The organism is Curtobacterium sp. VKM Ac-1393 (genome assembly GCF_015350995.1).
Lineage (GTDB): Bacteria > Actinomycetota > Actinomycetes > Actinomycetales > Microbacteriaceae > Curtobacterium.
Genome location: NZ_JADKRW010000006.1, coordinates 230687 through 340868, shown reverse-complemented (window position 1 = coordinate 340868; position 110182 = coordinate 230687). Strand labels below are relative to the sequence as shown.

General features: G+C 71.0%; 118 protein-coding genes, 4 tRNA genes, 1 pseudogene and 1 riboswitch (2 of these 124 cut by a window edge). Of the genes and pseudogenes, 80 read left to right on the top strand and 43 right to left on the bottom strand.

Annotation, left to right across the window (positions count from 1 at the left end):
• The 3 genes from ITJ59_RS15235 to ITJ59_RS15225 all read right to left on the bottom strand — a co-directional run.
• On the bottom strand, positions 1-823 hold the 5' portion of the coding sequence (locus ITJ59_RS15235) for an FAD-binding protein (protein WP_194652128.1). Its footprint begins 425 nt before the window's first position; only the first 823 of its 1248 coding nucleotides appear in the window; the start codon lies at positions 821-823; its stop codon lies off the left edge, out of view.
• A gap of 41 nt (positions 824-864) precedes the next feature.
• Positions 865-2346, bottom strand: a complete 1482-nt coding sequence (locus ITJ59_RS15230; RefSeq protein ID WP_194652127.1) for an MDR family MFS transporter — start codon at positions 2344-2346, stop codon at positions 865-867.
• Positions 2347-2478: 132 nt separating this feature from the next.
• Positions 2479-2760 carry an acylphosphatase gene (locus tag ITJ59_RS15225; protein ID WP_228511574.1) on the bottom strand — a complete coding sequence of 94 codons (282 nt, stop codon included), beginning with the start codon at positions 2758-2760 and terminating at the stop codon, positions 2479-2481.
• A 132-nt stretch (positions 2761-2892) separates the two neighbouring features.
• Here ITJ59_RS15225 and ITJ59_RS15220 point away from each other — a divergent pair, with 132 nt between their 5' ends.
• From ITJ59_RS15220 to ITJ59_RS15190, 7 genes are all read left to right on the top strand, one after another.
• Complete coding sequence (locus tag ITJ59_RS15220; RefSeq protein WP_194652126.1) at positions 2893-3591, top strand: NUDIX hydrolase; 699 nt, start codon at positions 2893-2895, stop codon at positions 3589-3591.
• A gap of 8 nt (positions 3592-3599) precedes the next feature.
• Positions 3600-4871, top strand: coding sequence for a quinolinate synthase NadA (gene nadA, locus ITJ59_RS15215; protein WP_194652125.1), 1272 nt, complete (start codon positions 3600-3602; stop codon positions 4869-4871).
• 76 nt (positions 4872-4947) lie between these two features.
• Entirely contained in the window at positions 4948-6579 is a 1632-nt protein-coding gene (locus ITJ59_RS19685) for an L-aspartate oxidase (RefSeq protein ID WP_194652124.1), read from the top strand.
• A complete protein-coding gene (nadC, locus tag ITJ59_RS15205; protein ID WP_194652123.1) occupies positions 6576-7460 on the top strand; it encodes a carboxylating nicotinate-nucleotide diphosphorylase in 885 nt (294 codons plus the stop codon). The genes ITJ59_RS19685 and nadC overlap by 4 nt, the downstream gene beginning before the upstream one ends.
• A 2-nt stretch (positions 7461-7462) precedes the next feature.
• Entirely contained in the window at positions 7463-8596 is a 1134-nt protein-coding gene (locus ITJ59_RS15200) for a cysteine desulfurase family protein (RefSeq protein ID WP_194652122.1), read from the top strand.
• A 93-nt stretch (positions 8597-8689) separates the two neighbouring features.
• The gene (locus ITJ59_RS15195; RefSeq protein WP_194652121.1) at positions 8690-8956 is read left to right on the top strand and encodes a hypothetical protein; all 267 of its coding nucleotides are present in this window, start codon (positions 8690-8692) and stop codon (positions 8954-8956) included.
• Between the two features lie 222 nt (positions 8957-9178).
• Positions 9179-9469 (top strand): hypothetical protein, encoded by a 291-nt coding sequence (locus ITJ59_RS15190; RefSeq protein ID WP_194652120.1) that lies wholly within the window; start codon positions 9179-9181, stop codon positions 9467-9469.
• Here the strand turns inward: ITJ59_RS15190 and ITJ59_RS19220 are convergent.
• Positions 9429-9638, bottom strand: coding sequence for a hypothetical protein (locus ITJ59_RS19220; protein ID WP_228511652.1), 210 nt, complete (start codon positions 9636-9638; stop codon positions 9429-9431). The genes ITJ59_RS15190 and ITJ59_RS19220 overlap by 41 nt on opposite strands.
• A 79-nt stretch (positions 9639-9717) precedes the next feature.
• A pseudogene (locus ITJ59_RS19215) lies at positions 9718-9933 on the bottom strand (MSMEG_6728 family protein); the annotation flags it as partial.
• Between the two features lie 89 nt (positions 9934-10022).
• Here ITJ59_RS19215 and ITJ59_RS15180 point away from each other — a divergent pair.
• Positions 10023-10619 carry an NAD(P)H-dependent oxidoreductase gene (locus ITJ59_RS15180; RefSeq protein ID WP_194652119.1) on the top strand — a complete coding sequence of 199 codons (597 nt, stop codon included), beginning with the start codon at positions 10023-10025 and terminating at the stop codon, positions 10617-10619.
• Positions 10620-10770: 151 nt separating this feature from the next.
• Here the strand turns inward: ITJ59_RS15180 and aroQ are convergent, their stop codons facing one another.
• Positions 10771-11214, bottom strand: a complete 444-nt coding sequence (gene aroQ, locus ITJ59_RS15175) for a type II 3-dehydroquinate dehydratase (RefSeq protein WP_194652118.1) — start codon at positions 11212-11214, stop codon at positions 10771-10773.
• A 142-nt stretch (positions 11215-11356) separates the two neighbouring features.
• Here aroQ and ITJ59_RS15170 point away from each other — a divergent pair, with 142 nt between their 5' ends.
• Both ITJ59_RS15170 and ITJ59_RS15165 read left to right on the top strand, forming a co-directional pair.
• Positions 11357-13027 carry a sodium:solute symporter family protein gene (locus tag ITJ59_RS15170; RefSeq protein WP_194652117.1) on the top strand — a complete coding sequence of 557 codons (1671 nt, stop codon included), beginning with the start codon at positions 11357-11359 and terminating at the stop codon, positions 13025-13027.
• A gap of 19 nt (positions 13028-13046) precedes the next feature.
• Positions 13047-13382 carry a hypothetical protein gene (locus ITJ59_RS15165; RefSeq protein ID WP_194652116.1) on the top strand — a complete coding sequence of 112 codons (336 nt, stop codon included), beginning with the start codon at positions 13047-13049 and terminating at the stop codon, positions 13380-13382.
• A 215-nt stretch (positions 13383-13597) separates the two neighbouring features.
• On the opposite strand, the gene ITJ59_RS15160 is transcribed toward ITJ59_RS15165, so the two are convergent.
• Positions 13598-14125: a DUF3800 domain-containing protein gene (locus ITJ59_RS15160; protein ID WP_194652115.1), complete on the bottom strand. Its 528-nt coding sequence runs from the start codon at positions 14123-14125 to the stop codon at positions 13598-13600.
• Positions 14126-14221: 96 nt separating this feature from the next.
• On the opposite strand from ITJ59_RS15160, the gene ITJ59_RS15155 reads away from it, so the two are divergent.
• From ITJ59_RS15155 to ITJ59_RS15145, 3 genes are read left to right on the top strand one after another with little or no spacing between them, the layout of a single operon-like run.
• Entirely contained in the window at positions 14222-14638 is a 417-nt protein-coding gene (locus tag ITJ59_RS15155; RefSeq protein ID WP_194652114.1) for a VOC family protein, read from the top strand.
• A gap of 47 nt (positions 14639-14685) precedes the next feature.
• Positions 14686-15348 carry a DNA-3-methyladenine glycosylase I gene (locus ITJ59_RS15150; protein ID WP_228511573.1) on the top strand — a complete coding sequence of 221 codons (663 nt, stop codon included), beginning with the start codon at positions 14686-14688 and terminating at the stop codon, positions 15346-15348.
• Between the two features lie 59 nt (positions 15349-15407).
• On the top strand, positions 15408-16253 hold the full coding sequence (locus ITJ59_RS15145; RefSeq protein WP_194652113.1) for a DJ-1/PfpI family protein: 846 nt from the start codon (positions 15408-15410) through the stop codon (positions 16251-16253).
• A gap of 76 nt (positions 16254-16329) precedes the next feature.
• Here the strand turns inward: ITJ59_RS15145 and ITJ59_RS15140 are convergent, their stop codons facing one another.
• Together ITJ59_RS15140 and ITJ59_RS15135 are read right to left on the bottom strand one after the other, a co-directional pair.
• Positions 16330-16800: a GNAT family N-acetyltransferase gene (locus ITJ59_RS15140; protein WP_194652112.1), complete on the bottom strand. Its 471-nt coding sequence runs from the start codon at positions 16798-16800 to the stop codon at positions 16330-16332.
• Positions 16797-17597: a LysR family transcriptional regulator substrate-binding protein gene (locus ITJ59_RS15135; RefSeq protein WP_194652111.1), complete on the bottom strand. Its 801-nt coding sequence runs from the start codon at positions 17595-17597 to the stop codon at positions 16797-16799. The genes ITJ59_RS15140 and ITJ59_RS15135 overlap by 4 nt, the downstream gene beginning before the upstream one ends.
• Positions 17598-17630: 33 nt before the next feature.
• Here ITJ59_RS15135 and ITJ59_RS15130 point away from each other — a divergent pair, with 33 nt between their 5' ends.
• Entirely contained in the window at positions 17631-18020 is a 390-nt protein-coding gene (locus ITJ59_RS15130; RefSeq protein ID WP_194652110.1) for a DUF5997 family protein, read from the top strand.
• 38 nt (positions 18021-18058) lie between these two features.
• Positions 18059-18565, top strand: coding sequence for a hypothetical protein (locus ITJ59_RS15125; protein ID WP_194652109.1), 507 nt, complete (start codon positions 18059-18061; stop codon positions 18563-18565).
• Positions 18566-18577: 12 nt separating this feature from the next.
• Here the strand turns inward: ITJ59_RS15125 and ITJ59_RS15120 are convergent, their stop codons facing one another.
• Both ITJ59_RS15120 and ITJ59_RS15115 read right to left on the bottom strand, forming a co-directional pair.
• Complete coding sequence (locus tag ITJ59_RS15120) at positions 18578-19015, bottom strand: phage holin family protein (RefSeq protein ID WP_194652108.1); 438 nt, start codon at positions 19013-19015, stop codon at positions 18578-18580.
• A 196-nt stretch (positions 19016-19211) separates the two neighbouring features.
• Positions 19212-20687 (bottom strand): MFS transporter, encoded by a 1476-nt coding sequence (locus tag ITJ59_RS15115; protein WP_194652107.1) that lies wholly within the window; start codon positions 20685-20687, stop codon positions 19212-19214.
• A 131-nt stretch (positions 20688-20818) separates the two neighbouring features.
• Here ITJ59_RS15115 and ITJ59_RS15110 point away from each other — a divergent pair, with 131 nt between their 5' ends.
• The gene (locus ITJ59_RS15110) at positions 20819-21385 is read left to right on the top strand and encodes a TetR/AcrR family transcriptional regulator (protein ID WP_194652106.1); all 567 of its coding nucleotides are present in this window, start codon (positions 20819-20821) and stop codon (positions 21383-21385) included.
• Between the two features lie 9 nt (positions 21386-21394).
• Positions 21395-21922 (top strand): Lrp/AsnC family transcriptional regulator, encoded by a 528-nt coding sequence (locus tag ITJ59_RS19680; RefSeq protein ID WP_194652105.1) that lies wholly within the window; start codon positions 21395-21397, stop codon positions 21920-21922.
• A 42-nt stretch (positions 21923-21964) separates the two neighbouring features.
• Here the strand turns inward: ITJ59_RS19680 and ITJ59_RS15100 are convergent, their stop codons facing one another.
• Positions 21965-22396, bottom strand: coding sequence for a GNAT family N-acetyltransferase (locus ITJ59_RS15100; RefSeq protein WP_194652104.1), 432 nt, complete (start codon positions 22394-22396; stop codon positions 21965-21967).
• Between the two features lie 111 nt (positions 22397-22507).
• Here ITJ59_RS15100 and ITJ59_RS15095 point away from each other — a divergent pair, with 111 nt between their 5' ends.
• The 7 genes from ITJ59_RS15095 (at position 22508) to ribH (ending at position 31615) form a co-directional block, all read left to right on the top strand.
• On the top strand, positions 22508-23854 hold the full coding sequence (locus ITJ59_RS15095; protein ID WP_194652103.1) for a hypothetical protein: 1347 nt from the start codon (positions 22508-22510) through the stop codon (positions 23852-23854).
• Positions 23855-23942: 88 nt separating this feature from the next.
• Entirely contained in the window at positions 23943-25496 is a 1554-nt protein-coding gene (locus tag ITJ59_RS15090) for a hypothetical protein (RefSeq protein WP_194652102.1), read from the top strand.
• Positions 25497-25659: 163 nt separating this feature from the next.
• Complete coding sequence (locus tag ITJ59_RS15085; RefSeq protein ID WP_323749517.1) at positions 25660-26997, top strand: alpha/beta hydrolase; 1338 nt, start codon at positions 25660-25662, stop codon at positions 26995-26997.
• A complete protein-coding gene (locus ITJ59_RS19675) occupies positions 26994-29411 on the top strand; it encodes a bifunctional lysylphosphatidylglycerol flippase/synthetase MprF (RefSeq protein ID WP_194652101.1) in 2418 nt (805 codons plus the stop codon). Before ITJ59_RS15085 ends, ITJ59_RS19675 begins: the two co-directional genes overlap by 4 nt.
• 167 nt (positions 29412-29578) lie before the next feature.
• Positions 29579-29713: riboswitch (FMN riboswitch) on the top strand.
• Between the two features lie 92 nt (positions 29714-29805).
• Positions 29806-30459, top strand: coding sequence for a riboflavin synthase (locus ITJ59_RS15075; protein WP_194652100.1), 654 nt, complete (start codon positions 29806-29808; stop codon positions 30457-30459).
• Complete coding sequence (ribB, locus tag ITJ59_RS15070) at positions 30459-31139, top strand: 3,4-dihydroxy-2-butanone-4-phosphate synthase (RefSeq protein WP_194652191.1); 681 nt, start codon at positions 30459-30461, stop codon at positions 31137-31139. The genes ITJ59_RS15075 and ribB overlap by 1 nt, the downstream gene beginning before the upstream one ends.
• A complete protein-coding gene (gene ribH, locus ITJ59_RS15065; protein WP_123292070.1) occupies positions 31136-31615 on the top strand; it encodes a 6,7-dimethyl-8-ribityllumazine synthase in 480 nt (159 codons plus the stop codon). The genes ribB and ribH overlap by 4 nt, the downstream gene beginning before the upstream one ends.
• A 165-nt stretch (positions 31616-31780) precedes the next feature.
• Here ribH and ITJ59_RS15060 read toward each other — a convergent pair whose 3' ends face one another.
• From ITJ59_RS15060 to ITJ59_RS15040, 5 genes are all read right to left on the bottom strand, one after another.
• Positions 31781-31951 (bottom strand): hypothetical protein, encoded by a 171-nt coding sequence (locus ITJ59_RS15060; RefSeq protein ID WP_194652099.1) that lies wholly within the window; start codon positions 31949-31951, stop codon positions 31781-31783.
• A gap of 66 nt (positions 31952-32017) precedes the next feature.
• Positions 32018-32566: a TetR family transcriptional regulator gene (locus ITJ59_RS15055; RefSeq protein ID WP_194652098.1), complete on the bottom strand. Its 549-nt coding sequence runs from the start codon at positions 32564-32566 to the stop codon at positions 32018-32020.
• A 72-nt stretch (positions 32567-32638) separates the two neighbouring features.
• Positions 32639-33553, bottom strand: a complete 915-nt coding sequence (locus ITJ59_RS15050; RefSeq protein ID WP_194652097.1) for a carbohydrate ABC transporter permease — start codon at positions 33551-33553, stop codon at positions 32639-32641.
• Entirely contained in the window at positions 33550-34584 is a 1035-nt protein-coding gene (locus ITJ59_RS15045; RefSeq protein ID WP_194652096.1) for a carbohydrate ABC transporter permease, read from the bottom strand. The genes ITJ59_RS15050 and ITJ59_RS15045 overlap by 4 nt, the downstream gene beginning before the upstream one ends.
• Positions 34581-35891, bottom strand: coding sequence for an ABC transporter substrate-binding protein (locus ITJ59_RS15040; RefSeq protein WP_323749516.1), 1311 nt, complete (start codon positions 35889-35891; stop codon positions 34581-34583). The genes ITJ59_RS15045 and ITJ59_RS15040 overlap by 4 nt, the downstream gene beginning before the upstream one ends.
• 217 nt (positions 35892-36108) lie before the next feature.
• Between ITJ59_RS15040 and ITJ59_RS15035 the strand changes: the two genes are divergently transcribed.
• The 5 genes from ITJ59_RS15035 (at position 36109) to ITJ59_RS15015 (ending at position 42472) form a co-directional block, all read left to right on the top strand.
• A complete protein-coding gene (locus ITJ59_RS15035) occupies positions 36109-38145 on the top strand; it encodes an aldo/keto reductase (RefSeq protein WP_194652095.1) in 2037 nt (678 codons plus the stop codon).
• Positions 38124-39155, top strand: coding sequence for a LacI family DNA-binding transcriptional regulator (locus ITJ59_RS15030; protein ID WP_194652094.1), 1032 nt, complete (start codon positions 38124-38126; stop codon positions 39153-39155). Before ITJ59_RS15035 ends, ITJ59_RS15030 begins: the two co-directional genes overlap by 22 nt.
• 389 nt (positions 39156-39544) lie before the next feature.
• A complete protein-coding gene (locus tag ITJ59_RS15025) occupies positions 39545-41068 on the top strand; it encodes an MFS transporter (protein WP_194652093.1) in 1524 nt (507 codons plus the stop codon).
• A gap of 235 nt (positions 41069-41303) precedes the next feature.
• Positions 41304-41813 carry a flavin reductase family protein gene (locus tag ITJ59_RS15020; protein WP_194652092.1) on the top strand — a complete coding sequence of 170 codons (510 nt, stop codon included), beginning with the start codon at positions 41304-41306 and terminating at the stop codon, positions 41811-41813.
• A gap of 44 nt (positions 41814-41857) precedes the next feature.
• Positions 41858-42472 (top strand): superoxide dismutase, encoded by a 615-nt coding sequence (locus ITJ59_RS15015; protein ID WP_194652091.1) that lies wholly within the window; start codon positions 41858-41860, stop codon positions 42470-42472.
• A 111-nt stretch (positions 42473-42583) separates the two neighbouring features.
• On the opposite strand, the gene ITJ59_RS15010 is transcribed toward ITJ59_RS15015, so the two are convergent.
• On the bottom strand, positions 42584-43153 hold the full coding sequence (locus ITJ59_RS15010) for a TetR/AcrR family transcriptional regulator (protein ID WP_194652090.1): 570 nt from the start codon (positions 43151-43153) through the stop codon (positions 42584-42586).
• A gap of 165 nt (positions 43154-43318) precedes the next feature.
• Here ITJ59_RS15010 and ITJ59_RS15005 point away from each other — a divergent pair, with 165 nt between their 5' ends.
• On the top strand, positions 43319-44290 hold the full coding sequence (locus ITJ59_RS15005; RefSeq protein ID WP_194652089.1) for a carbohydrate kinase family protein: 972 nt from the start codon (positions 43319-43321) through the stop codon (positions 44288-44290).
• A 25-nt stretch (positions 44291-44315) separates the two neighbouring features.
• On the opposite strand, the gene ITJ59_RS15000 is transcribed toward ITJ59_RS15005, so the two are convergent.
• From ITJ59_RS15000 to upp, 5 genes are all read right to left on the bottom strand, one after another.
• A complete protein-coding gene (locus tag ITJ59_RS15000; protein WP_194652088.1) occupies positions 44316-45752 on the bottom strand; it encodes a serine hydrolase domain-containing protein in 1437 nt (478 codons plus the stop codon).
• Positions 45749-47098, bottom strand: coding sequence for a cryptochrome/photolyase family protein (locus tag ITJ59_RS14995; RefSeq protein WP_194652087.1), 1350 nt, complete (start codon positions 47096-47098; stop codon positions 45749-45751). The genes ITJ59_RS15000 and ITJ59_RS14995 overlap by 4 nt, the downstream gene beginning before the upstream one ends.
• Entirely contained in the window at positions 47095-47604 is a 510-nt protein-coding gene (locus ITJ59_RS14990) for a MarR family winged helix-turn-helix transcriptional regulator (RefSeq protein WP_194652086.1), read from the bottom strand. Before ITJ59_RS14990 ends, ITJ59_RS14995 begins: the two co-directional genes overlap by 4 nt.
• A gap of 278 nt (positions 47605-47882) precedes the next feature.
• Positions 47883-48653, bottom strand: a complete 771-nt coding sequence (locus tag ITJ59_RS14985; protein ID WP_194652085.1) for a winged helix-turn-helix domain-containing protein — start codon at positions 48651-48653, stop codon at positions 47883-47885.
• 495 nt (positions 48654-49148) lie between these two features.
• Positions 49149-49784, bottom strand: a complete 636-nt coding sequence (upp, locus tag ITJ59_RS14980; RefSeq protein WP_194652084.1) for a uracil phosphoribosyltransferase — start codon at positions 49782-49784, stop codon at positions 49149-49151.
• A gap of 76 nt (positions 49785-49860) precedes the next feature.
• Here upp and ITJ59_RS14975 point away from each other — a divergent pair, with 76 nt between their 5' ends.
• Positions 49861-50292, top strand: a complete 432-nt coding sequence (locus ITJ59_RS14975; RefSeq protein WP_194652189.1) for a nucleoside deaminase — start codon at positions 49861-49863, stop codon at positions 50290-50292.
• 67 nt (positions 50293-50359) lie between these two features.
• On the opposite strand, the gene ITJ59_RS14970 is transcribed toward ITJ59_RS14975, so the two are convergent.
• Positions 50360-51316, bottom strand: coding sequence for a cation diffusion facilitator family transporter (locus tag ITJ59_RS14970; RefSeq protein WP_194652083.1), 957 nt, complete (start codon positions 51314-51316; stop codon positions 50360-50362).
• A gap of 64 nt (positions 51317-51380) precedes the next feature.
• On the opposite strand from ITJ59_RS14970, the gene proC reads away from it, so the two are divergent.
• Positions 51381-52211 (top strand): pyrroline-5-carboxylate reductase, encoded by an 831-nt coding sequence (gene proC / locus ITJ59_RS14965; RefSeq protein WP_194652082.1) that lies wholly within the window; start codon positions 51381-51383, stop codon positions 52209-52211.
• 15 nt (positions 52212-52226) lie between these two features.
• On the opposite strand, the gene ITJ59_RS14960 is transcribed toward proC, so the two are convergent.
• Together ITJ59_RS14960 and ITJ59_RS14955 are read right to left on the bottom strand one after the other, a co-directional pair.
• Complete coding sequence (locus ITJ59_RS14960; protein WP_194652188.1) at positions 52227-52892, bottom strand: potassium channel family protein; 666 nt, start codon at positions 52890-52892, stop codon at positions 52227-52229.
• A 22-nt stretch (positions 52893-52914) separates the two neighbouring features.
• Positions 52915-54348: a TrkH family potassium uptake protein gene (locus ITJ59_RS14955; RefSeq protein WP_194652081.1), complete on the bottom strand. Its 1434-nt coding sequence runs from the start codon at positions 54346-54348 to the stop codon at positions 52915-52917.
• Positions 54349-54422: 74 nt separating this feature from the next.
• Between ITJ59_RS14955 and ITJ59_RS14950 the strand changes: the two genes are divergently transcribed.
• The 5 genes from ITJ59_RS14950 (at position 54423) to ITJ59_RS14930 (ending at position 56093) form a co-directional block, all read left to right on the top strand.
• Entirely contained in the window at positions 54423-54938 is a 516-nt protein-coding gene (locus ITJ59_RS14950) for an ArsR/SmtB family transcription factor (RefSeq protein WP_194652080.1), read from the top strand.
• 100 nt (positions 54939-55038) lie between these two features.
• On the top strand, positions 55039-55233 hold the full coding sequence (locus ITJ59_RS14945; RefSeq protein WP_022902482.1) for a helix-turn-helix domain-containing protein: 195 nt from the start codon (positions 55039-55041) through the stop codon (positions 55231-55233).
• 128 nt (positions 55234-55361) lie between these two features.
• Entirely contained in the window at positions 55362-55460 is a 99-nt protein-coding gene (locus ITJ59_RS14940) for a 30S ribosomal protein bS22 (protein WP_003792170.1), read from the top strand.
• An 88-nt stretch (positions 55461-55548) separates the two neighbouring features.
• On the top strand, positions 55549-55803 hold the full coding sequence (locus ITJ59_RS14935; protein WP_111084287.1) for a glutaredoxin family protein: 255 nt from the start codon (positions 55549-55551) through the stop codon (positions 55801-55803).
• Entirely contained in the window at positions 55800-56093 is a 294-nt protein-coding gene (locus ITJ59_RS14930) for a Dabb family protein (RefSeq protein WP_194652079.1), read from the top strand. Before ITJ59_RS14935 ends, ITJ59_RS14930 begins: the two co-directional genes overlap by 4 nt.
• A gap of 96 nt (positions 56094-56189) precedes the next feature.
• On the opposite strand, the gene aspS is transcribed toward ITJ59_RS14930, so the two are convergent.
• Positions 56190-57530 carry an aspartate--tRNA(Asn) ligase gene (aspS, locus tag ITJ59_RS14925; RefSeq protein ID WP_194652078.1) on the bottom strand — a complete coding sequence of 447 codons (1341 nt, stop codon included), beginning with the start codon at positions 57528-57530 and terminating at the stop codon, positions 56190-56192.
• Positions 57531-57702: 172 nt separating this feature from the next.
• Between aspS and ITJ59_RS14920 the strand changes: the two genes are divergently transcribed.
• Both ITJ59_RS14920 and ITJ59_RS14915 read left to right on the top strand, forming a co-directional pair.
• Entirely contained in the window at positions 57703-58056 is a 354-nt protein-coding gene (locus ITJ59_RS14920) for a hypothetical protein (protein WP_228511572.1), read from the top strand.
• Complete coding sequence (locus ITJ59_RS14915) at positions 58040-58249, top strand: hypothetical protein (RefSeq protein WP_194652076.1); 210 nt, start codon at positions 58040-58042, stop codon at positions 58247-58249. The genes ITJ59_RS14920 and ITJ59_RS14915 overlap by 17 nt, the downstream gene beginning before the upstream one ends.
• On the opposite strand, the gene ITJ59_RS14910 is transcribed toward ITJ59_RS14915, so the two are convergent.
• On the bottom strand, positions 58226-58627 hold the full coding sequence (locus ITJ59_RS14910; protein WP_416354873.1) for a MerR family transcriptional regulator: 402 nt from the start codon (positions 58625-58627) through the stop codon (positions 58226-58228). The genes ITJ59_RS14915 and ITJ59_RS14910 overlap by 24 nt on opposite strands.
• Positions 58628-58669: 42 nt before the next feature.
• Between ITJ59_RS14910 and ITJ59_RS14905 the strand changes: the two genes are divergently transcribed.
• The 6 genes from ITJ59_RS14905 (at position 58670) to ccsB (ending at position 64979) form a co-directional block, all read left to right on the top strand.
• Positions 58670-60160 carry a SulP family inorganic anion transporter gene (locus ITJ59_RS14905; protein WP_194652075.1) on the top strand — a complete coding sequence of 497 codons (1491 nt, stop codon included), beginning with the start codon at positions 58670-58672 and terminating at the stop codon, positions 60158-60160.
• Positions 60161-60228: 68 nt separating this feature from the next.
• The gene (locus tag ITJ59_RS14900) at positions 60229-60885 is read left to right on the top strand and encodes a histidine phosphatase family protein (RefSeq protein WP_194652074.1); all 657 of its coding nucleotides are present in this window, start codon (positions 60229-60231) and stop codon (positions 60883-60885) included.
• Between the two features lie 14 nt (positions 60886-60899).
• Entirely contained in the window at positions 60900-61520 is a 621-nt protein-coding gene (locus ITJ59_RS14895; protein WP_194652073.1) for a TlpA family protein disulfide reductase, read from the top strand.
• A gap of 45 nt (positions 61521-61565) precedes the next feature.
• Positions 61566-62264 (top strand): cytochrome c biogenesis CcdA family protein, encoded by a 699-nt coding sequence (locus ITJ59_RS14890; RefSeq protein WP_194652186.1) that lies wholly within the window; start codon positions 61566-61568, stop codon positions 62262-62264.
• Positions 62248-63957: a cytochrome c biogenesis protein ResB gene (gene resB / locus ITJ59_RS14885; protein ID WP_194652072.1), complete on the top strand. Its 1710-nt coding sequence runs from the start codon at positions 62248-62250 to the stop codon at positions 63955-63957. The genes ITJ59_RS14890 and resB overlap by 17 nt, the downstream gene beginning before the upstream one ends.
• A gap of 5 nt (positions 63958-63962) precedes the next feature.
• Positions 63963-64979 carry a c-type cytochrome biogenesis protein CcsB gene (gene ccsB, locus ITJ59_RS14880; protein ID WP_194652185.1) on the top strand — a complete coding sequence of 339 codons (1017 nt, stop codon included), beginning with the start codon at positions 63963-63965 and terminating at the stop codon, positions 64977-64979.
• 267 nt (positions 64980-65246) lie between these two features.
• Here ccsB and ITJ59_RS14875 read toward each other — a convergent pair whose 3' ends face one another.
• A complete protein-coding gene (locus ITJ59_RS14875) occupies positions 65247-66236 on the bottom strand; it encodes an o-succinylbenzoate synthase (protein ID WP_194652071.1) in 990 nt (329 codons plus the stop codon).
• Positions 66237-66369: 133 nt separating this feature from the next.
• On the opposite strand from ITJ59_RS14875, the gene ITJ59_RS14870 reads away from it, so the two are divergent.
• From ITJ59_RS14870 to ITJ59_RS14855, 4 genes are read left to right on the top strand one after another with little or no spacing between them, the layout of a single operon-like run.
• Positions 66370-66798, top strand: coding sequence for a hypothetical protein (locus ITJ59_RS14870; protein WP_194652070.1), 429 nt, complete (start codon positions 66370-66372; stop codon positions 66796-66798).
• A 50-nt stretch (positions 66799-66848) separates the two neighbouring features.
• Positions 66849-67778 carry a 1,4-dihydroxy-2-naphthoyl-CoA synthase gene (locus ITJ59_RS14865; protein ID WP_194652069.1) on the top strand — a complete coding sequence of 310 codons (930 nt, stop codon included), beginning with the start codon at positions 66849-66851 and terminating at the stop codon, positions 67776-67778.
• 16 nt (positions 67779-67794) lie between these two features.
• Positions 67795-68925 carry an AMP-binding protein gene (locus ITJ59_RS14860; RefSeq protein WP_194652068.1) on the top strand — a complete coding sequence of 377 codons (1131 nt, stop codon included), beginning with the start codon at positions 67795-67797 and terminating at the stop codon, positions 68923-68925.
• A gap of 50 nt (positions 68926-68975) precedes the next feature.
• The gene (locus tag ITJ59_RS14855; RefSeq protein WP_194652067.1) at positions 68976-69977 is read left to right on the top strand and encodes a 1,4-dihydroxy-2-naphthoate polyprenyltransferase; all 1002 of its coding nucleotides are present in this window, start codon (positions 68976-68978) and stop codon (positions 69975-69977) included.
• A gap of 12 nt (positions 69978-69989) precedes the next feature.
• Here the strand turns inward: ITJ59_RS14855 and ITJ59_RS14850 are convergent, their stop codons facing one another.
• Entirely contained in the window at positions 69990-70325 is a 336-nt protein-coding gene (locus ITJ59_RS14850) for a DUF4229 domain-containing protein (protein WP_194652066.1), read from the bottom strand.
• 64 nt (positions 70326-70389) lie between these two features.
• Between ITJ59_RS14850 and ITJ59_RS14845 the strand changes: the two genes are divergently transcribed.
• Together ITJ59_RS14845 and menD are read left to right on the top strand one after the other, a co-directional pair.
• On the top strand, positions 70390-70746 hold the full coding sequence (locus ITJ59_RS14845; RefSeq protein ID WP_194652065.1) for a PLD nuclease N-terminal domain-containing protein: 357 nt from the start codon (positions 70390-70392) through the stop codon (positions 70744-70746).
• Positions 70739-72487, top strand: coding sequence for a 2-succinyl-5-enolpyruvyl-6-hydroxy-3-cyclohexene-1-carboxylic-acid synthase (gene menD, locus ITJ59_RS14840; protein WP_194652184.1), 1749 nt, complete (start codon positions 70739-70741; stop codon positions 72485-72487). Before ITJ59_RS14845 ends, menD begins: the two co-directional genes overlap by 8 nt.
• Positions 72488-72533: 46 nt before the next feature.
• On the opposite strand, the gene ITJ59_RS14835 is transcribed toward menD, so the two are convergent.
• On the bottom strand, positions 72534-73793 hold the full coding sequence (locus tag ITJ59_RS14835) for an isochorismate synthase (RefSeq protein WP_194652064.1): 1260 nt from the start codon (positions 73791-73793) through the stop codon (positions 72534-72536).
• Between the two features lie 108 nt (positions 73794-73901).
• On the opposite strand from ITJ59_RS14835, the gene ITJ59_RS14830 reads away from it, so the two are divergent.
• The 4 genes from ITJ59_RS14830 (at position 73902) to ITJ59_RS14815 (ending at position 78391) form a co-directional block, all read left to right on the top strand.
• Positions 73902-74693: a demethylmenaquinone methyltransferase gene (locus tag ITJ59_RS14830; RefSeq protein ID WP_194652063.1), complete on the top strand. Its 792-nt coding sequence runs from the start codon at positions 73902-73904 to the stop codon at positions 74691-74693.
• A 31-nt stretch (positions 74694-74724) separates the two neighbouring features.
• Positions 74725-75801, top strand: coding sequence for a polyprenyl synthetase family protein (locus ITJ59_RS14825; protein WP_194652062.1), 1077 nt, complete (start codon positions 74725-74727; stop codon positions 75799-75801).
• 95 nt (positions 75802-75896) lie between these two features.
• Positions 75897-77270, top strand: a complete 1374-nt coding sequence (locus ITJ59_RS14820) for an FAD-dependent oxidoreductase (RefSeq protein WP_194652061.1) — start codon at positions 75897-75899, stop codon at positions 77268-77270.
• Between the two features lie 5 nt (positions 77271-77275).
• A complete protein-coding gene (locus ITJ59_RS14815) occupies positions 77276-78391 on the top strand; it encodes a heparan-alpha-glucosaminide N-acetyltransferase domain-containing protein (RefSeq protein WP_194652060.1) in 1116 nt (371 codons plus the stop codon).
• A 100-nt stretch (positions 78392-78491) separates the two neighbouring features.
• Here ITJ59_RS14815 and cls read toward each other — a convergent pair whose 3' ends face one another.
• Positions 78492-79952 carry a cardiolipin synthase gene (gene cls, locus ITJ59_RS14810; RefSeq protein WP_194652059.1) on the bottom strand — a complete coding sequence of 487 codons (1461 nt, stop codon included), beginning with the start codon at positions 79950-79952 and terminating at the stop codon, positions 78492-78494.
• Positions 79953-79957: 5 nt separating this feature from the next.
• Positions 79958-80446: a YajQ family cyclic di-GMP-binding protein gene (locus ITJ59_RS14805; protein ID WP_194652058.1), complete on the bottom strand. Its 489-nt coding sequence runs from the start codon at positions 80444-80446 to the stop codon at positions 79958-79960.
• Between the two features lie 137 nt (positions 80447-80583).
• Here ITJ59_RS14805 and ITJ59_RS14800 point away from each other — a divergent pair.
• From ITJ59_RS14800 to ITJ59_RS14780, 5 genes are all read left to right on the top strand, one after another.
• Positions 80584-80668, top strand: a tRNA-Tyr gene (locus tag ITJ59_RS14800).
• A gap of 57 nt (positions 80669-80725) precedes the next feature.
• A complete protein-coding gene (locus ITJ59_RS14795) occupies positions 80726-81547 on the top strand; it encodes an inositol monophosphatase family protein (RefSeq protein WP_194652057.1) in 822 nt (273 codons plus the stop codon).
• Between the two features lie 147 nt (positions 81548-81694).
• Positions 81695-82921: a peptidoglycan DD-metalloendopeptidase family protein gene (locus ITJ59_RS14790; protein ID WP_194652056.1), complete on the top strand. Its 1227-nt coding sequence runs from the start codon at positions 81695-81697 to the stop codon at positions 82919-82921.
• A 93-nt stretch (positions 82922-83014) separates the two neighbouring features.
• Positions 83015-83086 (top strand) — tRNA-Thr (locus ITJ59_RS14785).
• 32 nt (positions 83087-83118) lie between these two features.
• Positions 83119-83192, top strand: a tRNA-Met gene (locus ITJ59_RS14780).
• 249 nt (positions 83193-83441) lie between these two features.
• On the opposite strand, the gene ITJ59_RS14775 is transcribed toward ITJ59_RS14780, so the two are convergent.
• Positions 83442-83840, bottom strand: coding sequence for a hypothetical protein (locus ITJ59_RS14775; protein WP_194652055.1), 399 nt, complete (start codon positions 83838-83840; stop codon positions 83442-83444).
• A 129-nt stretch (positions 83841-83969) separates the two neighbouring features.
• On the opposite strand from ITJ59_RS14775, the gene ITJ59_RS14770 reads away from it, so the two are divergent.
• The 3 genes from ITJ59_RS14770 to ITJ59_RS14760 are packed head-to-tail and all read left to right on the top strand — an operon-like array spanning position 83970 to position 85869.
• Positions 83970-84419, top strand: coding sequence for an FAS1-like dehydratase domain-containing protein (locus tag ITJ59_RS14770; protein WP_194652054.1), 450 nt, complete (start codon positions 83970-83972; stop codon positions 84417-84419).
• Positions 84416-84841: a MaoC/PaaZ C-terminal domain-containing protein gene (locus tag ITJ59_RS14765; protein ID WP_194652053.1), complete on the top strand. Its 426-nt coding sequence runs from the start codon at positions 84416-84418 to the stop codon at positions 84839-84841. The genes ITJ59_RS14770 and ITJ59_RS14765 overlap by 4 nt, the downstream gene beginning before the upstream one ends.
• Positions 84838-85869, top strand: a complete 1032-nt coding sequence (locus tag ITJ59_RS14760) for a UDP-N-acetylmuramate dehydrogenase (RefSeq protein ID WP_194652183.1) — start codon at positions 84838-84840, stop codon at positions 85867-85869. The genes ITJ59_RS14765 and ITJ59_RS14760 overlap by 4 nt, the downstream gene beginning before the upstream one ends.
• Positions 85870-85878: 9 nt before the next feature.
• Here the strand turns inward: ITJ59_RS14760 and ITJ59_RS14755 are convergent, their stop codons facing one another.
• The gene (locus ITJ59_RS14755) at positions 85879-87060 is read right to left on the bottom strand and encodes a pyridoxal phosphate-dependent aminotransferase (RefSeq protein ID WP_194652182.1); all 1182 of its coding nucleotides are present in this window, start codon (positions 87058-87060) and stop codon (positions 85879-85881) included.
• A 180-nt stretch (positions 87061-87240) separates the two neighbouring features.
• On the opposite strand from ITJ59_RS14755, the gene ITJ59_RS14750 reads away from it, so the two are divergent.
• The 6 genes from ITJ59_RS14750 (at position 87241) to ITJ59_RS14725 (ending at position 90821) form a co-directional block, all read left to right on the top strand.
• Positions 87241-87313, top strand: a tRNA-Trp gene (locus tag ITJ59_RS14750).
• Positions 87314-87348: 35 nt separating this feature from the next.
• Positions 87349-87612, top strand: a complete 264-nt coding sequence (gene secE, locus ITJ59_RS14745; RefSeq protein WP_416354875.1) for a preprotein translocase subunit SecE — start codon at positions 87349-87351, stop codon at positions 87610-87612.
• Positions 87613-87731: 119 nt separating this feature from the next.
• Entirely contained in the window at positions 87732-88742 is a 1011-nt protein-coding gene (gene nusG / locus ITJ59_RS14740; RefSeq protein WP_194652051.1) for a transcription termination/antitermination protein NusG, read from the top strand.
• Between the two features lie 158 nt (positions 88743-88900).
• Positions 88901-89332 carry a 50S ribosomal protein L11 gene (gene rplK, locus ITJ59_RS14735; protein WP_022906459.1) on the top strand — a complete coding sequence of 144 codons (432 nt, stop codon included), beginning with the start codon at positions 88901-88903 and terminating at the stop codon, positions 89330-89332.
• A 90-nt stretch (positions 89333-89422) separates the two neighbouring features.
• On the top strand, positions 89423-90112 hold the full coding sequence (gene rplA / locus ITJ59_RS14730) for a 50S ribosomal protein L1 (protein WP_123292110.1): 690 nt from the start codon (positions 89423-89425) through the stop codon (positions 90110-90112).
• A 100-nt stretch (positions 90113-90212) separates the two neighbouring features.
• Positions 90213-90821 (top strand): Pr6Pr family membrane protein, encoded by a 609-nt coding sequence (locus ITJ59_RS14725; protein WP_194652050.1) that lies wholly within the window; start codon positions 90213-90215, stop codon positions 90819-90821.
• Here ITJ59_RS14725 and ITJ59_RS14720 read toward each other — a convergent pair.
• On the bottom strand, positions 90818-91501 hold the full coding sequence (locus ITJ59_RS14720) for a YqaJ viral recombinase family protein (protein ID WP_194652049.1): 684 nt from the start codon (positions 91499-91501) through the stop codon (positions 90818-90820). The genes ITJ59_RS14725 and ITJ59_RS14720 overlap by 4 nt on opposite strands.
• Before the next feature lie 62 nt (positions 91502-91563).
• Positions 91564-92775: an ROK family transcriptional regulator gene (locus tag ITJ59_RS14715; protein WP_194652048.1), complete on the bottom strand. Its 1212-nt coding sequence runs from the start codon at positions 92773-92775 to the stop codon at positions 91564-91566.
• A gap of 144 nt (positions 92776-92919) precedes the next feature.
• Between ITJ59_RS14715 and ITJ59_RS14710 the strand changes: the two genes are divergently transcribed.
• The 6 genes from ITJ59_RS14710 (at position 92920) to ITJ59_RS14685 (ending at position 99316) form a co-directional block, all read left to right on the top strand.
• Entirely contained in the window at positions 92920-93666 is a 747-nt protein-coding gene (locus tag ITJ59_RS14710) for a sugar phosphate isomerase/epimerase family protein (protein ID WP_194652047.1), read from the top strand.
• The gene (locus ITJ59_RS14705) at positions 93663-94808 is read left to right on the top strand and encodes a Gfo/Idh/MocA family protein (RefSeq protein ID WP_194652046.1); all 1146 of its coding nucleotides are present in this window, start codon (positions 93663-93665) and stop codon (positions 94806-94808) included. The genes ITJ59_RS14710 and ITJ59_RS14705 overlap by 4 nt, the downstream gene beginning before the upstream one ends.
• Before the next feature lie 96 nt (positions 94809-94904).
• Positions 94905-96206 carry an ABC transporter substrate-binding protein gene (locus ITJ59_RS14700; protein ID WP_194652045.1) on the top strand — a complete coding sequence of 434 codons (1302 nt, stop codon included), beginning with the start codon at positions 94905-94907 and terminating at the stop codon, positions 96204-96206.
• A 180-nt stretch (positions 96207-96386) separates the two neighbouring features.
• Positions 96387-97382, top strand: a complete 996-nt coding sequence (locus ITJ59_RS14695) for a carbohydrate ABC transporter permease (RefSeq protein ID WP_194652044.1) — start codon at positions 96387-96389, stop codon at positions 97380-97382.
• Complete coding sequence (locus ITJ59_RS14690; RefSeq protein ID WP_194652043.1) at positions 97375-98214, top strand: carbohydrate ABC transporter permease; 840 nt, start codon at positions 97375-97377, stop codon at positions 98212-98214. The genes ITJ59_RS14695 and ITJ59_RS14690 overlap by 8 nt, the downstream gene beginning before the upstream one ends.
• Before the next feature lie 124 nt (positions 98215-98338).
• Positions 98339-99316, top strand: coding sequence for a TolB family protein (locus ITJ59_RS14685; protein ID WP_194652042.1), 978 nt, complete (start codon positions 98339-98341; stop codon positions 99314-99316).
• Positions 99317-99362: 46 nt separating this feature from the next.
• Here ITJ59_RS14685 and ITJ59_RS14680 read toward each other — a convergent pair whose 3' ends face one another.
• From ITJ59_RS14680 to ITJ59_RS14660, 5 genes are all read right to left on the bottom strand, one after another.
• Positions 99363-100040: an ABC transporter ATP-binding protein gene (locus tag ITJ59_RS14680; protein ID WP_194652181.1), complete on the bottom strand. Its 678-nt coding sequence runs from the start codon at positions 100038-100040 to the stop codon at positions 99363-99365.
• 134 nt (positions 100041-100174) lie between these two features.
• Positions 100175-101719, bottom strand: coding sequence for an ABC transporter permease (locus ITJ59_RS14675; RefSeq protein WP_194652041.1), 1545 nt, complete (start codon positions 101717-101719; stop codon positions 100175-100177).
• A gap of 129 nt (positions 101720-101848) precedes the next feature.
• Positions 101849-102565: a glycosyltransferase gene (locus tag ITJ59_RS14670; RefSeq protein WP_194652040.1), complete on the bottom strand. Its 717-nt coding sequence runs from the start codon at positions 102563-102565 to the stop codon at positions 101849-101851.
• Entirely contained in the window at positions 102562-103917 is a 1356-nt protein-coding gene (locus tag ITJ59_RS14665; RefSeq protein ID WP_323749515.1) for a PIG-L family deacetylase, read from the bottom strand. Before ITJ59_RS14665 ends, ITJ59_RS14670 begins: the two co-directional genes overlap by 4 nt.
• Positions 103914-104957 (bottom strand): acyl-CoA dehydrogenase, encoded by a 1044-nt coding sequence (locus ITJ59_RS14660; protein WP_194652038.1) that lies wholly within the window; start codon positions 104955-104957, stop codon positions 103914-103916. The genes ITJ59_RS14665 and ITJ59_RS14660 overlap by 4 nt, the downstream gene beginning before the upstream one ends.
• A gap of 104 nt (positions 104958-105061) precedes the next feature.
• Between ITJ59_RS14660 and ITJ59_RS14655 the strand changes: the two genes are divergently transcribed.
• The 5 genes from ITJ59_RS14655 to ITJ59_RS14635 all read left to right on the top strand — a co-directional run bounded on the left by ITJ59_RS14655 (position 105062) and on the right by ITJ59_RS14635 (position 109726).
• Positions 105062-105802: a response regulator transcription factor gene (locus ITJ59_RS14655; RefSeq protein WP_017888661.1), complete on the top strand. Its 741-nt coding sequence runs from the start codon at positions 105062-105064 to the stop codon at positions 105800-105802.
• Positions 105799-107295, top strand: coding sequence for a sensor histidine kinase (locus ITJ59_RS14650; protein WP_194652037.1), 1497 nt, complete (start codon positions 105799-105801; stop codon positions 107293-107295). Before ITJ59_RS14655 ends, ITJ59_RS14650 begins: the two co-directional genes overlap by 4 nt.
• Before the next feature lie 266 nt (positions 107296-107561).
• On the top strand, positions 107562-108077 hold the full coding sequence (gene rplJ / locus ITJ59_RS14645; protein ID WP_194652036.1) for a 50S ribosomal protein L10: 516 nt from the start codon (positions 107562-107564) through the stop codon (positions 108075-108077).
• Positions 108078-108128: 51 nt separating this feature from the next.
• Positions 108129-108509 (top strand): 50S ribosomal protein L7/L12, encoded by a 381-nt coding sequence (rplL, locus tag ITJ59_RS14640; RefSeq protein WP_017888664.1) that lies wholly within the window; start codon positions 108129-108131, stop codon positions 108507-108509.
• A 299-nt stretch (positions 108510-108808) separates the two neighbouring features.
• On the top strand, positions 108809-109726 hold the full coding sequence (locus ITJ59_RS14635; protein ID WP_194652035.1) for a type IV toxin-antitoxin system AbiEi family antitoxin domain-containing protein: 918 nt from the start codon (positions 108809-108811) through the stop codon (positions 109724-109726).
• Positions 109727-109913: 187 nt separating this feature from the next.
• On the opposite strand, the gene ITJ59_RS14630 is transcribed toward ITJ59_RS14635, so the two are convergent.
• A protein-coding gene (locus ITJ59_RS14630; protein WP_194652034.1) for an amino acid permease crosses the window boundary here: on the bottom strand, positions 109914-110182 show its 3' end. The gene runs 1156 nt beyond the window's last position; 269 of the gene's 1425 nt are visible here — the last part of the coding sequence; its start codon lies beyond the right edge, outside the window — the gene reads right to left on this strand; the stop codon is at positions 109914-109916.

Sequence of the window (110182 nt, the reverse complement as noted above, 5' to 3'; positions counted from 1 at the left end):
CGATCGGGAAGTGCGGCAGCCGGTCCCACCACGGGCCGACCGATCCGTCGCGGGCGGTGCGGTGGGCGTCGCCTGGTGCTCCGGGCAGTCGGGGGGCACCGAACAGCTCGTCCGGCACGGCGACGTCGTCGGCGCCGTCGGGCACCCGGGACTTCACCAGTGCCTCGCTGATCTCGTCGCCGAACACCGTGTACGCGCACACCGAGTACCCGGCGGCGTGGACCTCGGCGACGTGGTCGGTGAACGTGGCCCACGGGAACGGGCCGTACGAGTCCTGGCGCATCCGGTACGTCGGCTCGAGGTCGAGCGTGACGCGGGTCACGATGCCGAACAGTCCGAGGTGCAGGACGGTGCCGGCGAAGGCGGGGTCGGAGCGGTCGACCGTCCGGAGCGCGCCGTCGGGGCCGAGCAGCTCGAACGACCGCACCGCGGTGGACAGTGAGCCGAGGGTGGTGCCGGAGCCGTGGGTGCCGGTGGCGACCGCGCCGCCGACGGAGATGTGCGGCAGCGAGCCCATGTTGTGCAGAGCGAAGCCGGCGCGGTCGAGCTCCGGTGCGACGACGCCGTACCGGGTGCCGGCACCGAGTGTCGCCGTCCGTCGTTCCGGGTCGACGACCAGGTCGGTCGGGAGCCCGGTCAGGTCGATCAGGATCCCGGGGGAGTCGGCGACGTCGTTGAACGAGTGTCGGGTGCCGAGTCCGTGCACCCTCGGAGAGCGTGCGACCAGGTCAGCGGCCTCGGCGATCGAACCCGGTCGCACCACCCGCTCGGCCGTGTAGGTGACCGTGCCGGACCAGTTCAGTTCGCTCGCCGTCGACCGCATGCCGCCCACGATGCCACGCGGACCCGTGGGCGGCGCTGCGGTCAGTGTGCGGGCGGCGGGGTCGGCGCGCCCTCGGGGACCACCGGGCGGGTGACGAACACCGACGCCAGGATGCCGAACAGCGAGATCACGGCGCCGACCAGGAACGCGGTCTGCACGCCCGAGGCGGTCGCGGCAGCCACGGCTCCGGCACCCGCGTCGGTCGCTGCGGTGGCGGCGCCGATCGTCAGGAGCGTGACGAACAGGGCGGTGCCGGCGGCGCCGGCGAGCTGCTGCGCCGTGCCGAGCACCGCGCTGCCGTGCGAGTAGAGCTTCGGGGGCAGCCCGCCGAGCGCCGCGGTGAACAGCGGCGTGAAGGTCAGTGCCAGGCCGATGCTCAGCACGACGTGGGCACCGAGGACGAACCAGACGCTGGTGTCCACGCCGACCGTGGAGAGCGCCCACAGCACCGCGCTGACGATGATGGAGCCGGGGATGAGCAGCACGCGGGGCCCACGACGGTCGTAGACGCGGCCGACGATCGGGGAGAGCAGACCCATGAGCAGACCGCCGGGCAGCAGGAGCAGGCCGACCTGCAGGACCTCGAGCCCGAGCACGCGCTCGAGGTAGATCGGCAGCAGGATGAGCGTGCCGAACATCGCCATGAAGCTCAGCGCCATCGCGACGATCGGCACGGTGAACCCGCGGGTCTGGAAGGTGCGCAGGTCGAGCAGCGCACTGTCGGTGCGCTGCAGGCGGGTCTGCCGGATGATGAACGCCGTCAGGGCGACGGCACCGACGACGAGCGCGGTGACCGGGACGGCCAGGCCGGTCGTGCCGGCCTCGCCGATGCTGGACAGGCCGTAGACGATCCCACCGAACGCGAACGCGGACAGGATCACCGAGAACACGTCGAGCGGTGCCCGGCGCGGCGTCGAGACGTTGCGGACCTTCACCATGCCGAGGATGAGCGCGGCGATCGCGATCGGCAGGACGAAGCCGAACAGCCAGCGCCACGAGAACGCGTTGAGGATGAGCCCCGAGATCGTCGGGCCGATCGCCGGCGCGACCGAGATGACGATCGAGATGTTCCCCATGATCCGGCCGCGGTGGGCGGGGTCGACGAGGGTGAGCACGGTCGTCATCAGGAGCGGCATCATGATCGCCGTCCCGCTCGCCTGGACGATGCGGCCGATCAGCAGGAGCGTGAAGCCCGGTGCGAGCAGCGCGATCAGCGTGCCGACGGAGAACAGGCCCATCGCCCAGACGAACACCGGGCGGGTGTTGAAGCGCTGCAGCAGGAAGCCGGTGATCGGGATGACGACCGCCATCGTGAGCAGGAAGCCGGTGGTCAACCACTGCCCCGTCGCCGCACTGATGTCGAGGTCGTCCATGAGCCGCGGCAGCGCCACGCCCATGATCGTCTCGTTGAGGATGACGACGAACGCGGAGACGAGCAGCAGCCCGATCACGAGTCGGGTCTCGGCAGCGTTCGGCTGCGAGACGCTTCCCGTGCGGGGGGCGGAATCGACGGCCTGGGTCATGCGGGGGCTCCTGGTGGATCACGACTGGTGGAACGAGGGGGCGCGGAACGCGCAGACAGGGCAACCGCCTGAGTGGATTCGATTATTCCGCTCCGCACCGACATCCGCAGGTGAACAGTCCGGGTGACCCGGTCAGTGCAGGATCGCGAACCCGTCGGCGTCGCCGTGCGGCACGACGGGGCGGAGCTCGACGTCGGTCACGGTGGCCGACGGGGGACCGCTCCGCAGGCACTCCATCAGCGTCTCCACCGCGACCGAGGGCCCCTCGGCCTCGACCTCGACGGTGCCGTCCCACAGGTTCCTGGCGTACCCGACCAGGTCGAGCCCGTCGGCCTTCCGTGCGGTCCAGTACCGGAAGCCGACCCCCTGGACGGTCCCCGACACCACGGCATGCATCCTCGTCACCGTCGTCATGTCGCTCACCGTATCCACGCGGGGACCCCGGGAGTTTTCGGCCGCGTGACAATCTGTTTCCGGTTCGTGACGGCCGGTGATAGTGTCATCGCAACCCGAACACTTCGGGTCACATTGACACGAAGGTCCACCATGGACGAGCCAGGCATCCGCGTCGCGGTCTCCACCGTGATCGTCGCACTGCGCCCGCACCCCGACACCGGGGCGCCGGCGCTCTGGATGCCGCTCGTGCGCCGGGTGGCCGAGCCGTTCGAGGGGTCGTGGGCGTTGCCCGGCGGCTGGGTCGGTGACGACGAGGGGCTCGAGGACTCCGCCGCGGCCCGCCTGCGCGAGACGACGAACGTGCAGCCGCGGTACCTCGAGCAGCTCTACGCGTTCGGCGACGTCGGACGCTCCCCGAGCCGGGTGGTGTCCATCGTCTACTGGGCGCTGGTGCACCCGGACGAGGCGAACGTGGTGCCGGACGACTGGAACGTCCGCTGGTTCCTGGCCGACGAGCACCCGCCGCTCGCCTTCGACCACGACCGCATCGTCGAGTACGCGCTCTGGCGACTCCGCACCAAGATGTCGTACTCCCGGATCGCCCAGGCGTTCCTGGGGGACCGGTTCACCCTCGCCGAGCTGCGCGGGGTGTACGAGGCGGTGCTCGGGCGCGCGCTCGACCCCGCGAACTTCCGTCGACAGGTCGAGAAGACCGACGCGATCCTGCCGACCGACGAGACCACGAGTGGGGACCGGCACCGTCCGGCCCGGCTGTACCGCTCGAACCCCGACCTGGCCTACGCGGACAACGGCCCGCTGCAGCAGGGCACACGACCGCAGAACCGATAGGAACCACCGTGTCCATCGCGACGACCATCGACCTCATCTCGAACGGCAAGGCCGACGGCAGCACCTGCACGCCCGACCTCGCCCTGCCCACGTGGGACTTCGACTCGCGGCCCGGGTACGGCCCGGGGTCGTCGATGACCGACGTCATCCCGACGACAGCCCCGCGACAGGGCGTGCTGCCGGACGAGTACAAGACCACGCCGACCGACGAGCTGCACGAGCGCATCGAGCGGGCGAAGGCGACCCTCGGCGACCGGGTCGTCGTCCTCGGGCACTTCTACCAGCGTGACGAGGTCGTCCGGCACGCGGACTTCCTCGGCGACTCGTTCCAGCTCGCCAACGCCGCGCTGACGAAGCCCGACGCCGAGGCCATCGTGTTCTGCGGCGTGCACTTCATGGCCGAGACCGCCGACATCCTGGCCCGTGACGACCAGCGCGTCATCCTGCCGAACCTGGCCGCGGGCTGCTCGATGGCGGACATGGCCGACATCGACAGCGTCGAGGCCGCCTGGGCCGAGCTCGCCGCCGTGTACGGCACCGAGCCCGACGCCGACGGCCGTGTGCCGGTCATCCCGGTCACCTACATGAACTCCGCTGCCGACCTCAAGGCCTTCTGCGGGCGCAACGGCGGCATCGTCTGCACCAGCTCGAACGCCGCGACGGTGCTCGAGTGGGCGTTCGAACGCGGGCAGCGCGTGCTGTTCTTCCCCGACCAGCACCTCGGCCGCAACACCGCCAAGGCCATGGGGATCAGCACCGACCTGATGCCGATGTGGAACCCGCGCAAGGCCCTCGGCGGCAACGACGAGCAGACCCTGCAGGACGCCAAGGTCGTGCTCTGGCACGGCTTCTGCTCGGTGCACCGCCGCTTCACCGTCGACCAGATCGACCAGGCCCGCCGCGAGCACCCCGGCGTGCAGGTCATCGTCCACCCGGAGTGCCCGATGGCCGTCGTCGACGCCGCCGACCACGCCGGCAGCACCGACCTGATCCGGAAGACCGTCGCCGCCGCCACCGAGCCCACGACCTTCGCGATCGGCACCGAGATCAACATGGTGAACCGGCTCGCCGCCGAGTACCCGCAGCACACGATCTTCTGCCTCGACCCGGTCGTCTGCCCGTGCTCGACGATGTACCGGATCCACCCCGGCTACCTCGCGTGGGTGCTCGAGGCACTCATGCGCGGCGAGGTGCTCAACGAGATCGTCGTCCCCGCCGAGGTGCAGGCCGACGCCAGGGTCGCGCTCGAGCGCATGCTCGCGGCCAAGCCCCGCGGCTGAGCCCCGAGCCCGAGCCCCGAGCCCGAGCCCGAGCCCGAGCCCGAGCCCCGCACCCGACCGACCCAGGGAGACCACCGTGCACGTCGTCATCGTCGGCTCCGGCATCGCCGGGCTGACCGCAGCGATCCGCGCCAGCGCCGTCCACGACGTCACACTGGTGACGAAGGGCGCCCTCGCCGACAGCGCGACGGCGTACGCCCAGGGCGGCGTCGCGGTGGCGCTCGGCGCCGACGACACGGCGACGCTGCACCAGTCCGACACCCACGTCGCCGCGGCCGGCAGCGCCGACGCCCGCGCGGTGGAGGTCCTGTGCACCGACGGCCCCGCACGGGTCCGCGACCTGCTCGCCCTCGGCGTGCCCTTCGACCGCACGACCGACGCGGCGAGCCTCGACCGCCACGGCGACGACCTGGCCCGTGGGCGTGAGGCCGCACACGGCCGCTGGCGCGTCGTGCACGCCGACGGTGACGCGACCGGTGCCGCCATCGAGCGCACCCTCGTCGACGCCCTGCACCGGCAGCACGTCACCATCCTCGAACGCACGTGCCTGACCGACCTGGTCGTCCGGGGCGGCGCCGTGGTCGGGATCGACGTCCTCGACCTGCTCGGCGAACCCCGACGGATCGACGCCGACGCCGTCGTGATCGCCTCCGGGGGAGCGGGGCACCTCTACCGCGAGACCACCAACCCGCTCGTCGCGACGGGGGACGGCGTGGCCGCCGCCTGGCGTGCGGGGGCGGTGGTCGCGGACCTGGAGTTCGTCCAGTTCCACCCGACCCGCCTCGCGGTGCCGGACGGCGGGCTCGTCTCCGAGGCCGTCCGCGGCGAGGGCGCGGTGCTCCGCGACGCGCGCGGACGCCGCTTCATGACGACGGTGCACCCGGACGCCGAACTCGCTCCGCGCGACGTCGTCGCCCGTGGCATCGCCGCCGCCGTCCGCGACCAGGGCGGAGCACCCGTGCTCCTCGACGCCACCGCGCTCGGCGCCGACTTCCTCGCACGTCGGTTCCCCGGACTCACCCGCGCCACCCGCGCTGCCGGCTTCGACTGGGGGCGAGAAGGGGTGCCGGTGTCCCCGGCGGCCCACTACTCGATGGGCGGCATCGCCACCGACGCCGAGGGGCGCACGAGCCTGCCAGGACTCCTCGCGATCGGCGAGGCCGCCTGCACCGGCGTCCACGGTGCGAACCGCCTCGCCTCGAACTCCCTGCTCGAAGGACTCGTCTTCGCGGTCCGCGCAGCGGACGCGGTCGCCGGACCGCGACCCGGCCTGCTCCGCCTGCGCGGGGACGCAGCGCTCCACGTGACCAGCGTGCCCCGAGCGGCGGACGTCCCACGGGCCTCCCGGCCAGGCCTGACGGGAGGCCCGGATCACCGTGACGGGTCCACCCACGTCCGGCAGGCGGTCCAGTCCGTCATGACGGACCGCGTCGGTCTGCTGCGCGACGCCACCGGACTGGCGAGCGCACGGCGCGACCTCGACGCGCTCACCGCACCGGTCACGGGCGGCGTGCGCGAGCACGAGGACCGCGCGCTGCTCGATCTCGCCCGGCTCGTGGCGCTCGCCGCCGAGACCCGCACCGAGTCCCGCGGCGCCCACGCCCGCACCGACCACCCCGACACCGATCCTGCAGCCCCGGCGTCGTACGCCTGGGTCGCCGAGACGATCACTCGACACATCGCCGTCCCCCAGGAGGTTCCCGCATGACCATCGACCCCGGCACCATCCCGCCGCACGCACTGCGCCGCGTGATCGAGACCGCGCTGGAAGAGGACGCGCCGTGGGGCGACGTCACCAGCGAGACGCTCATCCCTGCCGAGACGACCGCGACGGCGACGCTCGCGGCCCGCGAACCCGGTGTGCTGAGCGGCGGGTCGGTGGTCGTGGCGGTCATGCACGCGGTCGACCCGTCGATCCGGGCGACCGTGCACGCTGCCGAGGGCGCCTCGTTCGCCGCGGGCGACACGCTCGCCACCGTGACCGGGTCGGCACGTTCGGTGCTCCGTGCCGAGCGGGTGGCGCTCAACCTGGTGCAGCGCATGTCCGGCATCGCCACCGTGACCGCTGCGCACGTCGCGGCGGCTGCGGGCACCTCTGCGCGGATCGTCGACACCCGGAAGACCACCCCGGGCCTCCGCGCGATCGAGCGGTACGCCGTGCGCTGCGGCGGCGGGCACAACCACCGGACCTCGTTGTCCGACGCGGTGCTCGCGAAGGACAACCACCTGGCCGTCCTGCTCGCCAGCGGGATCGGCATCGGGGACGCGATCACCACTGCCCGGCAGCGGCTCGGGCACACCGTGCACGTCGAGGTCGAGGTGGACCGCATCGACCAGATCGAGCCCGTCGTCGCCGCGGGCGTCGACACGATCATGCTCGACAACTTCACGCCGGCGGAGCTCGAGACGGGCGTCGGCATCGTCGCCGGGCGTGCGCTCGTCGAGGCCTCGGGCGGGGTGTCCCTGGAGACCGTCGCCGCGATCGCCGCGACCGGGGTCGACGTCATCTCGGTCGGGGCGCTCACGCACTCGGCCCGGGCACTCGACCTCGGGCTGGACATCGACGTCGCGGTGGCTGCGGGTTCCTGACCGTGTTCTACCTGGACCGCGCCGCCACGACCCCCGTGCGTCGTGAGGTGCTCGAGGCGATGTGGCCCTACCTGACCGGGGTCTTCGGCAACCCGTCGTCGACGCACGGTGTCGGGGACGAGGCCGCACGGGGACTCGCCGCCGCACGGGCGTCCGTCGCGCGGGTGCTCGGCTGCCGGCCCGCCGAGGTCGTCTTCACCACCGGGGGGACCGAGGGTGCGAACACCGCGGTGAAGGGGATCGCCCTCGCCACACCGCGCGGTCGCCACGTCGTCACGAGCTCGATCGAGCACGAGGCCGTGCTCGAGAGCTGCGCGTACCTGGCGCGGTTCCACGACTTCGCCGTCACGGTGCTGCCGGTCGGTCCCGACGGCCTGGTGGACCCGGTGGTGCTGCGCGAGGCGCTCCGTCCGGACACCACCCTCGTGTCGATCGCGCACGCCGACAACGAGATCGGCACGGTGCAGGACGTCGCGGCGCTCGCCGCCGTCGCGCACGAGTTCGGCGCGCGGTTCCACACCGACGCCGTGCAGTCCGCGCCGTGGCTGCCGATCGGGCTCGACGTCCTGGGGGTCGACGCACTGTCGCTGTCCGGGCACAAGCTCGGGGCTCCGAAGGGCACCGGGGTGCTCGTCGTCCGGTCGGGCGTCCGCGTCGAGCCGCTGCTGCACGGTGGGGGACAGGAGCGGGGCCGTCGCTCCGGCACCGAGGACGTCGCCGGGGCCGTCGCCGTCGCGACGGCGCTCGAGCTCGCGTCCGTGTCCGCGGCGTCGGCCGCTGCGACCGCCACTCGCGACGCCGTGCTCGACGGGGTGCTCGCCGCCGTCCCTGGGGCGTTCGTCACCGGGTCCCGCGAGCACCGATTGCCCGGGCACGCGTCGTTCTGCTTCCCCGGGGTGAACGGCGAGACCGTGCTCCTCGAGCTGGAGCAGCGGGACGTCGTGTCCTCGTCGGGCAGCGCCTGCGCGGCCGGCAGCACCGAGGCGTCGCACGTGCTCACCGCGCTGGGGATCCCGGACGAGGTCGCACGGACGGCGCTGCGGCTGACGTTCGACGGGGCCCTCGGTGCCGACGACGTGCCGGTCGTCGTCGGGGCGGTCGCGGCCGCCGTGACCACCGTCCGCGCACTCGGCTGAGGCGTCGTCATTCTGGTGTACTAGACGTTCTACTCCATGAGTGGGGTCGTGTCCCCCCTTCTGCGGACACGGAATCTGCGTCAGAGTGTCCACATGGCAAACGTGATGACGACCCGGACGCGACAGGACGACCGCTTCCGCGCGGTGCAGCTCCTGCCCGCGCCGGCGACGCTCGTCGCGCTCGCCCTGGCTGCGCAGCACGACCTCGGCACCGCCCCACTCGGGCTGATCGCCGCCGTCGGAGCCCTCGCGACCGTCGGGAGCGCCCTGCTCCCCATGATCCGACCCGCCGCCGCTCGACGATCGATGCCCGCACCGATCGAGACGGACCGGTACCGAGAGGACACCGAACACCCTTGAGGTCCGACGCCGCCCGACTCCTCCAGTGAGCCGGGCGGCGCCCCAGACCGGATGCCGGTACCCCTGACCGACATCCGGAGCGGGGCGCGACGTTCCCCTGTCGTCGCGTCCCGCCACACACCGCGACCCGCCGTGAGCCCGACGTCGACCCCCTGTGCGACGTCAGATCCCCTGCAGCCCACGGCGGGCTCCGGTGTCGTCCGATCCCGCTACCGTCGGGGCATGCCCTCGTACCGCGTGACCCTGGCGATCGGCGCGCTCGCCCCCGGCACGACTCCCGACGCCGTCCTGCCCGCGGCGGCCCGCCTGGTCGCAGAGCACGCCGTGGTCGAGGCGCAGGACGTCCGGCTGCTGCGCGGCGTCCCGTGTGCGGTCGTCCGGTTCGAGTCCGAGGACGACGCGACGGCCGTGGTCGTCCGCGACGCGACCGTGCACGGCCTCCGCGACCTGGTCGAGGTCCGGTCCGACGTCGTCACGCGCCGCGATGGTGGGCGGTGGACGCCGGTGGCGTGACGCGTGCGGTCGGGGCGCGCTGGGTGTCCGGTGTGCCCGGCCAGACGTAGTCGAGGTCGTCGGGTGCGGCCGGGAACAGCCCGCGGTAGTGCTCCGGTGCTTTCTGCACCAGCTTCGAGCGGTGGGACTCGTGCAACGCCTCGTCGTCGTTCCACGGCGGGATCGCCACGCTCGTACGCCGCCAGGTCCTCCGGCACCCGCCCGAGGTCCAGCAGGGTCTTCTCCAGGCACGTGTCCACGTGCCCACGCTCGAGCCACACGCGGCACGTCGCCTCCTGGTAGGCCATCAGTGCCGGACGGTAGCCACGCCACATCGCGGTGACCGGGTGGTGCTGCCAGCCGTACCCCGGCAGCGTCAGCGCCCGCATCACCTGCAGGGTCTCGACGCGCTGCTTGCCGAGACGCCGGTCGTCGAGGACCTCGGCCGAGGCCCGGAAGTCGGCGTACGGCAAGAACGTCTGCATGCCGCGGGACGGTACCCGTGTGGCCTGGCACCCGACACATGTCGTCACACGACGACCGCCCCGGCGGCAGGCGTGTGAGCATCGACCGCATGAGTGGAGAACTGGTCGTCGGCGTCAGCGGTAGCCCCTCGGACCCCTCGCGGACGTCCACCCTGGTCGCCGCCACCGTGGCGCGCCTCGGGCAGGAGATCGAGGGCGCCCGCACCGAGACGATCGAGATCGGACCGCTGCTGGCCGACCTCGGAGCGGCGACGTCACGCGAGGCGATGTCCGAGCGCACCCGCGCCGCACTCGAGACCGTCGAGGCCGCCGACGTGCTGGTCGTCGGCAGCCCGGCGTTCCGTGCCGCGTACTCGGGCGCGTTCAAGCTGTTCTTCGACTGGATCGGGCAGTACGACCTCGTCGACACCCCGGTCCTGCTGACCGCCACGGGTGGCAGCGACCGCCACGCCCTGCTCGTCGAGCACCAGATGCGCCCGCTGTTCGGGTTCTTCCAGTCGACGACGCTGCCGATCGGGGTGTTCGGCAACGAGCGTGACTTCACCAAGCGCGAGGGCGGCTACGACATCGGCAACGTCGACCTCGAACTCCGCATCGACCAGGCCGTGCGTCGGGCGATCCCGATCATCCGCGGGGGCTTCGCCACCGCCGGCCTGACCGAGGTGCGGCGCCCCGCCGACTTCTGAGCCGCGCCCCGGGGGTCCCCGCTCGCTTGCCCCGAGGTTCCAAGATCTCGGAACCTCGGAGCCGCCGACGTCCCGCTGTGGAACCTCGGCGACACGCAGACGGCAGGTCGTGGAACCTCGGCGGGGCGCGGACCGGCCGAGTCCGGACGCGTCAGGCGATGAGGGACGCGACGTGCGCGACCGCCAGGCGGTAGCCGTCGGCGCCCGCACCGGCGATCACCGCGGTCGCAGCGGTGGCGACGTGGTCGACGTGCCGGAAGGGCTCGCGCTTCCACGTGTTCGACAGGTGCACCTCGACGACGGGGACGGACAGCGCTTCGACAGCGTCGTGCAGCGCGACCGAGGTGTGCGCGTAGGCCGCGGGGTTGATGACCACGGCGGCGAAGTCGTCCAGGGCCTCGTGCAGCCACTCGACCAGTTCGCCCTCGCGGTTCGTCTGCCGGAAGTCGGCGTCCAGCCCGTGCACGGCCGCCTCGGTGTGCACGATCGCTTCGATCTCGGCGAGCGTCACGGTGCCGTACTGCTCCGGGTCGCGCCGCCCGAGGATGTCGAGGTTCGGTCCGTTGAGGACGAGGATGCGCGCCTGGTCGGTCATGGGGCGAGCCTAGCGATCGCGGGCCGAGGGGTGCCGCCGGCGAACACATGCCTCGGCTATGTGAACGGTCACAATTCGGTGTAACGTCTCCGTCCGGGTCGGCGGAGTTGTCGACTGCAACACACCGACGTGGAGATGTTGAATGGTTCTCGCTGCAGCGAACGAAGGGATCCGGCTCGACTTGGGCTGGGTCGACTACCTGATGATCATCGTGTACTTCGCGGTCGTCATCGGGATCGGGTTCACCGCCCGCAAACAGGTCCGGACGAGCATGGACTTCTTCCTGTCCGGGCGCTCGATGCCGGCGTGGATCACGGGCCTGGCCTTCGTGTCCGCGAACCTCGGCGCGACCGAGATCCTCGGCATGGCCGCCAACGGGGCCCAGATCGGCATGGCGACCCTGCACTACTACCTGGTCGGCGCGGTGCCGGCCATGGTGTTCCTCGGGCTCGTGATGATGCCCTTCTACTACGGGTCCAAGGTCCGTTCGGTACCGGAGTTCATGCTCCGCCGGTTCGGCAAGGCCCCGCACCTGGTGAACGCGATCGCGTTCGCGGTGTCGAACGTGCTCATCGCCGGCATCAACCTCTACGCGATGGCGATCGTCATCGAGGCGATGCTCGGCTGGCCGGAGTGGCTGGCGATCGTCGTGTCCGCCGGCTTCGTGCTCGTCTACATCACCCTCGGCGGGCTCTCCAGCGCGATCTACAACGAGGTCATGCAGTTCTTCGTGATCATCGCGGGGCTCATCCCGCTGACGATCGTCGGCCTGCACCGCGTCGGGGGCTGGGACGGACTCAGCAAGGCGATCACCGAGACCCAGGGCGTGCAGCACCTGCAGGCCTGGGCCGGCACCGGCTTCGGCGACGTGACGAACCCGATCGGCGCCAACTGGCTCGCGATCGTCCTCGGCCTGGGCTTCGTCCTCGGCTTCGGCTACTGGACCACCAACTTCACCGAGGTGCAGCGTGCGTTCTCGGCGAAGAACATGTCTGCTGCCCGTCGGACCCCGCTCATCGCCGCCATCCCGAAGCTCTTCATCCCGGCCATCGTCGTGATCCCCGGCCTCATCGCCGCGGCGGTCGTCGGCAACCAGTTCGCCGACGGCTCGCTCACCTACAACGACGCGATCCCGAAGCTCATCCAGATGTACCTGCCGACCGGCGTGCTCGGCGTCGCGGTGACCGGGCTGCTGGCGTCGTTCATGGCCGGCATGGCCGCCAACGTGTCGTCGTTCAACACCGTGTTCACGTACGACATCTGGCAGCGCTACATCAAGCCGAACATGCCCGACATCCACTACCTGAAGACCGGTCGCTGGGTCACCGTCGCCGGTGTCCTCGTCGGCATCGCGACCGCCTTCATCGCGGCTCAGGCGTCGAACATCATGACGTACATGCAGACGCTGTTCTCGTTCTTCAACGCACCGCTGTTCGCCGTGTTCATCCTCGGACTGCTCTGGAAGCGGATGACCACCGCCGGCGCGCTGTGGGGCTACGTCCTCGGCATCGTCACGCCGTCGATCACCTGGATCGCGTACCTCGTGAACCCGGACCTGTTCGCCACCGCGACCGCCGAGACCCTGTACGGCGCGATCATCTCGTTCGTGACCGTCCTGGTCGTCGGGTTCGTCGTGTCGATGGTCACGAAGCCGAAGGACGAGAAGGAGCTCGGGGGCCTGGTCTACGGCATCGGCAAGATCGACCTGCACAGTGACTCCGTCGCGACCGACACCGCGTGGTACCGCTCGCCGGCGCTGCTCGGCACGGTCGCCCTGATCCTCTGTGTCGTCCTGTACCTCCCGTTCCTCTGATCCGCGAAGGAGATCTCCCATGAGTGACACCACCACCCCCGGCGCGATGACCGAGGAGCAGAAGGCCGCCCTCGTCCGCTCCACCCGTCGTCTCGACCTGCGCCGCATCCTCGGCGGCCTGTTCGTGCTCTACGGCGTCATCGTGACGATCGTCGGCATCGTGCACTGGGACACCGACCCCGAGAAGACCGGCGGCATCCACATCAACCTGTGGGTCGGACTGTCGATGCTCGTTGGCGGCCTGCTGTTCTTCCTCTGGGACCGCCTGAACCCGGTGCCCGCCGAGGACATCATCGGCCAGGCCGAGGCCGAGGCCGACCAGAAGGCCGCCGGCGAGGGCCGCGATCTGGCCTGACCTCGATCGCGCACCGCTGTTCCGACCCGGAACGACGAAGTCGCTGTCGCACGACAGCGGTTTCGTCGTTCCGGGTTGACGGCGGCGATCGCTTGACGTGATCCGCACCGAAGTCGTAACATTGATATGTCGACCGCGTGCTGCTCGGTCGAAAGTGAGCCCCGGAGCATCCTGCAGCCAGCGCGGGACCGGGGTTTTGCGCTGCCCAGGGTTGTTCACCCCACGCGTACAAGGGTGCTGTCGACCTCGTCGTCGAGGCCCGCTACGTGCGCACCGCAAGCAAGATCAGCCAGCGCGACCAGCGGTTCATCGACACCGCGGACGTGCTCGTGTCGCACTGGAATGCCGACGCCTCGTCGTCGAAGGGCATCCAACATCGACCGGTCGCCGTCGTCGCGCGCCCTCCCTCGCGATTCGAGGACGAGGAGGGTGACGCCCCGCACGTCGAGCTCCCAGACGAGTCGCTCCAAGCAACGGCGTCGTCGCCGTTCGGCGCGCGCGGCGGCCCCCTCGTAGCGGACGACGACGATCTCGACCGCTCGGCGCAGCAGGTCGAGCCATGAGAGCCGCTGACCAGGAAGCGCTTCGTACCAGTGCAGCTTCCGCATCCGCCTCGGTGTCGCTGCTCGGACGTCGGCACGCGCCGCTTCGCAAGCTGACGCCGAGATGATCACCGCTGCCATCACGTACACCGTGTGATCTCGTCCGCCGCCTGGCTCCGACTCGTCGACGTACGCCCGCATCGATCCAGCATATTGTGTACCAGACGGTACCGGGAGGGAACAGTTGCGGACCACCCCGCGACGGGCCAGGTTGAGCGTGACGAAAGGAACCTCCCCATGGACACGATGGTCTTCATCAACCTGCCCGTCGCCGACCTCGAGCGCTCGAAGGCGTTCTACGAGGCCCTCGGCTACTCGATCAACCCGATGTTCAGCGACGACACCGCTGCGTGCATCGTGATCAGCGACACGATCTACGTCATGGCGCTCACCCACGCGAAGTTCGTCGAGTTCACCGACAAGACGATCGCCGACGCCGGCACCGTCGAGGTGATCAACTCGCTCACCGCCGGGTCGAAGGACGAGGTGCACCGCATCGTCGACGACGCCGTCGCGGCCGGCGCGAGCGAGGACCGCGCGCCGATGGACCTCGGCTTCATGTTCCAGCGCAGCTTCACCGACCCGGACGGCCACCGCTGGGAGTACGTGTGGATGGACCCGCAGGCTGCCCAGGACGGCCCACCGGCCGAGTGACCACGGCAGGCAACGTCGGTGTCGGCGGCGCAGGCCAGGATGGTGCGATGAGCACCGAGCCCGCAGCCACCGAGCCTGCAGCCACCGAGCCTGCAGCCACCGAGCCCGCAGCCACGCCCCGCTCCGACCTCGTGATCGGCGACGACGGCCTGGCCCGACCGGTGTGGGCGTCGACGGACGAGCTGCTCCGTGACTACTACGACACCGAGTGGGGCATGCCCGTGCGGGACGAGCGCGGGGTGTTCGAGCGGCTGTCACTCGAGGCGTTCCAGTCCGGCCTGTCCTGGCGCACGATCCTGGCGAAGCGTCCGGCCTTCCGTGCGGCCTTCGCGGACTTCGACGCCGACACCGTCGCGGGCTTCGGCGAGGACGACGTCGCTCGACTGATGGCCGACGCGGGCATCGTGCGGAACCGGGCGAAGATCCTCGCGACCATCACGAACGCGAACGCCACGATCGCCCTGCGGCAGGACGGCGGTCTGGCCGACGTCGTCTGGTCGTTCCGTCCGGATGCGACGCCTGCGCCGGAGTCGTACGACCAGGTCCCGACGACGTCCGACGAGTCGGTCGCGCTGTCGAAGGCGCTGCGGAAGCGCGGCTTCGCCTTCGTCGGTCCGACCACGATGCACGCGCTGATGGAGGCGCTCGGCATCGTCGACACGCACCTGCTCGGCAGCCACCGGCGTGGGACCTCGGGCGTCTGGAACTGAACGGACGGGCACAGCCGCAGCACCCACCGCCGGCGACCACACCGGGCTAGGGTCGCGGCATGAGCACCGATCAGCCGAACCCGCGCGTGCGTCCCGTCCACCCGGTCGACGCCGAGATCGTCGAGGTACCCGCCGACGGGGACGCGCCGGAACCCGACGCGCCCGCGCTCGGAACAGCACTCGCGCACCAGCGCGCCGCGGACTCGTCGACGGAGCCGGACCACGACCCCGCCGTGGTCCGGATCGCCTTCCTGCTGTTCCCGAACCTGACGCAGCTCGACCTGACGGGCCCCGCGCAGGTGCTGTCCCGTGTGCCCGGCGCACGGGTCGAGTACGTGGCGGCGACGCTCGACCCGGTCCCGAGCGACTGCGGACTCGCCCTCGTCCCGACGACGACCATCGCCGACGCGAGCCCGGCGGACGTCCTGGTGGTCCCCGGCGGTGACGGTGCCTTCGACGCGATGCTCGATCCTGACGTCATCGCGTTCGTCCGGCGCGAGGCCGCCCGTGCCACGTGGGTCACGTCGGTCTGCACCGGTGCGTTCGTCCTCGGTGCCGCCGGCTTGCTGGCGGGCAAGCGCGCGACGACCCACTGGGCGTCGAAGCCGATGCTCGAGGCGTTCGGTGCGCAGTCGGTCGACGAACGGATCGTCGACGACGGGTCGGTCGTCACGGCGGCGGGCGTCAGCGCGGGCATCGACATGGCGCTGTGGCTGGCGGCCGAACTCGCCGGACAGTCGGCGGCCGAGGCGATCCAGCTGCAGATCGAGTACGACCCGCAGCCGCCGTTCGACGGGGGTTCCGCCGAGCGTGCCGATGCCGTCGTGGTCGCGCGGGCGCGTGCGGCGGCCGAGGCCGCTCGCGGGGAACGCGTCACCCGCGCAGCAGCTGCCGTCCTGCTGTGACGACACAGCTGCCGTGACGACGAACCTGCTGCGACGAAGCGGCAGAACCCAGCGGCAGAACCCAGCGGCAGAACCCTCAGACCAGCGGCTTCTGCATCTGCGTCGCGGTCACCTGGTACCCGAGCGCGGCGTACAGCTCCTGCGCCCCGGTGTTGTAGCCGAACACGTTGAGGCCGATGCTCGTCGCGCCGTGCTCCGCCGCGGCCCGGTGGCCGAGTTCGAGTGCGCGGCGAGCGTGTCCGCGGCGCCGGTGCGGTTCGTCGATCTCGACGTCGAACACCCACCAGTCGGTTCCGCCCGGCGAGGACGGACCGATCCACAGGTACCCGACCGCGGCGTCGTCTTGGTCGAGGACGTCCCACACCAGGTGGCCGTCCGCCGGCGACCCGTTCGGGAACCACCGGTCCAGCGACTGCTGCTTGTTCGCCTCGGCCTGCTCACGGGTCTCACCCGCCTGCATCCGCGACGCCACGTACTCGGCCATGGTCCGGTCCAGCCAGGCCGGGAGGCGCGTGGCCGGCATCTCCTGCAGGCGTGTGTCGGTCACCGGTTGCCCTTCGAGCCCCGGCTCGGCTTGCCGCGCATCTTCCCGCGTCCGGGGGTGGGGCCCTTGCCGGTGTTGGACTTCTTGCCGGCGCCGGACTTGCCGCTGCCGGGCGACTTCGCCTTCGCCTTGCCGCCGCCGGCGGCCGCTCCGCTCTTGGCCGAGCCGCCCTTGCCTGACCCGCCGGAGCCGCCACCGGCCTTGGAGCCGGCACGCGCGGCACGCACGGCCTCGTCGACGTCGCGATCCGTGCCTCCTGGCTGGGCCCGCGAACTGTTGGCGGTCCGCCCGCGCACCACGCCGATGAACTCCTCGGTGGTCTCGGTCGCGTCCTCGTCGCGCCAGACCAGCGCGATCTGGGTGCCGGCGGCGCCGAAGAGCGGGCGGGCGACGAGGTCCTTGCGGCTCGCCGCGCGGAACAGCGACTGGGGGAGCACGACCACGCCGACGTTCGCCTCGACCAGGTCGAGCGCGGCGGCGATGTCGTCCGGCACGGGGCCGGCGTCGACCACGTGCACCTCGGCATCGGCGAGGTCCACCTCGGCCAGGTCGGCGAGGGGGGAGTCCTTCGGCATCGCGACCACGGCCGTCTCGGTCCAGAGCGGGATGGCGTTGTGCTGGTCGGAGACGGGCATCCGTGCGAAGACCATGTCGACCTCGCCGGCGAGCGTGTCGTCGACGTCGTCGGACCCGATCGGGCGCAGCCGCAGCTCGATCGAGGGGTGCCGATCCCGCCAGACACGGGCCCACTTGGCCGGGGAGACCCCGGGCACGAATGCGATGGTGAGTGCCGCGGTCATGCAGACGAGCATAGGGGCCGTACTCTAGGGGGCATGGCGCAGGAACAGACCATGAAGCCCGAAACGGCTGCGAAGAAGCTCGGCATCTTGCTGGCGGCCGCTCCGGAGTCCTTCCAGGGCGCTCCCGTCACACGGACCGCCTTCGACGAGCTCCGGACCGACCCCCCGACCTGGCTCGAGGACCTCCGACGAGACGGCCCGCACCCGCGACCCGTCGTGGCGCAGAAGCTGGGCATCTCGATCTCGGGGCTGACCCGGGCCGGGATCGGCGACGAGCTCACCACCGCGGAGATCAAGACGCTGCTCGAGCAGAAGCCCGAGTGGCTCGTCCGCGAGCGGTCGACGCAGGCCGCCGTGCACGCCGAGAACGCCCGTGTGAAGCAGGAGCGCGCCGCCAAGGCCGCTGCCCGCGCCGAGGACTGACCCGCCCCGCACCACGCCGCAGCCACCGAGGACACGCCGTGCACGAGACCGTCGCCGACGCCATGCTCGTGGTGCCGCAGTTCGCGTCCGTGTGCTGCGTCGTCGGTGACCGCTACCGTCCGCGCCCCGGCGTGATCGTGCCGGCGGCGGTGATGCTCGTGGCGATGCTCATGCCCGTCGTGCACGCCGGCGCGGTGTGGACGCTGTTCGCCGCCACGCTGCTGCTGCTGCTCGCGCCCTTGCCCGTGATGCGCCGTCGTCGTGCGGACGGTCGCCGCGCCGAGCCGATGGACGTGCACCGCGCCCTGTCGGCGGTCGTGATGTCCGGCATGCTGCTGATGGGCCACGCGACCGGCGTCGCCGGCGGTCACGCCGGGCACGGCATCGCCTTGTCCGCAGTCCTCGGCGCCGGGGTGATCGGCTACTGCGCGTTCAGCGGCTGGCTGCTCCGGCACGAGTGGGCGCAGGAGGACCGCCGGGCCGTGCGGAGCGGTGAGGTCTTCGCGATGACGGTCGCAGTCGTCGGCATGACCCTCGCGATGTAGCGCTGTCGCTGCTCAGTCGGCCGAGGTCGACGCGTCGCGCGTGTGCGCGACACGGTCCTTCGCAGCGCGGATGGTGTCCTTCGGCACGGGCGGCACGCCCCGGCGGATGCCCCGGAGCCCGACCACGAACAGGATCGCCGTGACGACGGCGAACACGACGAAGGTGATCCCGGTCGCGGCCCACACCGGCAGCGCCAGTGCCAGGAGTGCGACCGCGAGCCCGGCGATCAGCACCAGCGTCGTCAGCGCGCAGCCCACGGCGGCACCGGTGAGCACGAGCCCTGTCTTCGCACCGTTCGCACGCTCGCTGATCTCCCGCCGTGCCGATGCGACCTCGTCACGGACCGCACGCAGCACCGGTTCCAGGGCCTTCTGCACCAGCCCGGCGGTGACGGTGTCGCGCAGGGACGGCTTGGTGGTCGTGGGGTCGTCGTGGTCCGTGGTGCTCATGGGTCTCCTGTCCGGGGCGCGGTGATCGCGTCCACCTGCTGTGACGCGTCCGGTCCGATGATCGTCACGCCGGGGGTGGCGTGCTCGGTCGCTTCCCAGCTTGCGGAGCCGCCGGTGGCGGTGGGCGCAACGGCCGGGAGGCCCGCCCCGCGTCGACGACGCAGGACGGGCCTCCCGGATGGTCGGGTCCAGTGCCCTACTCGGCGACCTCCTCGAGGTCGTCGATGCCACGGGCCGCCGCCGCCGCGCGGCGCGCACGCATCGACGGTGCCGCCAGGGCGGCGAGCACGGCGAGGACCGCGACCCCGGTGCACGCCCAGAAACCGATGGTGAACGCGTCGTCGGTCGGCAGCCCCTGCGCGGTGCTGTGCGAGGTGATGAGTGCCGCGATGACCGCGGTGCCGACGCTCGAGCCGATCGTGCGGACGACGGTGTTGGCGCTGATGGCCTCGCCGGTCTGGTTCGCGGGGACGCTCTCGATGATGGCGTTCGAGCAGGCGGCGAGGGCCAGGCCGATGCCGATGCCGGTCAGGATGCCGGAGACGACGACCTGCCAGAGCGCGCCGTGCGCGATCGCGGGCAGCAGGAACGCGGCGACGATGGCGACCCCGCCGAGCAGCATCGGCGGCTTCGGACCGACCTTGCGGACGAGGATGCCGGCGATCGGACCGGCGACGATCATCATCAGGACGGTCGGCAGCAGGAACAGTCCCGCCTGGGTGACGTCCTTGCCGAAGCCGTAGCCGAGTGCGCTCGGCAGCTGCAGCAGGGTCGGCACGAGGACGAAGGTGCCGAACATCGCGAAGCCGAAGACGAGCGCGACGACGTGGGCGGTCCAGACACCGCGGACGGCGAACAGCCGGACGTCGATGAGTGGTTCGGCGACGCGGAGCTCCACGAGCACGAACGCGACCAGTGCGACGGCGCCGAGGACCAGCAGCCCAATGGTCTTGCCGTCGCCCCAGCCCCAGGTCTCGCCCTCGCTGACCGCGAGCAGGACGGACACGAGCGCGACGGCGAGGACGAACGTGCCGACCATGTCGAGGCGGCCGGGCTTGCGGACCGGCGACTCCGGCATGCCGAAGACGGCGCCGAGCAGGGCGATGACGACGAGGACGGCGGGCAGCCAGAACAGCCAGTGCCACGACAGGTGCTCGACGATCGGACCGGCGGCGACGATGCCGACGCCGGCGCCGATGCCGAAGATGGCGGAGAGCAGGCCGATCGTGACGCTGACCTTCTCCTTCGGCAGTTCGTCACGGACGATGCCGATGGACAGCGGCATCACCGCACCGGCGGCGCCCTGCAGCGCGCGGCCGACGATGAGGACGCCGAGGTTCGGTGCCAGTGCGGCGAGCACCGCACCGACGAGCAGGATCGACAGCACGACGATCAGGACCTTGCGCTTGCCGATCATGTCGCCGAGACGGCCGAGGATCGGCGTGAGCACCGAGGCCGAGAGCAGGTACGCGGTCAGCACCCAGCTCGTGGCGCTCGTCGAGGCGCCGAGGTCCTGCCCGATGGTCGACAGCGCCGGGGCGACGAGCGACTGCAGGACCGCGAAGGACAGGCCGCCGAGGGACAGGTAGACGATGATCGCCGTGCTGTTCGGCCGGCGTCCGGTGGTGGTGGGGTGCGAGCCGGTGCGGGGGCTCTGCATGGTGTCGGTCATCGTGCTCCGTGGTCGTGTCGTCGTGGTCGTGCCGGGGTGATGTAAACAACTGCTGACTTGATGAGGGTACGCAGTTCCCGCCAGAAGTCAACAGTTGCTTACATCGCGCTCCGGGCCGGTACGCTTCGACCATGAGCAAGGACGCCGCCGCCACCCGACTGCTGCTCGTGCAGGCTGCGCGGCGTCGGTTCGCGTTCGACGGCTACAAGGCAACGACGGTGCGGGACATCGCAGCCGACGCCGGGGTCAACGTGGCGCTGATCAACCGCTACTTCGTGTCGAAGGAGGGGCTGTTCCGGGCCTGCCTCGACCGGGTGGCGCGGGATCTCGGCCAGGGCGAAGCGCGGGCACCGGGCATCGAGCGGGCGCTCGAGGACCTCGTCGTCCACGTCGTCCGCGCGCCGAGCGACGAGGACTCCCTGCAGCTCATGCTGCTGCTGCGGTCGTCGGGCGACGACGCCGCGGACGCGATCCGCCGCGAGACCCTGCGCCGGTACGCCCAGCGGCTCGCCACGGCCGTCGGGGACGAGGTGACCGACGACCTGCTCATCCGGGCCGAGATCGCCCTGGCCGTCGTGCTCGGGATGACGATGTTCCGGACGTCCACCCGGGTGGAACCGCTGACCTCGGCAGAGCCGGACGCCGTCGCCGGCCCCCTGCGCGACGCGCTCCGCGCCCTGCTCGCACCGTCACGGTAGCGTCGAGGCGTGTCCGACCGAGCAGCTCGCCGCCCCGATCCCGCTCCGCGCCTCGACGAGGTCGACGAGCGCATCCTCTGGACGCTCGCGGGCGACGCCCGGATCCCGAACAACCGGCTCGCAGCAGCGGTGGGCATCGCGCCGTCGACGTGCCTGGCCCGGGTCCGGGCGCTCGAGGACGCCGGCGTGATCCGCGGCTACCGGGCCGAGGTCGACATCGCACGCCTCGGGTTCTCGATCGAGGCGATGGTCTCGGTCCGCGTGCACGCCGCCGCCCGCCACGAACTCCGGGACTTCGCAAAGCGCCTGCTCCGCGTGCCGGTCGTGCAGGACGTGTCGTTCCTGGCCGGCGACAAGGACTTCCTCGTGCACATCGCGTGCGAGTCGACCGAGCAGCTCCGGGACTTCGTCGCCGACGAGCTCAGCGGGGACCCGTCGGTCGCGACGACGCAGACGAACATCGTGTTCGAGCGCCTCGTCGCGGACCGGTCGACGCAGGGACGCTCGTTCGACGAACTCCGCCGGTGGCGCGCATGAGGCGTGCGCCCGCGCCGTCGCGCCGAACGCGCAGCGGTCCGGTCAGCGCTTCCGGGTCATCGGGATGTGCGGGATCCGGTCCTCGAGGTACTCGTCGCCGGAGCGCACGAAGCCGAACCGGCCGTACCACTGCTCCAGGTGTGACTGGGCGCCGAGGGCGATGCTCGGGGAACGGGACTCGGCGATCGCGGCCTCCATCAGCTGCGCGGCGAGTCCTTGCCCGCGGGCGTGTGCCGCGGTGACGACCCGACCGATGCGCTCGGTGCCGTCGGGTTCGCGCAGCAGCCGGAGCGTGGCGTCCACCGAGCCCTGACCGGCCCAGAACTGCACGGTGCCGGGTTCGAGGTCGCGGCCGTCGATGTCGCCGTACGCGGCACCCTGTTCGACGACGAAGACGTCCTGTCGGAGTCGGAGGATCTCGTGCAGCGTGACGATGTCCAGGTTGCGGGTCGGGGCGGAGAAGATCGAGACCACGGACGGCCTTTCCTGAGAATTTCTTCCAGAACAGGGTGCGTTCCGGAACGGACCGGCGTACATTGCCGGTCAACCACTCTACGTGCGCAGCCGAGATCAGGAGGTGAGCGCATGGACACGACGTCGCGCGCACCCTGGCTCGCGGTGCTCCGGATCGCCCTGCTCGGCATTGGGTCCCTCGCTGCCCTCGTGCTGCTCTCCCTGCTGCTCGGCGCCCGGCCGGCCTCGGCGGTCGAGTCCGCGCCCGCTGCACCGACGCAGCAGCGTGGTCTGGTCAGCGGCGCGGAGGAGGGACTCGGCGAGACCGTCGACCACGTGAGCGGTGGCGTCGGACAGGTCGTCGGCGGCGTCGTGGATCCCGTCCGGACGGCCGTCGCGCCACACCGGGTTCCCGCCGCCCCGACTCCCAGCACCGCACCGGTCGCCCCGAGGCCGGCCCCTGCCACTCCCGGTCCGGCCACTCCCGCTCCAGCGCCTGCCGCTCCAGCTCCCGCGGCGTCTGCGCCGGTCCCCGCAGCGCCCGCTCCGGCGCCCGCACGCCCGGCGACTCCGGCGACCGCACCCGCGGTGCCGGTCGCGACCGCCCCTGCGGCCGAGCCGGCCACCCACCCCGTGCGGCACGTCGTCGAGCGGGTGGGCAGCGCCTCCCGGCCCGTCACCGACACCGTCGCGAACGTGGTGCGCCCCGTCACCGGGACGGTGCGGACGCTCGCCGACGCACGCCCCGCGACCACCGTCGTCGACACGCTCGACCACGTGGTCGGAGCGGTCCCCGTGGCCGGCTCCGTCCTCGGCGACGACACCCTCGGCACCGTCACCGGTCCGGTGACCGGGCTGGTCGACGACACCCTCGGCGACGTCGGCACGGCCGTCGGCCAGGTCCCGGACATCGTCTCCGGCGTCGTCCCGTCAGTCGGCGGCGTCCTGCCAGGAGGCACGGATCCCGTCGTCGACGTCCCCGCACTCCCGGTGGACGGCGGCTCGATCCCGTCCGTCGGGCCCGGCACGGCGGCCCCGACCGCGGGGACCGGTGCGACCGCCACCACCCCGTCCACGGCGACCGCGTCGGCACCCCCGTCCACGGCGCCCCCGTCCACCACCGTCCGGACGACCACCACGGGCACCACGTCCGTCGAGCGACGGTCCGACGCGCCCACCGACTCGCCACTCGCGACCGGCCCCGTCGGCGTCGCCGGTGACGTGCAGGACGCGACCCTCGGCGGCACCGCCCTGCTCGTCCCGGAGCCGGGCAACGGTCCGTCGGTGCCGTTCGACGCGCAGCGCGGCCCGGGCGCCCTCGGCGGCGGCGCCTCCTCGACCGCCGGCGGCGTCGCTGCCGTCGGCATCGTCGGTTCGACCGACGACATCGTCTCCCTCGCCGCGGGGTCTCGCGGCACGCTCTCCGACGACGCGGTCCCCGCATCGGTCGTCGGCGAGCACGACGTCGCCCCTGACTGAGATCGGTGCGCCTGTCCGCCACGGCAGGCACGCACACACACCGACCGCGACCGCGGTCGGACGACGATCTCGATCAAGGAGCACGACCATGAACAAGTACGTCTCGAGAGGGCTCTGGTTCGCCCTCTTCGTCGGTGGCCTCTCACTCGGAGGGGCAGTCGCGGCGAACGCGGCCACCACTTCCGGTGTGGACAGCGCCGTCTCCGGCACCCAGGTGGTTCCCTCGGCGGATGCTCCGGTGTCCCTCACCGGCAACGCCCTCGGGGTGCTCGGCGACGCGGTGTCCTCGGTGACCTCGCCCGCCGCATCCGCATCCGCACCTGCACCTGCACCTGCACCTGCACCCGCGGCCTCGGCCCCGAGCACCTCGGGTGCCGACGGCGTGGTCTCCGGCACCCAGGTGGCGCCGGTCGTGACGGTCCCGGTGACCGTCGGCGGGAACGCCGTCGCCGTCGGCGGCGACGCGGTGTCGGCTCCGGTCCCCGCCGCTCCGGCACCAGCCGTCGCTCCGGCACCCGCTGCCGCTCCGGCACCCGCTGCCACGGTGCCCGCCACCACGGTGCCCGCCGCCCCGGCTCCCGCCCCTGCTCCGGCCACGTCCGGTGCGGACGGCATCGCCTCGGGGACGCAGGTCACCGGCTCCGTCACGGCGCCCGTGACGGCCAGCGGCAACGCGGTCGCCGTCGTCGGCGACGCGGTGTCGACCGCGACGCCCGCTACTCCGGCCACTCCGGCCACCCCGGCCACCCCGGCTGCTGCCGCTCCGAACCCGAGCACCTCGGGCGAGGACGGCACCGCGTCGGGTACCCAGGTCGCTCCGGTGGTGTCGGTCCCCGTCACGGTGTCCGGCAACGGCATCGGGGTCCTCGGTGACGGAACCGCTGTGGGCACGACGCCCGCTGCGGGCACCGGCGCGGCTCCCGCAGCGGCTCCGGTCACCGGTGGGACGACCGACGGTTCGGACGGTACGGCCTCGGGCACCCAGGTGTCCCCGGTGATCGACCTGCCGATCACGGTCGGCGGGAACGGCATCGGTGTCCTCGGCGACGGCACGAGCACCGGTTCGACCACCCCGGTCCGCACCACCCCGGCCGGCACGACCCCGTCAGCGGGCGGCACGACCTCCGGTGACGGCGGCCTGCTCTCCGGCACCCAGATCGCCCCGGTGATCAGCCTGCCGATCAGCATCGGCGGGAACGGCATCGGCATCATCGGTGACGGCACGGCCACCACGCCCGGCACCGGCACCGACCCCGGTGACGGCACGGACCCGGGCACGACGCCCGGTGACGGGACCGACCCGGGCACGACGCCCGGTGACGGCACGGACCCGGGCACGACGCCCGGCGAGGGGACCGACCCCGGGAACGGCACGACGCCCGTCGTCGTGACCACCCCGGTCGCTGCCACCGGCACGGACGGGCCGACCCGGGCCTCCACGGCGGGTGTGGTGACCACCACGGTCGCCGCGACCGGCGCGGTGTCGGCCGTCGCACCGACGGTGGCTGACACGGTCGCCAGCGGCGACGGCGCGACCGAGCTCGCCTACACGGGAGCGACCTCGCCGGTCGTCCCCCTCGGGTTCGCCCTCCTGCTGCTCCTCGCCGGAACGGGGACCTTGGTGCTGCGCCGGCGGCACTGACGCAACCGGGGACCGAGGGGCACCGCGCCTGCGGTGCCCCTCGTCCTCCTGCCCGCAGCTGGGAGGATCCCGCCAGACAGCTGTGACCGGTCGGTGGTGAACCTGTGCGCAGCAGAAGCGCCTCGGCGGCCGGTCAGCAGCGGGGCGACGCCACGATGAGAGCGTGTTCCACGACCTGCTGCGCCTCCCCGTCACCAGCCGCGACGTCCTCGTCCCCGTGGACGTCCTCGCGGTGTTGCTCACCGCCTGGGTCGTCACGGCGCCCGTGCTCCGACGCTCCCGCGCGCACCCCGTCCGTGCCGTGCTCGTCCGGCTCGCGGCGCTGCTCGTGGGGGCGGGCGCCGGGCTCGTCGCGGTCTGGTGGACCGGCGACGTCCTCGACCTGTTCGGCGTCTCGTTCACCCCCGTCACCCGGATGTGGATCGCCTTCGCCGGCGCGGCGATCGCCCTGCTGCTCGTGGTGCTCGTGCAGGGCGGCTGGACGCTGCGGGTGGTCGCCGTCGGTGCGGCGGCCGCGGTCGCACTGTCGGCCGGCCTCGGGGTGAACGTGGACTTCGGCTTCTACAAGGACCTCGAACAGGCGATCGCGACGAACCCGTACGCGACGCGGTCCCTCGCCGTCCAGCACGGTGTGCGCAGCGGGTCGGTGGTCGACGCCGCGCGCTGGCGGGCTCCGGCGGACATGCCGCGCGCGGGGGAGACCCTGAGCGTCCGGATCCCCGGCACGGTGTCGCACTTCCGTGCACGGAAGGCCGTGGTGTGGCTGCCGCCGGCCGCCCGTGTCGCCCACCCGCCGACCCTGCCCGTGCTCGTGGCGCTCTCCGGCCAACCCGGCCAGCCGGCGGACATGTTCCAGACCGGTGACCTCGGCCGGTACCTTGACCGGTATGCCGCCGCCCACCACGGACTCGCCCCGGTCGTCGTCTCCCCGGACCAGCTCGGCGCTCCGGAGCGCAACCCGATGTGCGTCGACTCCCGGCGCCTCGGCCGGAGCGCGACGTACGTGATGACCGACACGGTGCGGTGGATCCGACAGCACCTGCCCGTCGCGACGACGCCGAGCGCGTGGGGGATCATCGGGTTCTCGCAGGGGGCGACGTGCGCGATGCAGTTCTCGACCGCGCACCCGGGCGTGTTCGGGTCCGCGCTGGCGATCTCGAGCGAAGCCGCCCCGCAGAACGGCTCCCTGCAGAACACGATCGCCCAGGGCTTCGGCGGGTCGGCCGCCGCGTACCGTGCAGCGTCGCCGAGCGCGATCATGACCGCGCACGGCCGGTACCGCCACCACCTGACGGTCTTCGGCTTCGGGCAGGACGACGCCCCGTACCGCGCATCCACCCTGGCCCTGCGGGCGGTCGCCGAACGGGTGGGCATGCAGACCTCGCTCCTGGTGTCGCCCGGGTCCGCACACGACTGGAACACCGTGCGGTACGTCCTGGCCCACGGACTGCCGCGCGTGATCGCGCACCTCGGCCTCCCCGCGATGACGGGCGCCCTGTGACACGGCTCGACCCGCGCCCCGCCTGGCGGGTGGTCCGCCGGCAGCCCGTGACGACCGCGATCGCCGTCCTCGTGCTCGCCACCTCGGCCGCCGCGGTCGTCCTCCGCGTGCTGCACGGCGGCGGACCGGTGTCGTACGGCCCGTTCCGGGTGTTCGCGGTGTCGACGGGGGTGGTCGCCCTGCTCGTCACGCTGGCCGGGGTGGTGGTCCTCGTCGGTGCGGCCGAACGGCTGATGGGGTCGTGGCGGACCGTGCTCGCGTTCGTGGTGACGACGACGGTCGGCACCGGGATCGGAGCGCTCAGTGCGTTCGTCGACTCGGACGGGCGCGACGTCGGACCCCTGCTGCTCGGTCGCGCGACGAGCTTCGACCCGTGGACCGCGATCGTCGGGACGATCGTCACCGCGAGCGCCTTCGCCGGGCCGCTCTGGCGTCGGCGCATCCGGGTGAACGCCCTCGCCGTGGTCGCGGCCCTGCTGCTCTACGCGGGGCATGCCTCGGACCTCTACGCCGTGCTGGCCGCCGGTGCCGGCTGGCTGCTCGGCGAGCTGCTCCGTCGGACACCCAAGCGCGGCGGCTGGGTCCGGAGCTCCCACCGTGAGACCCGCGTGCTGCTCGGCACCGTCGTGCTGGTGTCCGCCGTCGGCCCCGTCATCGCGCTGGTCTCGCGCGCACGGGTCGGCATCCTGGCGCCGATCGCCGCGGTGGTGGGCGCCGGTCCGGTCACGCCGGTGCACGGGTGCCGGGCCGACGGGGTCGCGGGGGAGTGCCTCCGCGCGTTGCTCGCGTACCGCGCGACCGACCCCTGGAGCCTCGTCCTCGCCGCCGCGCCGCTCCTGGTGCTCGTCGTCGGTGGCCTCGGTCTGTTCCGCGGCAGCCGGTTCGCCGTGTGGCTCGTGGTCGTGGTCGACGTCGTCACGGCGGTCGCAGCGGCCGTCACGTACGGTGCGGTGCCGGGACGGGTCGAGCAGCTGCGCGGGCCGGAAGACCGGTTCGTCGTCGACGTGTCCATCGCCGCGTCGATCGTCGTCCCGCTCGCGACCGCCGTGGTCCTCGTGCTGCTGCGGCGGTCGTTCACCGTGTTGCCGTCCCGCCGCCGGGTCGTCACCTTCGCGGTGACGGTGCTCGCCGCCGCTGGTGTCGTCGTCACGGCGGTCCTGGTGACGGCCGCCTCGTCGCCCCAGCACGTCGAGGACCCCCTGCGCCTGGCCGTGGCCGCGCTCGGTCCGATCGCGCCGGTGACGTTCTGGGACCGGCTCCCGTCGCTGCCGCCGATGCTCCGTGTCGTGATCGGACTGGCCGGCCCGCTGCTCTGGTTCGTCATCGCGTTCGCCGCCGTCCGACCCACGGGGGCGGTCGAGCCCGACGCGGACGGCGATCGGACCCACGGCGACCGTGAACGAGCCAGGGCACTCCTCGAGGCCGGTGGTGGTGACGCGTTCGGGTGGATGACCACCTGGCACGGCAACGCCTACTGGTTCGCCGCCGACGGCCGTGCCGGTGTCGCGTTCCGCCGGGACGGCCGGGTCGCGGTGACGGTCGGCGGTCCGTTCGGCTGGCCGGACGCCCGCGCCGACGCCATGACGGCGTTCGCGCGTTGGTGCGACGACAACGGCTGGACGGCGGTCTTCTACGGCATCGGGACGGACACCGCCGGGTACCTCACGGCGCAGGGGTGGAGCACGCTGCCGGTCGCCGAGGACGCCGACCTCGACCCGCGCGTCTGGATGACGAGCGGCAAGCGCAAGCAGGACGTCCGCACGGCGGTGAACAAGGCGAAGCGCGACGGCACGACGGCCACGTGGTCGTCCTGGCAGGAGCTGCCGGCCTCGACCACGCGGCAGATCGAGGCGATCTCCGAGGAGTGGGTGTCCGAGCGGGAGCTGCCGGAGATGGGCTTCACCCTCGGCGGCGTCGACGAGATGCGGGACCCGTCCGTCCGCGTCCTCGTCGCGCAGGACGCCGACGGCACGGTGCTCGCCGTCACCAGCTGGCTCCCCAGCCACCGCGCGGGCCGCGTCGTCGGGTGGACGCTCGACGTCATGCGCCGGACCGGTGCGGCCCCGAACGGGGTGATGGAGTTCCTCGTCGCCAGCGCCGCGGATCGCATGCGCGAGGACGGCGTCGAGCGACTCAGCCTGTCAGCGGCGCCACTCGCGCAGGCGGGCGAGACGGCCCCGGCGAGCGACGGCGTGCAGAGCCTGCTGGACCTCGTCGGGGGCGTCCTCGAACCGGTCTACGGGTTCCGCTCGCTGCTGCGGTTCAAGCAGAAGTTCGGCCCGGACCTGCACCCGCTCGTGCTCGCGTACCCGGATCCGGTGGCCCTGCCGGCGATCGGCCTCGCGGTGGTCCGCGCGTACCTGCCCGACCTGTCGCTGCGGCAGGCGGTCGCGCTTGCGCGCGGACGCAGCTGACGTGGTCCGGTCGACCGTGTCGGCGCGGTGGACGGGACCGGACGGCGGACGGGAGGCGCGGTGCGGGCCCGCCACGGGCCTCCCGGTCGTGCGCCGCGACGCCCCGTGACGTGCCGCGCACCGGCCGGACGCGTCCGTCACCGGTCTGGGGTATCGTTCCGACTACGCAAGCGCTCCGGGGTCGGTGTAATTCCGAACCGGTGGTGACAGTCCACGAACTGATGACGGGTGCGAACCCGCCAGAGGTTGACCCGGTGAAACTCCGGGACCGACGGTGAGAGTCCGGATGGGAGGCGCGCTGGCGGACGAGACGTTCCCACGACCCGTGGGCCCGACCCGTCCGTCCATGCCGACGATCGTCGAACACCCCCGGAGTCCCGTTGAGAGGACACCAGTGTTCACCGGCATCATCGAGGAACTCGGCACCGTCACCGCCGTCGAGCAGCACGGCGACTCCGTCGCGCTCACCGTCCGGGGCCCGATCGTGGTCGCCGACGCGGCCCACGGCGACTCGATCGCGACCAGCGGCGTGTGCCTGACCGTCGTCGAGCAGACCCCCGACACCTTCACCGCCTTCGTCATGAAGCAGACGCTCGACATGAGCGCGCACGGTGCGCTGCGGGTGGGCGACCGCCTGAACCTCGAGCGTGCCGCGTCCGTCGGCGACCGACTCGGCGGGCACATCGTGCAGGGGCACGTCGACGGCACCGCCACCGTGCTCGAGACCGCCGACGGCGACGGCTGGCGCCGGGTGCGGTTCTCGCTCGCGCCGGAGCTCAGCCCGCTCGTCGTCGACAAGGGCTCGATCGCGCTCGACGGGGTCTCGCTCACCGTCAGCGCGGTGTCGTCCGAGGACACCGCGCCGTCGGCCGCGTGGTTCGAGGTCAGCCTGATCCCGGAGACGCTCGACGCCACGACGCTCGGCCTGCGTGTGCCGGGGGACCGGGTGAACGTCGAGACCGACGTGCTGGCACGGCACGTACGCCGGATGCTGCGGCTCGACGCGGCCGTCGGTGCACTCGAGACCGTCGGCTCGGAGGCCCGGTGATGGTCGCCTCGGCGCCGCAGACCGTCGGCTCGTCGAGCATCGAGGTCGCGATCGCGTCGGTGGCGGCCGGTCGCCCGGTGATCGTCGTCGACGACGAGGACCGCGAGAACGAGGGCGACGTCATCCTGTCGGCCGAGCTCGCGACGCCGGAGTGGATCGCCTGGACCGTGGCGCACTCGTCCGGGTTCATCTGCGCACCGGTCAGCACCGAGATCGCGGACGCCCTCGACCTGCCGCCGATGGTGGCGCACAACGAGGACGTCCGCGGCACCGCCTACACCGTCACGGTCGACGCGGCGGTCGGGGTCACCACCGGCATCAGCGCCCACGACCGCGCACGCACGCTCCGGGTCCTCGCCGACCCGGCCTCCGTGCGCGACGACCTGCACCGCCCCGGTCACGTCGTCCCCCTGCGGGCACGGCCGGGCGGGGTCCGCGAACGGGCGGGCCACACCGAAGCCGCGATCGAGCTCGTCACCGCAGCCGGGCTCCGGCCCGCGGCGGCGATCTGCGAGATCGTCGACGAGGACGGCAGCATGATGCGACTGCCGGCGCTCGTCGCACTCGGGGCGCGCGAGGGCGTGCCCGTCATCACCATCGCCGCGCTCGTCGAGTGGCTGGACGCGGCAGACCGGACGGCGGCAGCAGCTGCTCCGTCCACGGAAGGAACAGCACGATGAGCGGAGCAGGCGCGGCGGACCGCGACCACGTCGACGGCACCGGGATCCGGGTGGCCATCGTCGCCGGGCAGTGGCACGACACGATCGCCGCGGGGCTCCTCGCCGGGGCGCAGCGCGAGGTCGAACGGCTCGGCGCCACCGCGTCGGTGTTCCCGGTCCCGGGGAGCTTCGAGCTGCCCGTCGTCGCGAAGACCGCGCTCGAGGCCGGGTTCGACGCCGCGGTCGCGCTCGGGGTGATCATCCGGGGCGGCACCCCGCACTTCGAGTACGTCTCCGACGCCGCCACGAGCGGGCTCACCCGCGTGGCGATCGACACCGGCAAGCCCGTGGGCTTCGGCGTGCTGACGCTGGACGACGAGCAGCAGGGCATCGACCGGGCCGGGCTGCCCGGCTCGAAGGAGGACAAGGGCGCCGAGGCCGTGCACGCCGCGGTCGCGACCGCCGTGACGCTCCGCTCGTTGCGCGTCCTCGCGTAGCCCGCGCCGGCGGCGCGGTGCCGCGGGCGGAACCACGTTCCGGACACAGCACCACGCCATTCCACGGTGTCGTGTCCGGAACCTGGTTTCCGATACGGCCCGACGCCCGCACGCAGAACGGCCCCGCACCTCGAGAGGTGCGGGGCCGTTCTGCGTGCGGAGTGGCTACCGCTTGCCGAACACGTGGATCGGCAGGAAGAAGGAGAGGGTCATGAGGATCAGGCCACCCATGAAGACGAACGCCTGGCCCGACTCGACCTGGAAGGCGAACCCGAACAGGTACATCGACACCAGCAGCAGCAGGATCGAGAAAACAGCGGCGATGACGCGGCCCACGGGATACCTCCGGGTGTCGACGAGTGGAACGCCGCCAAGTCTATCCCCAGGAACGGGGATGGTCGTTCACGCGCCGGGCTTCGTCGCGATCAGCCGGTCCACGACGGCGAGCAGCGCCTCCATGTCGACGGTGGCGCGCTTCGGCCGGCCGTCGCTCGCCGCGCCCAGCGATGCCTGGTGGTAGAGACCGTCGCCGAGGAGCTTGACGGCCTGGGCGGTGGGTTCGTCGTGCAGGGCGTCGACGAGGGTCACGAGCCACGCGTTCTCGGTGTCGTCGAGGGTGCGGCCGGCCTCTTCGTACCCGGCCTGCTGCAGGCGGCTCGCGGCGAGGAGCGCCAGGTCGAGCTCGCTGCCGACGAACAGGCAGTTGCGGACGAAGTACCGGGCGGCGCCGTCCTCGGCCTCGGCCATGCGCTCGACGTCGATCGCGGACAGGTCGGACAGACGTTCGCAGAGGCCCTCGACCAGGGCCGCCTTGGAGCCGAAGTGGTACAGCAGGCCGCCCTTGGAGACGCCGGCGCGTGCGGCGACGGCGTCGAGCGTCGCGGGACGCTCGCCGTCCTCGCACACGATGGCGACGAAGCTGTCGAGGACGCGGTCGCGGGCACTGGCCATGCGCACGAGTCTAGGAGCAGAAGCAGGCGCCGCGGGCCACGCCGCGACGCCTGCTCCCACCCGCCGGGGCGGTCAGCCCTTCAGCGCTCCCGCCGCGATGTTCGCGATGAAGTGCCGCGAACCGATGATGAACACGCCGATGAGCGGGAAGACACTGATCACGGCGCCGGCCATCACCGCACCGAGGTCGGTCGCGTTCACCGAGCTCAACCCGGCGAGCGCCACCTGCAGCGTCTGCCCCTTCGGGTCGATGAGGACGATGAGCGGCCAGACGTAGTCGTTCCACGCGGTGATGAAGGTGAAGATGCCGAGGAACGCCAGGCCACCGCGGAGCATCGGCACGGCCACCGACCACCAGGTGCGGAAGAAGCCGGCGCCGTCCACCCGTGCCGAGTCGATGACCTCGTTCGGGATCGACGTGGTGGCGAACTGCCGGAGCAGGAAGATGCCGAAGGCGTTCGCGGCGCCCGGGATGATGAGTGCCTGCAGCCCGCCGATCCACCCGAGGTGCGCCATGAGCACGAAGCTCGGCACCAGCGACAGGCTGCCGGGCACCAGGAACGTGGCGAGCATCACGGTGAACAGGCTCCGCTTGAACGGGAACTCGTACTTCGCGAAGGCGAACGCGGCCAGCGAGTCGAACAGCATGACCAGGACGGCCGTGCTGCCCGCCACGAGCACCGTGTTGAGCAGCGCCCGCAGCATGTCGACGTTGCTGAACACCGATGCCACGTTCGCCAGGGCGTTGTCCCCGAACCAGAGCGACGGCGGGTAGCCGAAGATCTCCGCGTTCGTGGACGTCGACATCACGAGCAGCCACCAGAACGGGAAGATCGACAGCAGCACCCCCACGATCAGGCAGAGGTGGGTGACGGCGGTGCCGAGCCAGCCACGGCGGAACCCGCGGCCGCGGTCGTTCCCCGCGGCTCCCGGTCGCCCGAGTGCCGCGGCGGTGTTGGTCGTCGTCGTGGTCGGTGTCGCGGTCATGCGTCGACCCCCTTCGTGCTGGTGCGGACCGTGCGGGCCACGCGGAGTCGTCGTGGGGTCTTCAGGCCGTCGCGTTCACTGAGCAGACGCCAGTTGATGATCGCGAAGACCACGGAGAACAGGAAGAGCACCCAGGCGATCGCCGAGCCGTACCCGAAGTCGAACTGGTTGAACGCCTGCTCGTACTGGTACAGCACGATCGTCATGCCGGCCTCGTCGGGGCCGCCCACCGCTTGCCCGTTGAACAGGATCTGCGGTTCGGTGAAGAGCCCGAGCCCGCCGATCGTCGACGTGATGAGGGTGAACAGGATCACCGGTCGCAGCAGCGGCACCGTGATCCGCGAGAAGATCTGCCAGGCGTTCGCGCCGTCGACCTTGGCGGCGTCGTAGAGCTCGGTCGAGATCGACTGCAGGCCGGCCAGGTAGATGATCGCGTTGTACCCGGTCCATCGCCAGATCACCATGACGGAGATCGTGATCTTGATGCCCCAGTACGAGGACAACCACCCGACCGGGTCCGCTCCGAGTGCGCGCAGGGCCGCGTTCACCAGGCCGAAGCCGTCGGAGAACACCGAGCCGAACACGATGGCCATCGCGACCATGCTCGTGACGTTCGGCACGAAGAACGCGACGCGGTAGAAGCCCTTCGCGCGGATGTTGCCGTGCAGCAGGAACGCGAGCACGAGCGCGAGGAAGAGCATCGGGATCGTCGACATGACCCAGATGAGGAACGTGTTGCCGACGGCGTTCCAGAAGCGTGGGTCGCCGAGCAGGTACTGGTACTGGGCGAGCCCGACGAACGCCGGGGACCCGACGCCGTCCCAGTCGGTGAACGACAGCACGATCGAGAACACGATGGGGAACAGCCCGAACACCAGGAAGAGCACGTAGAACGGCGCGATCGCGACGTACTGCGGCCAGAACCGGCGGAACCCGAACCGACCGCCGGTCGCGGCCGTGGTGATGGACGAGGTCGGGGTCCCCACGACCTCGGGGATGCTCGTCGTCGGTGGTGCCTGCTTGGTGCTCATGCCCGGACCCCGCGCTTCTCGAGGACCCGGTTGGTCTGGTCGACGGCGTCCTGCCAGGCGCGGTCGGGGTCCTTCCCCGCTGCCTCGACGTTCGTGATCTCGGTCGCGAACGCGCCGATGAACCGCTCGGAGTTCGAGATGTAGGTCACGGGGACGTCCATCGCCGAGGCGTTGAAGAACGCCAGCGGGTCCTGGTCGCCGAAGTAGTCACCGGGCTTCCGCATGATCCCGTTGTCGAACGACGCCGGGGTGGAGGGGAACAGCTGGATGTCGTTGTACGTGTGCGACTGCACCTCGGGCGAGGTGATCCACTGCGCGAACGCGGCGGCCGCGGCCGGGTCCTTCGAGGTCTTCGGGACGGCGAGGAACGATCCGCCGCTGTTGCCGGGCCGATCCGGTTGCCGGGCGACCCGCCACGTGCCGGCGGCGTCGGGAGCGGTGTCGTGGATGACCTGCGTCCACCACGCGCCCTCGATCTGTCCCGCGACCCGGCCGGACACCCACCCGGCGTTCTGGTCGGTGCCGGACTGCAGGTTGCCGGTCAGGCCGGAGCGGACGCAGGCGACGGCGTTCTCCCACGCCTGCCGCACCGAGCTGTCGTCCTGCTCGAAGACCGGCTGGTCGTCGCGGTCGAAGTAGCGCGTGGGGCTGGCGTAGATGTACTGGTTGAAGAGCTGGTTGGCGGTGATGACCGTCGCGGCGTCCGCACCCTTCCGGATCTTCGCGCCGAAGGAGCGGAACCCGTCCCACGTCGCGATCGCGTCGGAGACCTCGTCCGGGTCGGTCGGCAGCCCGGCCTTCGCCAGGACGTCCTGCCGGTAGAAGAAGCCGGTCGGTCCGGTGTCGACGGGCCAGAAGCACTGCCGGCCGCTCGGCGTCCGGCCGAGCGCGCTCTTCCAGTCGTAGTACTCGTCCCGCTTCGCGGCGCCGCCGTGGTCGTCGAAGTCGGTGAACAGGTCTTCGTCGGGGAAGTACAGCCAGCAGTTCGAGTTCACCATCAGCACGTCGGGGATGAACGCGTTCCCGGCGAGTGCCGTGCGGAACTTGGTGTCGTACGCGGCGCCGCCGATCAGGTCGGGGCGGAGCCGCTTGGAACCCTGCCCGGCGATGCCCGCGGCCGCCTGCCGCAGGAACTTCGGGTCGAGCGACCGGTTCCAGTACCAGAGGACGAGTTCGTCCGGGTCCGTGGAGATCGCGGTGCCGGTCGAGCACCCGGCCAACAGGGTGGTGGTGGCGAGGGCGCCGAGGGCACCTGCGCCGGCGAGGAACCCTCGCCTGCTGAGACTGATCGATGGTGTTGCCGTCACGGAGTACCTGCTCTCGTCGTTGAGATCGGGGATGTCGCTGAGATCGGGAATGTCGTTGCGATCGGGTACCGGGAGCGTTCGACCGTGAACGCTCACGAAGTGGTCCAGAGCATCCTCTGCGAGACACGCCGTGTCAAGCACTCGGGCGTTGATCCGCCGGGCCGAGGCGACTACCGTCGTCGTGACCGTGAAGGTTCACGAGACGACAAGGATCCGCATGTCAGCGCAGACCGCGAACACCGCCAGCACCCCGACCACGACGGTCGCCGACCGCCCCGGATGGGCCGTCCTCGGCCCGGGTGGCATCGCCCGCCGCTTCCTCTCCCAGCTGCCCGCGAGCGGCGGCGCCCTGGTGGCCGCCGGCAGCTCGTCCGCCGAGCGGGCGAAGACCTTCGCCGACGAGGCCGCCGAGCTCGGGTTCGCCGACGTCTCGGCCGCGACCTACGACGAGGTCCTCGCCGACCCGCGCGTCGACGCCGTCTACGTCTCCACGGTGCACACCGGGCACGCGCGGCTCGTCCTCGCCGCGCTCGAGGCCGGCAAGGCCGTGCTCTGCGAGAAGCCCCTCGCGCCGAACCACGGCACCGCGATGACGCTCGCCGATGCCGCACGCCAGGCGGGTCTGCCCCTGGTCGAGGCGTACATGTACCGCTTCCACCCGCAGACCGCGGCCCTGCTCGACCTCGTGCGCGACGGCGTGATCGGCGACGTCACGCACATCGACGCGTCGTTCGCGTTCCGGACCGGCGAGCGGACGGGCCGGCTGTTCGACGTCGACACCGCCGGTGGCGGGATCCTCGACGTCGGCGGGTACCCGGTCACGATGGCCGCCGCGATCGTGCAGGCCGCGACCGGTGTCGCGGTCGCCGAGCCGACGGAGCTCACCGCGACCGGCACCCTCGGGCCGACCGGCGTCGACGAGTGGACCGTCGCCCAGCTGACCTACAAGGGCGGCATCACGGCGTCCGTCCGCACCGGCGTCTTCGTGCAGGACGACAACGCGGTCGCGGTGTACGGCACCCGTGGTCGCGTCCTGCTCGCCGACCCGTGGACCCTCGGTGCCGACCCGACGATCGAGGTGCACACCGTCGACGCGGACCCGCGGACGCTGTCCTTCGCCGGCGAGCACCCCTACGCCCGCGAGGCCGACGCCACCACCGACGCCCTGCGCGCCGGCGCGGTGGAGGCATCGCAGATGACCATCGACGAGTCGCTGGCGACCGCCCGCACGCTCGACAAGTGGCGGGCCACGATCGGCCTGCGCTACCCGTTCGAGTCCGAGACCGCCGACATCCCCACGGTCAGCGGTCGTCCGCTCCGGGTCCAGGACGACAACCCCATGCGGTACGGCGAGATCCCCGGGGTCGGCAAGCAGCTGTCCCGCCTGGTGATGGGCGTCGACAACCAGCCCGACCTGGCCCACGCCAGCGCGATCTTCGACCTGTTCGTCGAGCGGGGCGGCAACGTCTTCGACACCGGGTACATCTACGGCGGTGGCGTGCTCGAGGGTCGACTCGGCAAGTGGATCCAGAACCGTGGCATCCGCGAGGACGTGGTCGTCATCACGAAGGGTGCGCACACGCCGTTCTGCGACCCCGAGTCCCTGACGAAGCAGCTGCTCGAGAGCCTCGAACGCCAGGGCACCGACTACACGGACATCTACATGATGCACCGCGACAACCCGGACATCCCGGTGGGGGAGTTCGTCGACGTCCTCGACGAGCACCGCCGTGCCGGCCGCATCCGCGTGTACGGCGGGTCGAACTGGACCCCGGCCCGTTTCGACGAGGCGAACGCGTACGCGCGGGTGAACGGCAAGCACGAGTTCGAGGTCCTCAGCAACCACTTCGGTCTGGCCGAAGCGTACGACGTGCCGTGGGACGGCTGCGAGCACGCGACCGACGCCGCGTCGAAGGCGTGGCTCGAGGAGCGTCAGGTCCCGCTGCTGCCGTGGTCGTCGCAGGCCCGCGGCTTCTTCACCGGTCGCGCGACGCCGGAGGACACCAGCGACGCCGAACTGGTTCGCTGCTACTACAGCGACGAGAACTTCGAGCGACTCCGCCGCGCACGTGAACTCGGCGACCGCTTCGGCGTCCCCGCCACGGCGATCGCTCTGGCGTACGTGCTGCACCAGCCGTTCCCGACGTTCCCGCTCTTCGGACCGCGTACGATCACGGAAGCCCGATCGTCCATGACGGGCCTCTCCGTCGACCTCACCCCGGAACAGGTGGCATGGCTGGACCTCCGCGACTGACCCGGTCGCCACCGGACGGCACGCCCCCCGGCGGCCGCGCGACGATCATCGACGTCGCTGCGGCCGCCGGGGTCTCCCGGCAGACGGTCACGCGCGCGATGAACGGCATGTCCGGCATCAGCGCCACCACGAAGGAGCGGGTGCTCGCCGTCGCGGCGTCACTCGACTACCGACCGTCGCGGTTCGGCCGCGGCCTGGTCACCGGCGGCGACCACCAGCTCGGCCTCGTCGTCAACGACCTGCGGAACCCGTACACGCCGCAGCTCGCCTCCGCGGTCTTCCGGCTCGCCGCCGAGCAGGGCTGGAACGTCATGCTCGCCGACGTCGACCTGGCGAGCGACGCGGACCGGATGGTGCAGGCCCTCGGTGCGCAGACCGACGTGGTCATCGGCTACCTCGGCTCCCGCCGGCACCGCTGGAGCGAGGTCCTCGGCAACGTGCCGATGGTCGAGCTCGACCCGTCCTCGGACCCACCGACGGCGGCGGTGTGGATCGATCCCTCCGATGCGATCGAGACCCTCGCCGACCACCTGGTGGCGACCGGGGTGCGGCATCCGCTCGTGCTCGACAACTCGTCGGCAGGGCACCCGAGCGCGCGCGGTGTGCTCATGCTGGACGCCCTGCGTCGGCGCGGCTACCTGCCAGAGCTCGTGCACGCAGCGCACGGCACGGCCGAGTGCGGTGCCGAGGAGACGGTGCGGATCCTGGCACGGAAGCGCCGACTCGACGCGATCCTGGCCTTCAACGACGTGATGGCACTCGGGGTGCTGCAGGCGTGCCGGCGTGCGGGTGTCGACGTCCCCGGCGACGTCCGGGTGGTGGGCGTCGACGGGCTCCCGCTCGGAGCGCTCGTGTCGCCGACCCTGACGACCCTGGCGGTCGACCTCGACGCCGTCGCACGCGAGGCCCTCGACCTGGCCCTCGGCATGCTCGCCGGCGAGCTCCCGCGCCACGGCGCCGCGGTGCAGCGCACCGTGCGGCACAGCCTGCTGCTCCGCGACTCAGCCTGACGACGCTCGCCCGCCCCGTCCCGCCGCGCCCCGCCCCCGCCCGCCCGCCCCGAGGTTCCGAAATCTCGGCATGTCGGCGCTCGTGGCGCCTGACATCGGAACCTCGGCGGAGTCCACGCGGCGTGTTGTGGAACCCCGGCACCGGACGCGAGTCGTGCCGCAGCTCCGGCCTCCCGCCCTGGGCGGGACCAGGGGGCGGCCGGGAGGCCCGTGGCGGGCCCGCCACGCGCCTCCAGGCCGTCTCTTGGTTGCATTTGCAACCATAACCGTCCAGACGGTACACTGGCGGAGTCCTGACGGGGCGCGTGTCCATCCCGCGTCCCGTCTCGTCTGCCCCACGCACCGCCCGCCGTCGACCAGGTCCGGCTCGAAGTCCCCAGGAGTCCGCCGTGTCCGCACTGCTCACCAGCCCCATCGCCACCCGCGTCACCGGGAGCCGCGCCCGACGGTTCCTTGCGCTCGCCGTGCTGATGCTGCCGGTCCTGCTCATCTCGGTGGACAACACGATCCTGAGCTTCGCGCTGCCGTCGATCAGCCGCGCGCTCAACCCGGACGCCACCACGCAGCTCTGGATCGTCGACGCGTACCCGCTCGTCCTGGCCGGCCTGCTCGTCGTGATGGGGAGCATCGGCGACCGCATCGGGCGCCGCAGGATCCTGGTGATCGGTGCGACCGGCTTCGCGCTGTTGTCCGTCGCGGCGGCCTTCGCGACCGACGCCTGGATGCTCGTCGCGGCCCGCATCGCGATGGGCGTGTTCGGCGCGATGCTCATGCCCGCGACGCTCTCGATCATCCGCAACGTCTTCGTCGACGCGGGGGAACGGCGGATGGCCCTGGCGGTCTGGTCGACCATGTTCGCAGCCGGCAACGCGCTCGGACCGCTCGTCGGTGGGACCCTGCTCGCGCACTTCCACTGGGGCAGCGTCTTCTTGGTCGCGGTGCCGATCCTGGTGCTCATGCTCGTCGGCGTGGCGTTCTGGGTGCCGGAGTCGCGCGACCCGATGCCCGGGCCGGTCGACGTGCCGAGCATGTTCCTGTCGCTCGGAGCGCTGGCACCGATCGCCTGGGCGATCAAGTCGTTCGTGCACCCGGATGAGCGCGGGTTCGCCGTCGCGATGCTCGCCGTGGGTGTCGTCTGCGGCATCGCGTTCGTCCGTCGGCAGTTGCGCTCCCGCACGCCGATGCTCGACCTGCGCCTGTTCCGCAGCACGGCCTTCACCGGCAGCGTGCTCATGAACCTGATGGCGATGTTCTCGCTCACGGGCTTCCTGTTCTTCATCGCACAGCACCTGCAGCTCGTGGCGGGACTCGACCCGTTCGCGTCGGGTGTCGTGCTGATCCCGGGTTCCGTGCTCACGATCGTCGCCGGGATCGCGGTGGTGCCGATCGTCGCCCGTGTCGCACCGCGCTGGGTCGTCTCGGTCGCGCTGCTGTTCTCGGCGGCGGCGTACGCCCTCGTCGCGGTCCTCGGGCACCACGCCTCGATCGCCGCACTGGCGTTCGCGTTCGTGCTGCTCGGCATCGGCATCGGGGCGTCCGAGACCGTCACGAACGACCTCATCATCTCGACCGCTCCGGCGGACAAGGCCGGTGCGGCCTCCGCGATGTCCGAGACGGCGTACGAGATCGGCGCGGTCCTCGGCACGGCGGTGCTCGGCACGATCCTGGCGAGCACGTACCGGGCGCACGTCGTGGTGCCGGGCGGGCTGAGCTCGACGGCGCACACCGCGGCGCAGGAGACCCTCGGTGGGGCGGTGTCGGCCGCGTCGTCCCTGGGCGGATCGGCCGGGCAGGCGCTCCTCGAGTCCGCGCGGGCCGCGTTCGACTCCGGGGTGACGATCACGGCGGGCGTCGCCGCGGTGCTCATGGTGATCTCGGCCGCCGGCGCCGTCGTGCTGCTCAAGCGTCGCTGACGTCCGCCGCCGGGGGCGTCCGCCGACCGGCGCTGACGTCCGCCGCCGGGGGCGTCCGCCGACCGGCGCTGACGTCCGCCGCCGGGGGCGCGGGCTGCGTCACACGGCGTCATGCGGCACGCCCGGGAACCGTCGAACCTGTGAATCGTTGACCTCAACCATGGTTCAGGTCATACGTTGGGAGCTGCCCGCCCAGTGATGGCACACCCCTCCCGAAGGAACGACGACGAACACCATGCCCGACGAAGCCCCGGCGAACATCGCCGACGCGTACAAGTCCGCGTTCCGCGGGCACCCGGCCGGCGTCGCCGTCATCACCGCGGAGGGGCCCGACGGCCCGACGGGGCTGACGGCGTCGAGCGTGGCGAGTGTCGCGGTCGACCCGCCGGTGCTGGTCTTCTCGCTCTCCACGAACTCCGGGTCCGCCGGCGTCATCCTCGGAGCCCCTGTCTTCGTGGTGCACCTGGTCGACTCGCTCAGCGTCGCCGTGGCGCGCCGCTTCGCCTCGACCGGCAGCCCGGCGGCCGACGACCCGATCTGGGGCACGCTGCCTTCGGGGGACCACTACCTGCCCAGCGCCGCCAGTGCCCTGCGGTGCCGTCCGCTCTCCACGACCCCGATCGGCAGCTCGACCGTCGTCGTCGCCGAGGTCCTCGACATCGTCGTCGGCCTCGAGCACGGCGAGCCGCTGGTCTACCACAACCGGGAATTCCACTCCCTCACCGATCGTTCCCGGCTCTCGTGAGCCGCGGAATCCCATCCGCAACCCACTGATCGAAAGGACCTCACATGGCTGAGTACACCCTGCCGGAGCTGCCGTACGACTACGCCGCACTCGAGCCGCACATCAGCGGCAAGATCATGCAGCTGCACCACGACAAGCACCACCAGGCCTACGTGACCGGAGCGAACACCGCGCTGCAGCAGCTCGGCGAAGCGCGCGAGTCGGGCAACTTCGGTGCGATCAACAAGCTCGAGAAGGACCTGGCGTTCCACCTCGGTGGCCACGTCAACCACTCGATCTTCTGGACCAACCTCGGCCCGGACACCAAGGTCCCCGAGGGCGAGCTCGCCGCGGCGATCGACGAGTTCTTCGGATCGTTCGAGAAGTTCCAGGCACAGTTCGCCGCCGTCGCGAACGGCATCCAGGGCTCCGGCTGGGCAGTCCTGGCCTGGGACACCGTCGGCCAGAAGCTGACCACGTTCCAGCTGTTCGACCAGCAGGCCAACGTGCCGTTCGGCCTCGTGCCGGTCTTCCTGCTCGACATGTGGGAGCACGCCTTCTACCTCGACTACCTCAACGTCAAGGCGGACTACGTCAAGGCCGTCTGGAACATCGTCGACTGGGAGAACGTCGCGGCGCGCTTCGCCAACGCGAAGTCGCAGTCGTTCGTGACGGTCTGATCCACCGACCGCGGGTCGCGTGACGCGACCGACGGACAGACGGGAGGCACGGTGCCAGCTGGCACCGTGCCTCCCGTCCGTCGTCCGGTCGCAGTCTCGAGCCGTTGCTGCTCACGATGCGGCGATGCGTGATTCCAGGCGGTCGGCGATCGCGCGCAGGGCGGCGTCCGTGTCGGTGCGTTCCCGGTCGACGATCGCGGCCCACTGCGCGCCGCGTGCGGCCATCACCGCGGTCCGCGCAGCCTGTTCGGCGGCGTCGCCGTCGTGGTCGTGTGCCCGGCACCACGCGCTGATCGCGGCCACGCGGTCGCGGTGCAGCGTGCGTTGTCGGACGCCGCCATCGAGTGCCTCGACCGCTCCGAGCTCGAAGGTCAGCCGTGCTGCCAGCGCCCGGTGCGGCTCGTCGAGGCCCCCGAAGGTCGCCACCAGGTAGTCGCCGAGCGCGTCGTGGTCGGCGGACGGGTCGAGGGCGGCGTTGCAGACCGTGTCGGTGAGGTGTTCGACGACCGAGTCGATGAGCGCATCGCGCGAGCCGAAGTGGTACACGATCGGGTACGCACTGGTGCCCAGGACCCGGCCCAGGCTGCGGACCGAGACGTCTTCGAGCTTGGTGTCGAGCAGGTGCTGCGTGACCTTCTCGAGGATCGCCGGCTTGAGCGTCGGGTCGGGCTTCCGGGGCATGGCATCTCCGTCGGATCGGCGGCGGCGGTCACTCGACCGTGCACGCGGTGGCATGGAGTATGTTACCGGTCGCACGGTCGGGTAGCGACCGTCGGCCTTCGACGCTCCCCGCGCTGTACGGCCCCGAAAACGGAGCTTTGCTCGGTTCCACGTAGACTGGGAGCGATGTCCATGCCGCAAGAGGCCTCCGTGCCCGTGTCGCGGCCCGAGGGCACCCGTGCCGGGCGGGTGGTCGCGGGCCGTCGTCGCGGTGCCGGAAAACGCTTCCTGGTCGTCGGCGACGTCCTGGACGGCGTCCTCGTGCAGACCACCGCACACACCATGGGCGTCCACGACCCCGCGGCGGTGATCCGCCACCGTCCCACCGGTGCCGCCGGCAACACCGCTGCGTGGCTCGGCTGGTTGGGGGCCGAGGTCGAGATCGTCGCCCGTGTCGGTGTCGACGACGTCTACCGGCACGAGCGCTCCCTGGAGGACGCCGGGGTCCGCCCGCACCTGCGGTACGACGCGTTGACCTCGACCGGCGTCGTGGTGTCGGTGCGCAACGACAGCGGGCGGACGGCGATGTCCGACCCGGCGGCGAGCGGGAAGCTCACCGCAGCGGACGTCCCCGAGGCCGTGGCGCAGCGGGCGGACATCGTGCACCTGACCGGGCACGCGATGCTCGGGGGTGGCGCGGACCGCATCGCGTCCCTGGTCGCGCGTGCCCGGAGCGGCGCGGCACGCGTGTCGCTCGACCCGTCCTCGGCGTCGATCGTCCGGTCGGTCGGGCCGGCGGACTTCCTCGACGCCCTCGCCGGGGTGGACGTCGTCTTCCCCGGCCGCCAAGAGGCCCTCGAACTGACCGGCACCACCGACCTCGACGACGCCGTGCGACGCCTGACCGAGCACGTGCCGCTCGTGGTGGTCACGATCGGGGCCGACGGCGTGCTCGTCGGCCGGCGCGGCAAGCGCACGCAGCGCGTCCCCGCCACCCCGGCGACGGTCGTCGACACCGTCGGGGCCGGCGACGCGTTCGTGGCGGGGTTCGTCCGCGCGTGGGCCACCGATCCGGTGCGGGTCGGTGCAGCGGCGCGCGAAGGGACCCGGGTCGCCGCGCGTGCCCTCGGGTTCGTGGGCGGTCGCCCGCCGGTCTGACGGCGATGCGTGGACCGCCCGGGCGTCAGCGTTCTGCGGGCTCCGCCGTGACGGTCAGGGTCTGGACTCGACCGCTCGCCGCGGGGGCCAGTCGGATCTCGACGCGGAGCCGCCCGCAGGTGCCGGGCAACCACCAGCGCAGGTGCGAGGGGGCAACGGTCTGTTCGGCGACGGGGTCGGCCGTCACGTCGGCGCCGACCTCGGCGACCGCGGCGGCGACGGCACGCCGACGGCGGTCGTAGGGCACGTCCATCGCCACGTTGGGCGTGCACAGCGCGTCCGCCACGTCGTCCCGCCAGTCGGCCAGGAGGCCCGTGACGGCAGCCTGCGCGGCTCGCGTGGCCTGGATGGTCGGGCCGGTGCCGACGGGTCGTGCCCGCCCGTCGGAGGACGTCGTCCGTGCGGACTCGAGGAGCACGTCGTGCGCCTGCTGCGCGGCGACGGAGACCTTCGCCTGCGTGGCGTTCTCGAACGCGACGACACCGAGGCCGGTCTGCGTGGACCACCGCATGTGCGCCGAGAACCCGGGGTAGCCGCCGGAGTGTGAGACGAGCTCGCCGAACCGGTCGTCCTGCTCGACGAACAGCCCGAACCCGTAGGCCGTGGCCCGCGACGATCCGGGTACCACGGCGGACGGCACCACCCGCATCGCCTGCTGCATGAGTCGGCGGTCCGCCGGGGACACCGGGCCGGGCTCCGGCGAATCGGAGGACGCGGAGGCGAGGTGTGTCGCCCAGCGTGCGAGGTCGTCGACGGTCGAGAAGAGTCCGCCGATCGACGAGAACGCACCGGGCCCGGTCATCGGCAGGGGTTCCCAGTCGCCGTCGTGCGGGCGGAACCCGGTGACGACGTACCCGTCCGACGCGGCGGCGCTGAACACCGTGGCGTCGAGGCCGAGCGGACGGAGCACGGTGTCGCGCGCGGCCTCGGTGAACGGACGCCCGGTGACCACCGCGACGACCCGGCCGAGCAGTGCGTAGCCGAGGTTCGAGTACGCGAACCGGGTGCCGGGCACGGAGTCGAACAGCAGCCCACCGCGCAGGACGTCGTCGAGCTCGGCGTCGGTGATCGACTCCTGCCGGTCCGCCCAGGGGTCGTCCGTGGGGAAGCCCGCGGACATCGTCAGCAGCATCCGGACCGTGGGCACGGGGGAGTCCGGCGTCGGCAGGCCGACGGCGGCGAACGCGGGGACGAACTCCGTGATCGGGGTGTCGAGTGACAAGCGGCCGTCAGCGACGAGCGTCAGCAGGGTCGCCGCGGTGACGCTCTTGGTGCACGATGCGATCCGGTACACGCTGTCGGCATCCGGGCGCTGTCCGTCACCGCGGTCGCCGTGGCCACCCGACGCGACGAGGCCGGTCCGGTCGAACACGCCCCACGCACTGCTCGGCGCGACGCCGCGCTCGACGCGGTCACGGAAGACCGCGTCGACCTGTCCAACGACGGTGTCCCACCGGTTCATGACCGACGCATCTGTTCGTAGGCGTCGAGCGCACGCTGGCGCGTGGCCTTGAGGTCGACCATCGGCTCGGGCCGGAGCTCCTCTGCCGGGACCCACCGGTGCACGTACTCGCGGTGCGGGTCGAAGCGCTCGAGCTGCCGGTCGGGGTTGAACACCCGGAAGTACGGTGCGGCGTCGAACCCGGACCCCGCGACCCACTGCCAGTTCGCCGGGTTGTTCGCGGCGTCGGCGTCGACCAACGTGTCCCAGAACCACTGCTCGCCGACCCGCCAGTCGACCAGCAGGTTCTTCACCAGGAAGCTGCCGGCGGCCAGGCGCACGCGGTTGTGCATGACCCCGGTGTGCCAGAGCTCGCGCATGCCTGCATCGACCAGGTCGAACCCGGTCGTGCCGGTGCGCCAGCGGTCGAGCTCGGCTTCGGACACGTCGCGCCACGGGAAGGCGTCGAACCCGCGGCGGACGTTCACCGTCGCGATGTCGTCGCAGTGGAAGTACTCGTTCCAGTTGAACTCGCGCCACGCCAGCTGTCGCAGGAACGCCGAGGCGTGCTGACGCTGCGCGGGCTCGAGTCGCTCGTGCAGCCGGTGCCACACCTGGTACGGGCTGATCTCGCCCCACCGCAGGTACGGGGACAGGCCGCTGGTGGACTCCATCGCGGGTTCGTCGCGCTGGTCGTAGTCCTCGAGCGCGTGCTCGACGAAGTGCTCGAGCTGCCGTTGCGCCCCCTGCTCGCCGGGCGTCCACGAGTCACGGAGCCCGCCGGCCCAGTCGGGACGGGTCGGCAGCAGCCCCCAGTCGTCGAGGGTGTCGCCGTCGACGGACGCCGGCGCGGGCAGGTCGCGGGGCTTCGGCAGCGGGTGCCGGGGTTCCGGCATCGCCTGCACGGCGTTCCAGAACGGGGTGAAGACCTTGTACGCCTCGCCCTGGCCGGTCAGGACCGTCCACGGTTCCCAGAGCAGGTTCGCGGCGAAGCTGTGCGCTTCGGTGCCACGGTCGTGCAGTGCGGCCTTGATGCCGGCGTCGACGTCGCGTTCGGCAGGGCCGTACCGACGGTTCCAGTAGACGGCGTCGGCACCGCTGTCGGCGACGAGGGCGTCGATCACGTCCGCAGCGGCGCCCCGGCGCAGGACGAGCCGGGAGCCGCGCTCCTGCAGTTCCGCGTCGAGGGCGGACAACGAGTGGTGGATCCACCAGCGACTGGCGGCACCGATCGCCCGGATGCCCGGGGAGTCCTCGTCGAGGACGTAGGCCACCGTGACGTCGCCGCCGTGGTCGATCGCGGCGCGCAGCGCGGGGTTGTCGGCCAGCCGCAGGTCGTCCCGGAGCCAGACCAGTGCGCCGGTCACACCGGTGCCGGATCGGACTCGGAGACGGTTCGTGCGACGGCACGACGGCCGGAGGTGCCCGCCGCGAGCCGCAGTTTCGTGCAGAGCTCGGTGAGCGTGCGGAGTTCGGCATCGGTCAGACCGGCGCCGACCTGCTGCGCGATGCTCGCCGCGTGCTGCACCGCCACCTGACGGTAGACGTCGAAGCCGTGCGCGGTGAGGGCCACGATCACGCCACGGGCGTCGGACGGATCCGGCTGCTTCTCGACGATCCCGCGGGCGAGGAGCCGGTCGACCAGGCGGCTCACGCTCGGCTGGGTCAGGAGCAGGTGCCCGGTGAGGTCACGCATCCGGCAGCGTCGGCCCGGCTGCGTCGACAGGTTGAAGCAGACGTCGTACTCGTTGAAGGAGATCTCGCCGCCGGGGAAGTCGGCGTTGAGACTCCGCATCACGGTGACCTGGGCGCGGAACAGCGCTTCCCATGCAGCGACGGCGGTTGCCTTCTCACTGCGGCGTGACTCGCTCACGATCGCGTTCCCCTCTGGTCGGACGGTCTGCCCACACTACCGACGGCCCCCGACAGCCGCGTACCCGACATGCATGCGCTCCGACATGCACGAGGGCCGGCCGCTCTTCCGAGCGACCGGCCCTCTCCCTTGCACCAAGAGTGTCCTGCAATCACATTCCGCAGGCGGTGCCACAGCAAACACCGTCTGCACGACCGACTGTATAACGAAGCGGTAACGGCGCGCTAGCCTCCCCGCACGTCGTTCGCTGCGAGTTCACCAAGAGCGGCCGGTGTGGATCAGAAGAGGTCCGGCGACGGCGTCGAGGCGTAGCGCACGGCCACGTCGGCGTGCCGGTCGAACCGGTAACCCACACCGCGGACGGTGCGGACGATCTCCTCGAAGGCGCCGAGCTTGGAGCGGAGTCGACGCACGTGCACGTCGATCGTGCGCTCGTTCGGGGTCTCGTCCTCGCCGTCCGACCACAGGCCGTCGATGATCGCCGAGCGGTCCACGGTCTGTCCTTCCCGCAGGACGAGGAACTGCAGGAGCTCGAACTCCTTGTAGGTCAGGGGTGCTGCCTCGCCGTCGAGCGTGACCCGCTTCCGGGAGATGTCGATGACGACACCCGTCTCCTCGGGTTCGGGCTTCTCGGCCTGCTTGCGCGCGGCGACCGCGGAACGGTCCTGCAGCGCGAGCCGGACGACGTCGACGTCGCGCCCACCGGACTGCTCGGCGGCGACGGCGACGGCCGCGTAGGTCTCCGAGTTCGGGACCAGCTGTGCCGTCAGGGCCTTGAGCTGCTCGACCACGGCCGCGAGCGTGGTGCCGGCGGCGGCGGCCTTCGCTTCGTCGATCCCGACGTACAGGGCGAACCCACGAGCCTCGGTCCCTTCCGGCAGGGAGCGGTTGCGCTGCGGGGCCACGACGGGGCTGGTCGGCACGGTGGTCTGCCCGGCGGCGGCCGGCGAGGCCGGACGCGGCCGGATCGGCGTGACGGTGCCGAGGTCGGTCGGCGCGGGGGCGGCGGAGCGGAGCACGGTGCGGGGCTGGGCGATGGTGAGCGACATGGTGGTTCTCCGGGCGATGTGGCCGGTGCGCGTGTGGCGCTGCGGCGGTGTCGAATGCGTCGACCCGGGTACGGCGGAACGCCGGTGCCCTGCGGTCCTGCTGCGGACCGGGGCTGACCCGAGGGGAACGGGAGACAGACCTCGTGACGTGGTGCGCGTCGCCGACGGTGTCCGTCACCCGGGGATCACACGCTCGCGACCGGGGTGGTGTCGCGGGGGATCCGGCTGGAACGGGTGCCGATCAGGCACACATTCGACAACGCATGACGGCAGCCGGCATCATCATGCCGGCAGTCCCCTGGACCTCGGAGAGGACGCGGGTGGACAGGGTTGCAGTCATGTGACGAGTATCGGCGGTATACCAACACGGTGTCAACCGTCCGAGCGGACGGTGCGTTCCGCGCACCGGTGGCCATCGACCGGACTGACGGACGACGGGAGGCCCGTGGCGGTGTCGCCACGGGCCTCCCGTCGATCGTGGGTGACGTCGACTGCCTACTCGGCCAGACCGTAGAGACGGTCGCCGGCGTCGCCGAGACCGGGCACGATGTAGCCGTTCTCGTCGAGCTTCTCGTCCAGGGCGCCGAGCACGATCGAGACGTTGCGGTCGCCGACGGCCTGCTCGACCATCGCGAGCCCCTCGGGGGCGCCGAGGATGCACACGCACGTGACTTCTTCGGCACCGCGTGCGAACAGGAAGTCGATCGCGGCGGCGAGGGTGCCACCGGTCGCGAGCATCGGGTCGAGCACGAAGCACTGGCGGCCGGTCAGGTCGTCGGGCAGGCGCTCGGCGTAGGTCTGCGGCTCGAGGGTCTCCTCGTTCCGGGCCATGCCGAGGAACCCGACCTCGGCCGTCGGGACGAGCTTGACCATGCCCTCGAGCATGCCGAGCCCGGCACGCAGGATCGGGACGACGAGCGGACGCGGCTTGGCGATCGAGACGCCCATGGTGTGCGCCACCGGGGTGTCGATCGGCGTCGCGGTGACCCGGACGTTCCGCGTGGCCTCGTACGCGAGGAGCGTGACGAGCTCTTCGGTCAGCGCGCGGAACGTGGGGGAGGGTGTGGTCCGGTCGCGGAGCACCGAGAGCTTGTGGGTGATGAGCGGGTGGTCGGCGACGTGGACTCGCATAGGGTCGAGCCTACCGTGCTGCCGACCGCCAGGAGGTCCCGTGGAAGCGCCAGCTGCCCGCCCGTTCGTCCCGGCGATGGAACGCGCGCTCGACGAGGCCCGCGCGTGCCTGGCGACCGGCGACGTGCCCGTCGGCGCGGTGGTGCTCGACCGTGACGGAGCGGTGGTGGCCGTCGGCCGGAACGAACGCGAAGCGCTGCAGGACCCGACCGCCCATGCCGAGGTGCTCGCGCTCCGGGCCGCGGCCGCGGCGACGGGGGACTGGCACCTCGACGAGCACACGCTCGTCGTGACCCTCGAGCCGTGTCCGATGTGCGCCGGGGCGATCCTGGCGGCGCGCGTGCCGCGGGTCGTGTTCGGTGCGTGGGACCCCAAGGCGGGCGCGAGCGGGAGCGTCTACGACATCGCGCGGGACCGGCGGTTGCCGCACCGGTCCGAGGTCGTCGGCGGCGTGCTCGAACGGGAGTGCGCCGCGCTGCTCGACGCGTTCTTCGCCGAGCGGCGCTGAGTCGAGCGGCGCGGAGTCGAGCGGCGCTGAGTCGAGTGCGCTGTCGAGCGCTGCTGTCGCGCTGTGCTCAGTCGGCGGTCAGGATGACGATCGCCTCGGTCGGCGGGCGCGGGCCGGTGCGGAGCACGTCGGGTTCGACGTAGATCACCCGGGCGATCGGCACCGCGGAACGCACCCGGTGCTCGACCGTGTCGATGCCCGCGGCGACGTCCCCGAGTCGGCGGTCCCCGTCGACGGCGACCTTCACGCCGACCATCAGTTCGTCGGGACCCAGGTACAGGGTCTTGATGTGGATGATCGAGTCGACCTCGGGGCCGTCGAGCACCGCGTGCTTGATCCGCTCGACGTCGGCGGCGGTCGCGCCCTCGCCGACGAGCAGGCTCTTCGTCTCGATGCCCAGCACGACCGCGACCGCGATGAGCAGGGCGGCGATGCAGATCGTGCCGATCGCGTCGAACACCCCGTTGCCGGTGATCGCGGTCAGCCCGACGCCGAACAGCGCGAAGACCAGACCGAGGAGCGCCGCGGTGTCCTCGAGCATGACGACGGGCAGCTCCGGCGCCTTGGCGCGGCGGACGAACTGCACCCAGCTCTGCGAGCCCTTCTGCGGCCGGGCCTCTTTCAATGCGGTGCGGAGCGAGAAGCCCTCGAGCCCGATCGCGATGACGAGCACGACGAGCGGCAGCCACCAGTTCTCGAGCGGGTGCGGGTGGGTGAGCTTCTCGATCCCCTCGTAGAGCGAGAAGACGCCACCGACGGAGAACAGGATGATCGAGACGACGAAGGCGTAGACGTAGCGCTCGCGGCCGTAACCGAACGGGTGCTCCTCGTCGGCGGCGCGCCTGGCCCGGCGACCGCCGAGCAGCAGGAGGAGCTGGTTCGCGGAGTCGGCCAGGGAGTGCACGCCCTCGGCCAGCATCGACGCGGACCCGCTGATCGCCGCCGCGACGAACTTCACGATCGCGATCCCCACGTTCGCACCGAGTGCGGCGAGGATCGCCTTCGTGCCTCCAGAAGCGCTCACAGCTGTCCCCTTCTCCCGATCTGGAAGACGATCCTAGGCGAGGCCGGTCGGTAGGGTCGGGAGCATGACGATCGACCTGCCCCGTACCGCCTTGCTCGGTGTCGGCTCCATGTCCGGCTCGGTCCTCGACGGCCTGCTCGCCGCGGGCCTCGACCCGGCGACCGTGGTCCTCACGACGAAGTCCGAGGCGTCCGCGGCTGCCCACCGCGCTCGCGGGCTCGACGCCACCGCGAGCGACACCGACCCCGACGCGAACCGTGCAGCGGTGCGTGGCGCAGCGCTCGTCGTCGTCGGCGTGAAGCCGTACATGATCGCGGACCTGCTCGACGAGGTCGCCGCCGACCTCGAGCCCGGCGCGGTCCTCGTGAGCGTCGCCGTCGGCACCACCACCGCGAGCATGGAGTCGCGGGTCCCCGCCGGCGTCCGCGTCGTCCGCGCGCTCCCCAACACGCCCATCGGCGTCGGCCACGGCGTGACCGGGATCAGCGCCGGTGCATCGGCCGACGCTGACGCCGTCGCGCTCGCGTCGTCGGTGTTCACCGCTTCGGGCGAGGTCATCGAGGTTCCCGAGGGACAGCTCGACGCGTTGTCCGCGGTGTCGGGATCCGGCCCGGCGTACGTGTTCCTGCTCGTCGAGGAGTGGCAGCGCGCCGCCGAGGCGCTCGGCTTCACCCCCGAGCAGGCCGCCACGATGGTGCAGGGCACGCTGCGCGGCGCCGTCGAGCTGCTCGACCGGTCAGACCGGGCGCCCGCCGACCTGCGGCGCGCCGTCACGAGCCCGAAGGGCACCACCGAGCGGGCCGTGGCCGTGCTGCAGGACGCGGACCTGTCCGACACGTTCCTGCGCGCTTCACGTGCCGCGATCGCGCGCGCCGAGGAGATCGCCGCGTCCTAGACACGGCTCGTGTGGCTACTCGTAGGCGGCGAAGCGCTCCAGGTCCGTCTCGGAACCCGACACGATGATGACGTCGTTCTCGCCGATGATGCTCTCCGGCGTCGCCGGCACGAACGGGCTGCCCGGCGGCTTGATGCCGAGCACCGTCAGGCCGAACCGCGTGCGGATCACCGTGGTCGCGAGGTCCTTGCCGCGCACCGCCCGCGGCGGGAACATCTTGACCACCGCGAAGTCGTCGTCGAACTCGATGAAGTCGAGCATGCGGCCCGACACCAGGTGTGCGGTGCGCTCGCCGGCCTCGCGTTCCGGGTAGACGACGTGGTTCGCGCCGATGCGGGACAGGATCGTGCCGTGCGATCGGCTGATGGCCTTCGCCCAGATCTGCGGGATGCCGAGGTCGACCAGGTTCGCGGTGATCAGCACGCTCGACTCGAGGTCGCTGCCGGTGCCGACGACCGCGATCGCGAAGTCCTGCGCACCGATCTGCCGGAGCGCGTCGATGTCGGTCGCATCGGCCTGCACGGCGTGCGTGACCCGGTCGGACCACTTCTGCACCAGGCCCGCGTCGGTGTCGACGACCAGGACCTCGCGGTCCTGCCGCTCGAGCTGACCGGCGGTGGCGGCACCGAACCGGCCGAGACCGATGACGAGCACCGGGGCGTCGTGACTGATCGCACCCATCGGGTGCGGGGGGCGGGTTCGGTCAGCCAACGATCGGCCTCTCCTCGGGACGGCGGAACAGTTGCCGGCTCTGACTCGCGGCCAGGGCTGCGGCGATGGTCACTGTACCGACCCGGCCGAGGAACATGGTGGCGGCCAGGACGTACTTGCCGGACTCGGGCAGGTCTGCGGACACACCAGAGGACAGACCGCTGGTGGAGAACGCCGAGATCACCTCGAACAGGACACGGTCGAGCGAGTCGTCGGTGAGCTGCAGGAGCACGACGGTCGCGACCGCCACGATCGTCGCGCCCCAGAGCACGATGGCGACCGCGACTCGCAGCACGTCGCTGGGGATCCGGCGCCCGAACGCCTCCATGCTCTGCCGGCCGCGGGCCTCGGCAACCGCGGCCAGGAACAGCACGGCGAGCGTCGTGACCTTGATGCCACCGGCGGTCGACGCCGAGCCGCCGCCGATGAACATGAGCATGTCGGTGACGAGCAGGCTCGACCCGTTCAGCTGGTCGAAGTCGACGAGCGAGAAGCCGCCGGAGCGGGTCATCGTCGACAGGAAGAGCGCCTGGAACGCGGTCCGGCCCGCCCCTTCTTCGCCGAAGGTCGTCGGGTTCGAGGCCTCGAGTGCGGTGTAGACGATCGCGCCACCGACGAGCAGGACGGCGCTCGTGGCCAGCGTCAGCTTGACGTGGATCGGCCAGCGGCGCGGCGTGCGGAGCTGCTTCGTCAGGGCGCGGATGACCGGGAACCCGATGGACCCGGCGACCACGCCGAGCATCAGGAGCGACAGGAACCAGTAGTCGTGAGCGAACGGGTCGAGGCCGTCCGCGTTGGGCGAGAAGCCGGTGTTCGTGAACGCCATCGCCGCGTAGTAGAAGGAGTCGCCGACGGCAGTCCAGAACGGGATGCCGGCGATCAGCACCGACGGCAGGAGCAGCAGGCCGAGGACGATCTCGATCGACAGGGTGCTCACAGCCACCGTGGCGAGCAGGGTGCCGACCTCGCCGAGGCGGACGGCCTGCCCCTCGGGGACGGCCCCGTGGTGGGTCCGGAGCGGGTTGGAGTCGCCGGCGGCCATCAGCTTCGCGCGGAGCCCGAGCTTGCGGGTCACGAACAGCCCGAGGATCGAGGCGAAGGTCAGGACCCCGACCGCACCGATCTGCGTGCCGATCACCACGAGGACCTTGCCGAACACCGACCAGTGGGTCGCCATGTCGACCGTCGCGAGTCCGGTGACGCAGACCACCGACGCCGCCGTGAACAGCGCGTCGGAGAACCCGGTGCCGGTACGGTCCGCGGCGGCCCACGGTGTCATGAACAGCACCGTGAACACGAAGATGAGGGCGATGAACACCAGGATCGCCAAGCGCGACGGCGACGAGCGCAAGACCGTGGCGATCCGGCCGACCCGTCGCCGGGGGACGGTCACGTGCCGCGGGAGCGGCTCGGTGCGGTCGAGCATCGTATGCCTCCGAGGACATGGGCCGGGACGGTTCGTCATGGTACATCCGCGGTGCCCCGGCTAGCCTTGCCCGCATGGCCGACATCTTCTCCGTCGTGGCGGACCCCACGAGGCGCGAGCTGCTCGGGACCCTCCTCGCCGCGTACGGGTCGGACGTCACCGGTGGCGAACTCAGCGTCGGACAGCTGGTCGAACGACTCGGGGTCAGTCAGCCGACGGTGTCGAAGCACCTCCGCGTCCTGCGCGACATCGGGCTCGTCACCAGCCGAGAAGAAGGCCAGCACCGCTTCTACCGGCTCGACCCCGAGCCGCTGGTGTCGTTGGAGGACTGGGTCCTGCCGTTCACCGGTGCGGTCGACGCCGACGGGATGCCCGCGACGACCGCGTGGACCCCGGACGGCCAACCGGTGTCGATCCGTCGGAACGGCGTCGCCGGCAAGGCCACGGTCGAGGTCGGGACCGAGCTCGGGCGTGTCATGGCCGAGGCGTCCTACCGGGCCACCGCGGCGATCTCCGGCGCCCAGCACGGCTGGGAGCGCGTCGTCGACCGCAGCCGCAAGCGGTTCACCCGCCGCGGCGACGACGACTGAACCTGGACACCGGGTCGCACGCGCCTCTACAGTTACCAGTGACCACACAGGTCACACCAAACCCGTGCGCGGATCGCGTGCGAGCCACCGAAGGCGGATCATGACCGGCAGTTTCGACGACGTGCGCTTCCTCACCGTCGCTGAGGTCGCCGAGATGATGCGTGTCTCGAAGATGACCGTGTACCGGATGGTCCACGCAGGTGAGCTCCCCGCCATCCGTTTCGGCCGGTCCTTCCGTGTCCCCGAGTCAGCCGTCGCCGACGTGCTGCGCGGTGGCATCGCAGACGTCGGCTGAACGCACGCACGTCCGTTCCGAGCGCGTTCGACATCGCGTCAGCCCTCCGGTAGACTCGGCCGGGTTGATTTTCCGCGGTCTCGACGGCCCGGTGTCCGATACATCAGCACAGTCCGAGCGAGGTCCACATGGGTTCTGTCATCAAGAAGCGTCGCAAGCGCATGGCGAAGAAGAAGCACCGCAAGCTCCTTCGCAAGACGCGTCACCAGCGTCGTAACAAGAAGTAGATCGAGAGAGGTCTACGCAGGGTCGAAGGACCCGCACGTGAAGCCCCGGTTCGCCGGGGCTTTTGTGTTCCCGGGCTACGCTGGGACCATGCCCGCAGTGACGTTCCTGACGAAGCCCGGATGCCACCTCTGCGACGACGCCCGACCCGTGGTCGAACGCGTCGTCGCCGAACACCCCGGCGTGACCCTGCAGGAGCGCTCGATCCTCGACGACGACGCCCTCCGTCAGGAGTACGCCGAGGACATCCCCGTCGTCCTGGTCGACGGGCGCGTCCACAGCAACTGGCACGTCGACGCCGACCGGCTCGCACGTGCCCTCGAGAAGGCCGGTGCCTCCGCATGATCTCCCACGTCGTCGCCTGGACCCTGCGCGAGGACCTCGACCGCGCGGCGACCATCGCCCGCATCCGCGAACTCCTGACCGGCCTCACCGGCACGATCGGGTCGATCCGTTCGCTCGAGGTCGTCGAGAACGTCGCCTACCCGGAGAAGAACAGCGACGTCGCCGTCGTCGCGACGTTCGACGACCTCGCGGGACTCGACGAGTACCAGGTGCACCCGGACCACCAGGCTGCCGCAGCCGAGATCCGTGGACTGGTCACGGGGCGGGCTGCCATCGACTGGCAGAGCTGAGCCGGGCCTCCCGACCGCCCCGGCGCTCGCGCCCAGTGAGCAGAAGACGCCGCCTCCGGAACTCGGAGGCGGCGTCTTCTGCTCGTTCGACGGTGACTACGGGGTCAGACGAGTGGGGCCACGGAAGAGGTACGTGACCTCGCGGATGGACGGCTCGCCGAGCATGAGCATGAGCACGCGCGCCAGGCCCATGCCGAACCCACCGTGCGGCGGCACGCCGTAGCGGAAGAAGTCGAGGTACCAGCCGAGCTCCTCGGGGTCGAGGCCCTTCTCGACGGCCTGCGCCTCGAGCACGTCGACGCGGTGCTCGCGCTGCGCGCCCGTCGAGATCTCGGCGCCGTTGAAGATGAGGTCGTAGCTGTTCGTGAGCGACGGGTCGCCGGGCTTCCGCATGTGGTAGTACGGCCGGATCGAGGCGTCGTACTCGGTGACGAACACGAACTCGGAACCGTGGTGCTCCTTGGCCCAGGCGGCGACGCGGCGCTCGCCCTCGGGGTCGAGGTCGCCGTCGGCACGGACGACGTCGTGTCCGCTGTCGGCCACGATCTTGCGGGCCTCGGCCAGGGTCACACGGGGGAACGGCGTGGCGGGGACCTGCAGCTCGAAGCCGAAGACCTCCTCGATGTCCTTGCCGTACTTCTCCTTGACCGCCGTGATGCCGGCGACCAGGACCTCTTCGTGCATCGCCATGACGTCCTCGTGGGACTCGATCCACGAGAACTCGGCGTCGACGCTGGTGAACTCGGTCGCGTGCCGGCTCGTGAACGAGGGGTCGGCGCGGAACGCGTCGGCGATCTCGAACACGGCACCGAAGCCGGCCGGCTGCGCCATCTGCTTGAAGTTCTGCGGCGACTGCGCCAGGTAGGCGGTCGTCTCGAAGTACTCGAGCTGGAAGAGCTCGGCGCGCGACTCGGACGCCGACGCCATCAGCTTCGGCGTGTGGATCTCGATGTAGTCGCGGTCCACCCAGTAGGTGCGGAACGCGTGCTCCAGCGTGGTCTGGATGCGGAAGATCAGGTTCTGCTTGCGGTTGCGCAGGTCGAGGAAGCGCCAGTCGAGCCGCTTGTCGAGCGACGAGTCGTCGGCGATCGGGGTCTCCGCGATCGCAGCGCTCACCACCTGGAGCGAGCCGATCTTGACCTCGAGGGCGCCGAGCTTGACGCGCTCGTCGTGCTTCAGGGTGCCGGTGGCGTGGATGAAGGTGCCGTGGGCGAGGCCCGAGATCTCGTTGGTGGTGGCGAGCGCGGCCTGGGCTGCGTCGTCACCGTCCTCGGCCTCGCGCGTGGCGGGGTTCACGAGCTGGACGGCGCCGGACTCGTCGCGGAGGACGACGAACTGCACCTTCTTCTGGTCTCGGACGGTCTCGACCCATCCGGCCACGGAGACGGGGCCGTCGGGGAGGGCAGCGAGGTCGGCGATGCGGGTGCGTTCGATCACGGTGGTCGAGTCTAACCGTCTGCGTCCGGCGGCGTCGGTCCGCAGGGTTTCCCCTCCACAGAGCGGCCCGCTTCCGGCGTCGTCCACAGCGCGGTCGGGAGGCACGTGGCGGCGTCACGCGGATCCGTAGCGTTCTCGACGTGGCCGGGTCGCGAGACGAGAGGGGGACCGGGTGGGGACGGGGACGGGGGAGCTCGCGGCCTGGCCGCCTGCGGCGGTCGCGACGATCGTCGCGTCGTTGTTGGCGCTCGGAGGAACCACGACGGCGACGATCTGGTCGTTCATGCGGTGGCGGCGAGAGCAGCGCGTGATCGACAGAGCGTACGTGTGGCAGCAGGTCGTCTGGGTAGCCGAGATGGTCTCGTCCGACGACGTCGGCAAGACGGAGATCGGCCGGATGGTCGCCGGCGCGATGTACGACATGCAGATTCATGGACAGGTCGACGATCCAGGTGTGAGTGTCCTGGTACGAACACTCGGAGAAGAGGAACGCGATGCAACGGATGTTCATGCACAAGACCGGTGAAGAACGCCGGCGTGCTCAGGTCCGGCTCAACCAGGTCATCCTCGATGCCTACCCGAAGCGGAAGGCGCGGAAGCTGATCGCGATGTTCGAGCGGGTGGAAGCGCGTTTGGAGTACTCCCCTGAACAAGCTGCCGAGGCTGAACGGCGATGGCTCGCGCGGTACGAGCGTTCAGGGGAGCGAAGCGCGGAGTGACCCCAGGGTCCCGATGAACTCCTCGGCCATGCCGGCCCGTTCGACGAGCTTGGCGTGCCGGGCCCGGGCGTCGTCGAGGTACTCGTCGAGGCGTGCAGCCAGCGCGGGCTCGTCGTCGGGGTCCTTCGCCGCGAGCGCAGCGACGACGCGCAGCAGCTCCGCCATCTCGTCGAGCGTGAACCCGAGCGGCTTCATCCGGCGGATCACCAGGAGTCGTTCCAGGTCCTGCGCGGTGTAGACCCGGAACCCGCCGGTCGTGCGGCCGCTCGGCACGAGGAGCCCGACCTCGTCGTAGTGGCGGATCGTCCGCAAGGACATCCCGGCGCGGTCCGCAAGCTCGCCGATGTGCATCGTGTCCGGGACGTCGCTGGTGCTCACGGTGCACGACTCTACCCTCACGTGAGGGTAGAGTTCCGATCGATGTCCGTGATCACACACGCGCCGGCGGCCCCGAGCGTCCTCACCGCCCTCCGTTCGCCCCGCATGCTGACCCGTGAGGTCCTCGCCGGTGTCGTCACCGCGCTCGCCCTCATCCCCGAGGCGATCTCGTTCTCCGTCGTCGCCGGCGTCGACCCGGCGGTCGGCCTCTTCTCGAGCGTCATCATCGCGATCGTGATCTCGATCGTCGGCGGCCGCCCGGCGATGGTGTCCGCCGCGGCCGGGTCGGTGGCGCTCGTCATCGCGCCGCTCGTCCGTGAACACGGCATCGAGTACCTCGTGCCCGCGATCGTGCTCGGCGGCGTCTTCCAGCTCGTCCTCGGCTTCCTCGGGGTCGCGCGCCTGATGCGCTTCATCCCGCGCAGCGTCAACGTCGCGTTCGTCAACGCGCTGGCGATCCTCATCTTCACCGCACAGCTGCCGAACCTGCTCGGTGACGACGTCCCGTTCGTCGTCTGGCCGCTGACCGCGCTCGGCATCGCGATCATCGTCGGGTTCCCGTTCCTGACGAAGGCGGTCCCGGCGCCGCTCATCGCGGTCGTCGTGATCACCGGCATCACGATGCTCTTCAGCGTCGTCGTCCCGACGGTCGGCGACGAGGGTGACCTGCCCACTGCGCTGCCCGGGTTCACCGGCATCGTCACGCCGTTCTCCTTCGACACGCTCCAGATCATCGCGCCGTACGCGTTCGGTGTCGCGATCGTCGGCCTCATCGAGACCCTGTTGACCGCGCAGCTCGTCGACTCCATCACGGAGACCGGCTCGAGCAAGTGGCGGGAGTCGTGGGGGCAGGGCGTCGCCAACATCGCTTCGGCGTTCTTCGGCGGTACGGGTGGCTGCGCGATGATCGGCCAGACGGTGATCAACGTCAAGACGGCGGGAGCCCGGACCCGGATCTCGACCTTCGTCGCCGGGGCGTCGGTGCTGGTCCTGACGATCGTGCTGCACGACGTCGTCGCCGAGATCCCGATGGCCGCCCTCACCGCGGTGATGCTCATGGTCTGCGTCGCGACCTTCGACTGGCACAGCATCCGTCCACGCACCCTGCGACGGATGCCGCTCGGCGAGACCGCCGTCATGCTGATCACCGTCGTGGTCGTCGTCGTCACCGAGAACCTCGCGACCGGGGTGCTCGTCGGCGTGGTCGTCGCGGCGCTCGTCTTCGCGCGACGAGCGGCCCACGTCGTGACCGTGGTGCGGGAACCGGTCGACGAGCACACCGTGCGGTACCGGGTGCGCGGTGCCCTGTTCTTCGCGTCGTCGAACGACCTCGTCACCCGGTTCTCGTACGCCGAGGACCCGGAGCACGTGGTCATCGACATGTCGGACGCCCACGTCTTCGACGCCTCGACGGTCGCTGCTCTGGACGGGGTCGAGCAGCGGTTCGCGAAGCACGGATCCACCGTCGAGGTCGTGGGCCTGAACACCGGGTCGGTCGCGATCCACGGGCGGTTGACGGGCGAGCTCGGCTGAGCGCTTCCGCATCCGGTGAATCGGCTGAGGGGCCGGTGAGCGTCGACGGGCGACCTACACTGGAACCCATGCCCGCCACGCGTCTCCACCTCGTCCGGCACGGCGAGGTGCACAACCCGGACCGCGTCCTGTACGGGCGGCTGCCGGGGTTCGGACTGAGTGAACTCGGCGGGCGGATGGCCCTGGCCTCGGCGACCGCGTGGAAGGACGCCGGCGTCGACGTGCGCAGGATCGTCGCCTCGCCGCTGCAGCGCACACAGGAGTCGGCTGCGCCGTGGTCGAACGCGTACGGGCTCGACGTCACCCTGGACGAGCGGATCATCGAACCGACGAACCGGTACGAGGGCCAGCCTCCCGGCTTCACGAAGCGCTCGCTCGGCCGTCCGGCGGAGTGGCCCTGGATCGCGAACCCGTTCCGGCCGAGCTGGGGTGAGGCGTACGAGTCGATCGCGGGCCGCATGCTGGCGGCGATGACCACGGCGTGGGAGAGCGTCGACGAGGGCGACGTCGTCCTCGTCAGCCACCAGCTGCCGATCTGGATGGTCCACCGGAAGCTCGCGGGGGAGTCGCTCTGGCACGACCCGCGGAAGCGCCGCTGCGACCTGTCGAGCATCACCACCGTCGAGCGGGTGCCCGCCACGCCGACCGGTCGGTTCACCGAGGTGGGGTACGCGGATCCCGCGCAGGAGCTGCGCGCGACCGCGGTTGACGAAGGAGCAGTGTGAACGGCACGAGCAGTGTGAGCGGCACCCGAAAGCGGTTCGCGGTCCTCGCAGCGACGGCGGTGGCCGCGGCGCTCGTCCTGTCCGGGTGCTCGTCGGACAGCGGTGGGCTCGCGAAGCAGTACGGCAACGGCACCACCCAGAACTACATCTCCGGCGACGGCGCGGTGACCGAGGTCTCCGCCGACAAGCGGTCCGACGCAGTCGACTTCGAGGCGAAGGACTCCGACGGCGACACCGTCTCGTCGAAGGCGCTCAAGGGCAAGGTCGTCGTCCTGAACTTCTGGTACGCCGGCTGCCCGCCGTGCCGTGCAGAGGCGAAGTACCTCAACAAGGTGCACGCGTCCTACGCCGACACCGACGACGTCGCCTTCATCGGCGTGAACGTCCGCGACGAGGCCGCGACGGCAGCCGCGTTCGAGCGCACCTTCGGTGTCGACTACCCGACGGTCCTCGACCAGAAGACCGGCACCATGCAGCTCGCGCTCTCCGGTCAGATCGCCCCGAACGCCGTGCCGGCCACGATCGTCCTCGACACGAAGGGCCGCGTCGCCGCCCGGGTGCTCGGTGCGATCGACGGTACGAGCATCCTGAAGACCCTGATCAGCGACGAAGTCGACGCCGGCAAGGCCTCCTGACCCGTGGCCTCCAACCCCTTCGCCGACGCGATCCTGAGCGGCCAGATGGCCGTGGCGCTGCCCGTGGCCGCGCTCGCCGGGCTCGTGTCGTTCCTGTCCCCGTGCGTGCTCCCGCTCGTGCCCGGCTACCTCGGGTACGTCGGCGGCATCGCCGAGGGCGGACAGCGCCGGGGCCGGGTCGTGCTCGGGGTGCTCCTGTTCATCCTCGGGTTCACCGCGGTCTTCGTGGCCTACACGACGGTGTTCGGGGCACTCGGGTTCTGGCTCGTCCGGTGGCGCGACCTCATCACCCAGGTCCTCGGCGTCGTCGTCATCGCGATGGGCCTGGTCTTCGTCGGCCGGTTCACGTTCATGCAGCGCACGATCAAGCCGAGCTGGACCCCCGCCACCGGGCTCGTCGGTGCCCCACTGCTCGGCATCGTGTTCGGCCTCGGATGGACCCCGTGCCTCGGCCCGACGCTCGCCGCCATCAACCTGCTCAGCGTCCAGTCGGGCAGTGCCTGGCAGGGCATGTGGCTCGGCGTCGCGTACTGCCTCGGGCTCGGCATCCCGTTCGTCCTCGTCGCCCTCGGCGCCGGTTGGGCGACGGGTGCGATCCGTGCCGTGAAGCGCCACATGCGCACCGTCAACATCATCGGAGGAGCGATCCTGATCGTCATCGGTCTGCTCATGGTCACCGGAATCTGGTCGGCCGTCATGTCGAGCGTCGGGGCGGTGATCCAGAGCTTTGTCCCCGCGGTCTGATCCCGACACCGAAGCGACGGGTACCGACTCCGCGTCGGACCCGCAGCGACCGTCCGACCACGTCGACGGCTCCGGCCCCGGCGACACCGGGGTCAACCAGCCGAAGCTCGGCTTCGTCGGCACCCTCCGGTTCTTCTGGCGGCAGCTGACGAGCATGCGCACGGCGCTGTTCCTGCTCATGCTGCTCGCGCTCGCGGCGATCCCGGGCTCGCTCGTGCCGCAGCGCACCGCCGACCCGAACGGCGTCGTCCAGTACAAGAACGACCACGCGACGCTGTACCCGATCCTCGACAAGCTCCAGGTCTTCGACACCTACACCTCGGTGTGGTTCTCGGCGATCTACCTGCTGCTCTTCGTCTCCCTGATCGGCTGCATCGTGCCGCGCACGAAGCACCACTGGCAGGCCCTCCGCACCCGTCCGCCCCGGACCCCCGTCCGCCTGACGCGACTCGCGGGATTCCGCACCGTGGCGGTGCAGCCCGACGCGATGATCGACGGCACCACCGGGATCGACCTGGCCACGGGCCTCCCGTCCACCGAGCACGCGGTGACGCGTGCGATGGCCATCCTGAAGCGCTCCGGGTACCGCGTCGAGCGCTTCGGAGACTCGGTGAGCGCGGAGCGCGGCTACCTGCGCGAGACCGGCAACCTGGTGTTCCACGCTGCCCTGGTCGGCGTCCTGCTGGCCGTCGGTGTCGGCGGCGGCTTCGGCTTCACCGGGCAGCGGCTGCTCGTCGAGGGGCAGACGTTCTCGAACGTGCTCGGTTCCTACGACTCGTTCAACCCGGGCCGGTGGTTCCAGCAGACCGACCTCAAGGGCTACAACCTGACGCTCGACAAGTTCGTCACGAAGTACGAGGAGAAGAACCTCGACGCCCTCGGCCAGGCGCTCGACTACTCGGCGACCGTGACGAGCAAGGAGAAGGGCGGCGAGTCGACGACCAGCCGGCTCGGCGTGAACGACCCGCTGCACGTCGGCGGCACCAACGTCTACCTGCTCGGCAACGGGTACGCCATGAACGTCACGGTGCGCGACGGCGAGGGCAACGTGGCGTTCCAGGACGTCGTGCCGTTCCTGCCCGAGGACGCCAACTACACGTCCACCGGCGTCATCAAGGTGCCGGACTCGGTGCCGGACCAGCTCGGCATGGTCGGGTTCTTCTACCCGACGGCGGTGAAGAACGCGACCGGCGCGTACACGAGCGCCTACCCGGACACGCAGAACCCGCTGCTGACGCTGCAGGTCTACACGGGTGACCTCGGTCTCGACAGCGGCGTCCCGCAGAGCGTCTACACGCTCGACACCAAGGGCCTCGACCAGATCGCCGGCCGCCAGTCGGACACGGCGAGTGTCGAGCTCAAGCCCGGGCAGACCAAGAAGCTGCCGAACGGCGCCGGGTCGATCACCTTCGACGGCGTCAAGCGGTACGTGTCGCTCGACGTGCACCACGACCCCTCGCAGGCATGGGTCGCCGGGTTCGCACTGCTGTCGACCCTCGGCCTGCTCACGTCGCTCTTCGTCCCGCGCCGACGCGTGTGGGTGAAGGTCGTGCCCCGCAAGGGTGCAGAGCACGGCGAGTACGACTTGGAGTACGCGGGCCTCGCCCGCGGTGAGGACCCCAACCTCGAACGGGCCGTCGCGGACATCGCACAGCGCCACACGTCGGACCTCGGAGTTAGGATGCCCCAGTGAACGACATGACCACGAACCTCGCGACCTACTCGGTCGTGCTGACGTACTCCGCGATGGCGGTCTACGTCATCGCGTTCATCGCGTTCGCGCTCGACATGGCGAAGCGGTCCGGTGACGTCACCGCCGCCGCGAAGAACGCCGGGGCCGACTCCGACGACGCGGCCGCCGCAGGCGCCTCCCGCGAGGCGAAGACGGTCGCGACCGTCCGTGGCGGCACGGTCGTGCTCGAGCAGGTCGCCGCACCGCCGGTGAACGGCAGCGGGTCCGGTCGCAGCACGAAGTTCGAGCGCGTCGGCATGGCCATGACGATCCTCGCCCTGGTGCTGCACGTCGCCTCGGTCGTCCTGCGCGGCATCGCGGCCGACCGTGTGCCGTGGGGCAACATGTTCGAGTTCTCGCTGACGGGCACGGCGCTCATCACGCTGATCTTCCTGCTCGTGCAGTTCTGGCAGAACCTGAAGTTCCTCGGCGTCTTCATCACCGGCCTGACGATCATCCTGCTCGGCATCGCGACCGTGAACTACTGGGTGCCCGTCGTCCCGCTGCAGCCCGCGCTGCAGTCCTACTGGCTCGTCATCCACGTCTTCGTGGCGATCGCCGGCACCGGGTTCTTCGCGCTCGGTGCGGGGCTCGCGGTGGCGCAGCTCGTGCAGACCTACCGACAGGGCCGGACCGCGTCGGGCAAGCTCCGCTTCATGGCGACCCTGCCGGACGCCGACCGCCTCGAGGTCCTGACCTACCGCGTCCTGCTCGTCGGCTTCGTCCTCTGGACGTTCACCCTCATCGCCGGTGCCGTCTGGGCCGAGCGTGCCTGGGGTCGGTACTGGGGGTGGGACACCAAGGAGGTCTGGACCTTCATCATCTGGGTCGTCTACGCCGGGTACATCCACGCCCGGGCGACCCGTGGCTGGCGCGGTGCGCGGTCGTCGTGGCTGGCGCTGATCGGCTTCGCCGCCGTGATGTTCAACTTCTCGGTCGTGAACGTCTTCTTCAAGGGCCTGCACAGCTACTCGGGCTTGTGAGCGCGTCGGGTCGCTGACGCGGCCCTGGTCGCGACCATGGCCGGACGGGAGGCACGGTGCCAGCTGGCACCGTGCCTCCCGTCCGTCGTTCGCGCGCGTCTCGAGCCGCGTGTCGAGGTCGCGCGAACCGGCGTTCCGGCCTCTCCAGGTTCCGAAATCTCGGAACCTGGAGGGGAGCGAGAGGTGTGTCGTGGAACCTCGGCGAACGTGAGCGGTGTGTCGTGGAACCTCGACCGCCGCGGAGACGACGGCGTCTTCCGACTGGGTCTACGACGCGGCGAGCAGGGCGTGCACCCGCTCGAGCCGCGCCCGCCACCACGCGGTGCGCTCCGGCGACGCGGCGTTCCGCTCCAGCAGCTCCGACGACACCGACACCCGGCGGACCGGCACCCGGCCACCGACCGGCAGCAGGGGATCCGCAGTGACGTCGGACGTGAACATCACAGCCGTCCCGAGCCCCGCGGCGTACCCCGGGGACATCGCCGACGCGGCCAGGAACGCCCCCATCCCGAGTCCCACCGAGGTGTCCAGCGCGCTGGAGACCACGCAGGGCAGTCCCGCCTCGGCGATGACGGCACGGGCGGCCGAGACCCCGCCGAGCGGCTGCGCCTTGACGACCAGGACGTCGGCGGCGCCGGCCCGGGCGACCGCGAGCGGGTCCGCGGCCTTCCGCACGCTCTCGTCCGCCGCGATCCGGACGCCGAGACCGACGATCCGTGACCGCAGTTCCGCGAGCTCCGGCACCGTGCGGCACGGCTGCTCGGCGTACTGCAGGTCGAACGGGGCGAGGCGTTCGAGCGCCTCGGCGGCCTGGTCGACGCTCCACAGGCCGTTGGCGTCCACCCGGACGGCGGCGGTGGGACCCATCACCCGTCGGACCTCCGCGACCCGGGCGACGTCGTCGTCGATGGTCGTGCCGGGTTCGGCGACCTTGACCTTCGCGGTGGTGCAGCCGGGGTAGCGCTCGAGCAGTGCCTCGACCTGGTCCGGGGCGATCGCCGGCACGGTGGCGTTCACGGGGACCGAGTCCGTGGCGGCCTCGTGCGCGGTCCACCCGAAGTCGACCGCGCCACGGAGCCACGCGGCCGCCTCGGTGTCGTCGTACTCGACGAAGGGCGAGAACTCGGTCCACCCGGAGGGGCCCCGCAGCACCATCGCCTCGCGCAAGGTGATGCCGCGGAACCGCACCCGCATGGGCAGGGCGACCACGTGCGCGTCGGCGGTGAGTTCGGCGAGGTCGGGGAGCACGTCCGCCATCCTCCCACCGCATCCAGCGGGCCTGCCGGTTCCTCGGAGGCGACCGCCAGGGCCGGGCATTAGCATGCATCGGTCGGCCTCGGTCGGCACACGACACGACCCGGGCCGATCGGCCCGGAACGAGGGAGGCGCGGTGGCGCGGGAACCGCAGCAGCCTGCATCACGGCAGCGTGCATCGCAGCGCCCCGGCCGCGACACCGACGAGTTCGCCCGGCTCATGCAGCAGGGCACCGTGGACGTCCGGCAGAGCGCGGTGCGCCGGCGTCGCAGTCCGGTCGTCGGCAAGATCGCGCTCGGGCTCGCGGTGGTCTCCGCCGCGGTGGACGCCAGCGCGTTCGCGGTGTTCATGGGCGGCGACACCGAGTTCGCGTTCGGGATCTGCTTCGTCGTCGTGTTCCTGACCCTCATCGCCGCGGTGCTCGGCTTCGTCGCCGCCGTCGGTGCGCTCGGCCGCTGGTACGGCGCCGTCGGGGTCGTCGTCGCCTTCTTCGCCAACCCGGTCATCCTCATCGTGATCGTGGTGTTCGTCGCCCCGGAGCTGCTGACGGGCATGGGCGCCTGAGTCGGCTGCCCGACCAGGGCGACATCGGCCCGCGACGGTACGTTGGGGGCATGGCTGCTCCCGTCTCCGACCTGTTCGACCCCGACGTCTGGACCGCGGCTCCGATCGCGGAGCAGTTCACGGACATCACGTACCACAAGCACGTCTCGAAGGGGATCGTGCGGGTCGCGTTCGACCGGCCCGAGGTGCGGAACGCCTTCCGCCCGCGCACCGTCGACGAGCTGTACCGTGCGCTCGACGACGCCCGTCAGGATCCCCGCGTCGGCGTCGTCCTGCTGACCGGCAACGGCCCGAGCCCGAAGGACGGCGGCTGGGCGTTCTGCTCCGGTGGCGACCAGCGGATCCGCGGGCGCAGCGGTTACCAGTACGTGGGCGACGAGGGTGCACCGCCCGAGGGGGTGGACCCGGCCGCGGCACAGGCCTCGATGGGCCGGCTGCACATCCTCGAGGTCCAGCGCCTCATCCGCATGATGCCCAAGGTCGTCATCGCGGTCGTGCCGGGGTGGGCGGCCGGCGGCGGACACTCGCTGCACGCGATCTGCGACCTCACGATCGCGAGCGCCGAGCACGGCAGGTTCAAGCAGACCGACGCCGACGTCGGTTCGTTCGACGGCGGCTACGGCAGCGCCTACTACGCCAAGCAGATCGGGCAGAAGTTCGCGCGCGAGGTCTTCTTCCTCGCGCAGGAGTACTCGGCGCAGCGCGCGTACGAGATGGGCGCGGTGAACGCCGTCGTCCCGCACCAGGAACTCGAGCGCGAGGCGATCCGCTGGGGCGAGATCGTCCTGGGCAAGTCCCCGACGGCGATCCGGATGCTCAAGTACGCGTTCAACGCCGTCGACGACGGCATGGTCGGGCAACAGGTCTTCGCTGGCGAGGCGACGCGGCTCGCCTACGGCACCGACGAAGCCGTCGAGGGTCGTGACTCGTTCCTCGAGAAGCGCGCCCCCGAGTGGACGTCGTTCCCGTGGCACTACTGAGCCCGGCGGTGCCGGTATGACCCATCCCCTGGTCGCGATGGGCACGTCGGATCCGTCGGTCGTGCTCCGCGGCCTGGAGGCAGCACTCACCGGCGGCCCCGCGCTGCTCCCCGTCGCCGAGGGAACGCCGGCGCTGCCGACCCCGCCACCGTCCGACGTCCGGCAGGGGGTCGCCCTGGTGGTCGAGACGAGCGGATCCACCGGCACCGGCAAGCGCGTGGCACTCTCGTCCGAGGCGCTCCTCGCCGGTGCCGCAGCGGCGGACGCCGCGCTCGGCGGACCGGGCAGCTGGGTGCTGGCGCTGCCCACGCACTACATCGCGGGCCTCAACGTCCTGACCCGGTCGATCGCGGCGGGGACGACCCCCGTCGTCGTCGCGCCGGGGCACTTCGACGCCGCGACGTTCGCGGACGCCGCGGACCGGGTCGTCACGGGTCCGGCCGCCCCGCGCCGGTACACGTCGCTCGTCCCGGTGCAGCTGGCCCGCGTGCTCGACGACGACCGGGCGACCGCCGCACTGAGCGGGTTCGACGCCGTCCTGGTCGGCGGGCAGGCGACCCCGACGGCGCTGCGCGAGCGAGCGGTCGCCGCCGGCGTGCGGATCGTGACCACCTACGGCGCGAGCGAGACGAGCGGCGGCTGCGTGTACGACGGCGTCCCGCTCGGCACCGTGCACTCCGCGGTCGTGGACGGCGAGCTGCAGCTGTCCGGACCGATGCTCGCCGAGGGCTACCTCGGCGACGACGACCGGACCGCTGCGACGTTCGTCGAGCGTGGTGGGCTGCGTTGGTACCGCACGGGGGACGCCGCCACGGTGTCGGACGGTGTGGTCCGGGTGCTCGGACGCCTCGACGACGTGGTGATCTCCGGGGGCGAGAAGGTCCGGCTCGGCGCGGTGGAGCGCCTCGTGCGCGACCTGCCCGACCAACACGGGGCGGTCGTCACCCGCCGGGCCTCGGGGGAGTGGGGCGAGGTGCCGGTCGTCGTCACCGAGCAGCCGCTCGACCTCGACACCGTCCGGTCCCACGTGGGCGACGCCCTCGGCCGAGCCGCACGTCCGGCCGCGGTGGTGCTCGTCGAGCGCTTGCCGATGCTCGCGTCCGGCAAGCCCGACCGGCGGGCGATCCAGGACCTCGCGGCACGGTAGGTGCGCTCGACGGCACCGCGGCGCAGTGCGACGCGGCGCGGATAGGATCGGTGGTCGTGGCACGAACGAAGAACACGACGCACAAGCAGGGCCGATCGGGCAACCCGGCCAAGGCTGCAGCCCCGGTCCGCTCGAAGCGGCGGGCGACCGCGCGGGACTGGATCGGCGGGGCGCGACTCCGCACCCTGACGCTCGGCGTGGTCCCCGTGGTGCTCGGCACGACCGTGGCCTTCGTCGACAGCGGCACCACCGACGACTTCGGTGGGTTCCTGGGCCAGGACGGGCACCTCGCCATCGCCCTGCTCGCGCTGGCGGTGGCGCTGTTCCTGCAGATCGGCGTGAACTACAGCAACGACTACTCCGACGGGGTCCGCGGCACCGACGAGTACCGCGTCGGCCCGGCTCGCCTGACGGGGGCTGGTCTCGCGAAGCCGCGGACCGTGCTGACCGTCGCCCTGACGTTCTTCGGTCTGGCAGCCGTCGCCGGGATCGTCATCGTGGTGCTCACCCAGCTGTGGTGGCTGCTGCTCGTCGGCGCCGCTGCCATCGTCGCCGCGTGGTTCTACACCGGTGGCAAGAAGCCGTACGGCTACAACGCGCTCGGCGAAGTCTTCGTCTTCGTGTTCTTCGGTCTCGTCGCGGTGCTCGGCACCCAGTACGTGCTCATCGACCGGGCCACCGCGAGCGGGTGGGCCGCCGCGGTCGCCGCCGGGTTCTTCGCCTGCGCGGTCCTGATGGTGAACAACATCCGTGACATCGACGAGGACCGTCTGGCCGGCAAGCGCACGCTCGCGGTGGTCGTCGGTCGGCCGGTGGCACGGGTGCTCTACGGCTTGTTCCTGATGCTGCCGTACGTCGTGTTGCTCTGGTTCGTGCTGCTGTACTTCCGCACCGGCTTCACGTACTTCTCGCTGCTGCTGGCGCTGCCGGCGCTCGCCATCGGTGTGTCGTCGCGCAAGCCGCGTGAGCTCATCACCGCGCTGCAGCTGTCGTCGTTCGCGTCGCTGGTGTTCGGCGTGGTGCTCGGCATCACGCTCGCCGTCCAGCCGTAGGGCTCCGCCGGGCTACTCCGCGTCGGTGTCCCGGCGCGCGGCGTGGCGGTCGGCGTCCGACACCGGGCGCACGGCCTTGGTGTCCGCGGCGTCGGTGTCCGCCGCGTCGACGAAGTCGTCCTCGAAGTCGCTGTCCGCATCGCGCTCCGGGGCGCCACGACGGTTCGCCAGGCTCAGGGCGACCTTGGTGCGGAGTCCGGCGAGCGCGATGTAGGACACCAGCAGCCCGACCAGGGCGGCGATGATCGTCGCCCAGTACCAGGGCATCGGGGTCAGGAGCAGGAGGAGCACGAGCGCCGCCGCGAAGATACCGAGCCGGGCCAGGGTGTACAGGAGCCACGCTTTCACCCGGCAAGTCTACGGACGGTCGACCGGCAGGGGCATCACAGGCTCGCGACCTACACTCCTGGGCATGGTCCGCTTGTGGTTGATCGTCGTCGTCGCCGCCGTTGCCTTCACGGTGTACGCGGCCATCGACTGCGCCACGATGCCCCGCGAACGTGTCCGCTCCCTCAGGCGCGGCGTCTGGATCCTGCTCGTGATCGTCCTGCCCGTGCTCGGCGGCGTCCTCTGGTTCCTGCTCGGCCGCTCCCCGGCGACCCCGGGCGCCACCGCCCGCTACCGTGGACCCGAAGACGACCCGGACTTCCTCGGCAGCACGCCGGTTCCGGGGGACACCCTCACGGACAAGGACCAGGACGACGCGACCCTCCAAGACCTCGAAGACCAGTTCCACGAGCGGGACGACGACGGCCGCACCGATCGCTGACGGTCCCGCCGGATCGGGCAGCCCGGCGACCGACGCCGCACTGGCGCTCCTGCAGGAACTCGTGCGTGCCGGCGTCACCGACGTCGTGGTCAGCCCCGGGTCGCGGTCGCAGGCCCTCGCCTTGGCGGCCGTCGCCCTCGAACGCGCCGGTGGACTGAGCGTGCACGTCCGGCTCGACGAGCGCACCGCCGGGTTCTTCGCCCTCGGCCTCGCGGTGGAGTCCGGTCGACCGGCCGCCGTCGTGACGACCTCGGGCACCGCCGTCGCGAACCTGCACCCCGCCGTCCTCGAAGCGCACCACTCCGGTGTCCCGATGCTCGTGCTGAGCGCCGACCGCCCCGACGAACTCCGTGGCATCGGCAGCAACCAGACCACCGTCCAGCCGGGGATGTTCGGCGACGCGGTCGCCTTCGTCCGCGACGTCGAGGCGCCCTCCGCGCACGGGGCCGACGCCTCGGTGCGTGCAGCGCTCCGCGACCTCGCCCGCCAGGCCGTCGCCGCGGCCGCCGGACACACCGGACAACCGGGACCGGCGCAGCTCAACGTCGCGTTCCGTGAACCCCTGTCCGCGGGCCTCGACGTCGAGCACGTGCAGGGCGTCCCCGACGACGAGGTCGACACCGCGTTCGCCACCCGACGCGTGCACGGGGGCCTGCCGGTCGCCGAGCTGTCACCGGACGATGCGCCGGGCACGGTCGTCATCGCCGGGCACGACGCCGGCGAGGACGCCGAGCGCATCGCCTGGGAGCTCGGGGCGCCCCTGCTCGCCGAGGTCTCCAGCGGCGCACGGTTCGGCCGGAACCTCGTCGTCACCTACCGCGAACTCCTGCGCGACGCCGACTTCGGCGGGGCGGTCCGTCGGGCCGTCGTGCTCGGGCACCCGACCCTCAGCCGTGAGGTCCCGGAGCTCCTGCAGCGGCAGGGGGTCGAGACGATCGTGGTCCGCGGACCGGCAGCCGATCCGTACGACCCGGCCCGTGCCTCCCGACCGGACGCCGTGACCACCTTCGTGTCCGACGTCCGCGTGACGGGCCGGACCCGTCCGGAACACCGTGCGTGGGTCGGCCGCTGGGTCGGCGCGAGCCGGCAGCTGCTCGGTGACGGCGACGCCGGACCGGACCTCGGCGCCAAGCGGTCCGCGGACCGCGCCGAACGCAACAAGTTCCTGCGCGACGAGGTCGCCCTCCGCCGCCGGCCCGTCGATCGTGCCATGCTCGCCGATGCCGTGTGGGGCGTGACGTGGCCGCATGACCGACTCGTGCTCGGTGCCTCGCAGATCATCCGCGTCGCCGACGGGCGGGTGCTCGGCAAGAAGATCCGGGTCCACGCGAACCGCGGCCTCGCCGGCATCGACGGCACCGTGTCGACCGCGCTCGGGATCGCCGCGGCGCTCGAGCAGTCGTCGGCGTCGGTCGGCACCACGCGCGTGCTGCTCGGCGACCTGACGCTGCTGCACGACCTCGGGGCGTTCGTCACCGGCACCGAGGAGCGCACGCACCGGGTGCAGGTCGTCGTCGGCAACGACCACGGCGGTGCGATCTTCCGTGGGCTCGAGGTTGCGCGCACCACGCCGGCAGAGGACATGCGACGGATGATGTCGACCCCGCAGCACGTCGACGTCGAACGGGTCGTGACCGGGCTCGGCTGGGAGTACCGCCGCGCGGAGACGTGGGGCGACCTCGAGCGGGTGCTCACCGACCCGGCCGAACGGGTCGTGATCGAGGTCCCGCTGGCGGACTGACGCGGCGCTCCGGCGTCGCGACGCTCAGGCCAGGGCGCCGCGACGTTCAGGCCAGGGCGTCGGTGATCGGTCGGAACTTCAGGGCGGTCTCGGCGACCTCGCGCTCGGGTTCCGACCCCGCCACGACCCCGGCACCCGCCCACGCCCGCACGGTGCCGTCGTCGTCGATCCGGGCGCTGCGCAGCGCGAGCATCCACTCGCCGTCGCCGGTGGCGCTCATCCAGCCCACCGGACCGGCGTACCGGCCACGGTCGACGCCCTCGAGCTCGGCGACGAGCCGGACGGCGACGTCTGTCGGGGTGCCGGCGACCGCGGCCGTCGGGTGCAGGGCATCCGCGACGTCGAGCGAGGTGGTGTCCGGCGGCAGCGTCGCCTGCACGTCGGTCGCCAGGTGCCACAGGTTCGGCAGCTGCAGCCGGAACGGCTCGGGGTCGGCGCGCAGCTCGGTCACGAGCGGCCGGAGCGAGGCGAGCAGGCTGTCGATCGCGAACGCGTGTTCCTCGACGTCCTTCGCACTCGCGGCGAGGGCCTCGGCCGCGGCGCGGTCCGACACCTCGTCGGCACCGCGCGCGGCGCTGCCCGCCAGGACACGTGCCGTCAGCTTGGTGCCGTCGGTGCGGGCGAGGGTCTCGGGGGTCGCGCCGACGAGTCCGTCGACGGCGAACGTGACGCACTGCGGGTAGGCGCTGGCGAGGTCGAGCAGCAGGGCACGGCGGTCGGCACCCGACGGCAGCGTGCCGACGAGGTCGCGGGCGAGGACGACCTTCTGCGCCGCCCCGGCCACGATGCGGCGGACGGCCTCGGCGACGTTCGCCGCGTAGACGTCCTCGTCGATCCGGCCGGGGCGCAGCGCCACGGAGACGTGCGGGCCGATCCGGGGGACCGGCACCGACGTCCGGGTGAAGGCGAGGGGTTCGGCACCGGCGGTCGTGTCGATCGCGGTGAGCCAGGCCTTGCCGCGTCGGCGGCCGATGACGACGCGCGGGACGATCAGCACGCTCTCGTCGGCGGAGTCGTCGGCGAAGGCGAAGGACCCGAACGCGACCAGCCCGGAGCCTCGGAGCTGCACCGGGTCGTCCACGACGGCCGACTCCACGACGGTGCGCCACACGGCCGCGGCGTCGCGCATCCGGTCGGGTCCGGTGAACGTGAACCGCAGTGCCTCACCGATGCCGACGATCCCGTCGCCGTTCCGGACGAAGGCCAGGGGACGGTCGCGGAGGGTGTGGCGGAGGACGGTGCCCGGGTCGTCGAGGATCCGGGTGGAGACCGTCAGCGGGGGCGCCGCCGTGGTGGTTCGGGTCACGCCTCCGATGCTACGCGCGGTCGGTGGAGCGCCCGGCCGGGCGCCCGTCGCGCGGACCGTCGCCGCGAGTCCGGTGAACGTACGGTCGGGACCTCTAGGATTGGTCGGGTGAGCAGAGCGGACCTGAACAAGCGGCCGGACGAGGTAGCGGCGATGTTCGACGACGTCGCGGCCAAGTACGACCTCACGAACGACATCCTGTCGGCTGGCAACGCACCGCTGTGGCGTGTCGCCACGGTGCGGGCGGTCGACCCCCAGCCGGGCGAGAAGATCCTGGACATCGCTGCCGGCACCGGCACGAGTGCCGCGGCCTTCGCCAAGAAGGGGGCTGAGGTCAGTGCGCTCGACCTCTCCGCCGGCATGATCGCGGTCGGTCGCGAGCGGCACCCCGAGATCACCTTCGTCGAGGGCGACGCGGAGCACTTGCCCTTCGACGACGACACGTTCGACGCCGTCACGATCTCGTTCGGGCTGCGCAACGTGAACGACCCGAAGCAGGCGCTCGCCGAGATGCTCCGCGTGCTCAAGCCCGGCGGTCGCGTCGTCATCTGCGAGTTCTCGACGCCGCCCCGCGCCCTGCTGCGCCTCGGCTACGGCACGTACCTCAAGCGCGTGCTGCCGGGCATCGCGAAGCTCTCGAGCAGCAACCCGGCCGCCTACCGCTACCTCGCCGAGTCGATCGACGCCTGGCCGGACCAGCAGGTCCTGACGCAGTGGCTGCGCGGCGTCGGGTTCTCGGTGGTCGCCTACCGCAACCTCACGGCCGGTATCGTCGCACTGCACCGCGGCCGCAAGCCCGTCGCCGACACGGTGCGCGAGTCCGCGGCCCGTCGTGCGAAGGCGCGCCGAGACCACCAGACCACCGGCGAGCAGCCGCGCGTCGACCCGGCCGACGACTGACCGGTCACCACCCCCGAAGACGGAGCAGCACTTGAATCCGAGCGTCCCGGTCGCACGTCGTGCGCCGAGCCTCCGCGCGTCGTTGGGCATCGGCGAGCGGTTGTTCGCCACGCCCGCCGACCGCCGCTTCATCTCCGCGGTCGACGACGGCCTCGAGCTCGTCGAGCAGGGGCTCGAGGACGCCATGCGGTCCACGGACACCCTGGCCGACACCACGAGCCGCTACCTGCTCTCCGCCGGTGGCAAGCGGATCCGCCCGACCCTGACCCTGCTCATCGCGCAGCTCGGCGACGGCGTGACCGATGCCGTGGTGAAGGCAGCGGTCAGCATCGAGACGACCCACCTGGCGTCGCTGTACCACGACGACGTCATGGACGAAGCCCCCGTCCGCCGGGGTGTCCCCGCCGCGCAGATCACGTACGGCAACAACGTGGCGATCCTGACCGGTGACCTGCTCTTCGCCCGCGCCAGCCTGATCACGGCCGACCTCGGCACCGAGGGCATCCGGATGCAGGCCGAGACCTTCCAGCGCCTCTGCATGGGGCAGCTGCACGAGACCACCGGCCCGCAGCCCGAGGACGACCCGGTCGAGCACTACATCCAGGTGCTCAGCGACAAGACCGGCTCGCTCATCGCGACCGCCGCCCGCGCCGGCGTGATGTTCTCCGGTGCCGACCGCGCCTACCTCGACGCCGTTGGCACCTTCGGCGAGAAGGTCGGCGTGGCCTTCCAGCTCGTCGACGACGTCATCGACCTCGCACCGGCCACCGACAAGACCGGCAAGATCGCCGGAAACGACCTCCGTGCGGGCGTCGACACGCTGCCGATGCTGCACCTGCGTCGGCACGCGGCGACGGACGCTGCGGCGCAGGACCTCGTCCAGCGCATCGAGCGTGACGTGAACGGCGCTCCGGACGAGTCGGTCGGTTCGGCGCCGTACCAGTCGGCCGTCGCTGCGTTGCGCGAGCACGAGGCGACCGCGTCGACGCGGGCGGTCGCCGTCCGCTGGGCCCGCGACGCCGTCGCCGCCCTCGCACCGCTGCCCGACGGCACGGTGAAGCGGGCGCTCACCCGCTTCGCGGACTCCGTCGTCGACCGCAGCCGCTGAACACCTGCCGCCGGACACCGTCCGCGACGGCCCCGAGGTCACCGCGCGGGACGCACCTCCGGGAGCACCCCATCCGAACGAACTGGAGACGATCAGTGCCCACCCTCCGAATCGCCATCGTCGGCGCCGGACCCGCCGGCATCTACGCCGCGGACATCCTGCTGCGCGAGGCCCACGGACACGACGTGTCGATCGACCTGTTCGAACAACTCCCCGCGCCCTACGGTCTCGTGCGCTACGGCGTCGCGCCCGACCACCCGCGCATCAAGGGGATCGTCAACGCCCTGCGCGACGTGCTCGACCGCGGGGTCGTCCGCCTGTTCGGCAACGTCCGCTTCGGCGAGGACATCACGCTCGAGGACCTGAAGAAGCACTACAACGCGGTCGTCTTCTCGACGGGTGCAATCAAGGACGCCGACCTGGACATCCCGGGCGTCGACCTGCAGGGCTCCTACGGTGCCGCGGAGTTCGTCAGCTGGTTCGACGGACACCCCGACGTGCCGCGCACCTGGCCGCTGACCGCTGAGAGCGTCGCGGTGATCGGTTTCGGCAACGTCGCGCTCGACGTCTCCCGCATCCTGGCGAAGCACGCCGACGACCTGCTGCCGACCGAGATCCCGGCGAACGTGTACGAGGGCCTCAAGGCGTCGCCCGTCACGGACGTCCACGTCTTCGGGCGCCGTGGTCCGGCGCAGGTGAAGTTCACCCCGCTCGAGCTCCGCGAGCTCGGCGAGGTCCGCGACGTCGACATGATCGTCCACGACGAGGACTTCGACCACGACGAAGCATCGAAGGCCGCGATCGCGACGAACAAGCAGGTCATGGTCATCAACCGGGTGCTCGAGCAGTGGCGGACGCGCGAGGTCGGCCAGGCGAGCCGCCGGCTGCACCTGCACTTCTACGCGAAGCCGATCGAGTTCGTCGGCGACGAGCAGGGCAACCTCACCGCCATCCGGTACGAGCGCACCCGTCCGAACGGCGAGGGCGGGGTCGAGGGCACCGGTGAGATCCGCGAGATCGCGATCCAGGCCGCCTACCGCGCCGTCGGGTACTTCGGTTCGCCGCTGCCCGGCCTGCCGTTCGACGAGCGTCACGGCGTCATCCCGAACCACGAGGGCCAGGTCCTCGACGACGACAACCAGCAGATCCCCGGCGTCTACGCCACCGGCTGGATCAAGCGCGGGCCGGTCGGCCTGATCGGGCACACCAAGTCCGACGCGATGGAGACCGTGCAGCACATCGTCAACGACCAGGCGAGCTGGTGGACGCCGGAGGACCCGTCCGAGGGCGCGATCCCGGCGCTCCTCCGCGAACGCGGTGTCGAGTACACCGACCTCGAGGGCTGGCACCACCTGGACACCCACGAGCTCGCACTCGGTGCGGCCGAGGGCCGTGAGCGCGTCAAGGTCGTGCCCCGCGACGAGATGATCGACGTGTCGCTCGGCCGCGTCGACGCGCCCACGAACTGAGCACGATGACCGACACGCGCCCCGTCCCGCCCCGTGCGGTGCGGGGCGCGTCGGTGTCCGGAGCGCGCCTGCAGGGCGTCGACGTGGCGCGGGCCGTCGCACTGCTCGGCATGATGGCCGCGCACATCGGTGGCATCGCGGAGCAGCTCGACTGGGCGGATCCGACGACGTGGTCCGCGGTCGCGAACGGGCGGCCGTCGGCGCTGTTCGCGGTGCTCGCGGGGGTCTCGATCGGTCTGACGAGCGGCCGGACGACCCCGCCAGGACCCCCGACGATCGGCCGGGTGCGGGCTCGCCTGGCGATCCGTGCGGCGGCCGTCGTCGCCATCGGCTTCGTGCTCATCGCGCTGGAGACGCCGGTCTACGTGATCCTGCCGACCTACGGTGCGCTGTTCGTCCTGGTCATCCCGGTGCTCCGCGTCCGTCCGGCGTGGCTGCTCACCATCGCGGGTGCCTGCGCCGTGCTGTCGCCGGTGGTCGCCGTCGCGACCGCACCGGCCTTCGCCGACGCGGGCATGGTCGGCGTGCAGCTCGGCCTGGTCTACCCCGTGGTCACCTTCCTGGCGTACGTCCTGGTCGGTCTCGCGGTCGCGCGACTGAGCCTGGAGGATCGTGGCCGGCAGGTCGCGCTCCTCGTGTCCGGCGCACTGGTCGCCGCCACGGCGTACGTCGTCGGCACGGTCCTCGCGCCGCTGCCGGCCGGGGCCGCGTTCGCGTTCCCGGGCGTCCCGTACGCCGCCGACGACAGCACCCCGGGCCAGGCCTTCGCCCAGCTCTTCCTGTCGCCGCGCGACCACTCCTCGACGACGGTCGACGTCGTCGGCACCGCGGGGGTGGCGGTGGCGGTCATCGCGCTGTGCACCCTGGTGTTCGACGGTCGCGGCCGGCTCGCCGAGCGGATCGCGTTCCCGCTCGCCGCGGTCGGGTCGATGCCGCTCACGGTCTACTCGGGCCACCTCGTGGTCATCGCGCTGCTGTCCGAGTACCCGGAGTCGGCGGCGGCGTGGGGCTGGTTCGCGCTCGTGTCGATCGTGTTCGCGATGACGTGGCGGCGGTTCCTCGGCCGTGGCCCGCTCGAGCGCGCGGTCGCCGGCCTGGCGTCCCTCGTCCCGATGCGCTGAGCGCCCCTGCCGGTGCCGGTGCCGGTGCCGGTGCCGCACGGTGCGTGGCGGAGGCGAGCCGCGCCTCCCGTCCGACAGCGCGACAGCGCGACAGCACGCGCTACTGCAGCGCTGCCGTGAGCCGCGCGACGTTGTCGAGCACCTTGGACCGCCGCGGACGCTCGTCCCACTCGTCGAGCGTCAGCTCGAAGCTGTGCTCCTTGTAGGCGTGCTGCACCTCGCGCAGGGCATCGACGAAGCGGTGCCCGCGGACCATCACGGAGACCTCGAGGTTCAGGCTGAACGACCGCATGTCCATGTTGCTCGACCCGATCACCGACACCTCGTCGTCGATCGTGAAGTGCTTCGCGTGCAGGATCGTCGGTGCCCGGTACAGCCAGATCTTCACGCCGGCACGGAGCAGCCCCTCGTAGTAGGAGCGCTGCGCGTGCCACGTCATCGCGTGGTCGCCCATCTCGCCGACGAAGAGCTCCACCTCGACGCCCCGCTGTGCCGTCGTGGTGATCGCGTAGAGCATGGAGTCGTCCGGCACGAAGTACGGCGAGGTGATCGACACCTTCTTCTGTGCCGAGTACAGCAGGGCGTTGAACAGGCGCAGGTTGTTCTCGCCGTCGAACCCGGGCCCGGACGGCACCACCTGGCAGTCGAGCGCGTCCCCACGGTCAGCGCGCTGGACGGGATCGCTCTCGCGGAGCAGCAGCTCGTCGGTCTCGCTGTACCAGTCGGTGACGAACAGGGCGTTGAGGCCGGCGACGACCGGTCCCTCGAACCGGGCGAACAGGTCCTTGTAGACCATGCCCTTCTCGATGTGCGACTTCATGTCGTACGACGCGTCGATGAGGTTCTGCGACCCGGTGAACGCCACCGATCCGTCGAGCACCATGATCTTCCGGTGGTTCCGCAGGTCGGGGCGTTGGAACTTCCCCTGCAGTGGCAGCAACGGGAGCATGAGGTGCCACTCGATGCCGGCGCGGTCCATGAACGCCAGGGTGTCCTTGTACCCGGGGTAGCCGCGGCTGGCCCAGTGGTCGAGCAGGAACCGCACGGTCACACCGCGGGCCTGTGCGCGGGCGAGCGCGTCGAAGAACGGCCGGGTCGTGTCGTCGAGCGTCGCGATGTAGAACTCGACGTGCACGAACCGGCGCGACTGGTCGATCGCCCGGGTCATCTCCGCGATCGACTCCTCGGAGTCGGGGTAGAGCTCCGCCGAGTTGCCGCCGACCAGGGGCATCGCGCCGAGCTCGCGGTTCAGTGTCGTGATGCTCTCGAGCCACAGCGGCCACGGGTGGTCACGGCGCACGCGTTCGATGCCCTCGGTCTGCTCGAGGATGTACGCGTTGATCTCGGTCTGCTTCTCACGCCGGGCACGTGGCAGCTTCGTCGACCCGATGACCAGGAAGACGATGAAGCCGATGTACGGGATGAGGAAGATCGCGAGCAACCAGGCGGTCGCGGTCTGCGGCTTCCGGTTGATCGGGACGTAGATGATCGAGAAGGCGCGGATCGCCAGGTCCAGCAGGACGGCGAGGACCGTGACTGCGACGGTGAGCCAGTGCTCCACGGACGTCAGCGGAAGTTGATGTACTGCAACGGCACGTCGAACTCTTCACCCTTGAGCAGCTGGATCGTGTTCTGCAGGTCGTCGCGGCTCTTCGAGGAGACCCGCAGCTCGTCGCCCTGGATCTGGCTCTTGACGCTCTTCGCCGCGTTGGCGCGCAGGAAGGCACCGATCTTCTTCGCGACGTCCTGCTCGATGCCGTTCTTGAACTTGACCTCGATGCGGTACTCCTTGCCCGAGGGGTAGGGGTCGCCGGCGTCGAGGCTCTTCAGGCTGATGTTGCGCTTGATCGCCTTGCTCTGCAGGACGTCGAGGACGGCCTTGGCACGCTCTTCGGAGTTCGCCTTGATGAGGACGTCCTCGCCGCTGAACGCGATCGATGCGTCCGCGCCCTTGAAGTCGTACCGCTGCTCGATCTCCTTGGCGGCCTGGTTGAGGGCGTTCTCCGCCTCCATCTTGTCGACCTTGCTGACCACGTCGAAGGAACTGTCTGCCATGCCGGACAGCCTAACGGCGGACAGGAGGCCCGGTTCCAGGCGCGTGGATCGGCTCACGGTGGTCACGACCACCGTTCCGGATCCGCTATGCTTTTGTGCGCGCCTTCGGTTGGTGATCACACCGGCTGGGTGCGCATGGCAAGTTACCCAAGCGGCCAAAGGGATCTGACTGTAAATCAGCCGGCGTAGCCTTCGGGGGTTCGAATCCCTCACTTGCCACCATCGGAAAGCCCCGTCCAACCCGGACGGGGCTTTCGTCGTCCCTGGCAGGATCGGTGCATGGCATCCGACCGCACACCGTCCCAGTTCGCCGACCTCGCCGAGTCGATCGCGCGTGAAGCGGCCACGCTCGCCGCGCGACGCCGTAGCGAAGGGGTCGAGGTCGCCGACCGGAAGTCGAGCATCGTCGACGTCGTGACCGCGGCGGACCGCGAGGTCGAGGCGCTGATCCGCAGCCGGATCGCCGAGGCCCGACCGGACGACGCGTTCCACGGCGAGGAGTCCGGGTCCGCCTCGGGCGGCTCGGGCATCACGTGGGTGGTGGACCCGATCGACGGCACCGTCAACTACCTGTACGGCAGCGCCGAGTACGGCGTGAGCATCGGCGTCGTCCGTGGCACCGACGACCCGACGACGTGGGAGCAGGTCGCCGGGGTCGTCGTCGCCCCCGCGACCGGTGTCGTGTTCCGTGCGGCTGCCGGGCAGGGTGCCACCCGTGACGGCGTCCCCCTGACCGTGAGCGATCCGGCCTCGCTCGCCGAGACCCTCGTGGCCACCGGCTTCGGGTACACCGCGGACCGGCGCCGCGAGCAGGTGTCCGTGCTCGCCGGACTCATCGGCGAGGTCCGTGACATCCGCCGCGGGGGAGCGGCGTCGCTCGACTGTTGTGCGGTCGGGGCCGGTGTCGTCGACGCCTACTACGAGCGGGGGATCAACCCGTGGGACATGGCCGGCGGCTCCGTCGTCGCCCACGAGGCCGGGGCCTCCATCCGCATCTGGGAGGCCGGCGGGACCCGTTCCTTCCTGTTCGCGAGCCCCGCGGTGGCCGACGAACTCGAGGCCCTGGTCCGTGGTCTCGAGGCCGAGGTGCTCGACGTCTGAGCCCGTCGCCCCCTCTGTCTGGGGGTCCCTGGAGGACGTGACCACGACTGGCGACGTGCGACGACCTTTGCTACCGTGCTCAGGTCCCGTTATCTGCTCGTTACCAACGAGCGGGCCCCTTCTCCGATCAGGATCGCCACCGCACGCATGCCCCACTCCCCACTGACGTCCGTCCCCACCGGTTCCGTCGACGCCGCCACCCCGGTCGTCCACCTGACCCGACGAGCACGGATCGAGGCGGAGCGAGCGGCTGTGCAGGGTGCTCCGGTGACGCAGCACCGCACGCAGGACGTCGCTCCCGCCGGCACCGCACGGCCGTCGTTCGACGAGGTCGTCGGGCTGACCACGCCGTCGTCCGCCGCTGCTCCCGTGTCCCCGATCGACCTCGCGCCGGCGTCGCCCGCGCTGCCCGAGTCGGCGGTCCGTCCGGCGTCGCGCATCACGACGCCGCCGGCTCCCACGTCGCCGGACGTCCGGGCGACCGCACCGCGGACCGTCGCCGCATCGCCAACCGTTCCCGTCGCCGCACCGTCGGCGTCGGCCCAGGCCCGTCGCGTCCTCGGTCAGGTGCCGGCGTCCCGTCGTCGCACGGGTCAGGCCGCGGCAGCCGTGCAGGTCGACCGGGCCAGCCGCCACATCGCCGCCGCGTCGAAGCCGATCCCCACCACCCCGAAGCAGGGTGCATCGTTCCGCCGTGCCGCCTCGCGCGTGACGGCGGTGGGTGCGCTGCTCTTCGTCGCCGGGCTCGTCGTCTCGACGTCGCTGCCGGCGAAGGCGCTCTACGTGCCGGAGACCGGTTCCACGGCGGCCCGGCCCACGGCGAGTGGTGCGACCCAGTCGATGAGCGTCGCCGCCGCAGCCGACGGGTCGACCACCCGCGACCAGTACACGGTGTCCGACGCCACGCAGTACGCGAACGTCGACGCCTCGAGCTTCACCAACGACCCGACCGGCACCATCCAGTGGCCGTTCCTGACCGGTGTCCCGATCACCTCGGGCTTCGGCGGGCGCCAGGTCGCGGGGTGCTCGTTCTGCTCGACGAACCACATGGGCGTCGACTTCGCCCCCGGTGAGGGCACGCCGATCCGCGTGATCGCCGCCGGCACCGTCATCAAGGTGCAGGCGAACGACGGCGGCTTCGGCAACGACGTGTGGGTCGAGCACGACGTCGACGGCAAGCAGTTCGTCAGCGTCTACGGCCACATGGAGGACAACTCCTTCAAGGTGGTCACCGGGCAGCAGATCGAGGTCGGCGACGAGCTCGGTCTCGTGGGCAGCACGGGCAACTCCACGGGCCCGCACCTGCACCTCGAAGTGCACGTCGACGGCGTCCCGGTGGACCCGCTGGCGTGGCTCGAGGCCAACGCGAACTAGCGGTCCGAGGCGCGGCACGCCCGGGCGTCTCGTCCGGTTCCGGAGCAGCGTCGGGGTTCTGCTATCCTCGTGTGGTGCCGTTCGCGGCACATCGCCCCGATAGCTCAGTGGTAGAGCACCTCCATGGTAAGGAGGGGGTCGTCAGTTCAATCCTGACTCGGGGCTCCGACCCGGTGCGCGTGTCGCTCCGGATCTCTGGCGGGGTAGCTCAGTTGGTTAGAGCACACGACTCATAATCGTGGGGTCGCGGGTTCAAGTCCCGCCCTCGCTACAGCAAGCCCGGCGATCTGTTCGCCGGGCTTTCGTCGTTCCCGGGGCTGTCGTGCTCGTCGTGCTCGCCCCGCTCGTTCTGCGGTCGCGAGACGCCGTCGTCTGGGCGAGACGCCTCGGCCATCGCGAGACGCCTCCGAATTCGACGGCGTCTCGCGGACTCGGGGGCGTGCTGCGGACACGACGGCGTCTCGGACGGGAGGCGCGTGGCGGCCGCGCCCCGGGCCTCCCGTCCGTCCCGTGACCGGGTCTACAGCGCGGGGTGCGCCCCGACGTCCGTCCGGGCCTGGAGGACCCCGGCTGCACGCAGGGCGCGCTCCAGCGCCGAGTTCACGTCGTGCCACGCCGCTCGTCGTCGGGCTGCGCCGATGCTCCCGCCCGCGACCGCCGTGCCGTGCCCGGTGTGCCGCAGCGTGATCGTGGTGGCGGTCCCCGTGACGGTCGTCGACAGCTCGTACTGCCGGAACTCGTGCGCGGGGTGCACGAGCGCCCCGAGCAGGATCGTCAGCAGCAGGTTGCCGGTGGTCGCGGTGAGCGTCCCGCCGGTCGACTCGACGCGGTGTCCCGCCGTGCGGAGTGCCGCGCCGGCGACCTCCATCGCGGTGCAGCGGTCACCGGTGTGCACGGCGAAGTGCCTGGTGGTGTCCATGTGTCTCCCCATCCCCGGAGTCCGGAACCGATGCCGGACCGCCGGTTCCCCCGAACCGGCTCCGAGCAGCCTATCCGATGCATCCTCATGGACGACATGCCCCCGGACGGGCGTCGGTAGACTGCGGACGTGTCAGTGAACCCCGAGCTCGTCGGCAGGACGTTCCCGCCGGCCCAGCCCTACCTGGTCGGTCGCGAGAAGGTGCGCGAGTTCTCGCGTGCGGTGTTCGCGACCAACCCCGTCCACCACGAACCCGATGCCGCACGCGCGGCCGGGTACGCCGACGTCGTCGCCCCGCCGACGTTCGCCGTCGTCGTGCAGGAAGCGACCCTCGCCCAGCTCCTGGCCGAGCCGGACGCCGGCATCGACTTCTCCCGTGTCGTGCACGGCGAACAGTCCTTCACCTACGACCGGCCGATCGTCGCCGGCGACGAACTCACCGCCACCCTGACCGTGACGAGCGTGAAGACGCTCGGCGGCAACGCGATGGTCACGGCCCAGAGCACCATGAACGACGCCACGGGAGAGCACGTCGTCACGGCGACCTCCACCCTCGTGGTCCGAGGAGACGACGCATGACCGCCGCACCCGCCACCGCGCTCGAGGTCGGCACGGTCGTCGTCGAGCGCGAGGTGCACATCACCCGCGACTCGCTCGTCCGCTACGCCGGAGCCTCCGGTGACTTCAACCCGATCCACTACCGCGACGACGTCGCCGTGTCGGTCGGTCTGCCCGGGGTGCTCGCACACGGCATGCTCACGATGGGCCTCGCCGTCCAACCGGTGTCCGAGTGGCTCGGCGACAGCGGCTGGGTCGCGGGCTACGGCGTCCGCTTCACCCGCCTCGTGGTCGTCGACCCCGAGCAGGGCGCGACCGTCGGCATCGTCGCGAAGGTCGGCACCGTCGACGACGACGGCCGCCCGAAGCGCATCGACCTCACCGTGACCGCCGCCGGGCAGACCGTGCTCGGCAAGGCGCAGGTCACGGTGGCCTTCCGCTGACCGTGGTGCAGGCACTCGCCGACCTCACGACGCTGGGCGTCGGCGGTCCGGCTGCGCGGCTGCTCACGGCGACGACCACCGGCGAGCTCGTCGCGCACACGCGCACCGCGTGGGACGACCACGAGTGGCTCGTCCTCGGTGGCGGCAGCAACGTCCTGGTCGCCGACTCCGGCTTCGACGGCACCGTCGTGCTCGTGCGCACCACGGGCGTCGATGCCGAGCCGGACGCCGACGGCGTCACCGTCCGCGTCGCGGCCGGTGAACCCTGGGACGCGTTCGTCGCGACGACGGTCGCGAACGGCTGGACCGGCCTGGAGGCCCTCAGCGGCATCCCGGGCACGGTCGGTGCCGCCCCCGTGCAGAACATCGGCGCCTACGGGGTCGAGCTCTCCGACGTGCTGACCCGCGTCGACTTCCTCGATGCGGTCACGGGGGAGCGCACGTGGGTACCAGCGGCCGAGCTGGCGCTCGGCTACCGCACGTCGACCCTCAAGCACGGACGCCGCGGTGTCGTGCTGACGGTCGAGTTCCGGCTCGGCACAGCGGGGGAGCACGGCGTGCCGGTCCGGTACGCCCAGCTCGCCGGGTCGCTCGGGGTCGACCTCGGCGCACTCGTCGAGCCGACGACGGTCCGCGACGAGGTCCTGCGGCTCCGCGCGACCAAGGGCATGGTCCTCGACGCCGACGACCGGGACACCTGGAGTGCCGGGTCGTTCTTCACGAACCCGATCGTGTCCGCCGCCTTCGCCGAGACCCTGCCGTCCGAGGCGCCGCGGTGGCCCGCCGGTGACGACGTCAAGCTCAGTGCTGCCTGGCTCATCGAGCACGCCGGGGTGCACCGCGGGTACGGCGTCCCGGGGTCGCACGCGGCGATCTCCTCGAAGCACACCCTCGCGCTGACGAACCGGGGCGGGGCGACCGCTGCCCAGTTGGCCGAGCTCGCGCGGTACGTGCAGGTGACCGTCCTGAACCGCTTCGGGGTCTCGCTCGTGCCGGAGCCCGTGGTGGTCGGCGACCTGCTCGACTGAGCTCGGGGACTACGCGAAGAACGCCGCCAGGCGGGCGACACCCTCGGCGATGTCGTCGTCGCCGAGGGCGTACGACAGGCGCAGGTAGCCGGACGGACCGAAGGCCTCTCCGGGGACGACCGCGACCTCGGCGTGCTCGAGGATCAGGTCGGCCAGCTCGAGCGTGGTCGTCGGGGTCGAGCCCGCCCACTCGCGACCGAGCAGCGCCGTGACGTCGGGGTAGACGTAGAAGGCGCCCTGCGGTGTCGGCGTGACGAAGCCCGGGATCGCGTTGAGTCCCGCGACGATGGCCTGGCGCCGGCGGTCGAAGGCCTCGCGCATGGCGGCGACCGGTTCCTGCGGGCCGGTGAGCGCGGCGATCGCGGCGCGCTGGGACACGTTGGACACGTTGGACGACAGGTGCGACTGCAGGTTCGACGCTGCCTTGACCGCGTCGGCCGGTCCGATGAACCACCCGACGCGCCAGCCGGTCATCGCGTAGGTCTTCGCGACGCCGTTGACCAGGATGGTGGTGTCGGCGAGGGCCGGCACGGCGTCGAGGATGCCCGTGAAGCGCAGGCCGTCGTAGACCAGGTCCTGGTAGATCTCGTCGCTGATCACCCAGATGCCGTGTTCGAGCGCCCACTCGCCGATGGCCCTGGTCTGCTCGGCGGTGTACACGGCGCCGGTCGGGTTCGAGGGCGAGCAGAACAGCAGCGCCTTCGTCTTGGGGGTGCGTGCGGCCTCGAGCTGCTCGACGGTGACCAGGTACCCCTGGTTGCTGCCGGCGAAGACCTCGACGGGTTCGCCGCCGGCCAGGCGGATCGCCTCGGGGTAGGTGGTCCAGTACGGAGCGGGGAGCAGGACCTCGTCACCGTCGTCGACGATCGTCTGGAACGCCTGGTAGACGGCCTGCTTGCCGCCGTTGGTGACGATCACCCGCGACGGGTCGACGGTGATGCCGGACTCGCGGGCGGTCTTCTCGGCGATGGCCTGCTTCAGTTCGGGCAGGCCGGTCGCGGGCGTGTACCGGTGGTTCTTCGGGTCCTGCGCGGCTTCGACGGCGGTGACGACCACGTGGTCGGGCGTGGCGAAGTCGGGCTCGCCGGCGGCGAAGGAGATGACAGGCCGGCCGGCGGCCTTGAGCGCCTTGGCCTTCGCATCGACCTTGAGCGTCGCGGACTCGGCGATCGCCGCGATGCGGGACGCGATGCGCGGCCGATCGGTCGGCGCGGCGGCGGGGGTTGCGGTGGACTCGGGGCCGGGGGCTGCGGTGCTCACGGGTCCCAGCCTATCGGCGCGGCACGCCGTGCAGTGGGCCAAGTGGACACCGTGTGACGGACTCCCGTACACTCGACCACCGGAACACGATCGGTGACGGACGTGCTCTGAAGGGCGGTGGCTCAATTGGTAGAGCAGCGGTCTCCAAAACCGCAGGTTGCAGGTTCGAGTCCTGTCCGCCCTGCAACTCTGGAAGGGTAGAAGTTGGCGAGCAAAGACATGGAGACAACGGCGGACGACGTCGTTGCCAAGGCGAAGCAGGACCGGGCCGAGCGCCGTGGTCCGATCGCTGCCGTCGTGCTCTTCATCCGCCAGGTGATCGCCGAGCTGCGGAAGGTCGTCACGCCGACCCGCAAGGAGCTCTTCAGCTACACGGGCGTCGTGCTCGTCTTCGTCGTCGTCATGATGATCCTGGTGTCGATCCTCGACTTCGTGTTCGGTCTCGGCGTCGGGTACGTGTTCGGCAACGGGCCCACGGCCTGACCCGGACGTCGGCCGCCCTGTGCGGTGGCCCCTTGGAGTACGGTCGCCCGAGACGGTGCCGATCGTGACCAGGCCCGTCCGCCATCCCGACCCGCACCACCGAACGGAAAGAATCGACTGTGTCTGACTACTCCCGCGACGACATCGACCTCGCGACGGCTGCCGAGCAGTCCTCCGAAGTCGAGGAGAACCAGGAAGGCGACGTCGAGACCGGCGAGGAGCGCTCCGCCGAGTCCGCCGAGGAGCGTGCGATCTCCGTCGAGTCCGAGGACGACGAGTCGCTCGGCATCGACGAGGAGCTGACCGCCCTGCAGGAGTCCACGGACCCCGAAGCCGACGCCGTCGTCGAGGACGCGCTCGAGATCGACTCCGCTGACGAGGCCGAGGCCGCCGTCGAGGCGGTCGAGGACGAAGAAGAGATCGAACTCGAGTCCGAGACCGCTGCAGAGGCGAACGAGACCCTCGCGGCCGACGAAGCGATCGACGCCGAGGACGACGAAGAAGAGGCCGAGGTCGACCCGTACGAGGCCTTCAAGGTCGAGCTGCGGATGAAGCCGGGCAAGTGGTACGTCATCCACTCCTACGCGGGCTTCGAGCGCCGCGTGAAGTCGAACATCGAGAACCGCATGGTCTCGATGTCGATGGAGGAGTCGATCTACCAGGTCGAGGTCCCGATGGAGGACGTCGTCGAGATCAAGAACGGGCAGCGCAAGCTGGTCACCCGCGTCCGGATCCCCTCGTACGTGCTCGTCCGCATGGACCTCAACGAGGACTCGTGGTCGGTCGTCCGTCACACCCCCGGTGTCACCGGCTTCGTCGGCAACGCCCACAACCCGACGCCGCTGCGTTTCGACGAGGCGTTCGGCATGCTCAAGTCCCTCGTCCAGGTCGCCGAGGCAGCCCCGAGCAAGGATGGCTCGAAGTCCGGCGGTTCCCTGCGGGCGCAGCCCGCGGCCGAGGTCGACTTCGAGGTCGGCGAGACGATCACCATCAAGGAAGGCTCGTTCGCGGGCCTGCCGGGTTCGATCTCCGAGATCAAGCCGGAGAGCGGCAAGCTCACCGTCCTCGTATCGCTGTTCGAGCGTGAGACCCCGGTCGAGCTCAGCTTCGACCAGGTCACCAAGCTGTAGCGATCACCAAGCTGTAGCGATCACCGAGATCGACTACACTGAACGGGTTTGGGCCCGCACGCTTCGTGCGTGTGGGCCTTCACCGCGGTCCGGAACGGCCGGACCAGCGGGAGAGTGCACGGATCCCCGTGCGTTCGATTCCAGGAGGAAGACAAGTCATGGCACCGAAGAAGAAGGTCACGGGCCTGATCAAGCTGCAGATCAACGCGGGGGCCGCCAACCCGGCCCCGCCGATCGGTCCGGCACTCGGTCAGCACGGCGTCAACATCATGGAGTTCTGCAAGGCGTACAACGCGGCGACCGAGTCGCAGCGTGGCAACGTCGTGCCGGTCGAGATCACCGTCTACGAGGACCGTTCGTTCACGTTCGTCCTCAAGACCCCGCCGGCCGCTGAGCTCATCAAGAAGGCTGCTGGTGTGCAGAAGGGGTCCGCGACCCCGCACACGGTCAAGGTCGCGAAGATCTCGATGGACCAGGTCCGTCAGATCGCCGAGACCAAGCAGGCCGACCTGAACGCCAACGACATCGAGCAGGCCGCGAAGATCATCGCCGGCACCGCACGCTCGATGGGCATCACGGTCGAGGCCTAGGCACCGATCGGGCTCCGGCCCACACCCAGACACCTTTCCGTGGGAGAGCCGCGCCGGCTCGTCAACCACGTATCTCGCAAGGAGACCACCATGGCGAAGAAGTCCAAGGCCTACGAAGCCGCGGCCGCGAAGATCGAGGCCGACAAGTTCTACACCCCGACCGAGGCAGTCGCCCTGGCCAAGGAGACCGGCTCTGCGAAGACCGACTCCACGGTCGAGGTCGCGCTGAAGCTCGGCGTCGACCCCCGCAAGGCCGACCAGATGGTCCGCGGCACGGTCATCCTGCCGCACGGCACGGGCAAGACCGCTCGCGTCATCGTGTTCGCGACGGGTGCAGCGGCCGAGGCCGCCATCGCAGCCGGCGCCGACGAGGTCGGTGGCGACGAGCTCATCGCGAAGGTCGCCGAGGGCTACACGTCCTTCGACTCCGCCGTCGCGACGCCCGAGCTCATGGGCAAGGTCGGTCGTCTCGGCAAGGTGCTCGGCCCGCGTGGCCTCATGCCGAACCCGAAGACCGGCACCGTGACCCCGAACGTGGCGCAGGCCGTCAACGACATCAAGGGCGGCAAGATCGAGTTCCGCGTCGACAAGCACGCCAACGTGCACTTCGTCGTCGGCAAGGCCTCGTTCACGCCGGAGCAGCTCGACGAGAACATCTCGACCGCGCTCGAGGAGATCAACCGCCTCAAGCCGAGCTCCTCGAAGGGCCGCTACGTCATGAAGGGCGCCGTCTCGACGACCTTCGGCCCCGGCATCCCGCTGGACGTCAACAGCATCTGAGTCGCTTGACTCCGGGTCCCTGACCCGCAAGAGGGCCCGCACCGGCAACGGTGCGGGCCCTTTCCGCATGTCGGGGGCGACCTGCCGATAGCGTGGTGCCGTGCGCACCTTCGTGAACTCGGTCCGGCTCGTCGCCGTCATCGCCATCGTCGTCGCGGTCGTCGCGCAGTGGCTCGAGAGCTCCCGGACGCCCACGTACTCGTTCTGGAACTTCTTCGGCTACTTCACGATCCAGTCGAACCTGATCGTCGCCGTGGCCCTCGGGGTCACGCTGGTGGCCGCTGCCCGTCGCAAGCGTGCGGACCTCGCCGTCTCGGTGCTCCGTGGTGCCGCCACGGTGTACATCGCGACGACCGGCATCGTGTACAACACGCTGCTCACGGGCGTGAACGTGTCGGCCTCGGTGCCCTGGTCGAACGACATCGTGCACAAGATCATCCCGGTGTACGCGGTGCTCGACTGGCTGCTGTTCTCGGACCGGGCGCGGCTGCTGCTCCGGCACGTGTGGTGGTTCCTGCTCTACCCGGCGGTCTGGACCACCGTGGTGCTCGTCCGTGGCGCGACCGACGGATGGGTGCCCTACCCGTTCCTCGCCCCGGCGCAGGGCTACGGCGTCGTCGCGATCTACGTGGTGGGGATCGCGGTATCGATCACCCTGCTCGGCATCCTCGTGGTGGGGATGAGCCGCCTGCGACTGGTGAAGGTCTAGGAACGGAAGTCGCGCAGCTTGTCGAGCACCAGGTCGGCGAGCTGCACCAGCCCACGGATCTGGTCGTCGTCACGGTCGACCCAGCGGCACTCGGGCTCGTCGGCGACGGGGACGAAGCCGTCGTGGCGCTCCCAGACGAACAGGGTGCGATCGGCGCCGAGCACGTACTGCTGCCACCAGATCTGCCGCAGGTAGTGCCGGGGGATGCTCCGCCAGCCCTTCGCGGTGGTCTTGATCTCGGCGAGCACCACCCGCGAGCCCTGGACACCGACGCCGTCCGGGGTCGCGAGGTGCGCCCGGTTCGCGGCGGCGTGGAACAGGTGCGCCGAGGGCTGGATGCCGTGGGTGGCTGCGACCCAGGCGGCGATGTGGGGTTCGCGGTCCTTGCCGTGCTCGGTGAACGCGTTGCCGGAGAACCGTGAGCCGTAGCGCTTCTCGGTCACGACGGCCTCGACCGCGTGCAGCGAGGCGAGCCGCGCGACGTCGGTCGCGGTGATGCCGGCCGCGCGGGCGCGGAGCCAGGCGAAGCGGTCCGAGGAGTGCGCGACGATGCGCTCGGTGTGGCCGCGCAGGGCCGTGAACGCATCGCGCCCGGGGACCGCAACCGGCGTGGCGGAGGCAGACACTGCCTCCAGGCCGGGGTCCAGGTCGCCCCACAGGGTGGGCTGCACGATCGTCACCCGACGATTGTCCCCCCGACCACCGGCAACACCGAAACCGACGCGCTCACGCGTCGCGCACGTCAGGAGACCAGCTCGCGCCCCTCGGCGTAGGCGACCAGCTCGTCGACCCCGGCGGGGGAGAGCGCGTAGCCGATCGCCAGCGCCGCTGCGCCCTGCAGCGCTGCGAGCGATCCCGCACGCGACTGGGCGATGACGAGGTGCTCGGTGGCGAGCGGCATCGAGCGGGAGTAGACGACCTCGCGGACACCGGCCAGCAGGTGCTCCCCGGCTTGCGTGATCGATCCGCCGAGCACGATCACCGACGGGTTCATGAGGGAGACGCACGTGGCGAGGACCTCGCCGATGTCGCGCCCCGCCTGTCGCACGGCGTAGATCGCGTCGAGGTCGGAGCGGTTCACCAGGTCCAGGACGTCGGCGCCGGTGTGTGCGTCGTGTCCCTTCGCGCGCAGCGCACGGGCGATCGCCGGGCCCGACGCGACGGCCTCGAGGCATCCGGTGTTGCCGCAGTGGCAGGGGATGTCCCCGGCACGGGACACCCGCACGTGGCCGATGTCACCGGCCGTTCCCTGGGCCCCGCGCTGCAGCGCGCCGTCCGACACGATGCCGGATCCGATGCCGGTGGCGACCTTGACGAACAGCAGGTGGTCGACGTCCGGCCAGCCGTGCTCCCGCTCGCCGAGGGCTGCGATGTTCACGTCGTTGTCGAGCAGCACGTGCGCGGCGATGTGCTGGCGGAGCCACGACGGCACGTCGAAGCCGTCCCACCCGGGCATGATCGGCGGGTTGGCCGGCCGTCCGGTGGAGAACTCGACGGGGCCGGGCACACCGATGCCGATGGCGATGACGTCCTGTCGGGCGCGGCCGACCTCGTCGAGGAGTTCGTCGATGGTGGCGACCAGCCACGACAGGGTCTCGACCGGTCCGGCGGCGATGTCGATGCGTGCTTCGCGGGTCGCGAGCGGGGCGGCGACCAGGTCGGTGACGGCGACACGGCCGTGCGAAGCGCCGAGGTCGGCGGCGATCACGAGCCGGGCGCGCGGTTTCAGCGCCACCTGTGCCGGTGGCCGTCCGCCCGTGGAGACGGCGGTGTCCACGGGGCCGACCAGACCGACCTCGATGAGGGCGTCCAGGCGTACGCCGATGGTGGAGCGTGCGAGTCCTGTCAGTGCGGCGAGCTCCGCCCGGGTCCGCGGCACGCCGTCGCGGAGGATCTGGAAGAGCTCGCTCGTCCCGACCGGAGGCGACGCTGCCGTCCGAGTCAAGTCGACCATGTGGGGAGTGAAGCACACATCGAACGCGCCACGCAACGAAGTTCGTCGACGTTCCTCGAACTTCTGCTTGACCGCCGACAGAAGTGGTCATAGTGTGACGATCGGTCAGTGACGACCCCACCATCTCGACGAGGAGAACCCCTGGTGACCCAACCGATCTCGGTTCAGCTCTACACCGTCCGCGACGCCCTCTCGGCCGATCTGCCCGGCACGCTCCAGCGCATCGCCGACATCGGCTACACGAACGTCGAGGCGTTCGGGTTCGTCGACAACGCCGACGAACTGGCCACTGCGCTCCGCGATGCCGGCCTGGCCGCTCCGAGCGGCCACGCACGGCTGCTCGACGCCGGCGAGCAGGACCTCGAGCGCATCTTCCACGCGAGCGTCACCGTCGGTCTCGGCACCCTGATCGACCCGCACATCGACGAGGCCCGCTGGACCACCCGCGAGGACGTCGAGGCCATCGCCCGCGAGCTGAGCGCCCTCGCCCCCCGCGCCGCCGACCACGGCCTGGTCCTCGGCTACCACAACCACGCGTTCGAGTTCTCGAACCGCATCGACGGCGTCAGCGCCTACGAGGTCTTCGCCGACGCACTGTCCGACGACGTCGTGCTCGAGCTCGACACCTACTGGGTCAAGGTCGGCGGTGACGACCCGGTGGCGATCATCGGCAAGTACGGCGACAAGATCGAGTTCCTGCACGTCAAGGACGGCGACGGCTCGCACGACGACGACAAGCAGGTCGCCGTCGGCAACGGCATCATGCCGATCCGCGAGATCCTCGCCGCTGCGCCCGACGCACTGCACGTCGTCGAGCTCGACGGCCACGAGGGCGACGTGTTCCAGGCCGTCGCCGACTCCTACACGTTCCTCGAGGGGGCCCGCGCATGACCGACACGATCGTCCACGACCAGGACACCAGCACCACCCGGACCGGCCGCGTCGGCGTCGGCGTCATCGGTGCCGGGGTCATCTCCGACCAGTACCTGTCGAACCTGACCGTCTTCCCCGACGTCGAGGTCCGCTTCATCGCCGACATCGACCTGCCGCGCGCCGCTGCCCAGGCCGAGAAGTGGGGCGTCGCCGGATCGGGCACCGTCGAGGAACTCCTGGCCGACGACGCCATCGAGATCGTCGTCAACCTGACGATCCCGGCCGCCCACGTCGAGGTCGCCCTGCAGGCGCTCGCCGCCGGCAAGCACGTGTGGGGCGAGAAGCCGTACGCGTTGGACCGCGAGAGCGCGACGCAGCTCCGTGACGCCGCACGCGCCGCCGGCAAGACCGTCAGCGTCGCACCCGACACGTTCCTCGGCGCCGGTCTGCAGACCGCGCTCCGCACCATCCGCGACGGCCGGATCGGCAAGCCCCTCAACGGCCTGACGCTCTTCCAGAGCCCCGGCCCGGAGTCCTGGCACCCGAGCCCCGAGTTCCTCTTCGCGTACGGCGCCGGCCCGCTGTTCGACATCGGCCCGTACTACATCACGACCCTCGTGCAGACGTTCGGTCCGGTGAAGAAGGTGACGGCCACGGCGTCGAAGTCCCGCGCCACCCGCACGATCGGCTCCGGCCCGAAGGCGGGCACCGAGTTCCCGGTCGACGTGCCGACGAACCACTCCGCGCTCATCGAGTTCGAGGACGGCGGGAGCGCGCAGAGCGTGTTCTCGTTCGAGTCGGACCGCGGTCGCACGGGCGTCGTCGAGATCGCGGGCGAGACCGGCACCGTCGTGTTCCCGGACCCGAACAACTTCGACGGCGACACCGAGCTGTACGCGCTCGGTGCCGACGAGCCCGAGACGATCCCCGCGGTCGGCTCCACCTACTCGCGCGGCACCGGCGTGGTCGACCTCGCCCGCTCGCTCCGCGCCGGCGACGAGAACCGGGTCCCCGGCGCCCTCGCCTTCCACGTCCTCGACGTGATGGTCTCCATCGCCGAGGCGGCAGAACGTGGCGAGGCGGTGCTCGTCGAGAGCACCGTGTCGCCCTCCCAGACCCTCCCAGAGGGCTGGGACCCCGCGGAGCAGACCCTGGCCTGACCGGCCCGGGCCCGCCCCGCACACCACAGCAGCACCCGAACAGCACCATCCCTGCACCATCCCTGCACCATCTCAACGACGAGAAAGTAGAGAGTCATGCGCACTGCCATCCGCGCACTGGCCATCACCGCGGCCGCCGCACTCACCGTGACCGGCCTCGCAGCCTGCTCTTCCGGTTCGTCCGGTTCCGCTGGCGACTCCAAGACGCTCACCTACTGGGCATCCAACCAGGGCACGTCGCTCCAGAACGACAAGGAGGTGCTGACCCCCGTCCTCAAGAAGTTCACGAAGGAGACGGGCATCAAGGTCAACCTCCAGGTCATCGGCTGGAACGACCTGCAGACGAAGATCCAGACCGCCGTCACCTCGGGCCAGGGCCCGGACGTCGTCAACATCGGCAACACCTGGGCCACCTCGCTCCAGGCGACCGGTGCGTTCCAGGAGTACGGCGACTCCGAGATGAAGGCGATCGGCGGTGCCGACAAGTTCGGCAAGGTCGCGCTCTCCACCGGCGGCGCCCCCGGCAAGACCGTCACGAGCGTCCCGCTCTACGGCCTCGCGTACGGCCTGTACTACAACAAGGCGATGTTCAAGGCCGCCGGCGTCGAGGCGCCCACCACGTGGGAGGACCTGACTGCGGACGCCAAGAAGCTCACCACCGGTGGCAAGTACGGCTTCACCATCGCCGGTGGTTCGTACACCGAGAACGCGCACTTCGCGTTCATCACCTCGGCGCAGAACGGCGGCGAGTGGTTCGACAAGGACGGCAAGCCCACCTTCACCGAGAAGGGCAACGTCGACGGCATCAAGCGCTACCTCGACCTGATGCAGTCCGACAAGGTCGTCAACACCTCGAATGCGCAGTACGACAACGGCACGCAGGCCGTGTCGGACTTCGCGAACGGCAAGGCCGCGATGATGCTGACGCAGAACAACGCGAACGCGACCATCACCTCGCAGGGCATGAAGACGGACGAGTTCGGCGTCGTGCCGTTCCCGACCACCGCTGACGGCGCGGACATCGCGTCGTTCCCGGCCGGCATCAACCTGTCGATCTTCAAGAACACGAAGAACAAGGACGGCGCGCTCAAGTTCGTCAAGTACATGACGAGCGCGGACACGCAGACCACGCTCGACAAGCCGTACTCGGCCCTCCCGGTGCTCGCCGCCGCGGCCGACTCGGTCACGGACGAGCAGACGAAGACGTTCCTCGACATCTACAACAACAAGGCCAAGCCCCTCCCGCTGGTCCCCGCCGAGGACCAGTTCGAATCCACCGTCGGCAAGGCGATGAACGACATGTTCGCCAAGATCGCCACCGGCGGCACCGTGTCCGACAGCGACATCAAGACCGCGCTGCAGACCGCCCAGGACCAGGTGTCCCAGGCGAACGGCTGACCCGGCCTTGAGGCCCGGGGCGCGTCCGCAAGGCACGCCCCGGGCCTCCACCCCTCACCTCCAGAGCCGGCCACCCGTCGGCAGTGAGCGTTCCGTCTCACGCACGCCGTGCCTCCCGTCCGCTGCCACGGACCGGAGTGCGAAGCACCCGAACCCCCTCTTGCCGAAAGGCCCCCGCCCATGTCCACGACGGTCCTGCCCGATGCGGAGCGCATCGACCTGACGCACACGAAGGGCTCGACGCTGTCGGGCCGTCCGCCAGGCCGGAAGCGCAAGACCAACTGGCTGCCCTACGCGCTCGTCGCGCCGGCCATCCTGTTCGAGCTGCTCATCCACATCGTCCCGATGCTCACCGGCATCTGGATCTCGTTCATCCAGCTCACCAAGTACTTCATCGCCAACTGGGGCGCTGCACCCTTCGCGGGACTGCACAACTACTCGGTCGTCGTCGACTTCGACCAGGCGATCGGCAAGGGCGTGCTGCACTCGTTCCTGATCACCTGCGCGTTCACCGTGCTGGTCGTCGGCCTCTCGTGGACGTTCGGCATGGCCGCCGCGGTCGCACTGCAGAAGCCCTTCCGGGGCCGCGGGCTGTTCCGCACCCTGTTCCTGGTGCCCTACGCGCTGCCGATGTACGCCGGCATCATCACCTGGAAGTTCATGTTCCAGCGTGACTCCGGCGCCGTGAACCACATCCTGGTCGACCAGTTGCACCTGTTCAACGGCACCGGTCCGTTCTGGCTGATCGGGTCGAACGCGTTCGTCTCCGTCGTCGTCGTGGCGATCTGGAAGACCTGGCCCTTCGCGTTCCTGATGCTGATGGCCGGTCTGCAGTCCGTGCCGAACGACGTGTACGAGGCCGCCTCGGTCGACGGCGCGAAGCCGTTCCGGCAGTGGCGTTCGATCACGCTGCCGATGGTCCGTCCGGTCAACGTGACGCTCGTGCTCGTGATGTTCCTCTGGACCTTCAACGACTTCAACACGCCGTTCGTGTTGTTCGGCTCGACCGCGCAGCCCCCGGCCGCGGACCTGTTGAGCTTCCACATCTACAACGCGTCCTTCATCACCTGGAACTTCGGCTCCGGTGCCGCGATGAGCGTCCTGCTCCTCATCTTCCTGCTCATCGTCACCGGCATCTACCTCGCCGTGACCAACCGGAGGTCCGTCCGTGCGTGAGACATTCGGCGCCAAGTCCTTCAAGGTCGTGACCCTGGTCGTCCTGACCCTGTTCACGGTCGTGCCCCTCTACGTGATGATCACCACGGCGATCAAGCCGCTCGGTGACGTGCAGAACGACTTCACGTGGATCCCGACGAACATCACCATCCAGCCGTTCATCGACATGTGGTCGACGGTGCCGCTCGGCAAGTACTTCGTGAACTCGCTCGTGGTCTGCACCATCGCGACGGTGTTCTCGCTGATCATCGCGACGTTCGCCGCCTACGGTGTCTCGCGCTGGAACTTCAAGGGCAAGAGCACCTTCACCACCGCGGTGCTCTCCACCCAGATGTTCCCCGGCGTGCTGTTCCTGCTCCCGCTGTTCCTCATCTTCACGAACCTCGGGAACTCGCTCGGCATCCAGCTCGTCGGCAGCTGGACCGGCCTGATCATCACGTACCTGACGTTCACGCTCCCGTTCTCGATCTGGATGCTCGCCGGCTACTTCGAGACGATCCCGCGTGAACTCGACGAGGCCGCGATGGTCGACGGTTCCGGCCCGATGGGTGCCCTGTTCCGGGTCATCCTGCCCTCGGCTCGTCCGGGCCTGGTCGCGGTCGGCATCTACTCGTTCATGACGGCCTGGGGCGAGGTGCTCTTCGCCTCGGTCATGACCAACGGCGACGGGCAGACCCTGGCGGTCGGTCTGCAGCAGTACTCGACGCAGACGAACGTGTACTGGAACCAGATCATGGCCGCATCTCTCGTGGTCTCGATCCCCGTGGTGATCGCGTTCCTCATCGTGCAGCGCCAGTTCGTGGCCGGCCTGACCGCCGGTGCGGTGAAGTAGCGGGTCACTCGACCCCAGCTCCGCGAAAGCGACAGCTCCGCGAAAACGACAGATCCCCGCCGATGTTCGGCGGGGATCTGTCGTTTTCGTGAACCAGTCTGCGGCAGCGGGCAGGATGAGACGCATGAGCGAAGCGCGCGGGCGGCAGCTGCTGCCGGGACAGACCAGCCGGGTGCACGTGTACGACATGGCGTCGCGGACATCGCGGCTGGTGTTCGAGTCGCGCTCGGTGCTGGTGGAGGCACCGAACGTGCTGCGCGACGGCACCATCGTGCTGAACGGCGACGGCGACCTCTGGCTGCTGCGGCTCCCTGGCGACGGTGACGCCGTCCTCGACGAGACCGCGCTCGTGCGCGTCCCGATGCCCGGCGTCCCCGAGATCAACAACGACCACGTGCTCGACCCCTCGGGCAACTCCGTCGTGGTGAGCGGTCGCGACGGGGACCTGTACCGGGTCCCCGTGCCGGCCGGTGGCGCGGCGGCGACCCTCACCGACGTCACCACCGTGCTGCCGGTCGTCCGGAAGTTCTACCTGCACGGCATCGCCCCGGACGGGGAGACCCTCGCGGCGATCGTCGGGGAGCGCACCGAAGCTGGCGTCTGGACCACCGACGTCGCGCTCGTCGACCCCGCCACCGGGGACCCGACGTTCCTGACCCGCGACGAGCACCCGGACGACGGCGTCTCGTTCGCTGGCGAGGTGCTCGTGTGGAACTCGGAACGGTTCACGCCGGGCACCGCGCAGCTCGTCGCACTCCGGCCAAGAGCGACCGACCCGGTCCGGATCACGAACGACGACCGGGTGAACTGGTTCCCGCACGTCTCGCCGGACGGGGAGCACCTGCTCTACCTGTCGTACGAGCCGGGGGTGCAGGGTCACCCGGCCGACCAGCGCGTCGAACTGCGGCTGCTGCCCGGGGTGCTCGTCCGCGGCGCCCGGATCGCCGTCGTGCCGGAGACCCTCGTCGTGCTCGACGGTGGTCAGGGCACGGTCAACGTGCCGCCGTGGTCCCCGGACTCGACGTGGTTCGCGTACTGCGACTACCCGGCAGGCCGCGAGGTCACGCGCGGAGCGACAGTCCACGTGCCCGGTGGACCGTGAACCGTCGCTCAGCGCGAAACGGCGGCGGTGCGCCTCGCCGGGTGCCTCAGACCTCGCGCACCTGGCCCTGCTTGATGTGCAGCCGCCGCTCGGCCCGCTTCGCCACCCACGAGTCGTGCGTGACGATGATCACCGTCAGGCCGCGCTCCCGCCACTGCTTCTCGATGAGCCCCATGATCTCGTCGCGGGTGCCCTCGTCGAGCGCCCCGGTCGGCTCGTCGGCCAGCAGCACGCTCGGGTTCTTCACCAGCGCTCGGGCGATCGCCACGCGTTGCTGCTGCCCGCCGGACAGCTCCGCGGGCAGGTGGTCGAGCCGCTCGCCGAGACCGACCTCCTGCAGCGCAGCGGTGGCGAGTGTCCGGACCTCGGCCCGCGGTCGGTTCGCCAGCGACCCGGCGAACGCCGTCTCGACGTTCTCGAGCGCGGTCAACGTGGGGATGAGGTTGAAGCTCTGGAACACGAAGCCGATCTCGGTCGCGCGCAGGTCGGTCAGTGCGCCGTCGCCGAGCTTCGCCACGTCGCGGTCGCCACCGAGGTGGATCGACCCGGCCGTCGGCCGATCGAGTGCCCCGAGCATCTGCAGCAGCGTCGACTTGCCGCCACCGGTCGGCCCCTGGATCGCCACGAGCTGCCCCTGCGGGATCGTCAGGTCGACGTTCGTCAGGGCGGTGACGGTCCGGTTCTTCTGCTTGTACGTCTTGCTGACGTTCGTCAGCCGGTACATCGGACTGGAGGCGCGGCTCGCCTCCGCCGGGGCGGCTGCGGTGTCGGTGCTGGTCACGGTCACTCCTTCTGGTCGCGTGCTCGGGGTCGGTGCGGGTACGGCGGTCGGCACCGCGCCGGTGGTCGGTGCGGGCATCAGGCCACGCTCCGCAGGGCCTCGGCCGGACGGAGCTTGCTCGCGCGCCATCCGCCGAGCGCGCCGGCGATGAGGCCGCCGAGGATGGCCAGTCCGATCGCCAGCAGGATGACCTCGACGGTCACCGGGGCGTGCAGGACCACGTCGGTCGTCGACGCGGTGCTCGCGCCGCCGCCGAAGCCACCGGCCGGAGCGCCGCCCGTCGTGCCGCTGCCCGCGGCTGCGGTCGCCGCGCCACCGGGCATGCCACCGCCACCACCTGCGCCGCCACCGCCGGTCGTGCTCGAGGCGCTCGCCGAGATGGTCGGGCTGATGATGTTCACCACGAGGATGCCGATCAGGCCGGCGGCCGCGCCGAGGACGCCGCCGATCAGGCCCTGCACGAGCGACTCGCCCGCGACCTGGCGGGTGATGCGGCCGTTCGACCAGCCGATGGCCTTGAGGGTGCCGAACTCGCGGGTGCGCCGGGTGACGCCGGAGATCGTGAAGAGGATGGCGATGAGGAACGCCGCGGCCAGCACCACGATCGACAGCCAGGTGCCGAGGTTCGAGACGAGGCTCGACGCGGTGCTCAGGGAACCGGAGACGCTGGATGCCAGGTCGGACTCGGTGGAGACCGTCGCGCTCGTGAGCTTCTTCTGCAGCGCGGTCTTGATCGCGCTGACGTCGGACGAGGACTCGGCGGACACGTAGATCGAGGTGACCTTGCCGTCGAGGTCGGCCAGCTTCTGCGCGGTGTCGAGGGGGACGTACGTGTTCGAACCCGTGGTGGACGACGAACCGGTCGAGCTCACGATGCCGATGACCTCGAAGTCGGTGCCACCGATGTCGACGGTGTCGCCGACCGCCTTCGACTCGCTCTTCGCGTAGGACGCATCCAGCACGACGACGTCCTTGCCGGCGTCCTTCGCGGTGAAGGTGCGGCCCTTCGTGAGCTCGGTGCTGGTCAGGGGCCCGACGGCGTCGCCGGAGACCGGGATGCCGGTCACGGTGAACGAGTCGACGTCGAACGAACCGCCACCGAAGCCACTGCCACCCTGGCTGGAGTCACCGCTCGGCGGGCCCTGCTGGGTGGAGCTGTCCGTGCTGCTGCTGTCCGCGCTGCCGTCGGTGGACTGTTGGACCTGGCCCGAGAACGTGCTGTTCTCGAGGGTCAGCACACCGGTCGCGGCCTTCACGCCGTCGGTGTCGGTGACGGTCGTCAGGTTGGCGGCGCTCAGCGTGCTCGTGCCACGTGCGACCGAGAGGCGTGACTGCGACAGGTCCGTCGAGCCGCTGCTGTCGGTGTCGCCGCCGCTCTGGCTGCCGAAGTCGAAGCTCGGCCGGCCGGAGCCCGATGCACTCGGGGTCGTCGTCTTCGTGACGGTGATGTCGGTCCCGACGCCGTACACGGACTGCAGCACGCTCGACTGGGCCGCCTTCACGCCGCCCGCGATCGAGGACACGATGACCACGAGGGCGATGGCCAACGCCATGCCGATCGCGATGATGACGGTCTGCTTCTTGCGGTTCGTGAGTTCGCGCCTGAGGTAGGTCAGGAACATGGTTCTCCTCGGTGGTGGCCGGCTGGGGTCACCGGCCGCGCAGAGCGCACGGCGGGGCCGACGGAGGAGAACGTAGGCAGCCGGTCAGTGGCCGCCCCATCGGCAGCCTATGAGCTGTCTAAGGGGCCCTCAGCTCGCGTCGCCGTACTCCCGGCGCAGGTGCTCCGCGTAGCCGCCGGGCGTCCGGCCGGCGAACCGCCCGCTCGTCACCACGGGCAGGTCGACCGTCGCGTCGACGCGGAACCCCATCGCGTGCGCCCGCTCGACGAGCCGGACGTCCTCGTGCTCGGGGACGGGGTCGAACCCGCCGAGCGCCAAGTACGCCGATGCCAGCACGCCGAGGTTCGCGCCGTGCACGTGCCCGAGTGCGGCACCGGGTGGGTGCGCCTGCGTCCACCGGGCGAGCACGACCGGGTCCAGGTCGTCCGGGTCGGGGACGACGGCGCCGACGAGCACGTGCGCCCCGGAGCGGAGGGCGTCGGCCTGCTGGACCAGCCAGCCTTCCGGCACCCGCGAGTCCGCGTCGGTGTGGGCGAGCCAGCGGGACGCCGGGTCGGCGGGGTGCCGCCGGAGCGCGTGCGTGGCCCCGATGGTCCGCGCCCGACCGACGCCGACGTGGGCGGTCGCGACGACGTCGACGGGGAAGCGCTCGACGATCGCGGCCGTGTCGTCGGTGCAGCCGTCGAGCACGACCGTCACCGAGACCGCCACCTCGGGCCGATCCTGCTCGAGCCGTGTGCGTGCGGCGAGCAGGGCGTCGAGGCACGATGCGATGCGGTCTTCCTCGTCGTGCGCGGGCAGCACGACGTCGACCCGGAGGACAGGACCGCTGGGCACGGTGGTCACCGGACGAGCCCCTCGGCCCGGGCGACCGACACGACCGAGGGCCCGGGCAGCACGCTCAGCACGAAGTCGGGTTCGACGTGACGGACCAGGGCCGGCCGTGGCCACCGTTCGGCGAGCCGGGCGTCCACCGCGTCGCCGCTCGAGACCGCCTCGTCGTCGGGGTGTCGCCAGTGGCAGGCGACGAGCACGCCGTCGTCGTCGAGCGACGCCAGCACCCGGTCGATCGTGTCGTCGAGGTCGGCGGGTGACAGGTAGTACCCGACCTCGGACATCACCACGAGGTCCCACCGCCCCGTCGGCCACTCGGCGGGCAGCGCGGCCTGCACGAAGCGGGCCTCCGGTGTCCGGACCGCGGCCTGTGCCAGCGGCGCTGCCGAGATGTCGGTACCGAGGACGGTGTCCGCGCGCTCGGCGAGCGCAGCGGTGAGGACCCCCGTGGCACACCCGAGCTCGAGTGCCGACCGGAAGCGCTGCCGGGGGAGTGCAGCGAGCGTCACGGCACGCTTGCGGCGTTCGTACCAGGAGCCCTCGAAGTCCCACCCTTCGGGCTTCCGCTCGTAGTGCGCGTCGAAGGACTCCCGCGACCGTGACGCCGTCGGCTCCGGCGCGAAGAACCACTCGGTCGACCGCAGGTGGTGGGCGGCGTGCCGGTCGTCGATGATCGCCTCGTCACCGGGCGCCGGGGACAGCGGGTGGGTCTGCGACGCGTAGGCGCCGAGGGCGGCACGCTTGCGCGCGACGAGACCGTCGGTGAGTCGCAGCGATCGCGCCCGCGACCACGGAGCCACGGGGGCCGCCGGGTCGTCCCAGTGCCACGCCCAGATCGGGTACGTCAGCAGCGTCAGGTCAGGCGCATCGGCGGTGACCTCGTCGGCGACCTCGCCGGCGATGCGGTGGTCCCGGTGGCCGTCGCCACGCCACGGTGCCACGACGAGCGTCGGCGTCGGAGCGTCGGCGAGGGCGTCGCGCAGTGCCTGCGCAACGCGATCGCGGTGTTCACGGGTCCCGTCGTCGGGGATCCCGACCGACGACGCGGTCGCCTCGGGGTGCAACACGGCGAGGGCTCGGGAGAACTCGGCGTCGCGGACGGTCGCCAGCTCCAGCGCCGTCGTGGTGGGGGAGTCCGGGTGCGAGCGCTCGCCGCGGGTGAGGAGCACCACGTGCACGGGGACCCCGGCGTCCGAAGCGCTCGCGATCAGTCCACCGGCTCCCAGCGTCTCGTCGTCGGGGTGCGGCGCGAGGACGACCACGGACCGGATGCCGTCGAGGTCGATCGTGGCAGTCGGCATCCGGTCGAGGAACGGCGTCCACGCCGCCGGGTCGGTGCCCGGCTCGCGGTGGTCGAAGGTCACCACGCGACACCGCCGCGCTCGGTGACCATCCGGCCGATGCGGGCGAGGTCCCGCGCGCCGTGGTCCTGCAGGACGTACAGCTCGAGGTCCGCGACCCGTGCCGCGACGGCGGAGTCCGCGGTCAGGGGAGCGGGGCCGATCGTCGCCACGACCCGTGTGCGGACGGCGTCGACCGCTCTGCGCACCCGGGACCGCACCGTCTGGGCGAGCAGTGGCCAGTCGACCTCGGGTGCGTCGGCGTCGGCGTCGTCAGAGCGGTCGATCCGCGCCGCGGCATCGGCGAGGGCGTCCTCGGCGTCCGCCAGGTCGAGCACGGTGGCACCGAGTGCGGCCTGCAGCAGCTCGGACTGCGGGTGCGCCACGGCCAGCGAGCGCAGCACCCGGCCGAGTCCCACCGCACCGCCCCACCAGCACGCGGCGACGCCGATGCCTCCCCACGCGAAGCCCGGCCGCCGCAGGTACCACCCGGGAGCGCCGACGAGCTGAGCGGATACCCCGTCGAAGTCGACCGGGCCGCTCGGCACGTCGGGCATGCCGCGGGCGACCCAGGCCGCGTCGTGCACGGTGACGCCGTCCTGCCGCAGGTCCACCGCGACGAGGAGACGGTCGTCGCCGGCGTGTGCGGTGACCAGGGCGTGCGACAGCGTCGAGGCGAGGGAGCACCAGGGCTTCGTACCGGTCAGGAGGGCGGTGCCGTCGGCCTGCACTGCGGCGTCGAGGCGGAGTCCCGGCCCCTCGGCGGCGAAGACACCCCAGGTCGAGTCGACCGGGACCGGCACGCCGGCCTGCTGCAGGATGCCCAGGGCGTCGAGGTGCGGTTCGACGGTGCGGGCGGTCGCGACGTCGCCCGCGGCGACCGCCGCGAGCGTGGTGAGGAACCCGCCGGCCGTACCGGCGGTCAGGAGCGGGGTGGTGGCAGCGAGCGTCCGCGCGACCGTGAGCCGGTCCGTCGGACTCGAGCCGGGCCTCCCGGCAGTCGCCTCGATCCCCGCGGTGTCGACGTGCCTGGCGGACGGTGGCCAAGCGGAGGATCGCAGCATCCCCCCAACCTACGAAGGAGCGGCCGTGTGCTCTCGGATCGATCCACAGAGCGCGGAGGGTCGGCCCACAGACGACTCATAGGAACTTCTCGATACTCGAAGACGTGACCATCTCCCAGCCTGCAGCAGCCCCGCGCCTCACGCGTGCCGACGGAACCCCGTTGCGCATCCTGGTCGTCGATGACGAAGCCAGCCTCACCGACCTGTTGTCCATGGCGCTCCGCTACGAGGGCTGGGACGTCAAGAGTGCGAACGGCGGGCAGGACGCCCTGACCACGGCGCGGGAGTTCAAGCCCGATGCGATGGTGCTCGACGTGATGATGCCGGACCTCGACGGGCTGCAGGTGCTGAGCCGGCTCCGGCAGAACAACGACGACACCCCGGTGCTGTTCCTCACCGCGAAGGACAGCGTCGAGGACCGTGTGACCGGGCTCACCGCCGGCGGCGACGACTACGTCACGAAGCCGTTCTCGCTCGAGGAAGTCGTGGCGCGGCTGCGTGGACTCATCCGCCGCTCGCAGATCTCGATCTCCGAGGCAGGCGACTCCCGCATCGTCGTGGGCGACCTGGTGCTCGACGAGGAGTCGTACGAGGTCCACCGTGCCGGCCGGCCGATCGAGCTGACCGCCACCGAGTTCGAGCTCCTCCGCTTCCTGATGCGCAACCCCCGTCGCGTGCTGTCGAAGGCGCAGATCCTGGACCGCGTGTGGTCGTACGACTTCGGGGGCAAGTCCTCGGTCGTCGAGATCTACATCTCCTACCTGCGCAAGAAGATCGATGCCGGCGAGACCCCGATGATCCACACGGTGCGCGGCGTCGGGTACGTCATCAAGCCGACCTCGTGACCCTCCGGCGCCGGCTCGTCCTGAGCATCGTCGCCCTGGTCGTCGCCGTCAGCGCGGTCATCGGGGCGGTGAGCATCATCGCGCTCTCGTCGATCCAGACGGGTGCGATCGACAAGCAGATCACCAGTGCGACCCACCGTGCACAGCGCTACCTCGAGCAGAACCAGTCCGGGCAGCCCGGCATCGACCTGTCGCGTCCGTCCGGTCAGGCAGCCGGCACCCTGACCGCGTACTTCGTCGACGGCCAGGTCGTCGTCGCCAACGTGCTCGACGACTACGGGCGGCCCAGCGGGATCACCCAGTCGAGTGCGGCGGCCCTCGGCACCGTGCGGGTCGGCGCCGAGCCGGCCACGGTCGACCTGGGCGGCGACACCGGTCGCTACCGCGTGGCAGCCGTCACCGTCGGCCCGGCGGTCCTGGTCGTCGGGCTGCCGATGGCGCCCGTGTACGACAGCGTGTGGAAGCTGTTCGGTGTCGTCGTGGTCGTGGTGGCCGCGGCGTTGCTGGCTGGCTCGATCGTCGCCGCGGTCGTCGTCCGGCGTTCGCTGCGCCCGCTCGAGCGTGTCGCCGAGACTGCCTCGACCGTCGCCCGGATGCCCCTCGACCGCAGCGACGCCCTGGACGGCGTCCGCGTCCCCGACACCGACCCCCGCACCGAGGTGGGCCGGGTCGGCAGCGCCTTCAACCGGATGCTCGGCCACATCGCAGGCGCCATGCAGGCGCGGGAACGGTCCGAACAGAAGGTCCGGCAGTTCGTCGCGGATGCCTCGCACGAACTCCGCACGCCGCTCGCCTCGGTGCGTGGGTACGCCGAGCTCACCCGCCGGATGGGCGGCGACCTGCCGAAGGACGTCGTCTACGCGATGAGCCGCATCGAGTCCGAGTCCATCCGGATGACGTCGATGGTCGAGGACCTGCTGCTCCTCGCCCGCCTCGACGAGGGGCGCGAGATCCAGTTCGCCGAGGTCGACCTGACCGGCCTCGTGCTCGACGCCGTCAACGACGCGCACGCCGCCTCGCCGGACCACGTCATCGAGATCGACGTGCCGCCCTCACCCGTCGTGGTCGTGGGGGATGCCGCACGTCTGCACCAGGTCATCGTGAACCTCGTCACCAACGCCCGGACGCACACCCCCGAGGGCACCCGCATCACCGTGGGGATCGCACCGGCCGACGGCGGCGTGGACCTGACCGTCCGCGACACCGGCCAGGGCATCGACGCCGAGTTCCTGCCGAAGCTGTTCGAGCGGTTCGCCCGAGCCGACAGCTCCCGGTCGCGCACGGTGGGGTCGACGGGGCTCGGGCTTGCCATCGTGGACGCCGTCGTGCAAGCGCACGGCGGGAGCGTCGCGGTGGCGAGCGTGCCGGGCGACACCGTCTTCACGGTGCACCTGCCGGTGGATCCGTCGGCCGCTTCGGCCGACCCGGCCGCTGGTGCGGACGCGTCCGTGGACTGGTCAGCGACACCAGCTGCGGTGGACGCGACCCACTGACGGCCGGGAGGCGCGTGGCGGGCCCGCCACGGGCCTCCCGTCCGCCGTTTGGTGTCGTCCACGGCATCTGCTACTGTTCTCGAAGCCAAAGACCGCCGGATGTCGTGCTGCTTGCAGCATGACCGAAGGTCCTCACTCGTGAGGCATCCCGCGCAGGTGTTCCGAACCACTCCCACCATCTGGTGAGAGCAGCTCCGAGCCTCTGCGCCGGAGCTTTTTTCGTTCGTGGACCTGGGGCTACCGGCAAGAAACCCCCAAGGAGAACCATGGCGAACAAGGAAGCTGCGGTCGCCGAGCTCACGGAGTCCTTCCGTAGCTCGAACGCCGTTCTGCTCACCGAGTACCGCGGTCTCACGGTCGCGCAGCTCAAGGAGCTCCGCAACTCGATCCGTGAGCACGCCACGTACGCCGTGGTGAAGAACACGCTGACCAAGATCGCGGCGAACAACGCCGGCATCTCGTCGTTCGACGACGAGCTCGCCGGTCCGTCCGCTCTCGCCTTCGTCCACGGTGACACCGTCGCCGTCGCGAAGTCGCTGCGTGCATTCGCCAAGGCGAACCCCGAGCTCGTGGTGAAGGGCGGTTACTTCGACGGTAACCCGCTCACCGCGACCGAGGTGGACAAGCTCGCCGACCTCGAGTCCCGTGAAGTTCTGCTCGGCAAGCTCGCCGGCGCCTTCAAGGCCTCGCTGTTCGGTGCTGCGTACCTGTTCCAGGCCCCCCTCTCGCAGGCCGTCCGCACCGTGGACGCCCTTCGCGAGAAGCAGGAGTCCGCGGCCTGATCAGGCTCGCGTTCCACAACCACACGTATTACTGAGTAGTAGGAGAAAATCATGGCGAAGCTTTCGCAGGACGAGCTCATCGAGGCCTTCAAGGAGCTCACGCTCATCGAGCTCTCGGACTTCGTGAAGAAGTTCGAAGAGGTCTTCGAGGTCACCGCTGCTGCCCCGGCCGCTGCTGCCGCTCCGGCCGCCGCTGCCCCGGCCGAGGCCGCTGAGGAGAAGACCGAGTTCGACGTCATCCTCAAGTCCGCTGGTGACAAGAAGATCCAGGTCATCAAGGAGGTCCGTGGCCTGACGTCGCTCGGCCTCGGTGAGGCCAAGGCGCTCGTCGAGACCGCCGACGCCAAGATCCTCGAGGGTGCGAACAAGGAGACCGCCGACAAGGCGAAGGCGACCCTCGAGGCCGCTGGCGCCACGATCGAGCTCGCGTAGTCTCGACCGTTCGGTTCACGAAGGCCGCTGCCCCTCGGGGTGGCGGCCTTCGTCGTGCGCGGGGTGCGGGGTGCGGGTGCGGGTGCGGGTGCGGGGTGCTGGTCGCGACGGCTTCCTCGAAAGCGACAGAGTGCCGCCGACTGTTCGCGGGATTCTGTCGCGATGGCGGTACATTCAGTCGCTCGTTGCTGAGATCTGTCGCTCTGGCAGGACACCGCTGACCGCCTGGAGGCGCGGCGGTTGTCCACAGATCGGCTCCGGACCCTGAGACCGGTCGTCTCGAGCGACAGTGTGCTCTCATGCACCCCGCCAACGCCATCGAGATCCTCCGCACGAACGACCTCGACCGGGCTGGCGCCCGCCATCTCCAGCGACGGCAGCGGGCCGGCGAGCTCGTGCGCGTCCGGCACGGTGTCTACGTCGAACGTGCGCCGTGGGAGGCGCTCGACGGTCGTTCGCGACACCTCGTCCGGATGCGGGCCGTCATCCCGTTGCTCCGGTCCGACGCGGTGTTCGCGCTCGACTCGGCTGCCGCGGTGTTCGGCCTGCCACGACTCGATCCGTGGCCTGAGCGTGTCCAGGCCGTCGGCGCCGGGCTCGAGCACGACCGGCATCGCGTGGGACTGACCGTCCACGCCGGTGCGCCCGAGCGGTCGGGAAAGCTGTTCCACGGTGTCCCGTTCACCGCTCTGGCGCAGACCGCCGTCGAGAACGCTCGGCGTGGCACACTCGCAGATGCCGTCGTGGGGCTCGACCACGCGTTGCGGAGCGGTGTCGGACGCGGGGAGCTCGAGCGTCTGTGCCTCGCCGGAGGTCCGTGGGGCGCGGTCCGGCTCGAGCAGGCCCTGGCGATCTGTGATGTGCGCCACGAGTCGGTCGGGGAGTCGTACTTGGCGGTCCGCGCCGCGGAGTTGCACTGTCCGGACTGGGAACCGCAGCACGAGTTCCGCTGGCCGGACGGCCGTGTCGACCGCGTGGACTTCTGGCTGCCACGCCAGGGCATCGTCGTGGAGTTCGACGGTCGACAGAAGTACGAGGACCCCGGGATGCTCGGAGGGAAGACCGGCGCTGAAGCCGTGTGGACCGAGAAGCAGCGTGAAGACCGTGTCCGGGGTCGATCAGAGGTGAACGGCTTCGTCCGCGTCTACTGGGAGCACGTCGTGGCTCCGGAACGGCTTCGGTCGCTGTTCCGACAGCACGGCGTGCCGTGCCGCTGACTGTTGCGGTCGTCGACTCGCACCGTGGAGGTCAGACCAATTGTGTTGCCAGAGCGACACTTCTTGCCGGAGCCGAGCCGGGCCTCCTGGCAGAGCGACAGATGTCCGCGAACCGTTTGCGGCACCCTGTCGCTTTCGCGGAGGGGTCGTGGGCGGCGGGGCCGGCCGGGCGGGCCGGGCGGGCAGGTCAGCGCAGGGTGCTGTGGCGGCGGCCGTAGGCCAGGTAGAGCACGGCGCCGACGACCATCCAGATGCCGAAGGCGATCCACGTCGTGGCACCGAGGAACACCGCGAGCAGGACGCAGCTCAGGGCGCCGAGGATCGGCACGACGGGGAACAACGGGACGCGGTACGAGCGCTCGAGGTCGGGCTGCGAGCGACGGAGCACGATGACCGACACGTTGACGAGCGCGAAGGCCACGAGGGTGCCGATGCTGGTGGCGTCGGCGAGCTCGC

Coding starts and splice junctions, on each gene's coding strand:
- ITJ59_RS14635 (WP_194652035.1), top strand. CDS start 108,809: ATGCACCCCGCCAACGCCATCGAGATCCTCCGCACGAACGACCTCGAC.
- ITJ59_RS14660 (WP_194652038.1), bottom strand. CDS start 104,957: ATGCTGCGATCCTCCGCTTGGCCACCGTCCGCCAGGCACGTCGACACC.
- ITJ59_RS15190 (WP_194652120.1), top strand. CDS start 9,179: ATGCCCTCGTACCGCGTGACCCTGGCGATCGGCGCGCTCGCCCCCGGC.
- ITJ59_RS14815 (WP_194652060.1), top strand. CDS start 77,276: ATGACCGACACGCGCCCCGTCCCGCCCCGTGCGGTGCGGGGCGCGTCG.
- ITJ59_RS15010 (WP_194652090.1), bottom strand. CDS start 43,153: ATGCCCCGGAAGCCCGACCCGACGCTCAAGCCGGCGATCCTCGAGAAG.
- ITJ59_RS14905 (WP_194652075.1), top strand. CDS start 58,670: ATGTCCGTGATCACACACGCGCCGGCGGCCCCGAGCGTCCTCACCGCC.
- ITJ59_RS15095 (WP_194652103.1), top strand. CDS start 22,508: ATGGACACGACGTCGCGCGCACCCTGGCTCGCGGTGCTCCGGATCGCC.
- ITJ59_RS14935 (WP_111084287.1), top strand. CDS start 55,549: ATGCCCGCAGTGACGTTCCTGACGAAGCCCGGATGCCACCTCTGCGAC.
- ITJ59_RS14775 (WP_194652055.1), bottom strand. CDS start 83,840: ATGGACACCACCAGGCACTTCGCCGTGCACACCGGTGACCGCTGCACC.
- ITJ59_RS15135 (WP_194652111.1), bottom strand. CDS start 17,597: ATGACCGCGGCACTCACCATCGCATTCGTGCCCGGGGTCTCCCCGGCC.
- ITJ59_RS14765 (WP_194652053.1), top strand. CDS start 84,416: ATGACCGCCGCACCCGCCACCGCGCTCGAGGTCGGCACGGTCGTCGTC.
- ITJ59_RS15030 (WP_194652094.1), top strand. CDS start 38,124: ATGGCTGGACCTCCGCGACTGACCCGGTCGCCACCGGACGGCACGCCC.
- ITJ59_RS14945 (WP_022902482.1), top strand. CDS start 55,039: ATGACCGGCAGTTTCGACGACGTGCGCTTCCTCACCGTCGCTGAGGTC.
- ITJ59_RS15020 (WP_194652092.1), top strand. CDS start 41,304: ATGCCCGACGAAGCCCCGGCGAACATCGCCGACGCGTACAAGTCCGCG.
- ITJ59_RS15005 (WP_194652089.1), top strand. CDS start 43,319: ATGTCCATGCCGCAAGAGGCCTCCGTGCCCGTGTCGCGGCCCGAGGGC.
- ITJ59_RS14900 (WP_194652074.1), top strand. CDS start 60,229: ATGCCCGCCACGCGTCTCCACCTCGTCCGGCACGGCGAGGTGCACAAC.
- ITJ59_RS15050 (WP_194652097.1), bottom strand. CDS start 33,553: ATGACCGCGACACCGACCACGACGACGACCAACACCGCCGCGGCACTC.
- ITJ59_RS14805 (WP_194652058.1), bottom strand. CDS start 80,446: ATGGCAGACAGTTCCTTCGACGTGGTCAGCAAGGTCGACAAGATGGAG.
- ITJ59_RS15165 (WP_194652116.1), top strand. CDS start 13,047: ATGAGTGACACCACCACCCCCGGCGCGATGACCGAGGAGCAGAAGGCC.
- ITJ59_RS15130 (WP_194652110.1), top strand. CDS start 17,631: ATGGCGCAGGAACAGACCATGAAGCCCGAAACGGCTGCGAAGAAGCTC.
- ITJ59_RS15045 (WP_194652096.1), bottom strand. CDS start 34,584: ATGAGCACCAAGCAGGCACCACCGACGACGAGCATCCCCGAGGTCGTG.
- ITJ59_RS14705 (WP_194652046.1), top strand. CDS start 93,663: ATGACCGACACGATCGTCCACGACCAGGACACCAGCACCACCCGGACC.
- ITJ59_RS15220 (WP_194652126.1), top strand. CDS start 2,893: ATGGACGAGCCAGGCATCCGCGTCGCGGTCTCCACCGTGATCGTCGCA.
- ITJ59_RS14940 (WP_003792170.1), top strand. CDS start 55,362: ATGGGTTCTGTCATCAAGAAGCGTCGCAAGCGCATGGCGAAGAAGAAG.
- ITJ59_RS15055 (WP_194652098.1), bottom strand. CDS start 32,566: ATGGCCAGTGCCCGCGACCGCGTCCTCGACAGCTTCGTCGCCATCGTG.
- ITJ59_RS15230 (WP_194652127.1), bottom strand. CDS start 2,346: ATGACCCAGGCCGTCGATTCCGCCCCCCGCACGGGAAGCGTCTCGCAG.
- ITJ59_RS14955 (WP_194652081.1), bottom strand. CDS start 54,348: ATGCTCGACCGCACCGAGCCGCTCCCGCGGCACGTGACCGTCCCCCGG.
- ITJ59_RS15225 (WP_228511574.1), bottom strand. CDS start 2,760: ATGACGACGGTGACGAGGATGCATGCCGTGGTGTCGGGGACCGTCCAG.
- rplA (WP_123292110.1), top strand. CDS start 89,423: ATGGCGAAGAAGTCCAAGGCCTACGAAGCCGCGGCCGCGAAGATCGAG.
- ITJ59_RS15145 (WP_194652113.1), top strand. CDS start 15,408: ATGAGCACCGATCAGCCGAACCCGCGCGTGCGTCCCGTCCACCCGGTC.
- ribH (WP_123292070.1), top strand. CDS start 31,136: ATGAGCGGAGCAGGCGCGGCGGACCGCGACCACGTCGACGGCACCGGG.
- ITJ59_RS15150 (WP_228511573.1), top strand. CDS start 14,686: ATGAGCACCGAGCCCGCAGCCACCGAGCCTGCAGCCACCGAGCCTGCA.
- ITJ59_RS15035 (WP_194652095.1), top strand. CDS start 36,109: ATGTCAGCGCAGACCGCGAACACCGCCAGCACCCCGACCACGACGGTC.
- ITJ59_RS14790 (WP_194652056.1), top strand. CDS start 81,695: ATGCCCCACTCCCCACTGACGTCCGTCCCCACCGGTTCCGTCGACGCC.
- ITJ59_RS14700 (WP_194652045.1), top strand. CDS start 94,905: ATGCGCACTGCCATCCGCGCACTGGCCATCACCGCGGCCGCCGCACTC.
- rplL (WP_017888664.1), top strand. CDS start 108,129: ATGGCGAAGCTTTCGCAGGACGAGCTCATCGAGGCCTTCAAGGAGCTC.
- ITJ59_RS15110 (WP_194652106.1), top strand. CDS start 20,819: ATGAGCAAGGACGCCGCCGCCACCCGACTGCTGCTCGTGCAGGCTGCG.
- ITJ59_RS15160 (WP_194652115.1), bottom strand. CDS start 14,125: ATGCGGGCGTACGTCGACGAGTCGGAGCCAGGCGGCGGACGAGATCAC.
- ITJ59_RS14875 (WP_194652071.1), bottom strand. CDS start 66,236: ATGGCGGACGTGCTCCCCGACCTCGCCGAACTCACCGCCGACGCGCAC.
- ITJ59_RS15000 (WP_194652088.1), bottom strand. CDS start 45,752: ATGAACCGGTGGGACACCGTCGTTGGACAGGTCGACGCGGTCTTCCGT.
- ITJ59_RS14890 (WP_194652186.1), top strand. CDS start 61,566: ATGGCCGTGGCGCTGCCCGTGGCCGCGCTCGCCGGGCTCGTGTCGTTC.
- secE (WP_416354875.1), top strand. CDS start 87,349: ATGGAGACAACGGCGGACGACGTCGTTGCCAAGGCGAAGCAGGACCGG.
- ITJ59_RS14685 (WP_194652042.1), top strand. CDS start 98,339: ATGAGCGAAGCGCGCGGGCGGCAGCTGCTGCCGGGACAGACCAGCCGG.
- ribB (WP_194652191.1), top strand. CDS start 30,459: ATGGTCGCCTCGGCGCCGCAGACCGTCGGCTCGTCGAGCATCGAGGTC.
- nadC (WP_194652123.1), top strand. CDS start 6,576: ATGACCATCGACCCCGGCACCATCCCGCCGCACGCACTGCGCCGCGTG.
- ITJ59_RS15155 (WP_194652114.1), top strand. CDS start 14,222: ATGGACACGATGGTCTTCATCAACCTGCCCGTCGCCGACCTCGAGCGC.
- rplJ (WP_194652036.1), top strand. CDS start 107,562: ATGGCGAACAAGGAAGCTGCGGTCGCCGAGCTCACGGAGTCCTTCCGT.
- ITJ59_RS14695 (WP_194652044.1), top strand. CDS start 96,387: ATGTCCACGACGGTCCTGCCCGATGCGGAGCGCATCGACCTGACGCAC.
- upp (WP_194652084.1), bottom strand. CDS start 49,784: ATGCGAGTCCACGTCGCCGACCACCCGCTCATCACCCACAAGCTCTCG.
- ITJ59_RS14950 (WP_194652080.1), top strand. CDS start 54,423: ATGGCCGACATCTTCTCCGTCGTGGCGGACCCCACGAGGCGCGAGCTG.
- ITJ59_RS14860 (WP_194652068.1), top strand. CDS start 67,795: ATGACCCATCCCCTGGTCGCGATGGGCACGTCGGATCCGTCGGTCGTG.
- ITJ59_RS14960 (WP_194652188.1), bottom strand. CDS start 52,892: ATGGGTGCGATCAGTCACGACGCCCCGGTGCTCGTCATCGGTCTCGGC.
- ITJ59_RS14680 (WP_194652181.1), bottom strand. CDS start 100,040: ATGTACCGGCTGACGAACGTCAGCAAGACGTACAAGCAGAAGAACCGG.
- ITJ59_RS14915 (WP_194652076.1), top strand. CDS start 58,040: ATGCACAAGACCGGTGAAGAACGCCGGCGTGCTCAGGTCCGGCTCAAC.
- proC (WP_194652082.1), top strand. CDS start 51,381: ATGACGATCGACCTGCCCCGTACCGCCTTGCTCGGTGTCGGCTCCATG.
- ITJ59_RS15195 (WP_194652121.1), top strand. CDS start 8,690: ATGGCAAACGTGATGACGACCCGGACGCGACAGGACGACCGCTTCCGC.
- ITJ59_RS14795 (WP_194652057.1), top strand. CDS start 80,726: ATGGCATCCGACCGCACACCGTCCCAGTTCGCCGACCTCGCCGAGTCG.
- ITJ59_RS15180 (WP_194652119.1), top strand. CDS start 10,023: ATGAGTGGAGAACTGGTCGTCGGCGTCAGCGGTAGCCCCTCGGACCCC.
- ITJ59_RS15115 (WP_194652107.1), bottom strand. CDS start 20,687: ATGACCGACACCATGCAGAGCCCCCGCACCGGCTCGCACCCCACCACC.
- ccsB (WP_194652185.1), top strand. CDS start 63,963: ATGACCACGAACCTCGCGACCTACTCGGTCGTGCTGACGTACTCCGCG.
- ITJ59_RS15015 (WP_194652091.1), top strand. CDS start 41,858: ATGGCTGAGTACACCCTGCCGGAGCTGCCGTACGACTACGCCGCACTC.
- rplK (WP_022906459.1), top strand. CDS start 88,901: ATGGCACCGAAGAAGAAGGTCACGGGCCTGATCAAGCTGCAGATCAAC.
- ITJ59_RS14985 (WP_194652085.1), bottom strand. CDS start 48,653: ATGTCGCTCACCATCGCCCAGCCCCGCACCGTGCTCCGCTCCGCCGCC.
- ITJ59_RS15090 (WP_194652102.1), top strand. CDS start 23,943: ATGAACAAGTACGTCTCGAGAGGGCTCTGGTTCGCCCTCTTCGTCGGT.
- ITJ59_RS14845 (WP_194652065.1), top strand. CDS start 70,390: ATGGTCCGCTTGTGGTTGATCGTCGTCGTCGCCGCCGTTGCCTTCACG.
- aroQ (WP_194652118.1), bottom strand. CDS start 11,214: ATGACCGACCAGGCGCGCATCCTCGTCCTCAACGGACCGAACCTCGAC.
- ITJ59_RS14930 (WP_194652079.1), top strand. CDS start 55,800: ATGATCTCCCACGTCGTCGCCTGGACCCTGCGCGAGGACCTCGACCGC.
- ITJ59_RS14975 (WP_194652189.1), top strand. CDS start 49,861: ATGGAACGCGCGCTCGACGAGGCCCGCGCGTGCCTGGCGACCGGCGAC.
- ITJ59_RS14675 (WP_194652041.1), bottom strand. CDS start 101,719: ATGTTCCTGACCTACCTCAGGCGCGAACTCACGAACCGCAAGAAGCAG.
- ITJ59_RS15170 (WP_194652117.1), top strand. CDS start 11,357: ATGGTTCTCGCTGCAGCGAACGAAGGGATCCGGCTCGACTTGGGCTGG.
- ITJ59_RS15120 (WP_194652108.1), bottom strand. CDS start 19,015: ATGAGCACCACGGACCACGACGACCCCACGACCACCAAGCCGTCCCTG.
- ITJ59_RS14865 (WP_194652069.1), top strand. CDS start 66,849: ATGGCTGCTCCCGTCTCCGACCTGTTCGACCCCGACGTCTGGACCGCG.
- ITJ59_RS14715 (WP_194652048.1), bottom strand. CDS start 92,775: ATGGTCGACTTGACTCGGACGGCAGCGTCGCCTCCGGTCGGGACGAGC.